The 115,343-nt window shown below is 71.3% G+C and carries 96 protein-coding genes and 2 pseudogenes; 76 read left to right on the top strand and 22 right to left on the bottom strand.

Annotated elements, in window-relative coordinates; all coding sequences use genetic code 11:
• The first annotated feature begins 109 nt into the window (after positions 1–109).
• The 9 genes from ACZ6JY_RS26765 (at position 110) to mutM (ending at position 9,542) form a co-directional block, all read left to right on the top strand.
• Complete coding sequence (locus tag ACZ6JY_RS26765) at positions 110–1,894, top strand: DAK2 domain-containing protein (RefSeq protein WP_469200102.1); 1,785 nt, start codon at positions 110–112, stop codon at positions 1,892–1,894.
• An 84-nt stretch (positions 1,895–1,978) separates the two neighbouring features.
• Complete coding sequence (gene recG, locus ACZ6JY_RS26760) at positions 1,979–4,213, top strand: ATP-dependent DNA helicase RecG (protein WP_469199660.1); 2,235 nt, start codon at positions 1,979–1,981, stop codon at positions 4,211–4,213.
• A 108-nt stretch (positions 4,214–4,321) separates the two neighbouring features.
• Complete coding sequence (gene rsmD, locus ACZ6JY_RS26755) at positions 4,322–4,915, top strand: 16S rRNA (guanine(966)-N(2))-methyltransferase RsmD (RefSeq protein WP_469199658.1); 594 nt, start codon at positions 4,322–4,324, stop codon at positions 4,913–4,915.
• Between the two features lie 26 nt (positions 4,916–4,941).
• Entirely contained in the window at positions 4,942–5,421 is a 480-nt protein-coding gene (gene coaD / locus ACZ6JY_RS26750) for a pantetheine-phosphate adenylyltransferase (protein WP_469200100.1), read from the top strand.
• 111 nt (positions 5,422–5,532) lie between these two features.
• A complete protein-coding gene (locus ACZ6JY_RS26745; protein WP_469199656.1) occupies positions 5,533–6,705 on the top strand; it encodes an ATP synthase subunit B family protein in 1,173 nt (390 codons plus the stop codon).
• 114 nt (positions 6,706–6,819) lie between these two features.
• Positions 6,820–7,533 carry a YceD family protein gene (locus ACZ6JY_RS26740; protein ID WP_469199654.1) on the top strand — a complete coding sequence of 238 codons (714 nt, stop codon included), beginning with the start codon at positions 6,820–6,822 and terminating at the stop codon, positions 7,531–7,533.
• Positions 7,534–7,535: 2 nt separating this feature from the next.
• Positions 7,536–7,709, top strand: a complete 174-nt coding sequence (gene rpmF / locus ACZ6JY_RS26735; protein ID WP_003965982.1) for a 50S ribosomal protein L32 — start codon at positions 7,536–7,538, stop codon at positions 7,707–7,709.
• A gap of 7 nt (positions 7,710–7,716) precedes the next feature.
• Positions 7,717–8,541, top strand: coding sequence for a ribonuclease III (gene rnc, locus ACZ6JY_RS26730; RefSeq protein WP_469199652.1), 825 nt, complete (start codon positions 7,717–7,719; stop codon positions 8,539–8,541).
• A gap of 140 nt (positions 8,542–8,681) precedes the next feature.
• The gene (gene mutM / locus ACZ6JY_RS26725) at positions 8,682–9,542 is read left to right on the top strand and encodes a bifunctional DNA-formamidopyrimidine glycosylase/DNA-(apurinic or apyrimidinic site) lyase (protein WP_469199650.1); all 861 of its coding nucleotides are present in this window, start codon (positions 8,682–8,684) and stop codon (positions 9,540–9,542) included.
• On the opposite strand, the gene ACZ6JY_RS26720 is transcribed toward mutM, so the two are convergent.
• On the bottom strand, positions 9,515–9,898 hold the full coding sequence (locus tag ACZ6JY_RS26720) for a winged helix-turn-helix transcriptional regulator (RefSeq protein WP_469199648.1): 384 nt from the start codon (positions 9,896–9,898) through the stop codon (positions 9,515–9,517). The genes mutM and ACZ6JY_RS26720 overlap by 28 nt on opposite strands.
• Before the next feature lie 98 nt (positions 9,899–9,996).
• Positions 9,997–10,878: a CAP domain-containing protein gene (locus ACZ6JY_RS26715; protein WP_469199646.1), complete on the bottom strand. Its 882-nt coding sequence runs from the start codon at positions 10,876–10,878 to the stop codon at positions 9,997–9,999.
• 129 nt (positions 10,879–11,007) lie between these two features.
• On the opposite strand from ACZ6JY_RS26715, the gene ACZ6JY_RS26710 reads away from it, so the two are divergent.
• From ACZ6JY_RS26710 to ACZ6JY_RS26695, 4 genes are all read left to right on the top strand, one after another.
• Positions 11,008–11,289 carry an acylphosphatase gene (locus ACZ6JY_RS26710; protein WP_447040230.1) on the top strand — a complete coding sequence of 94 codons (282 nt, stop codon included), beginning with the start codon at positions 11,008–11,010 and terminating at the stop codon, positions 11,287–11,289.
• Between the two features lie 404 nt (positions 11,290–11,693).
• Positions 11,694–11,897: a hypothetical protein gene (locus ACZ6JY_RS26705; RefSeq protein WP_447040231.1), complete on the top strand. Its 204-nt coding sequence runs from the start codon at positions 11,694–11,696 to the stop codon at positions 11,895–11,897.
• Between the two features lie 220 nt (positions 11,898–12,117).
• On the top strand, positions 12,118–15,669 hold the full coding sequence (gene smc, locus ACZ6JY_RS26700) for a chromosome segregation protein SMC (protein ID WP_469199644.1): 3,552 nt from the start codon (positions 12,118–12,120) through the stop codon (positions 15,667–15,669).
• 203 nt (positions 15,670–15,872) lie between these two features.
• On the top strand, positions 15,873–17,297 hold the full coding sequence (locus ACZ6JY_RS26695; RefSeq protein WP_469199642.1) for a sugar porter family MFS transporter: 1,425 nt from the start codon (positions 15,873–15,875) through the stop codon (positions 17,295–17,297).
• A 51-nt stretch (positions 17,298–17,348) separates the two neighbouring features.
• Here the strand turns inward: ACZ6JY_RS26695 and ACZ6JY_RS26690 are convergent, their stop codons facing one another.
• Positions 17,349–18,332: an LLM class flavin-dependent oxidoreductase gene (locus ACZ6JY_RS26690; RefSeq protein WP_469199639.1), complete on the bottom strand. Its 984-nt coding sequence runs from the start codon at positions 18,330–18,332 to the stop codon at positions 17,349–17,351.
• 113 nt (positions 18,333–18,445) lie between these two features.
• Positions 18,446–19,903: a purine-cytosine permease family protein gene (locus ACZ6JY_RS26685; RefSeq protein WP_469199637.1), complete on the bottom strand. Its 1,458-nt coding sequence runs from the start codon at positions 19,901–19,903 to the stop codon at positions 18,446–18,448.
• Between the two features lie 198 nt (positions 19,904–20,101).
• Here ACZ6JY_RS26685 and ftsY point away from each other — a divergent pair, with 198 nt between their 5' ends.
• Positions 20,102–21,322 carry a signal recognition particle-docking protein FtsY gene (gene ftsY, locus ACZ6JY_RS26680; RefSeq protein ID WP_447040236.1) on the top strand — a complete coding sequence of 407 codons (1,221 nt, stop codon included), beginning with the start codon at positions 20,102–20,104 and terminating at the stop codon, positions 21,320–21,322.
• Between the two features lie 126 nt (positions 21,323–21,448).
• Here ftsY and ACZ6JY_RS26675 read toward each other — a convergent pair whose 3' ends face one another.
• Positions 21,449–22,108: a bifunctional DNA primase/polymerase gene (locus ACZ6JY_RS26675; protein WP_469199635.1), complete on the bottom strand. Its 660-nt coding sequence runs from the start codon at positions 22,106–22,108 to the stop codon at positions 21,449–21,451.
• A gap of 437 nt (positions 22,109–22,545) precedes the next feature.
• Between ACZ6JY_RS26675 and nsdA the strand changes: the two genes are divergently transcribed.
• The 6 genes from nsdA to ftsH all read left to right on the top strand — a co-directional run bounded on the left by nsdA (position 22,546) and on the right by ftsH (position 32,378).
• Positions 22,546–24,018, top strand: coding sequence for a transcriptional repressor NsdA (gene nsdA / locus ACZ6JY_RS26670; protein ID WP_469199633.1), 1,473 nt, complete (start codon positions 22,546–22,548; stop codon positions 24,016–24,018).
• A gap of 303 nt (positions 24,019–24,321) precedes the next feature.
• The gene (locus tag ACZ6JY_RS26665) at positions 24,322–25,680 is read left to right on the top strand and encodes an ammonium transporter (protein ID WP_469199631.1); all 1,359 of its coding nucleotides are present in this window, start codon (positions 24,322–24,324) and stop codon (positions 25,678–25,680) included.
• Positions 25,677–26,015 (top strand): P-II family nitrogen regulator, encoded by a 339-nt coding sequence (locus tag ACZ6JY_RS26660; protein WP_447040240.1) that lies wholly within the window; start codon positions 25,677–25,679, stop codon positions 26,013–26,015. The genes ACZ6JY_RS26665 and ACZ6JY_RS26660 overlap by 4 nt, the downstream gene beginning before the upstream one ends.
• 77 nt (positions 26,016–26,092) lie before the next feature.
• Positions 26,093–28,561, top strand: a complete 2,469-nt coding sequence (locus ACZ6JY_RS26655) for a [protein-PII] uridylyltransferase (RefSeq protein WP_469199629.1) — start codon at positions 26,093–26,095, stop codon at positions 28,559–28,561.
• A 191-nt stretch (positions 28,562–28,752) separates the two neighbouring features.
• Positions 28,753–30,306, top strand: a complete 1,554-nt coding sequence (gene ffh, locus ACZ6JY_RS26650) for a signal recognition particle protein (RefSeq protein ID WP_469199627.1) — start codon at positions 28,753–28,755, stop codon at positions 30,304–30,306.
• A gap of 143 nt (positions 30,307–30,449) precedes the next feature.
• Positions 30,450–32,378, top strand: a complete 1,929-nt coding sequence (gene ftsH, locus ACZ6JY_RS26645) for an ATP-dependent zinc metalloprotease FtsH (protein ID WP_469199625.1) — start codon at positions 30,450–30,452, stop codon at positions 32,376–32,378.
• An 18-nt stretch (positions 32,379–32,396) separates the two neighbouring features.
• Here ftsH and ACZ6JY_RS26640 read toward each other — a convergent pair whose 3' ends face one another.
• The gene (locus ACZ6JY_RS26640; protein ID WP_469199623.1) at positions 32,397–33,284 is read right to left on the bottom strand and encodes an SAM-dependent methyltransferase; all 888 of its coding nucleotides are present in this window, start codon (positions 33,282–33,284) and stop codon (positions 32,397–32,399) included.
• 440 nt (positions 33,285–33,724) lie between these two features.
• On the opposite strand from ACZ6JY_RS26640, the gene ACZ6JY_RS26635 reads away from it, so the two are divergent.
• From ACZ6JY_RS26635 to ACZ6JY_RS26555, 17 genes are all read left to right on the top strand, one after another.
• Complete coding sequence (locus tag ACZ6JY_RS26635) at positions 33,725–34,321, top strand: hypothetical protein (RefSeq protein WP_447040245.1); 597 nt, start codon at positions 33,725–33,727, stop codon at positions 34,319–34,321.
• A 190-nt stretch (positions 34,322–34,511) separates the two neighbouring features.
• Positions 34,512–34,949: a 30S ribosomal protein S16 gene (rpsP, locus tag ACZ6JY_RS26630; protein WP_447040246.1), complete on the top strand. Its 438-nt coding sequence runs from the start codon at positions 34,512–34,514 to the stop codon at positions 34,947–34,949.
• 2 nt (positions 34,950–34,951) lie between these two features.
• Positions 34,952–35,191: an RNA-binding protein gene (locus ACZ6JY_RS26625; protein WP_014176063.1), complete on the top strand. Its 240-nt coding sequence runs from the start codon at positions 34,952–34,954 to the stop codon at positions 35,189–35,191.
• 93 nt (positions 35,192–35,284) lie between these two features.
• Positions 35,285–35,857: a ribosome maturation factor RimM gene (gene rimM / locus ACZ6JY_RS26620; protein WP_469199620.1), complete on the top strand. Its 573-nt coding sequence runs from the start codon at positions 35,285–35,287 to the stop codon at positions 35,855–35,857.
• Entirely contained in the window at positions 35,857–36,678 is an 822-nt protein-coding gene (gene trmD / locus ACZ6JY_RS26615; RefSeq protein WP_469199618.1) for a tRNA (guanosine(37)-N1)-methyltransferase TrmD, read from the top strand. Before rimM ends, trmD begins: the two co-directional genes overlap by 1 nt.
• Positions 36,679–36,809: 131 nt before the next feature.
• Entirely contained in the window at positions 36,810–37,160 is a 351-nt protein-coding gene (gene rplS / locus ACZ6JY_RS26610) for a 50S ribosomal protein L19 (protein WP_469199616.1), read from the top strand.
• 45 nt (positions 37,161–37,205) lie between these two features.
• Positions 37,206–37,922 (top strand): signal peptidase I, encoded by a 717-nt coding sequence (lepB, locus tag ACZ6JY_RS26605; protein WP_469199614.1) that lies wholly within the window; start codon positions 37,206–37,208, stop codon positions 37,920–37,922.
• On the top strand, positions 37,915–39,000 hold the full coding sequence (gene lepB, locus ACZ6JY_RS26600) for a signal peptidase I (protein ID WP_469199612.1): 1,086 nt from the start codon (positions 37,915–37,917) through the stop codon (positions 38,998–39,000). The genes lepB (ACZ6JY_RS26605) and lepB (ACZ6JY_RS26600) overlap by 8 nt, the downstream gene beginning before the upstream one ends.
• The gene (lepB, locus tag ACZ6JY_RS26595; protein WP_469199610.1) at positions 38,885–39,847 is read left to right on the top strand and encodes a signal peptidase I; all 963 of its coding nucleotides are present in this window, start codon (positions 38,885–38,887) and stop codon (positions 39,845–39,847) included. The genes lepB (ACZ6JY_RS26600) and lepB (ACZ6JY_RS26595) overlap by 116 nt, the downstream gene beginning before the upstream one ends.
• A gap of 80 nt (positions 39,848–39,927) precedes the next feature.
• The gene (lepB, locus tag ACZ6JY_RS26590; RefSeq protein ID WP_469199608.1) at positions 39,928–40,683 is read left to right on the top strand and encodes a signal peptidase I; all 756 of its coding nucleotides are present in this window, start codon (positions 39,928–39,930) and stop codon (positions 40,681–40,683) included.
• Entirely contained in the window at positions 40,673–41,182 is a 510-nt protein-coding gene (locus tag ACZ6JY_RS26585; protein WP_469199606.1) for an NUDIX hydrolase, read from the top strand. Before lepB (ACZ6JY_RS26590) ends, ACZ6JY_RS26585 begins: the two co-directional genes overlap by 11 nt.
• A gap of 55 nt (positions 41,183–41,237) precedes the next feature.
• Positions 41,238–41,546, top strand: coding sequence for a DUF2469 domain-containing protein (locus tag ACZ6JY_RS26580; RefSeq protein WP_003965949.1), 309 nt, complete (start codon positions 41,238–41,240; stop codon positions 41,544–41,546).
• 120 nt (positions 41,547–41,666) lie between these two features.
• On the top strand, positions 41,667–42,074 hold the full coding sequence (locus ACZ6JY_RS26575; protein ID WP_469199603.1) for a YraN family protein: 408 nt from the start codon (positions 41,667–41,669) through the stop codon (positions 42,072–42,074).
• Entirely contained in the window at positions 42,074–43,693 is a 1,620-nt protein-coding gene (locus tag ACZ6JY_RS26570; RefSeq protein WP_469199601.1) for a YifB family Mg chelatase-like AAA ATPase, read from the top strand. Before ACZ6JY_RS26575 ends, ACZ6JY_RS26570 begins: the two co-directional genes overlap by 1 nt.
• Positions 43,690–44,850, top strand: coding sequence for a DNA-processing protein DprA (gene dprA, locus ACZ6JY_RS26565; RefSeq protein WP_469199599.1), 1,161 nt, complete (start codon positions 43,690–43,692; stop codon positions 44,848–44,850). The genes ACZ6JY_RS26570 and dprA overlap by 4 nt, the downstream gene beginning before the upstream one ends.
• 345 nt (positions 44,851–45,195) lie before the next feature.
• The gene (gene whiG / locus ACZ6JY_RS26560) at positions 45,196–46,038 is read left to right on the top strand and encodes an RNA polymerase sigma factor WhiG (protein WP_062783716.1); all 843 of its coding nucleotides are present in this window, start codon (positions 45,196–45,198) and stop codon (positions 46,036–46,038) included.
• Between the two features lie 106 nt (positions 46,039–46,144).
• Positions 46,145–46,702, top strand: coding sequence for a TetR/AcrR family transcriptional regulator (locus ACZ6JY_RS26555; protein ID WP_469199597.1), 558 nt, complete (start codon positions 46,145–46,147; stop codon positions 46,700–46,702).
• Positions 46,703–46,805: 103 nt separating this feature from the next.
• Here the strand turns inward: ACZ6JY_RS26555 and ACZ6JY_RS26550 are convergent, their stop codons facing one another.
• Positions 46,806–47,363: a M23 family metallopeptidase gene (locus ACZ6JY_RS26550; RefSeq protein WP_469199595.1), complete on the bottom strand. Its 558-nt coding sequence runs from the start codon at positions 47,361–47,363 to the stop codon at positions 46,806–46,808.
• Positions 47,364–47,908: 545 nt separating this feature from the next.
• Here ACZ6JY_RS26550 and rpsB point away from each other — a divergent pair.
• From rpsB to ACZ6JY_RS26500, 10 genes are all read left to right on the top strand, one after another.
• Positions 47,909–48,847: a 30S ribosomal protein S2 gene (gene rpsB / locus ACZ6JY_RS26545; RefSeq protein WP_469199593.1), complete on the top strand. Its 939-nt coding sequence runs from the start codon at positions 47,909–47,911 to the stop codon at positions 48,845–48,847.
• A gap of 101 nt (positions 48,848–48,948) precedes the next feature.
• The gene (gene tsf / locus ACZ6JY_RS26540; protein WP_469199591.1) at positions 48,949–49,785 is read left to right on the top strand and encodes a translation elongation factor Ts; all 837 of its coding nucleotides are present in this window, start codon (positions 48,949–48,951) and stop codon (positions 49,783–49,785) included.
• Positions 49,786–49,986: 201 nt separating this feature from the next.
• Positions 49,987–50,751: a UMP kinase gene (gene pyrH / locus ACZ6JY_RS26535; RefSeq protein ID WP_469199589.1), complete on the top strand. Its 765-nt coding sequence runs from the start codon at positions 49,987–49,989 to the stop codon at positions 50,749–50,751.
• 156 nt (positions 50,752–50,907) lie between these two features.
• Positions 50,908–51,465 (top strand): ribosome recycling factor, encoded by a 558-nt coding sequence (frr, locus tag ACZ6JY_RS26530; protein ID WP_469199587.1) that lies wholly within the window; start codon positions 50,908–50,910, stop codon positions 51,463–51,465.
• Between the two features lie 32 nt (positions 51,466–51,497).
• Positions 51,498–52,610, top strand: a complete 1,113-nt coding sequence (locus tag ACZ6JY_RS26525) for a phosphatidate cytidylyltransferase (protein WP_469199585.1) — start codon at positions 51,498–51,500, stop codon at positions 52,608–52,610.
• Between the two features lie 135 nt (positions 52,611–52,745).
• On the top strand, positions 52,746–53,852 hold the full coding sequence (rlmN, locus tag ACZ6JY_RS26520; RefSeq protein WP_447040264.1) for a dual-specificity RNA methyltransferase RlmN: 1,107 nt from the start codon (positions 52,746–52,748) through the stop codon (positions 53,850–53,852).
• A 242-nt stretch (positions 53,853–54,094) separates the two neighbouring features.
• The gene (locus ACZ6JY_RS26515; RefSeq protein ID WP_469199582.1) at positions 54,095–55,177 is read left to right on the top strand and encodes a thiamine ABC transporter substrate-binding protein; all 1,083 of its coding nucleotides are present in this window, start codon (positions 54,095–54,097) and stop codon (positions 55,175–55,177) included.
• Positions 55,153–56,841: an ABC transporter permease gene (locus ACZ6JY_RS26510; protein WP_469199580.1), complete on the top strand. Its 1,689-nt coding sequence runs from the start codon at positions 55,153–55,155 to the stop codon at positions 56,839–56,841. The genes ACZ6JY_RS26515 and ACZ6JY_RS26510 overlap by 25 nt, the downstream gene beginning before the upstream one ends.
• Complete coding sequence (locus ACZ6JY_RS26505) at positions 56,841–57,869, top strand: ABC transporter ATP-binding protein (protein WP_469199578.1); 1,029 nt, start codon at positions 56,841–56,843, stop codon at positions 57,867–57,869. Before ACZ6JY_RS26510 ends, ACZ6JY_RS26505 begins: the two co-directional genes overlap by 1 nt.
• 108 nt (positions 57,870–57,977) lie before the next feature.
• Entirely contained in the window at positions 57,978–58,781 is an 804-nt protein-coding gene (locus ACZ6JY_RS26500) for a maleylpyruvate isomerase family mycothiol-dependent enzyme (protein ID WP_469199576.1), read from the top strand.
• Here the strand turns inward: ACZ6JY_RS26500 and ACZ6JY_RS26495 are convergent.
• The 6 genes and pseudogenes from ACZ6JY_RS26495 to ACZ6JY_RS26470 form a co-directional block, all read right to left on the bottom strand.
• Positions 58,726–59,919 (bottom strand): LOG family protein, encoded by a 1,194-nt coding sequence (locus tag ACZ6JY_RS26495; protein ID WP_469199574.1) that lies wholly within the window; start codon positions 59,917–59,919, stop codon positions 58,726–58,728. The genes ACZ6JY_RS26500 and ACZ6JY_RS26495 overlap by 56 nt on opposite strands.
• 54 nt (positions 59,920–59,973) lie before the next feature.
• Positions 59,974–60,378, bottom strand: coding sequence for a VOC family protein (locus ACZ6JY_RS26490; protein ID WP_469199572.1), 405 nt, complete (start codon positions 60,376–60,378; stop codon positions 59,974–59,976).
• Between the two features lie 114 nt (positions 60,379–60,492).
• Positions 60,493–61,665 carry a hypothetical protein gene (locus ACZ6JY_RS26485; protein WP_469199570.1) on the bottom strand — a complete coding sequence of 391 codons (1,173 nt, stop codon included), beginning with the start codon at positions 61,663–61,665 and terminating at the stop codon, positions 60,493–60,495.
• A gap of 1,415 nt (positions 61,666–63,080) precedes the next feature.
• A pseudogene (locus tag ACZ6JY_RS26480) lies at positions 63,081–63,785 on the bottom strand (ABC transporter ATP-binding protein); the annotation flags it as partial.
• A gap of 292 nt (positions 63,786–64,077) precedes the next feature.
• Positions 64,078–65,457, bottom strand: a complete 1,380-nt coding sequence (locus ACZ6JY_RS26475; RefSeq protein WP_469199568.1) for an aspartate aminotransferase family protein — start codon at positions 65,455–65,457, stop codon at positions 64,078–64,080.
• The gene (locus ACZ6JY_RS26470; protein ID WP_469199565.1) at positions 65,442–65,987 is read right to left on the bottom strand and encodes an Lrp/AsnC family transcriptional regulator; all 546 of its coding nucleotides are present in this window, start codon (positions 65,985–65,987) and stop codon (positions 65,442–65,444) included. The genes ACZ6JY_RS26475 and ACZ6JY_RS26470 overlap by 16 nt, the downstream gene beginning before the upstream one ends.
• A gap of 163 nt (positions 65,988–66,150) precedes the next feature.
• Here ACZ6JY_RS26470 and ACZ6JY_RS26465 point away from each other — a divergent pair, with 163 nt between their 5' ends.
• From ACZ6JY_RS26465 to ACZ6JY_RS26455, 3 genes are all read left to right on the top strand, one after another.
• Complete coding sequence (locus ACZ6JY_RS26465) at positions 66,151–67,590, top strand: gamma-aminobutyraldehyde dehydrogenase (RefSeq protein ID WP_469199563.1); 1,440 nt, start codon at positions 66,151–66,153, stop codon at positions 67,588–67,590.
• A 201-nt stretch (positions 67,591–67,791) separates the two neighbouring features.
• A complete protein-coding gene (locus ACZ6JY_RS26460; protein ID WP_469199561.1) occupies positions 67,792–70,383 on the top strand; it encodes an MXAN_6230/SCO0854 family RING domain-containing protein in 2,592 nt (863 codons plus the stop codon).
• A gap of 102 nt (positions 70,384–70,485) precedes the next feature.
• Positions 70,486–71,676, top strand: coding sequence for a polyamine ABC transporter substrate-binding protein (locus ACZ6JY_RS26455; protein ID WP_469199559.1), 1,191 nt, complete (start codon positions 70,486–70,488; stop codon positions 71,674–71,676).
• Here the strand turns inward: ACZ6JY_RS26455 and ACZ6JY_RS26450 are convergent.
• From ACZ6JY_RS26450 to ACZ6JY_RS26435, 4 genes are all read right to left on the bottom strand, one after another.
• Positions 71,618–72,922, bottom strand: coding sequence for a serine hydrolase domain-containing protein (locus ACZ6JY_RS26450; protein ID WP_469199557.1), 1,305 nt, complete (start codon positions 72,920–72,922; stop codon positions 71,618–71,620). The two genes, ACZ6JY_RS26455 and ACZ6JY_RS26450, sit on opposite strands and share 59 nt — an antisense overlap.
• A 146-nt stretch (positions 72,923–73,068) precedes the next feature.
• Positions 73,069–73,950: a DUF72 domain-containing protein gene (locus ACZ6JY_RS26445; protein ID WP_469199555.1), complete on the bottom strand. Its 882-nt coding sequence runs from the start codon at positions 73,948–73,950 to the stop codon at positions 73,069–73,071.
• A gap of 22 nt (positions 73,951–73,972) precedes the next feature.
• Positions 73,973–74,653, bottom strand: coding sequence for a glycerophosphodiester phosphodiesterase (locus tag ACZ6JY_RS26440; protein ID WP_469199553.1), 681 nt, complete (start codon positions 74,651–74,653; stop codon positions 73,973–73,975).
• Positions 74,654–74,675: 22 nt separating this feature from the next.
• Positions 74,676–75,743, bottom strand: coding sequence for an adenosine deaminase (locus ACZ6JY_RS26435; protein ID WP_469200098.1), 1,068 nt, complete (start codon positions 75,741–75,743; stop codon positions 74,676–74,678).
• Positions 75,744–75,922: 179 nt separating this feature from the next.
• Here ACZ6JY_RS26435 and ACZ6JY_RS26430 point away from each other — a divergent pair, with 179 nt between their 5' ends.
• The 8 genes and pseudogenes from ACZ6JY_RS26430 to ACZ6JY_RS26395 all read left to right on the top strand — a co-directional run.
• Positions 75,923–76,654 carry a DUF4190 domain-containing protein gene (locus tag ACZ6JY_RS26430; RefSeq protein WP_469199551.1) on the top strand — a complete coding sequence of 244 codons (732 nt, stop codon included), beginning with the start codon at positions 75,923–75,925 and terminating at the stop codon, positions 76,652–76,654.
• Positions 76,655–76,971: 317 nt separating this feature from the next.
• Positions 76,972–78,474 (top strand): gamma-aminobutyraldehyde dehydrogenase, encoded by a 1,503-nt coding sequence (locus tag ACZ6JY_RS26425; RefSeq protein WP_469199549.1) that lies wholly within the window; start codon positions 76,972–76,974, stop codon positions 78,472–78,474.
• A gap of 75 nt (positions 78,475–78,549) precedes the next feature.
• On the top strand, positions 78,550–79,791 hold the full coding sequence (locus ACZ6JY_RS26420) for a polyamine ABC transporter substrate-binding protein (RefSeq protein WP_469199547.1): 1,242 nt from the start codon (positions 78,550–78,552) through the stop codon (positions 79,789–79,791).
• A gap of 119 nt (positions 79,792–79,910) precedes the next feature.
• On the top strand, positions 79,911–81,071 hold the full coding sequence (locus ACZ6JY_RS26415) for an ABC transporter ATP-binding protein (RefSeq protein WP_469199545.1): 1,161 nt from the start codon (positions 79,911–79,913) through the stop codon (positions 81,069–81,071).
• The gene (locus ACZ6JY_RS26410) at positions 81,068–82,003 is read left to right on the top strand and encodes an ABC transporter permease (RefSeq protein ID WP_469199543.1); all 936 of its coding nucleotides are present in this window, start codon (positions 81,068–81,070) and stop codon (positions 82,001–82,003) included. The genes ACZ6JY_RS26415 and ACZ6JY_RS26410 overlap by 4 nt, the downstream gene beginning before the upstream one ends.
• Entirely contained in the window at positions 82,003–82,806 is an 804-nt protein-coding gene (locus tag ACZ6JY_RS26405) for an ABC transporter permease (RefSeq protein ID WP_469199541.1), read from the top strand. Before ACZ6JY_RS26410 ends, ACZ6JY_RS26405 begins: the two co-directional genes overlap by 1 nt.
• Before the next feature lie 65 nt (positions 82,807–82,871).
• Positions 82,872–84,290, top strand: coding sequence for an NAD(P)/FAD-dependent oxidoreductase (locus ACZ6JY_RS26400; protein ID WP_469199539.1), 1,419 nt, complete (start codon positions 82,872–82,874; stop codon positions 84,288–84,290).
• Positions 84,291–84,633: 343 nt separating this feature from the next.
• A pseudogene (locus ACZ6JY_RS26395) lies at positions 84,634–85,638 on the top strand (chitinase); the annotation flags it as partial.
• On the opposite strand, the gene ACZ6JY_RS26390 reads toward ACZ6JY_RS26395, so the two are convergent.
• Positions 85,626–86,207, bottom strand: a complete 582-nt coding sequence (locus ACZ6JY_RS26390; RefSeq protein ID WP_469199537.1) for a phosphatase PAP2 family protein — start codon at positions 86,205–86,207, stop codon at positions 85,626–85,628. The pseudogene ACZ6JY_RS26395 and the gene ACZ6JY_RS26390 overlap by 13 nt on opposite strands.
• 557 nt (positions 86,208–86,764) lie before the next feature.
• Entirely contained in the window at positions 86,765–88,099 is a 1,335-nt protein-coding gene (gene gabT, locus ACZ6JY_RS26385) for a 4-aminobutyrate--2-oxoglutarate transaminase (RefSeq protein WP_469199535.1), read from the bottom strand.
• A 366-nt stretch (positions 88,100–88,465) separates the two neighbouring features.
• Between gabT and ACZ6JY_RS26380 the strand changes: the two genes are divergently transcribed.
• The 11 genes from ACZ6JY_RS26380 (at position 88,466) to ACZ6JY_RS26330 (ending at position 105,811) form a co-directional block, all read left to right on the top strand.
• Positions 88,466–90,844, top strand: a complete 2,379-nt coding sequence (locus ACZ6JY_RS26380) for an ATP/GTP-binding protein (protein ID WP_469199533.1) — start codon at positions 88,466–88,468, stop codon at positions 90,842–90,844.
• Between the two features lie 148 nt (positions 90,845–90,992).
• Entirely contained in the window at positions 90,993–92,705 is a 1,713-nt protein-coding gene (locus ACZ6JY_RS26375; protein ID WP_469199531.1) for a PucR family transcriptional regulator, read from the top strand.
• Between the two features lie 152 nt (positions 92,706–92,857).
• Positions 92,858–94,303 (top strand): aldehyde dehydrogenase family protein, encoded by a 1,446-nt coding sequence (locus ACZ6JY_RS26370; RefSeq protein ID WP_469199528.1) that lies wholly within the window; start codon positions 92,858–92,860, stop codon positions 94,301–94,303.
• Between the two features lie 139 nt (positions 94,304–94,442).
• Positions 94,443–95,324 carry an SDR family NAD(P)-dependent oxidoreductase gene (locus ACZ6JY_RS26365; protein ID WP_469199526.1) on the top strand — a complete coding sequence of 294 codons (882 nt, stop codon included), beginning with the start codon at positions 94,443–94,445 and terminating at the stop codon, positions 95,322–95,324.
• Positions 95,325–95,365: 41 nt separating this feature from the next.
• A complete protein-coding gene (locus ACZ6JY_RS26360) occupies positions 95,366–97,303 on the top strand; it encodes an acyl-CoA dehydrogenase family protein (protein WP_469199524.1) in 1,938 nt (645 codons plus the stop codon).
• A gap of 95 nt (positions 97,304–97,398) precedes the next feature.
• Positions 97,399–98,658: a 1-deoxy-D-xylulose-5-phosphate reductoisomerase gene (gene dxr / locus ACZ6JY_RS26355; protein WP_469199521.1), complete on the top strand. Its 1,260-nt coding sequence runs from the start codon at positions 97,399–97,401 to the stop codon at positions 98,656–98,658.
• On the top strand, positions 98,655–99,956 hold the full coding sequence (locus ACZ6JY_RS26350; RefSeq protein WP_469199519.1) for a M50 family metallopeptidase: 1,302 nt from the start codon (positions 98,655–98,657) through the stop codon (positions 99,954–99,956). The genes dxr and ACZ6JY_RS26350 overlap by 4 nt, the downstream gene beginning before the upstream one ends.
• A 209-nt stretch (positions 99,957–100,165) precedes the next feature.
• The gene (ispG, locus tag ACZ6JY_RS26345) at positions 100,166–101,323 is read left to right on the top strand and encodes a flavodoxin-dependent (E)-4-hydroxy-3-methylbut-2-enyl-diphosphate synthase (protein ID WP_469199517.1); all 1,158 of its coding nucleotides are present in this window, start codon (positions 100,166–100,168) and stop codon (positions 101,321–101,323) included.
• A 1,218-nt stretch (positions 101,324–102,541) separates the two neighbouring features.
• Positions 102,542–103,390, top strand: coding sequence for a GNAT family N-acetyltransferase (locus tag ACZ6JY_RS26340; RefSeq protein ID WP_469199515.1), 849 nt, complete (start codon positions 102,542–102,544; stop codon positions 103,388–103,390).
• Positions 103,391–103,450: 60 nt separating this feature from the next.
• On the top strand, positions 103,451–103,993 hold the full coding sequence (locus ACZ6JY_RS26335) for a GNAT family N-acetyltransferase (protein ID WP_469199513.1): 543 nt from the start codon (positions 103,451–103,453) through the stop codon (positions 103,991–103,993).
• A gap of 123 nt (positions 103,994–104,116) precedes the next feature.
• On the top strand, positions 104,117–105,811 hold the full coding sequence (locus tag ACZ6JY_RS26330) for a proline--tRNA ligase (RefSeq protein WP_469199511.1): 1,695 nt from the start codon (positions 104,117–104,119) through the stop codon (positions 105,809–105,811).
• Positions 105,812–105,907: 96 nt separating this feature from the next.
• Here ACZ6JY_RS26330 and ACZ6JY_RS26325 read toward each other — a convergent pair whose 3' ends face one another.
• From ACZ6JY_RS26325 to ACZ6JY_RS26315, 3 genes are read right to left on the bottom strand one after another with little or no spacing between them, the layout of a single operon-like run.
• Complete coding sequence (locus tag ACZ6JY_RS26325) at positions 105,908–106,810, bottom strand: aminoglycoside phosphotransferase family protein (RefSeq protein ID WP_469199509.1); 903 nt, start codon at positions 106,808–106,810, stop codon at positions 105,908–105,910.
• 27 nt (positions 106,811–106,837) lie between these two features.
• Positions 106,838–107,341 (bottom strand): ferritin-like domain-containing protein, encoded by a 504-nt coding sequence (locus ACZ6JY_RS26320; RefSeq protein WP_469199507.1) that lies wholly within the window; start codon positions 107,339–107,341, stop codon positions 106,838–106,840.
• Positions 107,338–107,892, bottom strand: coding sequence for a hypothetical protein (locus ACZ6JY_RS26315; RefSeq protein ID WP_469199505.1), 555 nt, complete (start codon positions 107,890–107,892; stop codon positions 107,338–107,340). The genes ACZ6JY_RS26320 and ACZ6JY_RS26315 overlap by 4 nt, the downstream gene beginning before the upstream one ends.
• 227 nt (positions 107,893–108,119) lie before the next feature.
• Between ACZ6JY_RS26315 and rimP the strand changes: the two genes are divergently transcribed.
• From rimP to truB, 7 genes are all read left to right on the top strand, one after another.
• Positions 108,120–108,617 (top strand): ribosome maturation factor RimP, encoded by a 498-nt coding sequence (rimP, locus tag ACZ6JY_RS26310; protein WP_469199503.1) that lies wholly within the window; start codon positions 108,120–108,122, stop codon positions 108,615–108,617.
• 2 nt (positions 108,618–108,619) lie between these two features.
• A complete protein-coding gene (gene nusA, locus ACZ6JY_RS26305) occupies positions 108,620–109,609 on the top strand; it encodes a transcription termination factor NusA (RefSeq protein WP_469199501.1) in 990 nt (329 codons plus the stop codon).
• Between the two features lie 155 nt (positions 109,610–109,764).
• Complete coding sequence (locus ACZ6JY_RS26300) at positions 109,765–110,055, top strand: YlxR family protein (protein WP_469199499.1); 291 nt, start codon at positions 109,765–109,767, stop codon at positions 110,053–110,055.
• A 145-nt stretch (positions 110,056–110,200) separates the two neighbouring features.
• Positions 110,201–113,359: a translation initiation factor IF-2 gene (gene infB / locus ACZ6JY_RS26295; protein ID WP_469199497.1), complete on the top strand. Its 3,159-nt coding sequence runs from the start codon at positions 110,201–110,203 to the stop codon at positions 113,357–113,359.
• Between the two features lie 161 nt (positions 113,360–113,520).
• The gene (locus ACZ6JY_RS26290; protein ID WP_447040308.1) at positions 113,521–113,814 is read left to right on the top strand and encodes a DUF503 domain-containing protein; all 294 of its coding nucleotides are present in this window, start codon (positions 113,521–113,523) and stop codon (positions 113,812–113,814) included.
• Between the two features lie 54 nt (positions 113,815–113,868).
• A complete protein-coding gene (rbfA, locus tag ACZ6JY_RS26285) occupies positions 113,869–114,321 on the top strand; it encodes a 30S ribosome-binding factor RbfA (protein ID WP_469199495.1) in 453 nt (150 codons plus the stop codon).
• Positions 114,318–115,223: a tRNA pseudouridine(55) synthase TruB gene (truB, locus tag ACZ6JY_RS26280; protein ID WP_469199493.1), complete on the top strand. Its 906-nt coding sequence runs from the start codon at positions 114,318–114,320 to the stop codon at positions 115,221–115,223. The genes rbfA and truB overlap by 4 nt, the downstream gene beginning before the upstream one ends.
• Positions 115,224–115,343 lie beyond the last annotated feature (120 nt).

Raw genomic sequence — 115,343 nt, 5'->3', positions numbered from 1 at the left:
TCGGGCAACCGGAGCAGCATACAACGACCGCTTCGATAGAACGAAACTACCATGTCTTCCCCGGCCCCCGCCCCGGAGCCCCCGTTCACCCTGGGTCTACGCTGCGTCCATTCCGCATGGTCAAGGAGGCGAACAGGTGCCGCAGAACCTCGACGCGGTCGCGGTGCGCGCCTGGTCCCGACTGGCTCTGGAGGCCCTCGGCAGGGCCCGCGAGGAGATCGACTCCATCAACGTCTACCCGGTCGCGGACGGGGACACGGGAACGAACCTCTACCTGACCATGGAGTCGGCGTGCCAGGCGGTGGACGCGGCCTTCACGGGCCACGAGCCGTCCGCGCCCTCGCTTGCGGAGACGGTGCGCGCGATGGCGCACGGAGCCCTCATCGGCGCCCGCGGAAATTCCGGCACGATCCTCTCGCAGCTTCTGCGTGGCATGGCCCAAATCCTCGGCGGCCAGGACGGCCAGGACGGCCAGGACGGCCAGGGCGCCCGTGGCGCGGATCACGCCGACGGGCGGGCCCTGGAGCTGGCACTGCGGCAGGCCGCGGAGTCCGCGTACGAGGCGGTCGCCCACCCGGTCGAGGGCACCGTCCTCACCGTGGCGACCGCCGCGGCGAAGGCGGCGGCGGCCGAGGGCACCGGCGACTGCGAGGCCGTGGCACGAGCCTCCTACGAAGGGGCACGGACGGCCCTGGACCTGACCCCGGGGCAGCTCGCCGTGCTGGGCCGCGCGGGCGTGGTGGACGCGGGCGGACGCGGCCTCGTCGCGGTGCTCGGGGCGCTGGTGGCCGCGCTGTCGGGCGAGACGGTGTCGTTCCGCGGCACTGAAGGGAGCCATGCACGCGTGAGCGCCGAGGGGGGCCACGCACGCGTGGCGGCCGATGTGGTGGCCGATGCCGTGGCCGGTGGCGGGAGCGACCGCGTCCCGGCGGCGGAGCAGGCCGTCGAGTGCGACGACCTGCCGGTCGAGGAGGGCGGCCCCGCCTTCGAGGTGATCTACCTCCTGGAGGCGGACGACACCGCGGTCGCCCGGCTGCGGACCCGGCTCGACCGGCTCGGCGACTCCCTCGTCGTGGTCGGCGGCGACGGCCTCTGGAACGTCCACGTCCATGTCGACGACGCGGGAGCGGCCGTCGAGGCGGGCGTGGAGGCGGGCCGCCCGCACCGCATCCGCATCACCCACTTCGGTGTGGGCGACGCCCACACCACCGCGCGGCCGCCCAGGGAGCGCGCCCAGCGGGCCATCGTCGCGGTCGTCCCCGGCGAGGGGCTCGCCGGGCTCTACGCCGAGGCCGGCGCGACCACCGTGCCCACGCGCGTGGGGGAGCCGCCCGCGAGCGGCGAACTGGTCGACGCCGTCCGGCGGGCGCACGCGCGTGAAGTGGTGCTCCTGCCCAACGACGCGGAGCTGCGGCACACCGCGGCAGCGGCGGCGCAGCAGGCGAGGGCCGAGGGCGTGCGCGTCGCGCTGATCCCCACCCGCTCCGCGGTGCAGGGCATCGCGGCCCTCGCCGTGCACGAGCCCGACCGCGGCTTCGACGAGGACGTGGTCGCCATGACCTCGGCGGCCGGCGCGACCCGCTACGGAGAACTGGCCGTCGCCGAGCGGCAGTCGTGGACCATGGCGGGCATCTGCCAAGCCGGTGACGTGCTCGGCCTGATCGACGGTGACGTCGCGGTGATCGGCTCGGAGGTCGCGCGCACCGCCACGTCGGTCCTCGACCGCATGCTGTCCGCCGGCGGCGAGATGGTCACGCTCGTCCTCGGCGAATCCGTCCCCGACACGCTCGCGGAGCACCTGGAGAAACACGTGCGCGAGACGCACCTGGCCGTCGACACGGTCGTCTACCGCGGCGGCCGCCAGGCGGCGCTGATGCTGATCGGCGTGGAGTAGCGCACGCGGGACGGATGCGTCCACGTAGCCAATGACCTGCGGATACGAGGGTCCTGCGGCGGATTGTCAGTGGGGTGGTGTGCAATGGATCTCGTGCCTGCGCTCGAAGAACCCCTGAAGAAAGTGGTCGGTCCCGCCACCGCGAAGGTGATGGCCGAGCACCTCGACCTGCACACGGTCGGCGACCTCCTGCACCACTACCCCCGGCGGTATGCCGAGCGGGGCGAGCTCACCCGCCTCGCCGACCTCCCGCTGGACGAGCACGTCACGGTGGTCGCCCAGGTCGCGAGCGCACGCCTGCACACGTTCAAGTCGCCCAAGGCGCCCCGCGGCCAGGGCCAGCGCCTCGAAGTCACCATCACCGACGGCAGCGGCGAGCTCCGCCTGGTCTTCTTCGGCCGCGGCGTCCACAAGCCGCACACCGAGCTGCTGCCCGGCACCCGCGCGATGTTCGCGGGCAAGGTCTCCGTCTTCAACCACCGCCTCCAGCTCGCCCACCCCGCGTACGAACTGCTGCGCGGCGGTGACCCGGACGCCGTGGACAGCTGGGCCGGCGCGCTCATCCCGATCTATCCGGCGTGCAAGCAACTGGAGTCCTGGAAGATCGCCAAGTCCGTCGAGACCGTCCTGCCCAGCGCACAGGAAGCCCTCGACCCGCTCCCCGCCTCGCTCCGGGAGGGCCGCGCCCTCGTCCCGCTCCCCGAGGCCCTCCTGAAGGTCCACCGCCCGCACACCAAGGCGGACATCGCCGCCGCCCGCGACCGCCTGAAGTGGGACGAGGCCTTCGTCCTGCAGGTCGCCCTGGCCAGGCGGCGGCACGCGGACGCGCAGCTCCCCGCCGTGGCCCGCAGACCCAGGGAGGGCGGCCTCCTGGACGCCTTCGACGCCAAGCTCCCCTTCACCCTCACCGAAGGCCAGCGATCGGTCTCCAAGGAGATCTTCGACGACCTCGCGACCGAACACCCGATGCACCGCCTCCTCCAGGGAGAGGTCGGATCGGGCAAGACCATGGTCGCCCTGCGCGCCATGCTCGCCGTGGTCGACGCGGGTGGGCAGGCCGCCATGCTCGCGCCGACCGAGGTCCTCGCCCAGCAGCATCACCGCTCGATCGTCGAGATGATGGGGGAGCTCGCCGAGGGCGGGATGCTCGGCGGTGCCGAGCAGGCCACCAAGGTCACGCTGCTCACCGGTTCCATGGGTACCGCCGGCCGCCGTCAGGCCCTGCTCGACCTGGTCACAGGCGAGGCCGGCATCGTCATCGGCACCCATGCGCTGATCGAGGACAAGGTGCAGTTCCACGACCTCGGCCTGGTCGTCGTGGACGAGCAGCACCGCTTCGGCGTCGAGCAGCGCGACGCCCTGCGCGGCAAGGGCAAGCAGCCCCCGCACCTGCTCGTCATGACGGCCACGCCCATTCCGCGCACGGTCGCGATGACGGTTTTCGGCGACCTGGAGACCTCCGTCCTGGATCAGCTCCCGGCCGGCCGTTCGCCGATCGCCAGCCATGTGGTCCCCGCCCAGGACAAACCCCACTTCCTCGCCCGCGCCTGGGAGCGCGTGCGCGAGGAGGTCGAGAAGGGCCACCAGGCGTACGTGGTCTGCCCGCGCATCGGCGACGAGGAGGACGACCCCAAGAAGGCCTCGAAGACCGGCAAGAAGAAGTCGGCCGAGGACAGGGCGGAGGAAGAGGCCACCGCCGAGAAGCGGCCCCCGCTCGCCGTCCTCGACGTCGCCGAGCAGCTCACCCACGGCCCGCTGCGGGGCCTGCGGATCGAGCCGCTGCACGGCCGCATGCAGCCCGACGACAAAGACGCCGTGATGCGCCGCTTCGCCGCGGGCGAGACCCACGTCCTGGTCGCGACGACCGTCATCGAGGTCGGGGTGAACGTGCCGAACGCCACCGCCATGGTGATCATGGACGCCGACCGCTTCGGCGTCTCCCAGCTCCACCAGCTGCGCGGCCGGGTCGGCCGTGGCTCCGCCCCCGGCCTCTGTCTCCTGGTCACCGACATGCCGGAGGCGGCGCCCGCCCGCGCCCGTCTGGGCGCCGTCGCCGCCACGCTCGACGGCTTCGAGCTCTCCCGCATCGACCTGGAGCAGCGCCGCGAGGGCGATGTGCTCGGCCAGGCCCAGTCCGGTGTCCGCTCCTCCTTGCGCATGCTCGCGGTCATCGACGACGAGGAGATCATCGCCGCCGCCCGCGAGGAGGCGGTCACGGTGGTGGCCGAGGACCCCGACCTGGAGCACCTGCCCGAGCTGCGCACCGCCCTTGACGCGCTGCTCGACGCCGAGCGCGAGCAGTACCTCGACAAGGGCTGACGCCCGGCCGTCACCCCCCGGCAGAGCCGGCGAGCACCACCTCGACAAGGGCCGACGCCCGCCCACGCCATATCGTGGAGGGACCACAGCCCAGCCAGAAGGACTCAGATGACCCGCGTGATCGCCGGTACGGCCGGCGGACGCCGCCTCGCCGTACCGCCGGGGAACGGCACCCGTCCCACGTCCGACCGCGCGCGCGAGGGCCTCTTCTCCACCTGGCAGGCGCTCCAGGGCACGCTCGACGGCACCCGCGTGCTCGACCTGTACGCGGGCTCGGGAGCCGTCGGCCTGGAGGCCCTCTCCCGGGGCTCCGCGCACACCCTGCTGGTCGAGGCGGACGCCCGCGCCGCCCGCACCATCCGGGAGAACGTGCAGGCGGTCGGTCTGCCCGGCGCCGAGGTGAGAGCGGGCAAAGCCGCCCAGATCGTCCGGCAGGGGCGGCCGTCCACCCCGTATGACCTGGTCTTCCTCGACCCGCCCTACGCCGTCACCGATGACGATCTTCGGGAGATACTGCTCACACTCCGCTCGGAAGGCTGGCTCACGGACGACGCGCTCGTCACCGTTGAGCGCAGTACAAGAGGCGGTGTCTTCGGCTGGCCGGAGGGTTTCGAGGCCCTCAGGTCCCGTCGCTACGGCGAAGGGACGTTTTGGTACGGTCGCGCCGCCTCTACGTGCGACGACTCAGAGATCGCGCCATGACCGGACCGGAGAGCGAGGGACTCACGTTGCGCCGCGCCGTCTGTCCGGGGTCGTTCGACCCCATCACCAATGGACACCTCGACATCATCGCCCGCGCCTCCAAGCTGTACGACGTGGTGCACGTCGCGGTGATGATCAACCAGTCGAAGAAGGGCCTGTTCGAGATCGACGAGCGGATCGAGCTGATCCGCCAGGTCACGGCCGACTTCGGCAACGTCGAGGTGGAGTCCTTCCACGGCCTCCTCGTCGACTTCTGCAAGCAGCGCGACATCCCGGCCATCGTGAAGGGCCTGCGCGCGGTCAGCGACTTCGACTACGAGCTCCAGATGGCCCAGATGAACAACGGCCTCTCGGGCGTCGAGACCCTGTTCGTCCCCACCAACCCCACCTACAGCTTCCTCTCCTCCTCGCTGGTCAAGGAGGTCGCGGCCTGGGGCGGCGACGTCGCTCACCTGCTGCCGCCGGTGGTCCACGAGGCCCTGGTCGAACGCCTGGGCAAGAAGTGACGCCCGGGACGGCCCACTGACAGTTCGTCACCCGGTGTCGGGCGGGCGGCCACTGGCCTTACAGTCGTCCCGTCCGTCTCCCAACCAGCTGTAGAGAGTGGCGAGCACACGGTGGACGTGCAGAAGAAGATCGACGAGATCGTCAAGGCGGTCGGCAGCGCCCGGTCCATGCCCATGTCGGCCTCGTGCGTGGTCAACCGCGCCGATCTGCTCTCGATGCTCGAAGAGGTGCGCCAGGCGCTGCCGGGCTCCCTCGCCCAGGCGCAGGAGCTGATCGGCGGCCGTGAGCAGCTCGTCGAGCAGGCCCGCCAGGAGGCCGAGCGCATCATCAGCGGCGCGCACGCCGAGCGCGGCTCCCTGATCTCCGACACCGAGGTCGCCCGCCGCTCCCAGGGCGAGGCCGAGCGCATCCTCGCCGAGGCCCGCCAGTCCGCCGAGGACGTCCGCGCCGAGGCCGACGACTACGTGGACAGCAAGCTCGCCAACTTCGAGGTCGTCCTCACCAAGACCCTCGGCTCCGTCGGCCGCGGCCGCGAGAAGCTCCTCGGCACCGGTCCCGGCCTCGACGAGCAGGGCTACGAGGACGAGGACGCCCCCCAGCGCAGCCACGACCCCGAGACGCTGCGCCGCGACGCCGACGCGTACGTCGACGCCAAGCTCGGCGCCTTCGAGGCGGTCCTCGCCAAGACCCTGGAGGCGGTCGGCCGCGGCCGCCAGACCCTGCACGGCCGGGCGCCCGCCGATGAGCTGGGCGCGCTCGGTGACGGCAGCGCCACCCAGGGGCACACCACCGACGCCGAGTACCTCGCGGACCTCGCGGCCCCGATCGGCGCGCCCCCTCAGCGGCAGGCCCCGCCGCCCGAGCAGGCCATGCCCCAGCAGTCCCCGACGCCCCAGCAGCCCCCGGTGCAGCAGTCCCCGATGCAGCCGCCCCAGGCCCCGCCGCTCCCGCCGCAGGACCCGTACGCACAGCCGCAGCAGCAGCCGGACCCGTACGGGTACCAGCAGCAGCACCAGGACCAGTACGCGTACCAGCAGCCCTACGGCCAGCAGGACCCGTACGCGTACCAGCACCAGCACCAGGACCAGCACCAGCAGTACGGCTACGAGCAGCAACAGCCGCAGCACCCGCAGCAGCCCTACGAGCAGCCCCACCAGCACCAGCAGCCCCACACGCCCCAGCAGCCCCAGTACGAGGCCGCGGGGACGCTGGAGGAGGCCAGCCTCTTCGACACGACCATGATCAGCGCCGAGCAGCTCCGCCAGTACGAGCAGGGGCGATAGCAGGGGCGCCGGCGGGGGCGATCGGTCCGGATTGGGCCGAGAGCGAATGGTCAAGTATCCTGGCTCTTCGGTCGCGCATACGTCCGCGACTCAGGCTGCCCACGCAAGCGGCGCATGAGCCGCGGCAGTGCGACGGCCCCCTTTGAACTTCCCGGATCGAAAGCAGGAGAAGCCCTGAGCACGCGCCTCGACCACCGCAACCCACTCGTGTTCGACACACACGAACTGGGTCGGCGTCCTGGTGCCATGCAGCGGGTGGCCCGCGAGATCGAAGCGCCCGGTCCGCCCGGCGTCCTCGGTATCGAAGGGGTCATCGGAGTGCCGCAGGGCGCCCCGGTCCAGCTCGACGTCCGTCTCGAGTCGGTCATGGAAGGGGTGCTTGTCACAGGCACCGCCCGTGCATCGGCCGAGGGGGAGTGCGTAAGGTGTCTGGAGCCGCTCGAGCTGGAGCTCGCAGCGGACTTCCAGGAGATGTTCTCGTACCCTGACGCCGACGACCGGGGCCGCACCGCGGAACCGGCCGACGACGCCGAGGAAGACGAGGACAGGCTCTTTCTCGAGGACGGCATGTTCGACCTCGAGCCTGTGCTGCGTGACGCGGTGGTGCTCGCACTGCCGATGCAGCCGGTGTGCCAGGAAGACTGCCCGGGCCTGTGCTCCCAGTGCGGAGTGCGGCTCGCGGACGACCCGGACCACCACCATGACGCCGTCGACATCCGTTGGGCGGCACTGCAGGGACTCGCTGGAACCATCCAGGACGGCGAGAAGGACGAGATGAGCGGCGACGCGCCTCGATCAGCGCACGTCGACGAGAAGCAGGAGAAGTAGCCGTGGCTGTTCCGAAGCGGAAGATGTCGCGCAGCAACACGCGCCACCGCCGGTCGCAGTGGAAGGCTGCGGTCCCCACTCTGGTTTCGTGTGAGCGTTGCCAGGAGCCCAAGCTGCAGCACATCGCGTGCCCGAGCTGCGGCACGTACAACAAGCGCCAGGTCCTCGAGGTCTGAGCGGCTGGTGAGAGGCACCGTGTCTAGCCCCAAGAAGGCGGAAGACGCCAAGAAACTGGCGGAGACCACGGCCTCGTCCCACACGCTTCTGGAAGGGCGGCTCGGGTACAAGCTCGAGTCCGCCCTTCTGGTGCGTGCGCTGACCCACCGTTCGTACGCGTACGAGAACGGCGGCCTGCCGACGAACGAGCGGCTGGAGTTCCTCGGGGACTCCGTGCTCGGCCTCGTCGTCACGGACACGCTCTATCGCACCCACCCCGACCTGCCCGAAGGCCAGCTGGCCAAGTTGCGGGCCGCGGTGGTCAACTCGCGTGCACTGGCGGAGGTCAGCCGTGGCCTCGAACTCGGCTCCTTCATCCGGCTCGGCCGGGGCGAAGAGGGCACGGGAGGCAGGGACAAGGCATCCATCCTCGCCGACACCCTGGAAGCGGTGATCGGCGCGGTCTATCTGGACCAGGGCCTGGACGCGGCGGGTGAGCTGGTACACCGGCTCTTCGACCCGCTGATCGAGAAGTCCTCGAACCTGGGAGCGGGCCTGGACTGGAAGACCAGTCTCCAGGAGCTCACCGCGACGGAGAGCCTCGGCGTGCCCGAGTACCTCGTCACGGAGAGCGGACCCGACCACGAGAAGACCTTTACTGCTGCCGCCCGCGTCGGAGGCGTCTCGTACGGCACCGGCACCGGCCGCAGCAAGAAGGAAGCGGAGCAGCAGGCCGCGGAGTCCGCGTGGCGCGCGATTCGCGCCGCCGCGGACGAGCGGTTGAAGGCGGCGCAGGCCGTCATCGCCGCTGCCGAGAAGGTCGACGGGGGCGCCGAAGCCCCGTCGGCCTGACAGCCGCTTCACTGGCTGGTGCCGGTCGCCCCGTCGGGGTGGCCGGCACCAGCCTTTTCGCCCCTCGGGCGCGTCCGCCCGCAGTCAGCCCACGCATCACCCGTCACCCGTCACTCATCACCCGTCACCGGAGTGTTCACGTGCCCGAGCTGCCCGAAGTCGAAGTCGTCAGGCGCGGCCTTGAGCGCTGGGTCAGCGGTCGGGTGGTGGACGAGGTGCGCGTGCTGCACCCGCGTGCCGTACGCAGGCACATCGCAGGCGGCGAGGACTTCGGCGCCCGGCTGAGGGGCCACCGGGTCGGGCTCGCCCAGCGGCGCGGCAAGTACCTGTGGCTGCCGCTCGCCGACTCCGCCCAGTCGGTCCTCGCGCACCTCGGGATGAGCGGTCAGCTCCTCGTGCAGCCGCACGACGCCCCGGACGAGAAGCACCTGCGGATCCGCGTGCGGTTCGACGACGCCCAGGGCACCGAACTGCGCTTCGTCGACCAGCGGACCTTCGGCGGGCTCTCGCTGCACGACAACACCCCCGACGGGCTGCCCGACGTCATCGCGCACATCGCGCGCGACCCGCTCGACCCGGCCTTCGACGACGACGCCTTCCACCTCGCGCTGCGCCGCCGCCGTACGACGATCAAGCGGGCGCTGCTCGACCAGTCGCTGATCAGCGGCGTCGGCAACATCTACGCCGACGAGGCCCTGTGGCGTGCGCGCCTGCACTACGAGCGCCCCACCGCCACCTTCACGCGCCCCCGCACGGCGGAACTCCTCGGCCATGTGCGCGACGTGATGAACGAGGCCCTCGCCGTCGGCGGCACCAGCTTCGACAGCCTCTATGTCAACGTGAACGGCGAATCCGGCTACTTCGAGCGGTCCCTTGACGCCTACGGCCGTGAGGAGAGGCCCTGCCGCCGCTGCGGCACGGCGATCCGCCGCCGCCCCTGGATGAACCGCTCCAGCTACTTCTGCCCGCGCTGTCAGCGGCCGCCGCGCGTGGCGTCGTAACGCTCCTGCGCCTGGAGTACGTCACCCTGGCGGCCTTCCACGAAGTGGATCAGGGCCAGCAGGCGCTCGGCGACCTCCCGTCCGAGCGGGGTGAGCCGATAGTCGACGCGGGGCGGGTTGGTCGGCTGCGCGTCACGCCGCACCAGGCCGTCGCGTTCCAGCGCGTGCAGGGTCTGGGAGAGCATCTTCTCGCTCACGCCGTCGACGCGGCGCCGCAGTTCGTTGAAGCGGAACGTGTCGTCGTGCAGCGCTCCGAGCGTGAGCGCCCCCCAGCGTCCGGTGACGTGCTCCAGCGTGCTCCGGGACGGGCAGTGCCGGGAGAACACGTCGAACGCCGTGTCCGTGGAATCCACCATGCAGACACCGTACTCCTGGACAGCGCTGGCCAGAAGTTCGCGCTATCCAAAAGTAAGCGGGCTCCGCGCGGGAGCGGCCCGGCGGTGAGAACGGCTGGTCAGAAGCCGAAGTCCTGCGTCCACCACGGGCCGCCCGACGCGAAGTGCGCGCCGACGCCCAGGGTCTTGTAGTCGCAGTTCAGTATGTTGGCGCGGTGGCCCGAGCTGTTCATCCAGGCGTCCATCACGGACCGTGCGTTCGCCTGGCCGCGGGCGATGTTCTCGCCGCCGAGGTCGGTTATGCCGGCCCTCTCGGCGCGGTCCCACGGCGTCGCGCCGTCCGGGTCGGTGTGGTCGAAGAAGCCGCGCTCCGCCATGTCCGTGCTGAACCGCCCGGCCAGTGAGGCGAGCCCGCTGTCGGCGGTCACAGGGCGGCACCCCGCCTTGGCCCGCTCTTCGTTGACCAGCGTCAGGACGGCGGTCTCGGCCGCGCTCTCGGCGGACGGCGACGGCGTGCTCTTGGCGGGCGCCTTCGGCTCGCGCTCCGGCGTACGGGACGGGCTCGGCGTCGACTCCTTGCCGGTGTCGGGCTTCGGCGCCCGCGTCGATGGCTTCTGGGACGGCGTCCTCGACGGCTCGGGCGAGGCCTTGGAAGGAGTGGGGGAGGGCGCCTGCGCGCGGCCGGAGCCACGGCTGGGCGAGGGTTCCCCGCGGTCGACGCCGGTGCCGGAGCCGCCCTGGGCGTCCACCTCGGCCGGAGCGGTCGCGGCGCGCACCTTGCCGGGTTCGGTGTCGCCGCCGAGCCGGAAGCCGTCACCGCCGGGCAGCACGCCCGTACCGACCGCCACGGCGCCCATGGCGACGGCGGCGGAGACGCCGAGCAGGCCCGTCCGCACCGGGGCAGATGCCCCGTTCCGGCGGCGGTGATGCGTCGCCCTGCCCGGATGGTTGTCAGGGGTGGCGGCGGCTCGCGCACCGCCGGAGCGTCGGTGGCGTCCCATCTCCTGGCCTTTCGTTCCCGCGATCAACGTGACTCACCCATACGGGTGAGGCTCATCGAGTCGGGACTGTACGCGATGGCGGATGGGGACGAAGTGCTCCCGGAGCAATTGGCCGGTTAGCGTGCAGCCATGAACGACGACGTACGACTTGTCGCCTGGGTGCGCGGACGCGTGCAGGCTGTGGGTTTCCGCTGGTTCACCCGTGCCAAGGCGCTGGAGATCGGCGGCCTGAGTGGTTTTGCTCTCAATCTGGAGGACGGCCGCGTGCAAGTGGTCGCCGAAGGCCCCCGGGCCGCCTGCCAGAAGCTGCTCGACTGGCTCCAGGAGGGCGACACACCCGGGCGGGTCGATGGCGTCACAGAGATCTGGGACACACCACGTGGCATATACGAGACCTTCGCCATCCGCTGACCCTGACCCGGGCGGACGCGCCCGGACGGGTCTCGCGCAGGGCCGTGACGGGTGTCCCGGGCAACTGCCCGAGGCAGAAAGAGCCTGGTGGTTGCCGAGAACCCCTTGCAGTGGCACGCTCCGCGAGTAAGGATGATCTCCACGCCCCCAGGGGCCCCGCAGGAGAAGCAGCGCCGCCCGTTTCCGGGCCGCGCGCCCCCGGGACGCCCGTCGGTACAGGGCGTGATCGTGTTGACCGTCAAACTTTTTGGTGAGACTCTGAAAGCCCCGCGCACCTTAGCTGTTTGGCATGTGAGAACGGCCCAGCAAGACCCGCAGAACAACGAGTGCCAAGCACGGCGGGTGCGATTCCCTCACGACCCACACCGCTTCGGTCGGTCACTCAGTGTGGAGGACCATCCATCATGGCAAAGGCGCTTCTCGGTTACGTCGGCGGCAGCGACCCGCGACTTCTCGCTGAGATGCGAAGGCTCCAGCAGCGCGTACAAGACCTGGAATCCGAACTCGTTCGGATTCAGCAGGAGAACGACGCGCTCGCGGCTGCCGCTTCTCACGAATCTCTCCTGGAGAGCATCGACGTACCCCAGGCGGAGCCTGCGCTCACCTGACCCCTATTCGAGCACGCTCACACAGGGCCTTCCGCGCAGATGAAGGAAGGCGCCCAGTAAGCATGTGGTCGGGCCGGCCTGTCAGCCGCCTGCATCCAGATCTGCAAGGGACGCTTCGGCGTCCCTTCTTTCTGTTCCCCCGTACGCCGCTTCCTTTACCGTCTGATGTGCCCTGCACCTTCATCGGTGAAACGGGCGGCGAAAGGTAGAGTCCGACGGCGTGCATCTCAAGGCCCTGACCCTGCGTGGCTTCAAGTCATTCGCGTCGGCGACGACGCTGAAGTTCGAGCCGGGCATCACCTGCGTCGTCGGACCCAACGGCTCCGGCAAGTCCAACGTCGTGGACGCGCTGAGCTGGGTCATGGGTGAGCAGGGCGCCAAATCCCTGCGCGGCGGCAAGATGGAGGACGTCATCTTCGCCGGCACCACCGGGCGGCCACCGCTCGGCCGCGCCGAGGTCTCCCTCACCATCGACAACTCCGACGGCGCGCTGCCCATCGAGTACGCCGAGGTCACCATCACGCGGATCATGTTCCGCAACGGCGGCAGCGAGTACCAGATCAACGGCGACACCTGCCGCCTCCTCGACATCCAGGAGCTGCTCTCCGACTCCGGCATCGGCCGCGAGATGCACGTCATCGTCGGCCAGGGGCAGCTCGACGGCGTCCTGCACGCCGATCCCATGGGCCGCCGCGCCTTCATCGAGGAGGCCGCGGGCGTCCTCAAGCACCGCAAGCGCAAAGAGAAGGCCCTGCGCAAGCTCGACGCGATGAAGGCCAACCTCGCGCGCGTGCAGGACCTCACCGATGAACTGCGGCGCCAGCTCAAGCCCCTCGGCCGCCAGGCCGCAGTGGCCCGGCGCGCCGCCGTCATCCAGGCCGACCTGCGCGACGCCCGCCTGCGGCTGCTCGCCGACGACCTCGTGAAGCTGCGCGACGCGCTGAACGCGGAGGTCGCCGACGAAGCCGCCCTCAAGGAGCGCAAGGACAGCGCCGAGGCCGAACTGAAAGCGGCCTTCCAGCGTGAGGCCCGCCTTGAGGAGGAAGTGCGGCGCCTCACCCCGCGCCTGCAACGGGCCCAGCAGACCTGGTACGAACTGTCGCAGCTCGCCGAACGGGTCCGCGGCACCGTCTCGCTGGCCGACGCCCGGGTCAGGAGCGCCACCGCGACGCCGCCCGACGAGCGGCGCGGGCGTGACCCCGAGGACATGGAGCGCGAGGCCGCCCGCGTCCGGGAGCAGGAGGCCGAGCTGACAGCGGCCCTCGAAGCCGCCGAGCACGCGCTCGACGACACGGTGGCCCACCGGGCCGATCTCGAACAGCGCCTCGCGGTCGAGGAGCGCAGGCTCAAGGACGTGGCGCGGGCCATCGCCGACCGCAGGGAGGGCCTCGCGCGGCTCGGCGGACAGGTCAACGCGGCGCGTTCGCGGGCCGCGTCCGCCCAGGCCGAGATCGACCGCCTCGCCGAGGCCCGCGACGCGGCGGCCGAGCGCGCGGTCACCGCCCAGGAGGAGTACGAGCAGCTCAAGGCCGAGGTCGAGGGCCTGGACGCGGACGACGCGGAGCTCGGCGAACGGCACGACGCGGCCCGGCGGGACCTCGCGGAGGCCGAGGCCGCCCTCTCCGCGGCACGGGAGGCGGCGACCGCCGCCGAGCGCAAGCGGGCCGCGGTCGCCGCCCGGCACGAGGCGCTCGCGCTCGGCCTGCGGCGCAAGGACGGCACCGGGGCCCTGCTCTCGGCGAAGGACCAGCTCACCGGTCTGCTCGGCCCGGCCGCCGAACTCCTGGAGGTCGCCCCCGGCCATGAGGTGCAGGTCGCCGCCGCGCTCGGCGCGGGAGCCGACGCCCTCGCCGTGAGCGGTCCCGGCACCGCCGCCGAGGCCATCCGGCTGCTGCGCAAGCAGGACGCGGGGCGCGCCGCGCTGCTGCTCGGGGGTGCTCCGGACGGCGTGCGCCAGGAGCGGCGCGAGGGCCCGCCCTACGTCGCCGACCTCGTACGCGGTCCCGAGGAGCTGATGCCGGCCGTGCGGCGGCTGCTGCGCGGGACGGTCGCCGTGGGGACCCTGGAGGACGCAGAGGACCTCGTCTACGCCCACCCCGAGCTGACCGCCGTCACCGCGGAGGGCGATCTGCTCGGGGCGCACTTCGCGCACGGCGGCTCCGCGGGGGCGCCGAGCCTGCTCGAAGTGCAGGCCTCCGTGGACGAGGCCGCCGCAGAGCTGGAACAGCTCGCCGTGCGGTGCGAGGAGCTGGCCGGGGCGCAGCGGGACGCGGCCGACCGGCGCGGCGGGGCCGCCGCGCTCGTGGAGGAGCTGGGGGAGCGGCGCAGGGCCGCCGACCGGGAGAAGTCGTCCGTCGCCCAGCGGCTCGGGGCGCTCGCCGGGCAGGCGCGGGGCGCGGCGGGCGAGGCCGAGCGCAGCACCGCGGCGGCGGCCACGGCGCAGGACGCGCTGGAGCGGGCCGTCGCGGAGGCCGAGGAACTGGCCGAGCGGCTGGCCGTCGCCGAGGAGGCACCGGCCGACGAGGAGCCCGACACCTCCGTGCGCGACCGCCTGGCCGCCGACGGGGCCAACGCCCGGCAGACCGAGATGGAGGCCCGGCTCCAGGCCCGTACGCACGAGGAGCGGGTGAAGGGACTCGCGGGGCGTGCCGACTCCCTGGACCGGGCCGCGCGCGCCGAACGCGAGGCACGCGCGCGTGCCGAGCAGCGCAAGGCGCGCCTGCGCCACGAGGCCGCCGTCGCCGGGGCCGTCGCCGCCGGCGGACGCCAGCTCCTCGCGCACATCGAGGTCTCCCTGCTCCGGGCCGAGCAGGAACGTGCCGCCGCCGAGCGCGCCAAGGAGGTGGGGGAGCGGGAGCTGGCCGCCGAGCGCAACCAGGGGCGCGATCTCAAGGCGGAGCTGGACAAGCTGACTGATTCAGTTCACCGCGGCGAGGTACTAGGTGCTGAGAAGCGGCTGCGCATCGAGCAGCTGGAGACCAAGGCACTGGAGGAACTCGGTGTGGAACCGGCGGGGCTCGTGGCCGACTACGGCCCGGGTCAGCCCGTGCCGCCCTCGCCCCCCGCCGAGGGCGAGGAGCTGCCGGAAGACCCTGAGCACCCGCGCAACAGGCCGGTGCCCTTCGTCCGCGCCGAGCAGGAGAAGCGGCTCAAGTCGGCCGAACGGGCGTATCAGCAGCTCGGGAAGGTGAACCCGCTGGCTCTTGAGGAGTTCGCGGCACTGGAGGAACGCCACAAGTTCCTCAGCGAGCAGCTGGAAGACCTGAAGAAGACCAGGGCCGACCTCATGCAGGTGATCAAGGAGGTCGACGAACGCGTCGAGCAGGTCTTCGCCGAGGCGTACCGGGACACGGCCAGGGAGTTCGAGGGTGTCTTCTCGCGGCTGTTCCCCGGCGGCGAGGGGCGGCTGATCCTGACCGACCCCGACAACATGCTCACCACGGGTGTGGACGTCGAGGCCAGGCCGCCGGGCAAGAAGGTCAAGCGGCTCTCGCTGCTGTCGGGCGGTGAGCGGTCACTCACGGCCGTGGCGCTGCTCGTCTCGATCTTCAAGGCGCGGCCGAGCCCGTTCTACGTGATGGACGAGGTCGAGGCGGCGCTCGACGACACCAACCTCCAGCGCCTGATCCGGATCATGCAGGAGCTGCAGGAGGCCTCGCAGCTCATCGTGATCACGCACCAGAAGCGCACGATGGAGGTCGCGGACGCCCTGTACGGCGTCTCGATGCAGGGAGACGGCGTCTCCAAGGTGATCAGCCAGCGGCTCCGCTAGGCATTTGGGCTTCAAGACTTGAACATCCATGCCCCCAAGATGCTCTCAAATTCACAACAGCCCCCCTATTGACTTCGAAACTTGAAGGCATAGTCTCTGCAACGTTGCTTTTACCTTCAGGTGGTGGGCGGCGTGAAGTTGTGCGCCACTTGAATGACTCGCCCCCACCCCCGGCGACGCTGCCGGTGGCCCGAGGAGTACACGTGACCAGCACATCGAAGGCGCCCGCGTCCGGAGCCAGAGAGGCCCATCCGGACCATCTCGGCCATGTCATCTTCATTACGGCGGCTGCCGCGATGGGTGGCTTCCTGTTCGGCTACGACAGCTCGGTGATCAATGGCGCCACCGTCGCCATCCAGCACCGCTTCGACGTCGACGCCGACACGCTCGGATGGATCATCGCCACCGCGCTGCTGGGCTGTGCCGTGGGTGCCGCGGTCGCCGGACGCATCGCCGACCGCATCGGCCGCATCCGCTGCATGCAGATCGCCGCGGTGCTCTTCGCGGCGAGCGCCATCGGCTCCTCCCTGCCCTTCGCTGCCTGGGACCTCACGATGTGGCGCCTCATCGGCGGCATCGGCATCGGCATGGCCTCGGTGATCGGCCCGGCCTACATCGCCGAGGTCGCACCGCCCGCCTACCGCGGCCGGCTCGCCTCGTTCCAGCAGGCGGCCATCGTCATCGGCATCGCCGTCTCCCAGCTGGTCAACTGGGGCATCCTGAACATGGCCGACGGCGACCAGCGCGGCAAGCTGATGGGCCTGGAGGCCTGGCAGTGGATGCTCGGCGTCATGGTCGTCCCGGCGCTCCTCTACGGGCTGCTGTCCTTCATCATCCCGGAGTCGCCCCGCTTCCTGGTCTCGGCCGGCAGGCACGCCGAGGCCAAGAAGGTGCTCGGCGAGGTCGAGGGCACCGCCATCGACCTGGACGCGCGGGTCGACGAGATCGAACGCGGCCTGCGCAGGGAGCACAAGCCGTCCTTCAAGGACCTGCTCGGCAAGGTCGGCTTCCTGCCGATCGTCTGGATCGGCATCGGCCTCTCGGTCTTCCAGCAGCTCGTCGGCATCAACGTGATCTTCTACTACTCGAACCAGCTGTGGCAGTCGATCGGCAAGGACCCGTCCAGCTCGTTCCTGTACTCGTTCGAGACCTCGATCGTGAACATCATCGGCACGGTCATCGCGATGATCTTCGTCGACCGCATCGGCCGCAAGCCGCTGGCCATCATCGGCTCCGCGGGCATGGCGGTCGCCCTGTTCACCATGGCGTGGGCCTTCTCGTACAAGACCGGTGCCGGTGACACCGTCTCGCTGCCCAACGCCCAGGGCCTGGTCGCGATCATCGCCGCCAACATCTTCGTGCTCTTCTTCGCCCTGTCCTGGGGCGTGGTCGTCTGGGTGCTGCTCGGCGAGATCTTCCCGAACCGGCTCCGCGCCGCCGCGCTCGGTGTGGCCGCCTCCGCCCAGTGGCTCGCCAACTTCGCGATCACCAAGACCTTCCCGAGCATGTCCGAGTGGTCGCTGACCGGCTCGTACATCATCTACGGCGCCTTCGCCGCGATCTCGATCCCCTTCGTCATGAAGTTCGTCAAGGAGACGAAGGGCAAGGCCCTGGAGGAGATGGGCTAAACCCCGCTGCCCCTCCTCTTCAGGATGCTGCCCCGGCTGAAGGACTCGTCTTCACTTGTCCTTCAGCCGGGGCAGTACGTTTTCGCAGAAGTGGTGCAGGCTGCGCCAGCCCTCGTCGACGGGCATCCCGCCGGAGAGCGGATGCAGGATGAGGCTCCCGGTCTCGCCCTTCGCGTACGTCACGCACTCCTCGGGCGTGAGCACCCGGTAGACGCCCTCGGCGCGCAGCTCCTCGACCGTCGTCGCCGCCGACCGCACCGCCGAGCGGATGTCCTTGGACTGCCAGGAGGCGTAGGTGCGGGCCTCGTGCAGGAAGTGCTCGCCGTGCTCCGCCCAGGTCCGCTCGGGGTCGTCGGCGATGTGCAGCAGCGTGGTCTCGGCGGCGGGCATCATCGTCCAGCCCTCGGTGCCGTGCTCCGCGAGCCGCTCGTTGTAGTACGCCTCCAGCTCGGGGAGGTGGGCGCTCGGGAAGAACGGCAGGCCGAGCCGGGCCGCGCGCCGCGCCGCCGCCTTCGACGAGCCGCCGACGAGGAGCAGGGGGTGCGGCTGGGTCAGGGGGCGCGGGGTGACGCGGACCGTGCGGCCGCGGAAGGTGAAGGGCTCGCCGGTCCAGGCCTTGAGCAGCGTCTCCAGGAGCTCGTCCTGGAGCTTGCCGCGGCGCGTGTAGTCGACGCCGGCCCGCTCGTACTCCTCGGGCCGGTAGCCGATGCCCGCCACGGTGACCAGGCGGCCGCCGCTCAGCAGGTCGAGTACGGCGATGTCCTCGGCGAGCCGCAGCGGGTCGTGCAGCGGGCCGATCACCGCGGAGACCGTCACGGAGATCCGCCGGGTGGCCCCGAAGACCGCTCCGGCGAAGGCGAAGGGGGAGGGCAGCCAGTTGTTCTCGGCGCCGTGGTGCTCCTCGGTCTGGATGGTGGCGATGCCGCGGTCGTCCGCGTACGTGGACATCTCCAGGGCGGCTTTGTAGCGGTCGCTCAGCGCGGCGGGTGTGGCCGCGGGGTCGACGAGGTTGAAGCGTACGACTGTGACGGGCATGAGAACGTCCCCCTTCACCGTGCGTGGGCGGCGAAGGGGGACGTTAGTTGACGCGATGTCAGATGGGTAGCCTCGTGGGGAAGTTGGCGAGGATCAGGCGCCCGGGGTGCCCGTCAGGCCGAGACCAGCTCGGCCTCACCGTCGCCCTTGCCGCCCGGCGCCGCGGCGTCCTTCTCGACCAGCGGGGTCTTCGGCAGGATCGCGTACAGCACCGCCGAGATGACGATCGTGGCGAGCCAGCCCAGGCCGTGGCGGCCGATCCAGGAGGTGGCGAGCGGGCCGCTGAACCAGTCGACCTTGGTGAAGAGCAGCCCCGCCACCAGGGCGAGCGCCCACGCGGCCATGGCCTGCCAGGCGAAGCCCGCCTTGTACCAGTAGGCGCTGGTGCGCTTGGTGTCCATCAGGGCCTCGCCGTCGTACGTCTTGCGGCGCAGCATGTCGACGCCGAAGACGCCGATCCAGGCGGAGAACGCGACCGCGAGCAGCGTGAGGAAGGAGATGAACGAACCCATGAAGCTCGTCGCCACGTTCATCAGGATGTAGCCGAAGATCAGGCTGATGACCGCGTTCACACTGACGGCCCACGCGCGCGGGACCTTGATGCCGAGCGTCATGGCGGTGAAGCCCGCGGAGTACATGGACATCGAGTTGATCAGGAGCATGCCGATCAGGGCCATGATCAGGTACGGCACCGCGATCCACGTCGGGAGCAGCGAGCCGAGGAAGGAGACCGGGTCCTGGGCCGAGGAGAGCTTCGGCGCGGAGACCGCCATGACGGCGCCCATCAGGACCATCGGGACGACGACGATGCCGGCGCCGCCGACCGCGTGGCCGACCAGCGGCTTGCTGGACGCCGTACGCGGCAGGTAGCGGGTGAAGTCCGGGCCGGTCGGGACCCAGCTGATGCCGCCCGCGGCGATCGTGCCGACGCCCGCGACCATCATCGCGGTGGAGCCCGCGGGCTTGTCGAAGACGGCGGACCAGTCGGTCTCGGCGAGGAGATAGACCAGTACGAGCACGCTGAAGGCACCGAAGGCGTACGTCGACCACGTGCTGCAGATGTGCAGGATCTTCCGGCCGAGGCCGCTGATCAGGAACGTGCAGGTGACGAAGGCGACCAGCGTCACGACGGTCAGCCAGGTGCTGGACTCGACGTCGAAGCAGATGTTCAGGACGGTGATGATCGCGTACGCGCCCGTGACCGCGTTGATCGTCTCCCAGCCCCAGCGAGCGACCCAGATCAGGGCGCCGGGGAAGAGGTTGCCGCGCTGGCCGAAGACCGCGCGGGAGAGCGTCATGCCCGGCGAGCCGCCGCGCTTGCCCGCGATGGAGATCAGCCCGACCAGGCCGTAGCTCAGCAGGGGCGAGACGAGCGCGACGACAAGGACCTGCCAGAAGTTCAGGCCGTTGGAGACGATCAGACCCGCGCCCATGGTGAGCAGCAGAACGCTGATGTTGGCCGCTACCCAGGTGGGGAAGAGCTCGCGGGTCCGGCCCGTGCGCTCGGAGTCCGGGACGGGCTCAAGGCCGCGCGTCTCGAGGGCGCCTTCGGTTTCGGCGGTGGTGCTCATGGGGGTGGGTCCGTGCCTCTCGCTCGGCTCGCAACGTCGCGATCCGTCGGTGGGGGTGATCGCGATGGACTCTACGCGCGTTGATGCGGGCAGCTCCATCGTACTTTAGTCCGAGTAGTGCCCTCCCACGGCTTATGTTATTTGGACGAAGCCACAAACCGGGCCCCTGAGGGAGCCATGGCCGATACTGGACGGGTTATGGAAATCGTCATCCTTGCTGTAGTCATCGCCGTGGTCGTGATCGGCGCACTCGGCGGGCTCGTGATCGGCAGCCGCAAGAAGAAGCGGCTGCCCTCGAACGCCCCGTCGAGCGCGCCCACCATCACCGCCCCTCCCGCCGAACCGAAGGTCGGCGACGAGGCCGAGACGCCGCGCGACGAAACGCGCCGAACGATCGAGGAGGTGAAACTCCCGCTCGTCGAGCCGACGGCCTCGGCTCCGGTCGTCGACGAGCTTGTCGTCGAAGAGCCGGCCGCCCCGGCCATCGAGACCCCCGAACCGACCGCCGGCCGCCTGGTCCGGCTGCGCACCCGGCTCTCCCGCTCGCAGAACGCGCTCGGCAAGGGACTGCTCACGCTGCTGTCCCGCGAGCACCTGGACGACGACACCTGGGAGGAGATCGAGGACACGCTGCTGACCGCCGACGTCGGCGTGGCACCCACGCAGGAGCTCGTGGAGCGGCTGCGCGAGCGCGTCAGGGTGCTCGGCACCCGTACGCCCGAAGAGCTGCGCGCGCTGCTGCGCGAGGAACTGCTCACGCTCGTCGGCACGGACTTCGACCGCGCAGTGAAGACCGAGTCGGGCCTGGAGACTCCCGGCATCGTGATGGTCGTCGGGGTCAACGGCACCGGCAAGACCACCACCACGGGCAAGCTCGCGCGAGTCCTCGTCGCCGACGGCCGCTCGGTCCTGCTCGGCGCCGCCGACACCTTCCGCGCGGCCGCCGCCGACCAGCTCCAGACCTGGGGCGAGCGCGTGGGCGCCCGCACGGTCCGCGGCCCCGAGGGCGGTGACCCGGCCTCGATCGCGTTCGACGCGGTCAAGGAGGGCATCGCGGAGGGCGCGGACGTCGTCCTCATCGACACCGCGGGCCGGCTGCACACCAAGACGGGTCTGATGGACGAGCTCGGCAAGGTCAAGCGCGTCGTCGAGAAGCACGCCCCGCTCGACGAGGTCCTGCTCGTCCTTGACGCCACGACCGGCCAGAACGGCCTGGTGCAGGCGCGGGTCTTCGCCGAGGTCGTCAACATCACGGGCATCGTCCTGACCAAGCTCGACGGCACCGCGCGCGGCGGCATCGTCGTCGCGGTCCAGCGGGAACTGGGCGTGCCGGTCAAGCTCATCGGCCTGGGCGAGGGCGCGGACGACCTGGCGCCGTTCGAGCCCGAGGCGTTCGTGGACGCGCTCATCGGCGACTGAGACGCCGTACTGCTCGTGGGCGCGTACGCCCATATCCCTCGTACGTGAAGAAGGGCCCCCTCGCATGGTGCAGATGCGAGGGGGCCCTTCCGTGTGCGCCGGGCCTCTCGGGGCCCGGGGTGTGCGTCAGGCCGAGCGGTGGACCACGTACGCCAGGGTGCCGAGGACGATGCGGGCCTGCGGCGGGGCGGTCGCCGAGTCCAGCGCGGGGGAGCGCAGCCAGCGCACCGGGCCGAGGCCGCCGCGGTCGGACGGGGGCGCCGTGATGTGCTCGCCCGGGCCGAGGCCGTGCAGGTCGAGGCCCGCGTCGTCCCAGCCCATGCGGTAGAGCAGGCCGGGAAGTTCGGCGGCGGCCCCGGGGGCGACGAAGAACTGCGCGCGGCCCTCGGGCGTGACCGTCACGGGGCCGAGCGGCAGGCCCATCCGCTCCAGGCGGACCAGGGCGCGCCGCCCCGCGGACTCCGTCACTTCCAGGATGTCGAAGGCCCGCCCCACGGGCAGCAGCACGGCCGCTCCGGGGAACTCGGCCCAGGCCTTGGCCACTTCGTCCAGCGTGGCCCCGGCGGGGACCTCCTGCGCGAAGCCCAGGGGGTGGGCGCCGGGTGCGGCGCAGTCGGGGGCGCCGCAGGAGCAGGCGCCGTCCAGGGCGCGGGCACCGGGCACCGCGTCCCAGCCCCACAGGCCCGTGTACTCCGCCACCACCGTGCAGTCCGAGGTGCGGCCGCGCCGTCGTGCTCCGGCCCGGGGCCTGTCGGTCCCCCGGGTGCCGCCGATCGTGAAGCCCATGCCCCCTCCAACGGGTCGAGCGTGCCACGGTTACGTATAGGAATCGGTTCGTGACCCTCTGCTCTAAAGGCGGCGCTCGGTGGTTTCAGGGGTTGTGCGCACGGCGACACACGCCCCGGCGCACTCCACTCCGCCCACTTTCAGTCGTCCTATGTCAAGTGAATCGCTTGTAGCGGCACGGGAGTTCATTCGAAGGGGTGGCGAATGGTGGCGTTTCCGCGAACGCCCTCGCCGAGGCAGTGATCGTGGGATTACTTTCGGTACACGGCCCTGGGATTTCGATCGCCCGTGGGTATGCCGGAGGCAAGTCGGGTTCCTGTTCGAGGGGTGACGTTCTCCGGACGGGCGGCCGCGACAGGCGGCATTCTGTTAGGGCTTGGCGTGACAGCGCACGGCGTGGACGGTGCGCAGGTGTCTCAAGAGTTGGGGGCGTTCCAGTGGGCGGCAATGGCGGAAGCGGTGCGAACGCTGAGAAGCGCCCCAATGAGATGCTCACCTCCTGGTTCGTGCGCAGCGGCTGGTCGAAGGGCGAGCTGGCCCGCCAGGTGAACCGCAGAGCACGGCAGTTGGGCGCTCACCACATCTCCACCGACACCTCGCGCGTGCGCCGCTGGCTGGACGGCGAGAATCCCCGGGAGCCCATTCCGCGCATCCTCTCCGAGCTGTTCTCCGAGCGGTTCGGCTGTGTCGTCGCCGTCGAGGACCTCGGGCTGCGCGCCGCCCACCGCACGCCCGCCTCCTCCGGCGTCGACCTGCCCTGGACAGGGCCGCAGACCGTGGCGCTGATGAGCGAGTTCTCGCGCAGCGACCTGATGCTCGCCCGCCGCGGCTTCCTCGGCGCCTCGCTCGCGCTCTCCGCGGGCCCCGCCCTCATCGAGCCCATGCAGCGCTGGCTCGTGCCCTCGCAGTCGACACCGCCGGAGGAGTTCGAGACCGTCGCCTCGCGCCGCCCGGCCAGGCTCTCCAAGCCGGAGCTGGACCTCCTGGAGTCCACCACGGTGATGTTCCGCCAGTGGGACGCCCAGTGCGGCGGCGGGCTGCGCCGCAAGGCCGTCGTCGGACAGCTCCACGAGGTGACGGACCTGCTTCAGGAGCCCCAGACCGAGGCCACCTCCAAGCGCCTGTTCAAGGTCGCGGGCGAGCTGGCCGAGCTGGCCGGCTGGATGAGCTATGACGTCGGGCTCCAGCCCACCGCCCAGAAGTACTTCGTCCTCGCCCTGCACGCCGCGAAGGAAGCGGGCGAGAAGCCGCTCGGGTCGTACGTCCTGTCCAGCATGAGCCGCCAGATGATCCACCTCGGCAGGCCCGACGACGCGCTCGAACTGATCCACCTCGCGCAGTACGGCAGCCGGGACTGCGCGGGACCGCGCACCCAGGCCATGCTGTATGCGATGGAGGCCCGCGCGTACGCGGGCATGGGCCAGCCCGGCAAGTGCAAGCGGGCCGTGCGCATGGCCGAGGACACCTTCGCCGACGCCGACGAGTTCGACGAGCCCGAGCCGGACTGGATCCGCTTCTTCTCCGAGGCCGAGCTGAACGGCGAGAACGCCCACTCGTACCGCGACCTGGCCTACGTCGCAGGCCGCAGCCCGGCCTACGCCTCACTGGCCGGACCCGTCATGGACCGCGCCGTGGAGCTCTTCGGAAAGGACCAGGAGCACCAGCGTTCGTATGCGCTGAACCTCATCGGCAAGGCCACCGTCCACCTGCTCCAGCGCGAGCCCGAGCAGAGCACCGTCCTCGCCGGGCAGGCCCTGGACATCGCCAAGAAGGTCCGCTCGGAGCGGGTCAACACCCGCCTGCGCAAGACCGTCGACACCGCCGTGCGCGACTTCGGCGACGTCGCGGAAGTCGTGCAGATCACCGAGCGGCTCGCCGTCGAGATGCCGGAAACCGCGGAGGCGGTCTGAGGTCCGGCACGACCGGCTCCGGCCGCGGCAGGCCCATCCCTCACAGCCCGACCCGGCTCCCCCGCGCCAGGCAGGCAGGATGGCCGCCGCGGCCGGTTCTCGCGTCGTGCGCAGGGTATGCGGGCCCGTTCCGCCCGGCCCGGCAGTTCATGGACGCGTAACACGCACGACCTCTTCGTCACTGCGGTGAAACACCGAGGGGCCCCCGCCGAAACGGCGCTGCGCCAATGTCTGGCGCATAACAGGCCCACCCCTCCCCACAGGTTTCGCCGCACGGCCGCATACGACGACGAGGAGACGCCGATGCCCCCAGGCATCACGATCGCCGCAGACGCCCCCGAGCTGTCTGCCGCAAACACCGGGTTCATGCTCATCTGTTCCGCCCTGGTGATGCTCATGACGCCGGGACTGGCCTTCTTCTACGGAGGCATGGTCCGCGTCAAGAGCACCCTGAACATGCTGATGATGAGCTTCATCAGCCTGGGCATCGTCACCATCCTCTGGGTGCTCTACGGCTTCTCCGTCGCGTTCGGCACCGACCACGGCAGCCTCTTCGGCTGGGACGGTGACTACGTAGGCCTCAGTGGTCTCGGCGTCAACCAACTCTGGGACGGCTACACCATCCCGGTCTACGTCTTCGCCGTCTTCCAGCTGATGTTCGCCGTCATCACGCCCGCCCTGATCAGCGGCGCCCTCGCGGACCGCGTGAAGTTCACGGCCTGGGCGCTCTTCGTCGCCCTGTGGGCCACGATCGTGTACTTCCCCGTCGCGCACTGGGTGTGGGGCACCGGCGGCTGGGCCTTCGAACTCGGCGTCATCGACTTCGCGGGCGGCACGGCCGTGCACATCAACGCCGGAGCCGCGGCGCTCGGCGTCATCCTGGTCATCGGCAAGCGCGTCGGCTTCAAGAAGGACCCGATGCGGCCCCACTCACTGCCGCTGGTGATGCTCGGCGCGGCCCTGCTGTGGTTCGGCTGGTTCGGCTTCAACGCCGGATCGTGGCTGGGCAACGACGACGGCGTGGGCGCCCTCATGTTCCTCAACACGCAGGTCGCCACCGCCGCCGCCATGCTCGCCTGGCTCGTCTACGAGAAGATCCGCCACGGTGCCTTCACCACACTCGGCGCGGCCTCCGGCGCGGTCGCCGGGCTCGTCGCCATCACCCCGTCCGGCGGCTCCTGCTCCCCGCTCGGCGCCATCGCCATCGGCGCCATCGCCGGGCTGCTCTGCGCCATGGCGGTCGGCCTGAAGTTCAGGTTCGGCTACGACGACTCCCTCGACGTCATCGGCGTCCACCTCGTCGGCGGTGTCGTCGGCTCGATCCTCGTCGGCTTCTTCGCCACCGGCGGCGGTCAGTCGGACGCCACGGGCCTCTTCTACGGAGACCACTCCTTCACCCAGCTGTGGAAGCAGCTCGCGGGCGTCGGCGCCGTCCTCGCCTACTCCCTGGTCGCCTCCGCGATCCTCGCCCTCCTGATCGACAGGACCATCGGGATGCGGGTCAGCGAGGATGTCGAGGTCGCCGGCATCGACCAGGTCGAACACGCCGAGACCGCGTACGACTTCAGCGGCGCCGGCGGCGGCACGGCACCGCGCACGGCGGCGGCGCCCGCCCCGGCAGCGGACAACCAGGCACAGCGGAACAAGAAGGTGGACGCATGAAGCTCATCACCGCGGTCGTCAAGCCGCACCGGCTCGACGAGATCAAGGAGGCGCTCCAGGCCTTCGGCATCCACGGCCTGACCGTCACCGAGGCCAGCGGATACGGCCGCCAGCGCGGACACACCGAGGTCTACCGGGGCGCCGAGTACACGGTGGACCTCGTGCCGAAGATCCGTATCGAGGTGCTCGTCGAGGACGATGACGCCGAACAGCTCATCGAGGTCGTGGTCAAGGCCGCCCGCACCGGCAAAATCGGTGACGGCAAGGTCTGGTGCGTCCCCGTGGACACGGCCGTGCGGGTGCGCACCGGCGAGCGCGGACCCGACGCGCTCTGACCGGCGAACGAACACGCCACTGAGCGAAACCGAGCGGGACCGATCAGGATCGAGCGGGACTGGACAGGAGCTGCCGGGTGACGGGCATGGACGTACGAACAGAAGCGGAAGACTCCGGACCCAGCGGCTACGCGGCGGCCCGGCTGCGGCTCCTCAACGAGGAGCCGCGGTCCGGGCCGCCGCGCCGCTTCGCCCTCTCCGGCCTCACCGACGACTGGCTCACCGGGCTCTTCGTGGCCGGCGGCGGCCCCGAGGGCGTGCCCCGGGGCGCCGCGCTCGTCGCGGTCGGCGGATACGGCCGCGGCGAACTCTCGCCGCGCAGCGACCTGGACCTGCTCCTGCTCCACGACGGCAGCGCCGACGCCGCGCGGGTGGCCGCCCTCGCCGACCGCCTCTGGTACCCCGTCTGGGACCTCGGGATCGCCCTCGACCACTCCGTGCGCACGCCGTCCCAGGCCCGCAGGACCGCCGCCGAGGACCTCAAGGTCCACCTCGGGCTGCTCGACGCGCGGCACATCGCGGGCGACGCGGGGCTGACCGCCGGCCTGCGGGCCGCCGTCTTCGCCGACTGGCGCAACCAGGCGCCCAAGCGGCTGCCCGAGCTGCGCGAGCTGTGCGAGGAACGGGCCGAGCGCCACGGCGAGCTCGGCCACCTGCTCGAACCCGACCTCAAGGAGGCCAGGGGCGGGCTGCGGGACCTCACCGCACTGCGTGCCGTCGCCGCCTCCTGGCTCGCCGACGCCCCGCGCGAGGGCCTCGCCGACGCCCAGCGGCGGCTGCTCGACGTCCGCGACGCGCTGCACCTCGTCACGGGACGGGCCACCGACCGGCTCGCCCTCCAGGAGCAGGACCAGGTGGCCGCCGGGCTCGACCTGCTGGACGCCGACACACTGCTGCGCCAGGTGTACGAGGCCGCCCGCGTCGTCTCCTACGCCGGTGACGTCACCTGGCGCGAGGTCGGCCGCGTACTGCGGGCCAGGGCCGTGCGGCCACGGCTGCGGGCCGTCCTGGGCGGCGGCAGGGCCGCGGCCGAGCGGACGCCGCTGGCCGAGGGGGTCGTGGAACAGGACGGGGAGGCCGTGCTCGCCCGCGCCGCGCGGCCCGAGCGCGACCCGGTCCTGCCGCTGCGGGCCGCCGCGGCCGCCGCGCAGGCCGGGCTGCCGCTGTCCCTGCACGCCGTACGCCGTCTCGCCGCCTCCGCGCGGCCCCTGCCCACGCCGTGGCCCGCCGAGGCGCGGGAACAGCTCGTGACGCTCCTCGGCGCCGGGCGGCCGACCGTGCAGGTCTGGGAGGCGCTGGAGGCGGAGGGGCTCATCACCCGGCTCCTGCCCGACTGGGAGCGGGTGCGGTGCCGGCCGCAGCGCAACGCCGTCCATACCTGGACGGTCGACCGGCACCTCGTGGAGACGGCGGTACGGGCCGCCGAGCTGACGCGGCGGGTGGGCCGCCCCGACCTGCTCCTCGTGGCGGCCCTGCTGCACGACATCGGCAAGGGCTGGCCCGGGGACCACTCCGTGGCCGGGGAGACCATCGCGCGGGACGTCGCGGCCAGGATCGGCTTCGACCCCGCCGACGTGGCCGTCCTCGCCCGTCTCGTACGCCACCACCTGCTGCTCGTCGAGACGGCCACGCGACGTGACCTCGACGATCCGGCGACGGTACGAGGTGTCGCCGAGGCCGTCGGTTCCGCGGGGACGCTGGAGCTGCTGCACGCGCTGACCGAGGCGGACGCGTTGGCCACCGGGCCCGCGGCCTGGTCCGCGTGGCGCGGCGCGCTCGTCGCCGACCTGGTCAAGCGGGTGGACGCGGTGCTCTCCGGCGACGAGCCGGACGGCGCGTCGGTGGACGGTGCGTCGGCGGGCGGGACCGCGGGCGGGGCCGCGCCCTCGGCGGAGCAGGAGCGGCTCGGCATGGAGGCGTTCCGCACGGGCGGCCCGGTGCTCGCGCTGCGGCCCTCGGAGGAGGAGGCGCTCGGCGTGGAGCTGGTCGTGGCCGTGCCCGAGCAGCCGGGGGTGCTGTCCGCCGTGGCCGGGGTGCTCGCGCTGCACCGGCTCGCGGTGCGCACGGCGGAGCTGCGGGAGGTGCCGCTGCCGTCCGGCATCGACGCCTCCGTACTGCTGCTGAGCTGGCGGGTCGCCGCGGAGTACGGGTCCTTGCCGCAGGCGTCGCGGCTCAGGGCCGATCTGGTGCGGGCGCTCGAAGGCTCGCTCGACATCGCGGGCCGCCTCGCGGAACGGGACGCCGCCTACCCCCGCCGCCGCGGCACGGTCGCACCGCCGCCCCGCGTCACGGTGGCCCCGACGGCCTCCCGCCTCGCCACGGTCATCGAGGTCCGGGCCCAGGACGCTCCCGGGCTGCTGCACCGCATCGGCCGGGCGCTGGAGGAGGCGGGCGTACGGGTGAGAAGCGCCCACGTCTCGACGCTGGGTGCGAACGCGGTCGACGCCTTCTACGTGACGGGCCTGGACGGCCTGCCGCTGGCGGGGGAGGGAGCGGCGGGGGTCGCACGGGGAGTGGAGGCGGCACTGCGGGGCGCACCCGCCTGACGCTGCCGTGGAGGACAGCCGCGGGGAACCGTCCGGGAGAGGCGAGGTGCGGCCTCGGGGGAAGAACCGCCCAGAGCCCCAGGCACTGACCCGTGGCAGATACCCTGGAGGGCGACCTGTCACCCTCCCCCGAGTTCCCGGCCTCGCCGGAGCAGGGGGTGCCCCCTTCGACCCGAGGATTCGCGACCGCCGTGTTCGATACTCTCTCCGACCGCCTCGCAGCGACATTCAAGAACCTCCGGGGCAAGGGCCGTCTGTCCGAGGCGGACATCGACGCCACCGCGCGCGAGATCCGCATCGCCCTGCTCGAGGCCGACGTGGCCCTCCCCGTCGTCCGCGCCTTCATCAAGCAGATCAAGGAGCGCGCGGCCGGCGTCGAGGTCTCCCAGGCCCTCAACCCCGCCCAGCAGGTCATCAAGATCGTCAACGAGGAGCTCGTCGGCATCCTCGGCGGCGAGACGCGACGCCTGCGGTTCGCCAAGACGCCCCCGACCGTCATCATGCTCGCGGGTCTGCAGGGTGCCGGTAAGACGACCCTCGCGGGCAAGCTCGGCCTGTGGCTGAAGGGACAGGGCCACACGCCCCTCCTGGTCGCCTGCGACCTCCAGCGCCCCAACGCCGTCAACCAGCTCAGCGTCGTCGCCGAGCGCGCGGGCGTCGGCGTCTACGCCCCCCAGCCGGGCAACGGCGTGGGCGACCCGGTGCAGGTCGCCAAGGACTCCATCGAGTTCGCGCGGACCAAGCAGCACGACGTGGTCATCGTCGACACCGCGGGACGCCTCGGCATCGACCAGGAGCTGATGCAGCAGGCCGCGGACATCCGCGACGCGGTCAGCCCGGACGAGGTCCTCTTCGTCGTCGACGCCATGATCGGCCAGGACGCCGTCAACACGGCGGAGGCCTTCCGCGACGGCGTCGGCTTCGACGGCGTGGTGCTCTCCAAGCTGGACGGCGACGCCCGCGGTGGTGCCGCACTGTCGATCGCGCAGGTCACCGGGCGTCAGATCATGTTCGCCTCCAACGGCGAGAAGCTGGACGACTTCGACGCGTTCCACCCGGACCGCATGGCGTCCCGCATCCTCGGCATGGGCGACATGCTCACGCTCATCGAGAAGGCCGAGCAGACCTTCTCCCAGCAAGAGGCCGAGCAGATGGCCTCCAAGCTGGCGAGCAGCAAGGGCAAGGACTTCACGCTCGACGACTTCCTGGCCCAGATGGAGCAGGTCAGGAAGATGGGCAGCATCAGCAAGCTGCTCGGGATGATGCCCGGCATGGGGCAGATCAAGGACCAGATCGCCAACCTCGACGAGCGTGACGTCGACCGCACCGCCGCCATCATCAAGTCGATGACGCCGGCCGAGCGCCACGAGCCGACCCTGATCAACGGCTCCCGGCGTGCCCGTATCGCCAAGGGTTCCGGCGTCGAGGTCAGCGCCGTGAAGAACCTCGTCGAGCGGTTCTTCGAGGCGCGCAAGATGATGTCCCGCATGGCCCAGGGCGGCGGCATGCCGGGTATGCCCGGGATGCCGGGCATGGGCGGTGGCGCCGGCAAGCAGAAGAAGAAGCAGAAGCAGGCCAAGGGCAAGCGGAAGTCCGGCAACCCGATGAAGCGCAAGCAGGAGGAGCAGGAGGCCGCGGCCCGCCGCGAGGCCGCCGGCCAGGCGGGGTCCGCCCTCGGCCTGCCGGGCGCCCCGGCCGGGCAGGACTTCGAGCTGCCGGACGAGTTCAAGAAGTTCATGGGCTGAGCGCGCGGCGTCCCGTACGCCTTCCGCGCCGCCTGAGGGCGCCTCCGGTTCCGGAGGCGCCCTCAGGCGTTTCCCGGCGCCAAGGGGCAAGGGGCCTGCCGGAAGCAGGTGCCCGCAGAACGTATGTGTCGTAACGTCCGGATATGAGCAACCCCGTGTCGCCGGACCGGGCGCCCGACAAGCCGTGGCGCTCCGAGGGCGCGCCCTCGCCCGAGCCCACGCCGCCGAAGAGGAAGATGCCGGGCGGCTGGGGCGGCCTCATCCTGACGGCCCTGATCGTCTACCTCATCGCCAACATCGTGCTGAGCTTCTTCAGCGACGGCGACGAGCCGACCATCTCGTACACGGAGTTCAGCAAGCAGGTCGACGCCGGCAACGTCACGAAGATCTACTCCAAGGGCGACGCGATCCAGGGGCAGCTCAAGAAGGAGCAGGACAAGCCGGGCGACGGCAAGGGCAAGTACACCAAGTTCACCACCCAGCGGCCGGCCTTCGCCGACGACAAGCTCTGGGACGACCTGACCAAGCACGACGTCACCGTCACCGCCGAACCCGTGGTCCAGGAGCGCAGCTTCCTCTCGAACCTGCTGATCTCGCTCGCCCCCATGCTGCTGCTCGTCGTCCTGTGGATCTTCATCGCGCGGCGCATGCGCGCGGGCATGGGCGGCGGCATGCTCGGGCGCAAGACCCCGCCCAAGCCGGTCGAGATCGAGTCCGGCGCCAAGCGGACGACCTTCGAGGACGTCGCGGGCATCGACGAGGTCGAGGGCGAGCTCAACGACGTCGTCGACTTCCTCAAGAACCCGGACGACTACCGCGCCATGGGCGCCAAGATGCCCCGCGGCGTGCTGCTCGCCGGGCCGCCCGGCACGGGCAAGACGCTGCTCGCCCGTGCCGTCGCGGGCGAGGCGGGAGTGCCCTTCTTCTCGGCCTCCGCGTCGGAGTTCATCGAGATGATCGTCGGCGTGGGCGCCTCGCGGGTACGGGAACTCTTCACCGAGGCCCGCAAGGTCGCGCCGTCGATCATCTTCATCGACGAGATCGACACCATCGGCCGCTCGCGGGGTGGCGGCGGAGGGATGGGCGGTCACGACGAGCGTGAGCAGACCCTGAACCAGATCCTCACCGAGATGGACGGCTTCTCGGGGGCGGAGGGCGTCATCGTGCTCGCCGCCACCAACCGCGCGGACGTCCTCGACCCGGCGCTCACCCGGCCGGGGCGGTTCGACCGCGTCGTCAACGTCTCGCCCCCCGACCGCGGCGGACGCGAGGCGATCCTCAGGATCCATACGCGGGCCATCCCGCTGGCCGGCGACGTCGACCTCGCCCAGGTCGCCCGTACGACCCCGGGCATGACCGGCGCGGAGCTCGCCAACCTCGCCAACGAAGCCGCCCTCATCGCCGTCAAGCGCAAGCAGCGCACGGTCACGCAGTCCGACCTCTCCGAAGCCATGGAGAAGGTCCAGCTCGGCGCTGAGCGGCCGCTGGTCATGCCGGAGGAGGAGCGCAGACGCACGGCGTACCACGAGAGCGGCCACGCGCTGCTCGGCATGTTGCAGCCCGGCGCCGACCCGGTCCGCAAGATCACGATCGTGCCGCGCGGCCGTGCCCTCGGCGTCACCCTGTCCACCCCGGACTCCGACAAGTACGCGTACACCGAGGACTACCTCCGTGGTCGCATCATCGGTGCTCTAGGGGGCATGGCCGCCGAACACGTCGTCTACGGAGTCATCACCACCGGTGCCGAGAACGACCTGGAACAGGTCACCAACATCGCGCGCGGCATGGTCGGCCGCTGGGGCATGAGCGAGCGCGTCGGCCGCTTCTCCGCGCTCCCGAGCGACGCCCAGCAGGCCTACGGGCTCGCGGCCGCCCCGGAGACCCTCGACACGATCGACGGTGAGATGCGGCGGATCGTCGACCAGTGCTACGAGAGCGCCTGCCGCCAGCTTCGCGACCACCGCGACCGGCTCGACGCGCTGGCCGCGGCGCTGCTGGAGAACGAGACCCTGGAGGAGGCACACGCCTACCGGGTCGCGGGCATCACCAGGGTGGTCAAGGGCGGTACCTGATGTCTACGTAGAGTGCGCTCAGGACTCGGGACGTCCGGGTACGCGGGCGATCAGATACCTGAAGACGTTCGACATCCACACGGTCCCGTCGTGCCTGCGGTGCGGATGCAGTGCCTCCGTCAGCTCCTTGTCGACCTGCTCCTGATCCGTGGCGCCCACCGCCGCGTCGAACAGGCCGGTCGAGAGCAGCCCACGGACCGCGCTGTCGACGTCCGCGTAGCCGAAGGGGCACGCCACCCGCCCCGAGCCGTCCGGCTTGAGCCCCGCCCGCTGGGCGACCTCCTCCAGGTCGTCCCGGAGCGCCGGGCGCCAACTTCCCGTACTGCGCAGCGGATCGGCGAGCTTGGCCGCCACCCGCAGCACGGTGGAGGTCGCACAGCGCTCCGGAGGTCCCCATCCGACGAGCACGACGCTCGCGCCGCGCGCGGCGAGCGGAGCCGCTCCCTCCAGGAGCGAGGAGAGCCCTTCGGAGTCGCCCGCCACACACCCGATCGGGTGAAACGCGGTGATCAGGTCGTACGCGGGCGCCTCGGGGCCCGCAGCGTCCGCCGGGCCGCCCTCGACGAGAGTCGCCGCGCCACGCGCGCGTGGCCGCGGCGCCGCGTCCGCCGTGGCGTCCCGCAGCAGTCGTGTCCGCGCGAGGTCAAGCCGCTCGGGCGCCGACGCCTCGACGCCGGTGACCGTGGCGCCCCGCGAGGCGGCCATCAGAAGGGCGAGCCCGGAGCCGCAGCCGAGGCCGAGCAACCGGGTGCCATGGCCCACTTCGAGCCGTTCGTACACCGCTTCATAGAGCGGGACCAGCATCCGTTCCTGAATCTCCGCCCAGTCACGCGCGCGTGCGCACAAGTCCGCACGGGGCGCTGAGCCCGCGTGGGGGAGGTGCGACTGCGCGAGTGTTGGTGTCATCGAAAGCGCCCCAATCCGCTGAGAGTTATGGCCGTTCCGGTGGTCAACGGTTCGTCCGCCCCCGTGCGGTGCGCCCGCACTTCCCCCGTATGCCAGAGAACTCCGCATCGGTCCTGACGTCCAGAGGTTGTCGGGGACTGCTTGCGTGCCCCCGTCGTGCGCCCCCCGGGGAAAAGGGCGCCGACGCGAACGGGGCGGTGCCCGCGGCGGAGGCGAGGCCGGGTAACGTCGCAGTCATGGCCCGCCCGGCGTGAGGAAGCGCCCTACGCGCCGGGGCGTACGCGCCACTACGTACCGGCTTGGTGTGAGCTGTGAGGCTTCTCCGCAGATCAGCGCACCCGCCCTCGTCCGGACGCATCAATGGCAACTGACGGGTACGTGCAAATTATTTGAGATGCCCCGGAATGGAACCCCCAGGGCACCCGGCTCGTTGTCACGACGTGAGCACGACACCACCTGTTCTCGCCGCAGAGCTGGCACAGGCGTGGGCCGACATTCAGCGGCACCACTCCGAGCTGCCAGACCTTGCCGCGCCCGAATCCCTGATCGGAGAGTCGTCGTCCGCCTGCGGCGCCGAGCTCTCCTTCGAGCGACTGCTTCACGAGGCAGTCCATGGCATCGCCGCCTCGCGCGGCGTACGCGACACGTCACGAGCCGGCCGTTATCACAACCGCAGATTCCTCGCGATCGCCGAGGAGCTGGGTCTGGACCATCCGGAGGAACCGCACCCGAGCAGCGGCTTCTCCCTGGTCACGCTGAATCCCGAGGCCCGCAAGCGGTATCGCCCGACGATCGAGCGGCTCCAGCGCGCCCTGAAGGCGCACACCGTGGCGACGACCGCGGACACCGCGCGCAGCTTCCGCGGACCGGCCGCCCGGCACGGCTCCTCGGGGGGCGGCGTGCGCGTGAAGGCCGTCTGCGACTGCGGACGCAATGTGCGCGTGGTCCCCTCCGTCCTCGCCCAGGCGCCCATCATGTGCGGCGGCTGCGGCAAGCCTTTCCGTATTCCGGAAGTGGTCGGCGCGGGCGTGGGCTGAGCTGGTGCGGGGCGCCCGGACCGGGTGCGGGCGCCCCGCCGACGTATGGCACAATGGCTAGCTGTACTCGACAGTCGCATAGGACCCCTCTCTCCTCCGGCTGACGCGTCCATCGGGCACTCGAGTACCGCAACCCCACGCGGCATCTTCGTTGTGCCCACCCACGTCAAGACCAGGAGACACCACTCCCGTGGCAGTCAAGATCAAGCTGAAGCGTCTGGGCAAGATCCGCGCGCCTCACTACCGCATCGTCGTCGCCGACTCCCGTACCCGCCGTGATGGCCGGGCCATCGAGGAGATCGGTCTGTACCACCCGGTGCAGAACCCGTCGCGCATCGAGGTCAACTCGGAGCGTGCCCAGTACTGGCTGTCCGTCGGCGCTCAGCCGACCGAGCCGGTCATGGCCATCCTGAAGCTCACCGGTGACTGGCAGGCGCACAAGGGCCTGCCCGCCCCGGCGCCGCTGAAGGTCGCCGAGCCCAAGGACAAGCGCGCTGCGTTCGAGGCCTTCACCAAGGGTCTCGAGGGCGACGACGCCAAGGGTGAGGCCATCACCCAGAAGGCCAAGAAGTCTGACAAGAAGGCGGACGAGGCCGAGGCCACGTCCACCGAGTCGACCGAGGCCTGAGCATGCTCGAGGAGGCTCTCGAGCACCTCGTGAAGGGCATCGTCGACAATCCCGACGACGTGCAGGTGGCCTCGCGCAACCTGCGTCGCGGGCGCGTCCTCGAAGTCCGGGTCCACCCCGACGACCTCGGCAAGGTGATCGGCCGCAACGGCCGCACCGCGCGCGCTCTGCGCACTGTCGTGGGCGCCATCGGTGGCCGCGGTGTCCGCGTCGACCTCGTCGACGTGGACCAGGTTCGCTGAACCGGCTTCGCAGAACCACAGCAGCACCGGCTCGGGCCGGGGAGGGCTTCAGGGCCTTCCCCGGCCCGTAGTCGTTGGATGAGGAGAAACGCAGTGCAGTTGGTAGTCGCCCGCATCGGCCGTGCCCACGGCATCAAGGGTGAGGTCACCGTCGAGGTCCGCACCGACGAGCCGGAGCTGCGGCTCGGCCCCGGTGCCGTGCTCGCCACCGACCCCGCCGCCACGGGACCGCTGACCATCGAGACCGGCCGGGTGCACAGCGGCCGCCTCCTGCTGCGCTTCGAGGGCGTGCGCGACCGCACGGGCGCCGAAGCGCTGCGCAACACCCTCCTGATCGCCGAGGTGAACCCGGAGGAGCTCCCGGAGGACCCCGACGAGTACTACGACCACCAGCTGATGGACCTGGACGTGGTCACCACGGACGGCACCGAGGTCGGCCGCATCACGGAGATCTCGCACCTGCCCTCGCAGGACCTGTTCATCGTGGAGCGCCCCGACGGCAGCGAGGTCATGATCCCCTTCGTCGAGGAGATCGTCACCGAGATCGACCTCGAAGAGCAGCGCGCGGTCATCGACCCGCCCCCCGGCCTCATCGACGACCGCGCGGAGATCGCCTCCGCCAGGGACGCCGCCGAGGAAGCGGCCGCCCAGGAGGACGGCGCCTGATGCGGCTCGACGTCGTCACGATCTTCCCCGAGTACCTGGAGCCCCTGAACGTCTCCCTCGTCGGCAAGGCACGCGCGCGTGGCCGGCTCGACGTGAACGTGCACGACCTCAGGGAGTGGACGTACGACCGCCACAACACGGTCGACGACACCCCCTACGGCGGCGGTCCCGGCATGGTCATGAAGACCGACCCCTGGGGCGCCGCCCTCGACGACGTACTCGCCGAGGGGTACGAGGTGGGGGCCCACGGGCCCGTCCTCGTCGTCCCCACGCCGAGCGGCCGTCCCTTCACCCAGGAACTGGCCGTCGAGCTCTCCGAGCGCCCCTGGCTCGTCTTCACGCCGGCTCGCTACGAAGGCATCGACCGCCGCGTCATGGACGAGTACGCGACCCGGATGCCCGTCTACGAAGTGTCCATCGGCGACTACGTCCTCGCGGGCGGGGAAGCCGCCGTACTGGTCGTCACCGAGGCGGTGGCCCGGCTGCTGCCCGGCGTCCTCGGCAACGCCGAGTCCCACCGCGACGACTCCTTCGCCCCCGGCGCCATGGCCAACCTCCTCGAAGGGCCCGTCTACACCAAGCCCCCCGAGTGGCGTGGCCACGGCATCCCGGACGTCCTGGTCAGCGGCCACCACGGCAAGATCGCGCGCTGGCGCCGGGACGAGGCGCTGCGCCGCACCACCCGCAACAGGCCCGACCTCATCGAGCGCTGCGACCCCGCCACCTTCGACAAGAAGGACCGCGAGATGCTCTCGATCCTGGGGTGGCGGCCGGGTCCCGACGGCCGATTTGGGCGAGACCCCGACGCCGTGGAAGAATAGGCCGCTGCTGTACGTCCAGCGCGCGCCCCTGCCACAGGGGGAACGACGCCCGCCCGACGCGATCAGCTACCGAATCCTCATCACCACATACCGCTGATGACCTGTGGCATCAGTGAAGAAAGCAGACGATCATGGCTAACCTGCTCGACTCCGTCGACAGCGCGTCGCTGCGCAGCGACGTCCCCGCGTTCCGCCCGGGTGACACCGTCAACGTCCACGTCCGCGTCATCGAGGGCAACCGCTCCCGTGTGCAGCAGTTCAAGGGCGTAGTCATCCGTCGCCAGGGCGCCGGCGTGCGCGAGACCTTCACGGTCCGCAAGGTCTCCTTCTCCGTCGGCGTCGAGCGCACCTTCCCGGTGCACACGCCGATCGTCGAGAAGATCGAGCTCGTGACCCGCGGTGACGTGCGTCGCGCCAAGCTGTACTACCTCCGTGAGCTGCGCGGCAAGGCCGCGAAGATCAAGGAGAAGCGCGACAACTGAGCTCCCGCACGGGTCCACAGCCGGGCCGGATAGCATCTGGCCCCGATGGACAGCGAAGCACAGCACACGGAGCGCGACCGCTCCTCCACACCCTCCGGTTCCGGAGACGTCCCCGACGTCGCCGAAGCACCCGAGGAGACGGAGGAACGGTCGCGCTCCGTTTTCATGTCCCTGATCGCCCGGCTGCCGGGCGGCGGATACACCGCCACCTTCCTGCTGTGCCTGGGGGCCCTGCTCCTTGTCAGCGCCTTCGTGGTGCAGCCCTTCCAGATCCCGAGCGGCTCCATGGAGCCCGCGTTCCGGGTCGGGGACCGGGTACTCGTCAACAAGTTGGCGTACCGTTTCGGTTCCGAGCCGCGGCGCGGCGACGTGGTCGTCTTCGACGGCAGCGGGTACTTCGGGGACGCCGACTACATCAAGCGGGTCGTGGGCGTGGGGGGAGACCGTGTGGTCTGCGAGCGGGGGAGGATCAAGGTGAACGGCGAGCCCGTCGACGAGCCCTTCCTGTACCCGGGGGACGCCCCTTCGCAGGTGCCCTTCGACGTCGTGGTGCCCGAGGACAGCCTGTTCCTGCTGGGCGACCACCGCAGCGACTCCAGCGACTCCCGGGACCACCTGGGACAGCCGGGCGGCGGCATGGTCCCGGTCTCCGAGGTCATCGGCCGGGCCGACTGGATCGCCTGGCCGGTCGGCCACTGGACCTCCCTGGACCGTCCCGACAGCTACGCGCGCGTGCCCGAACCCGGCGGCGCGCATGGGTAACCGCGGGCGGGCGCGGACTTCGGGGCACGCGGCCGACACCCGGCTGCCCACGGGCTCCCGGCCGACCAGCGGTCCCGCGCTGCCCGGCCGTGCCGAGCGCCGCAAACTCGCCAAGAAGGTCAAACGGCGCAGACGGCGCTCGGCGATCAAGGAGATACCGCTCCTCATAGGGGTGGCCCTGCTCATAGCCCTCGTCCTGAAGACCTTCCTGGTGCAGGCCTTCGTGATCCCCTCCGGCTCCATGGAGCAGACGATCCGCATCGGTGACCGGGTCCTGGTCGACAAGCTCACCCCCTGGTTCGGTTCGAAGCCGGAGCGCGGTGACGTCGTCGTCTTCAAGGACCCCGGCAACTGGCTCGAAGAGGAACAGGGCAAGAAGAAGGACGACCCCGTGGTCGTCAAGCAGGTCAAGGAAGGCCTGACCCAGATCGGCCTGCTGCCCTCAGACAGCGAGCGCGACCTGATCAAACGCGTGATCGGCGTCGGCGGCGACACCGTGAAGTGCTGCGACAAGAACGACAAGGTCACCGTCAACGGCGTACCGCTCGACGAGCCCTACATCCACCCCGGCGACAAGCCCTCGGCCTTCGAGTTCAGGGTGAAGGTCCCCGAAGGCCGCCTCTTCATGATGGGCGACCACCGCAGCGACTCGGCCGACTCCCGCTTCCACCGCACCGAGAAGTTCGGCGGCACCGTCTCCGAGGACCAGGTCGTCGGGCGAGCCCTCGTCATCGCCTGGCCCTTCGGCCACTGGCGCAGGCTGGAGGAGCCGGAGACGTACGCGTCCGTGCCCGACGCGCGTGCGGCCTCGGACGCCGTCACAGGGGCGTCGCATAGGGTGGCCCTGAGCGATCGACATGGATTGATCCGGCTCCCGACCCCTGCGGAACTCCCGCTCGTTATGGGAGTGGTGGGCCTGCATCACATCTGGGGCAGGCGGTGGCACGGACTGAGGAGTGGATGTGGGGGATTTGGCGGTCGGCGCACGATCCGAACACGAGGGGCCCGAGGAGCGGCCGGGAGGATCCGACGAGCCGGGCGTCGAAGGCGCCACGGACGGCGCGCCCCCCGGGAATGACGCCGGGCACGGCGAAAGCACGGAGGGCGAGCGGGCCATCGGGCGGCCGAAGAAGCCGCGGTCCTTCTGGAAGGAGCTGCCGCTCCTCATCGGCATCGCCCTCGTCCTGGCGCTGGTCATCAAGTCCTTCCTGGTCCAGGCGTTCTCGATCCCGTCGGACTCGATGCAGAACACGCTGCAGCAGGGCGACCGCGTTCTCGTCGACAAACTGACACCGTGGTTCGGCTCCGAGCCCGAGCGCGGCGAGGTCGTCGTCTTCAGGGACCCGGGCCACTGGCTGGACGGCGAGCCGACCCCCGACCCGAACGCGATCCAGCGGGTCCTCGGCTGGATCGGCCTGATGCCGTCCGCCGACGAGAAGGACCTCATCAAGCGCGTCGTCGGTGTCGCGGGCGACACGGTGGAGTGCAAGGGCACGGGCCCGGTGAAGGTCAACGGCAAGGCGCTGAACGAGCCCTACGTCTTCGCGGGGAACACCCCGTGCAGCTCTGACGACCAGGGCGGCCAGTTCAAGGTCACCGTACCGCCGGGCAAAATCTGGGTCATGGGAGACCACCGGCAGAACTCCCTGGACTCCCGCTACCACCAGAACCAGCCCGGCGGCGGCGCAGTCCCCGTGGACAACGTCGTGGGCCGTGCCATCGTCATCGCCTGGCCGCCCACCCGCTGGGCGACGCTGCCCAAGCCGGACACCTTCGACCAGTCGGGCATCAACGCCCTGTCGAGCGCCGCTCCCGGCGCCCTCGGCCTCGCGGGCGCGGTCCCCATCGTGCTGTGGCGCCGACGGCGCCTCACGGTCGCCGCCGGGCGGGCAGCGAGGGTTTCTGGCGGCAGTACCGCCGGGTAGGGTGCCGTCCCAGATCACCGATCTTCCGCCGTCCGTGGGTACGGGCGGCGAGGTCGTCTCCGAGACGGGGGAGCACTGGGATGAGCAGGACACGTCGTACGGCCGAGGGCCACGGACGGCTGGGCAGCGTGCTGTCGGGCGTCGCCGTGGCCCTCGGCTGTGTGCTGTTCCTCGGCGGGTTCGTCTGGGGTGCGGTCCTGTACCAGCCGTACACGGTGCCCACGGGGTCGATGACGCCGACGATCGGCTCGGGCGACCGCGTGCTCGCCCAGCGCATCGACGGCGACGAGGTGCGCCGCGGTGACGTCGTCGTCTTCGAGCAGTCGACCTGGGGCAACCTGCCGATGGTCAAGCGTGTGGTCGGCGTGGGCGGCGACAAGATCGCCTGCTGCAAGGACGGCAAGCTGACCGTCAACGGCGAGGAAATCGCCGAACCGTATCTTCCTGACGGCACGGGCGCCGCGGCCACGGGCATCCCCGCCACGACGGTCCCCGAGGGGCGCCTGTTCCTGCTCGGCGACGAGCGCAGCGGCTCCATGGACTCCAGCGTGCACCTGGGCGACGGTGAGAACGGCTCGGTGCCGCGCGGCGCGGTGCAGGCCCGGGTCGACGCGGTCGCCTGGCCCATGGACAAGTTCGGCATGCTGGAGCGGCCCGAGGGCTTCGCGGACATGCCGGGCGGCCTCTCCGAGCCGGGACCGCTGCGCCTGATGGTGATCGCGATCGTCGTGGGCATGGTGCTCGTGCTCGGCGGGGCGGCGTACGGACCGGTGGCCAAGCGGGTCGGACGCGGACGCGACAGGGGCCGTGGGGCGGAGGCGGCTCGTGTCGGCTGAGGCCTCTCTGACCGGGCGGCCGCTGCGCAGGGTGGCACGGGTGGTCGTGCTCGATCCGGAAGACCGCATCCTGCTGCTGCACGGCCACGAGCCGGCGGATCCGGCCGACGACTGGTGGTTCACGCCGGGCGGCGGCGTGGAGGGCGACGAGACGCGGGAAGAGGCCGCGCTGCGTGAGCTGCGCGAGGAGACGGGCATCACAGAGGTCGAGCTCGGGCCCATCCTGTGGCGGCGGGTCTGCTCCTTCCCCTTCGACGGGCGGCGCTGGGACCAGGACGAGTGGTACTACCTGGCGCGCACGGCACAGACGGCGATCGCCGCGGAGGGCCTGACGGAGCTGGAGCGCCGCAGTGTCGCCGGAGCACGTTGGTGGACGTGCCGGGAACTGACCGAGGGTCATGAGACGGTGTACCCGACCAGACTCGCCGAGCTGTTGCGCAGACTGCTCGACGAAGGGCCCCCTGAGCGGCCCGAGGTCCTCGACACGGAAATCGTGTAGGGGCTCCCGGGGCTGACGCACAATAGGGGGACGCACGGCTGAAGGGGAACATGCCATGAGCGCCGAGGACCTCGAGAAGTACGAGACCGAGATGGAGCTGAAGCTCTACCGGGAGTACCGCGATGTCGTCGGTCTGTTCAAATACGTGATCGAGACCGAGCGGCGTTTCTACCTCACCAATGACTATGAGATGCAGGTGCACTCGGTCCAGGGTGAGGTGTTCTTCGAGGTGTCGATGGCGGACGCCTGGGTGTGGGACATGTACAGGCCGGCGCGGTTCGTGAAGCAGGTGCGCGTTCTCACGTTCAAGGACGTGAATATCGAGGAGCTCAACAAGAGCGATCTTGAGCTGCCCGGGGGCTGAGTCGCCGGTCGTCCCGGCTGAGGCGCTCGCCCGGGTGACGGAGTGGTCCACCGCCAGGGCGACGGAGTTGTCCACAACCGGCGAGTAACGCACCAAGATCCAATAGGTGCGAGCGGATCCGTGACCGTGTGTGTCGGAGGTGGTGCCGACATGAACGCACGCGGAGCACTCGGCAAGTACGGCGAAGAACTGGCCGCCCGGCGGCTGGTCGAGTCGGGGATGACGGTCCTGGCGCGCAACTGGCGCGCGGGCAGGTCCGGAGAGATCGACATCGTGGCCCTGGACGGCGAGGCCCTCGTCGTCTGCGAGGTCAAGACGCGCAGAGCGGGCCTGGTCGGCCCCACGCTGTTCGAGCATCCGATGGCGGCCGTGGGCCCCGGCAAGGCGGAGCGGCTCCGGCGGCTGGCCGAGCGCTGGATCGAGGAGCGCGGCGGCCCACCGCCGGGCGGCGTCCGCATCGACCTCGTCGGCATCCTGCTCCCGCGACGCGGCGCCCCCGTCGTCGAGCATGCGCGGGGGGTGGCGTGATGGGCTTCGCGCGTACGTGTTCCGTGGCGCTGGTGGGTGTCGAAGGCGTCGTGGTCGAGGTGCAGGCCGGTCTGGAGCCGGGCGTGGCGGCGTTCACGCTGGTGGGCCTGCCGGACAAGAGCCTGACGGAGAGCCGCGACCGCGTCAGGGCCGCGGTGGTCAACTCGGGCGGTGAGTGGCCGCAGAAGAAGCTCACCGTGGGGCTGAGCCCGGCCTCGGTGCCGAAGGGCGGCAGCGGCTTCGATCTGGCCGTCGCCTGCGCCGTCCTCGGCGCGGCCGAGCGGATCGACCCCAGGGTGCTCGCCGACATCGTCATGATCGGGGAGCTGGGGCTCGACGGACGGGTGCGGCCCGTGCGGGGGGTCCTGCCGGCCGTCCTCGCGGCGGCGGACGCGGGCTATGAGCAGGTGGTCGTCCCCGAGTGCACGGCCGCCGAGGCCTCACTGGTGCCGGGCATCTCGGTGCTCGGTGTGCGCAGCCTGCGGCAGCTCATCGCGGTGCTCACCGACGAGCCGGTGCCGGACGAGGAACCGGAGGAGCCAGGGCGGCCCGACCCGATGCTGGCGGGCCTCTGCGTTCCCGGCACCGGAGTGGGCACAGGTCTCGGCGGCGCGCCGGACGACGCCCACGCGCTGGAACTGGCGGACGTCGTGGGACAGGCCGCGGCGAGGACCGCCATCGAGGTGGCCGCCGCGGGGGCGCACCACCTTTTCCTGCAAGGCCCGCCGGGCGCGGGGAAGACCATGCTCGCGGAGCGGCTGCCGGCGATCCTGCCGCCGCTGAGCCGCGAGGACTCCCTGGAAGTGACGGCCGTCCACTCGGTGGCCGGCATGCTGCCGCCGGGCAGGCCGATGCTGGACGCCGCGCCCTACTGCGCGCCCCACCACTCCGCGACGATGCAGTCCCTGGTGGGCGGCGGCAAGGGGCTGGCACGGCCGGGCGCGGTGTCGCTGGCTCACCGGGGGGTGCTGTTTCTGGACGAAGCTCCCGAGTTCAGCAGCCAGGCCCTGGACTCCCTGCGGCAGCCCCTCGAATCGGGTCACGTGGTCATCGCCCGCAGCGCGGGCGTCGTGCGGCTGCCCGCGAAGTTCCTCATGGTGCTCGCGGCCAACCCCTGCCCCTGTGGGCGGCACACACTGCTCGGCGACGGCTGCGACTGCCCCGCCTCCGTCATCCGGCGCTATCAGGCCCGGCTCTCGGGCCCGCTGCTCGACCGGGTCGACCTCAGGGTGGAGGTGGAGGCCGTCACCCGCTCCGAACTGGCGGGCTACGCCACGCGCGGCGAGTCCACCCGGACCGTCGCCGACCGGGTGCGCGCCGCACGGGAGCGAGCGGCGGCCCGGCTGTCCGGCACCGGCTGGCGGACCAACAGCGAAGTCCCCGGACACGCCCTGCGCACCCGGTGGCCCGCCGTCCCCGGCGCGCTGGACGCGGCCGAGCTGGACCTGGAGCGCGGCTTCCTCACCGCCCGCGGCCTCGACCGCGTCCTGCGGGTGGCCTGGACCGTCGCGGACCTCGCGGGACACGACCGGCCCTGCGCACAGGACGTCGCCCTCGCACTGCAACTGCGTACGGGAATCTCACGCGGCGTCCCGACGGCGATCGGGGCGGCGCGGTGACCTCGGCGGGCCCGCCGACCGACGAGGAGCGGCTGGCCAGGGCCGCCCTGACACGAGTGCTCGAACCCGGCGACACGATCGGCGGCCGGTGGCTGCGCGAGCGCGGTCCGGTCGAGGTGCTGCACAGCCTCCGGGAAGAGAAGCCGCTGCCCGGGGTGAGCGCACGGCGGTGGGAAGGGTTGCGGGCCCGGGCCGCCGAGCCGCGGCCGGAGCGGGATCTGGCGGTGGCGCGGGACGTCGGGGCGCGGTTCGTGTGCCCGGGGGACGTCGAGTGGCCGTCACCGCTGGACGACCTCGGTGACGGGCGGCCGGTCGGGCTCTGGGTGCGGGGCAGGCCCTCGCTGCGCATATGGGCACTGCGGTCGGTGGCCGTCGTGGGCTCACGGGCCTGCACGGGGTACGGCGCGCACATGGCGGCCATGCTCGGGGCGGGGCTGGCAGAGCGCGGCTGGATCGTGGTCTCCGGTGGGGCGTACGGAGTGGACGGCGCCGCGCACCGCGGGGCGCTCGGCGCGGGGGGAGCCACCGTGGCCGTGCTGGCGTGCGGGGTCGACCGGCCCTATCCACGCGGCCACGCCGAGTTGATCGGACGGATCGCGGAACAGGGGCTCGTCGTCGGCGAGTTGCCGCCGGGGGATCATCCGACGCCGAGCCGCTTCATCCTGCGGAACAGGGTGATCGCCGCCCTGACCAGGGGGACGGTGGTGGTAGAGGCCGCATACCGCAGCGGGGCGCTCGCCACGGCCCGCTCCGCGCAGGAGCTCGGTCGCTTCACCATGGGGGTGCCTGGCCCCGCGACCAGCGGTCTCTCCGCCGGAGTGCACGAGCTGCTGCGGGCCGGCGGTGTCCTCGTGACCGACGCCGCGGAAGTCGTCGAGCTGGTCGGAGGCATGGGCGAGCTGGCTCCTGAGCGGCGCGGCCCCGTGCTGCCGCGTGACCTTCTCGACCCGGGGGCGGCGCGTGTCCTGGCGGCCCTGCCCGCGCGGGGACGTGCGACGGCGCGTGACCTCGCGGTCGGCGGGGGCACGTCCGAGGACGACGCCGTAGGGCGCCTGTACGAACTTCAATCGATGGGGTTCGTCGAACGACACGGCGACGGCTGGCAGTTGACACGCCAGGCGAAGCCGGCCGTCTTCCCCGGCGGAGGTGAATCGTGACCGAGCGTGTTCCGCCGGACGGATGACTCTCGACGGCCCTTGCGGAATGGCGGAGTTGGCGCGCCGATGCCGTCACACACTGCGACGACAGGGACACCTTCGAGGCCCCAGCGGAACGTATCTGCGCACGATTCAGCCCCCCGCCTTCGCACACTGCGACACTTCAGTCACGCTACGCTCACGAGCATTCCGACGCGGACAGGCAACGAGACGGACAATCTCACTCACTTCACGGACACTTCCCACCGCGGTGGCGGGAGCGGCACCGGCGATGTCACCGCTCCGCGCGACCAGAGCGACCGACGCGACCTCACCCGTACACGGCAGAACGGCTCAAGGCGAAGAATGCCCCAGCACACCTCAGGGTCCGACCGGGCAGCGGTTCCCCCCGCCGCCCGAAGCGGCGAGCAGGAGCGGCCTCCCGCCCCCTCGTCGCTGGACGAGTTGTGGCGCTCGTACAAGGAGACGGGGGACGGGCGGCTGCGGGAGCAGCTGATCCTGCACTACTCGCCGCTGGTCAAGTACGTCGCGGGCCGGGTCAGCGTGGGGCTGCCGCCCAACGTGGAGCAGGCCGACTTCGTCTCGTCCGGGGTGTTCGGGCTGATCGACGCGATCGAGAAGTTCGACATCGAGCGGTCGATCAAGTTCGAGACCTACGCGATCACGCGTATCCGCGGCGCGATGATCGACGAGCTGCGGGCGCTCGACTGGATCCCGCGGTCCGTACGGCAGAAGGCCCGCAACGTCGAGCGCGCCTACGCGACTCTGGAGGCGCAGCTCCGGCGGACCCCCTCGGAGAGCGAGGTGGCCGCCGAGATGAGCATCGCCGTGGAGGAACTGCACGCCATTTTCAGCCAGTTGTCGCTGGCTAACGTGGTGGCGCTGGAGGAGCTCCTGCACGTCGGCGGCGACGGCGGCGACCGCCTCAGCCTGATGGACACGCTCGAGGACCACGCGGCCGACAACCCCGTCGAGGTGGCCGAGGACCGGGAGCTGCGCCGGCTTCTCGCGCGGGCGATCAACACCCTGCCGGAGCGCGAGAAGACCGTCGTGACGCTCTACTACTACGAGGGACTCACGCTCGCCGAGATCGGCAACGTCCTCGGGGTGACCGAGAGCCGGGTGAGCCAGATCCACACGAAGTCGGTGCTCCAGTTGCGGGCGAAGCTGGCGAGTTTCGGGCGTTGAGCGCGCTGAATCGGTCCTGCCGGAGGCGCCCGGACGGGGGGAGCGGCTCCCGTGCGAGGCGTCCCGTCCGTAAGGTGGAGCTGTGCCAAGGATTCGAGCGGCCTCAGTGGCCGAGCACCGGTCGATGCAGCGCGGGGCCCTGCTGGACGCCGCGCGGTCCCTGCTGTCCGAGGGCGGTACGGAGGCGTTGACCTTCCCCGCTCTCGCCGAGCGCACCGGGCTCGCCCGGTCGTCCGTGTATGAGTACTTCCGGTCACGGGCGGCCGTGGTCGAAGAGCTCTGCGAAGTCGACTTCCCCGTCTGGGCGGCCGAGGTCTCGGCGGCGATGCAGGGCGCGGATTCGGCCGAGGGCAAGGTCGAGGCGTACGTCAGGCAGCAGCTCGCCCTGGTGGGCGACCGGCGCCACCGGGCGGTCGTGGCCATCTCCGCGAGCGAGCTCGACGCGGGGGCCCGGGAGAAGATCCGGGCCGCGCACGGCGGACTCATCGCCATGATCGTCGAGGCGCTCGAAAGCCTCGGGCACGAGCAGCCTCGGCTGGCCGCGATGCTGCTCCAGGGCGTGGTGGACGCGGCGGTGCGCCGGATCGAACTGGGCGCGGCGGAGAACCCCGTCGCCATCACCGAAGCGGCGGTCTCCATGGCCCTGCGGGGGGTGCGGGGCTGAGGCGGCATCGGCTGGGCCGGCGGTGTTCGGCTGGGCCCGCGGTGTCAGGTGCCGTAGCGGTGCCGGCCTCCGTTCGCCGGTGCGTGGCGCGGCGTGGCGTCTCTCAGCGCATGGGTGCCCCCTCGACCGGGAGCAGTCGCGACGGGCCGCGGTCGAGCAGCCAAGGCGGCAGCAGGGTCAGTGGGTCCAGGTAGGTGTCGGCTCTGCGGAGCCCCCAGTGGAGGCAGCTCGCGGGGCAGTGGCCCGTAGGGGGCGCCAGGGTGCCGACCCGCTCGCCCGCGGCGACCTTGGCACCCTTCTTCAGGGCCGGCCGCACCGGCTCGTACGTCGTACGCAGCGGAGGGTCGCCCGTGCCGTCCAGTTCCACCGAGACCACGCCCCGGCCCGCGACCTGCCCCGCGAACGAGACCCGGCCGGGAGCCACCGCCCGCACCGGGCTGCCCGGAGGCGCGGCGAGATCCACTCCGCGGTGGCCCGCGCCGTAGCCCGTCGCCGGCGGGTCCCAGGCACGCAGGACCGTGGGGCGGGTGCCGACCGGCCAGGCCGTGGCCGGGGGTGGGTCCGGTGCGGAGGCAGGTGCGGGGGCAGGTGCGGGGGCGGGCAGGTTCAGGGTGGTCGCCAGCAGGGCGGCGAGCGTGGTCAGGAGCAGTTCCAGGCGCATTGCTGAACCGTCCCGCGTTCCGGGGCTCCGCGGGGATCATGGTCCGGATCCGTGGACGACCGGCCCGTTGTGCATAACTCCGTCACCCGTCCGAAGACGACGGCAATCCCTCGATGACCGCGCACGGGCTCGGCCAAGCCCACCACCCTGTCCCGCCCCGCCAAGCACCCCGCCCCGCCAGGCGCCCGCCCCGCCAAGCACCGCACCCCGCCAAGCGCCCGCCAAGTAGCCCCCCACGCCCACCAAACCCCCGCCCCGCACCGCCGGAAGCCCCGCCCGGAAGCTCCCGCCGAAAGCCCCCGGAAACCCACGTCGGCTGGTCAAGGGCGGTGGCGTCATCGGGGGCCCCGCGGGTCCCGTACACTTCTTGTGGCGATCCGGGTCACCGGGTCGACTTCGCACGCCCCGACATCAGGCCCTCAACAGCCGGTGTCAGCGCCCCTCGGTCCCTAGCGGCAAGGCTAGTGGCAAGGCGCACAGCGGGCGTCAGGCGCGAGTGCCGTCCGGCACACGCGGCACAACCGAGAATCTCAAGGAGAACGGCCATGGCCGTCGTCACGATGCGGGAGCTGCTGGAAAGCGGCGTCCACTTCGGTCACCAGACCCGTCGTTGGAACCCGAAGATGAAGCGATTCATCTTCACGGAGCGCAACGGCATCTACATCATCGACCTGCTCCAGTCGCTGTCGTACATCGACCGCGCCTACGAGTTCGTCAAGGAGACCGTCGCCCACGGCGGCACGGTCATGTTCGTCGGCACGAAGAAGCAGGCGCAGGAGGCCATCGCGGAGCAGGCCACCCGCGTCGGCATGCCCTACGTGAACCAGCGCTGGCTGGGCGGCATGCTCACCAACTTCTCGACCGTCTACAAGCGTCTGCAGCGCCTCAAGGAGCTCGAGCAGATCGACTTCGAGGACGTCGCCGCTTCCGGTCTGACCAAGAAGGAGCTTCTCGTGCTCTCGCGCGAGAAGGCCAAGCTGGAGAAGACCCTCGGTGGTATCCGCGAGATGTCCAAGGTGCCCAGCGCCGTCTGGATCGTGGACACCAAGAAGGAGCACATCGCTGTCGGCGAGGCCCGGAAGCTCAACATTCCGGTCGTCGCGATCCTCGACACGAACTGTGACCCCGACGAGGTCGACTACAAGATCCCGGGCAACGACGACGCGATCCGCTCCGTCACCCTGCTCACCCGCGTGATCGCCGACGCCGTCGCCGAGGGCCTCATCTCCCGCTCCGGTGTCGCCACGGGCGACCAGAAGCCGGGCGAGAAGGCCGCCGGCGAGCCGCTCGCCGAGTGGGAGCGCGACCTGCTCGAGGGCGAGAAGAAGGCTGACGACGCCGAGGCCCCCAAGGCCGAGGACAAGCCGGCCGAGGCCGCCGCTGAGGCGCCCGCCGAGGCTGCCGCTGAGGCTCCGGCCGTCGAGGCTCCGGCCGCTGAGGCGCCCGCCGCCGAGGCCCCGGCCGCGGACGCCGAGCAGGCCTGACCGCACAGGTTCGGTAGATGACGGCGGGGGCCTGATCGGCCCCCGCCGTTCACCCGTACACCTTCGTAGATCTTTCAGACTCCGAGAGAGAATTTTCGATCATGGCGAACTACACCGCCGCCGACGTCAAGAAGCTCCGTGAGCTCACGGGCGCCGGCATGATGGACTGCAAGAAGGCGCTCGACGAGGCCGAGGGCAACGTCGACAAGGCCGTCGAGGCGCTCCGGATCAAGGGCCAGAAGGGCGTCGCCAAGCGCGAGGGCCGCTCCGCCGAGAACGGCGCCGTGGTCTCGCTCATCGCCGACGACAACACCTCCGGTGTCATCGTCGAGCTGAAGTGCGAGACGGACTTCGTCGCCAAGGGCGACAAGTTCCAGGCCGTGGCGAACAACCTCGCCGCCCACATCGCCAAGACGTCCCCGGCCGACCTCGAGGCGCTGCTCGCGTCCGAGATCGAGGCCGGCAAGACCGTCCAGGCGTACGTCGACGAGGCCAACGCCAACCTCGGCGAGAAGATCGTCCTGGACCGCTTCGCACAGTTCTCGGGCGCCTACGTCTCCGCGTACATGCACCGCACGATGCCCGACCTGCCCCCGCAGATCGGTGTCCTCGTCGAGCTGGACAAGGCCGACGCCGACGTCGCCAAGGGCATCGCCCAGCACATCGCCGCCTTCGCGCCGAAGTACCTCTCCCGCGAGGACGTCCCGGCCGAGGTCGTCGAGACCGAGCGTCGCGTCGCCGAGGAGACCACCCGCGCCGAAGGCAAGCCCGAGGCCGCCCTCCCGAAGATCGTCGAGGGTCGCGTGAACGGCTTCTTCAAGGAGGCCACCCTCCTCGGCCAGCCGTACGCGCTGGACAACAAGAAGTCGGTCGAGAAGGTTCTCGCCGAGGCCGGTGTCACCCTGAAGCGCTTCTCGCGCATCAAGGTCGGCATCTGAGTCCGTACCGCGATCGACGGTAGACCCCGCTAGGGTCGACAGCGGTCGCCCGCGCGCGGGGATCTCCTCAGGGGATACTCGAGCGCGATGTACGACCGCAGGATCTGACGAGGAGGCCATTGCCGAGCATGGGATGCGAACGACACCCCGCCGGCAGTGGCCTTCTTCGCATGTGTGTCAAGTAAGAGAAGCGAGATCACCATGACCACCAAGGCCGACTCCAAGAGTGACGACGACGGCAAAGGGGCCGGACGCTTCCTGCTGAAGCTCTCCGGTGAGGCGTTCGCCGGTGGTGGCGGCCTCGGGGTCGACCCCGACGTGGTGCACGCCATCGCCCGGGAAATCGCGGCCGTGGTCCGCGGCGGTGCCCAGATCGCCGTAGTCATCGGCGGCGGCAACTTCTTCCGCGGCGCCGAACTCCAGCAGCGCGGCATGGACCGTGCCCGCTCCGACTACATGGGCATGCTCGGCACCGTCATGAACTGCCTCGCCCTCCAGGACTTCCTGGAGAAGGAGGGCATCGACTGCCGCGTCCAGACCGCCATCACCATGGGGCAGGTCGCGGAGCCGTACATCCCGCTGCGAGCCGTGCGCCACCTCGAGAAGGGCCGTGTGGTCATCTTCGGTGCGGGCATGGGCATGCCGTACTTCTCCACCGACACCACCGCCGCCCAGCGCGCCCTGGAGATCGACGCCGAGGCGCTGCTCATGGGCAAGAACGGCGTGGACGGTGTCTACGACTCGGATCCGAAGTCCAACCCCGACGCGGTGAAGTTCGACGCGCTCGGCTACGGCGAGGTCATCACCCGCGACCTCAAGGTCGCCGACATGACCGCGATCACGCTGTGCCGGGACAACAAGCTGCCCATCCTGGTCTTCGAGCTGCTCTCCGCGGGCAATATCGCCCGGGCCGTCAAGGGTGAGAAGATCGGCACACTCGTGGGCGATCAGGGAAGCCGAGCCTGACCCCAGGGACCTGAACCAGCCTCAAGGAACGTATGCGAGACGCCCCTTGAGGGGATGGACAAAGCCCTGCCGGTCGGACACCGTGCAGGAAAGACACGCGACGCAGCCGGCCATCCCGTGCCGGCCGGGCCTACTCAAGACACGCAGGAGCAAGTGGTGATCGAAGAGACCCTCCTCGAGGCCGAGGAGAAGATGGAGAAGGCTGTCGTGGTCGCCAAGGAGGACTTCGCCGCGATCCGCACCGGCCGTGCGCACCCGGCGATGTTCAACAAGATCGTGGCCGACTACTACGGCGCGCTGACGCCGATCAACCAGCTGGCCTCGTTCTCGGTTCCCGAGCCGCGGATGGCCGTGGTGACCCCGTTCGACAAGAGCGCCCTGCGCAACATCGAGCAGGCGATCCGCGACTCCGACCTCGGCGTCAACCCGAGCAACGACGGCAGCATCATCCGGGTGACGTTCCCGGAGCTCACCGAGGAGCGCCGCCGGGACTACATCAAGGTCGCGAAGAGCAAGGCCGAGGACTCGAAGGTGTCGATCCGCTCCGTGCGCCGCAAGGCCAAGGACACCATCGACAAGGCGGTCAAGGACGGCGACATCGGCGAGGACGAGGGCCGTCGCGCCGAGAAGGAGCTCGACGACACCACCGCGAAGTACGTCGCGCAGGTGGACGAGCTGCTCAAGCACAAGGAAGCCGAGCTGCTCGAGGTCTGAGGCTCCGGTCCGAGGAATCAGGAAACCGATCCGTGAACGACTCTTCCTGGGGGGCGCCGCCCAGAGCCGGCTACTGGGGGACGCCCGACCAGGGACCCGGTCAGGGCGCGCCCCCGGCAGGTCCCGCGTACGATGCGCAGAACGCGCTGCTTCCGTCCGAGACGCGGCCCATGCCCATCGTGCCTGGCGTTCCCGTGAGCGGCTCACACCAGGTCGGCGACCGGGGGGCCACTCGGATGGGCGGCCCCCCGTTCCGTGACGACCCCCCGCAGGAGCCCATGCCCAGCGCACCACAGCCAACCCCGGCAGCTCCGCAGCCTCCGCAGAAGAAGAGCGCGGGCCGTGACCTCGGGGCGGCCATAGGAGTCGGCGTGGGGCTCGGCGCGGTGATCGTCGCCTCGCTGTTCATCGTGAAGGCCGTCTTCATCGGCGTCATAGCGGTCGCCGTCGTCGTCGGCCTCTGGGAGCTGACCTCGCGGCTCCAGGAGCGCAAGGGCATCAAGGCGCCGCTGGTGCCGCTCGCGCTGGGCGGCGCCGCGATGGTCGTCGCCGGTTATGTCCGCGGGACCGAGGGCGCGTGGGTGGCGATGGCGCTCACCGCGCTCGCGGTGCTCGTCTGGCGCATGATCGAGCCACCCGAGGGCTATCTCAAGGACGTCACGGCGGGCGTCTTCGCCACGTTCTACGTGCCTTTCCTCGCGACGTTCGTGGCGCTGATGCTCACCGCGGACGACGGTCCGCAGCGGGTGCTCACGTTCCTGCTCCTGACCGTGGTCAGCGACACCGGGGCGTACGCGATCGGCTGGCGCTTCGGCAAGCACAAGCTCGCGCCCCGCATCAGCCCCGGCAAGACCCGCGAGGGCCTGTTGGGCGCGGTCACGTTCGCGATGGCCGCGGGCGCGCTGTGCATGGAGTTCCTGATCGACGGCGGCGCGTGGTGGCAGGGCCTGCTGATCGGCCTCGCGGTCGCGGCGAGCGCCACGCTCGGCGACCTCGGCGAGTCGATGATCAAGCGGGACCTCGGGATCAAGGACATGGGCACGCTGCTCCCGGGCCACGGCGGCATCATGGACCGCCTCGACTCCCTCCTCCCGACGGCCCCGGTGGTCTGGCTTCTGCTGGTCGTCTTCGTGGGGTCGGGCTGATCCGTCGGCCTCACGGGGCGACGGTCCACTGTTCGCATCACCGTTCGACCGTTTGACCTGCGTAAACGTACGGAGGGACTCGTTGTCCACAGGGCGGCGGGTCCCTCTTCGTATGTCTGCGACACTGGATGGACCATGCCTGTACCTGGAGAACTCACTTTCGTCGCGCCCCGCGGTGCCAAGAAGCCGCCGCGGCATCTCGCCGACCTCACGCCCGCCGAGCGCAAGGAAGCCGTCGCCGCCACCGGCGAGAAGGCGTTCCGCGCCAAGCAGCTCTCGCAGCACTACTTCGGGCGGTACGCCCACGACCCGGCCGAGTGGACCGACATCCCCGCCGGTGCGCGCGAGAAGCTCCGGGAAGCGCTGCTGCCCGATCTGATGTCCGTGGTGCGGCACATCAGCTGCGACGACGACACCACCCGCAAGACGCTCTGGCGGCTCTTCGACGGGACGCTCGTCGAGTCCGTGCTCATGCGCTATCCCGACCGGGTGACCATGTGCATCAGCTCCCAGGCGGGCTGCGGCATGAACTGCCCGTTCTGCGCCACCGGACAGGCCGGCCTCGACCGGAACCTGTCGACGGGCGAGATCGTGCACCAGATCGTCGACGGCATGCGCGCGCTGCGGGACGGCGAGATCCCCGGCGGTCCCGCGCGGCTCTCCAACATCGTCTTCATGGGCATGGGCGAGCCACTGGCCAACTACAACCGCGTGACCGGCGCCATCCGCCGCCTCACCGACCCCGAGCCGGACGGCCTCGGCCTCTCGCAGCGCGGGATCACGGTGTCGACGGTGGGCCTCGTGCCGGCCATCCACCGGTTCTCCGACGAGGGCTTCAAGTGCCGCCTCGCGATCTCGCTGCACGCGCCGGACGACGAGCTGCGCGACACCCTCGTCCCGGTCAACACGCGCTGGCAGGTGCGCGAGGTGCTCGACGCAGGCTGGGAGTATGCCGCGAAGTCGGGCCGCCGCCTCTCCATCGAGTACGCGCTCATCCGCGACATCAACGACCAGGCGTGGCGAGGCGACCGTCTCGGCAGGATGCTCAAGGGCAAGCCGGTGCATGTCAACCTCATCCCGCTGAACCCGACGCCGGGCTCCAAGTGGACGGCCTCGCGGCCCGAGGACGAGAAGGCGTTCGTCGAGGCCATCGCCGCCCATGGTGTGCCGGTGACGATCCGGGACACCCGTGGCCAGGAGATCGACGGGGCGTGCGGCCAGCTCGCCGCCGCCGAGAGGTAGTCTGGCGGTCGTACGGGTCCGGTCGTACGAGTCCGTACACACATCTGCATATTCCGACAGGGGAGCGCCACAGCGCTGAGAGTGCGGCACCTTGGACAGGTGGGCCGCAGACCCTCTGAACCTCGCCCAGGTCATTCTGGGTAGGAAGTTCGGGCATTACTCAAGCTGTAGCGCCCTGCCCGCGTGCCACCGGCCCGCGGGCAGGGCCGCGTCTCTTCCTGGTCTCCCAGGAGGACTTTTCAGTGAGCATCAACAAGAACCTCACGGTCACCGCCGTCGCGGTGGGCCTCGGACTCGTCGCGCTCTCCGCGTGCGGCTCCGGAAGCGGTTCGGACAAGGCCGACTCCAAGAAGGTCACGCTCGTCACGCACGACTCCTTCAGCGTCTCCAAGGACGTACTGAAGGACTTCGAGAAGAGCTCCGGCTATCAGGTCACCGTCCTCGAGGACGGCGACGCGGGCGCCGCCGTGAACAAGGCGATCCTCTCCAAGGACAACCCCCAGGGCGACGTCTTCTTCGGCGTCGACAACACCCTGCTGTCCCGGGCGCTCGACAACGGGCTCTTCCAGTCGTACGAGGTCAAGGGCGCCGACGGCATCGAGGCGCGGTACCGGGTCGATGGGGACAAGCACCGGGTGACGCCCGTCGACAGCGGCGACATCTGCGTCAACTACGACAAGAAGTACTTCGCCGACAAGAAGCTGGCGCCGCCGAAGTCCTTCGACGATCTGATCAAGCCCGCCTACAAGGACCTCCTGGTCACCGAGAACGCCTCGACGTCCTCGCCCGGCCTCGGCTTCCTGCTCGGCACCGCCGCGAAGTACGGCGACAAGGGCTGGGACGGCTACTGGAAGAAGCTCAAGGCCAACGGCGTCAAGGTCGTCGACGGCTGGGAGCAGGCCTACAACGAGGAGTTCTCCGGTTCCGCCGGCGGCAAGAAGGCCAAGGGCGACCGGCCGCTCGTCGTCTCCTACGCCTCCTCCCCGCCCGTCGAGGTGCGCTACGCCGACCCGCAGCCCAAGGAGGCGCCGACCGGCGTCGCCACCGGCACCTGCTTCCGCCAGGTCGAGTACGCGGGCCTGCTCAGCAACGCGGGGAACACCAAGGGCGGCAAGGCGCTCCTGGACTTCCTCGTGGGCGAGAAGTTCCAGGAGGACATGCCGCTGAACATGTTCGTCAACCCGGTGCGCGAGGGCACGAAGCTGCCCGAGCTGTTCACGAAGCACGGCGTGACGGTCGACGAGCCGCAGACCATGGATCCCCAGAAGATCGCCGACAACCGCGAGCCGTGGATCAAGTCGTGGACCTCGCTCGTACTGAAGTGACGTCCCGCCCCCGCGAGGGGCGCGGCCGGGGGAGCGCGGCGCGGCTCGGCCTGATGGCGCTGCCCGTCGCGTTCTTCGCGGTCTTCTTCGCCTACCCGGTCACGGCGATCGTCGCGCGCGGACTGCACGTCGACGGCGGCTGGCGGTTCGCGCGGATCACCGAGGTGCTCGGGCAGTCCGACATCCGGCACGTGCTGTGGTTCACCACCTGGCAGGCGCTCGCGTCGACCGCGCTCACGCTGCTGATCGCACTCCCCGGCGCGTATGTGTTCGCGCGCTTCGACTTCCCCGGCAAGCAGGTGCTGCGGGCCGTCGTCACCGTGCCGTTCGTCCTGCCGACGGTCGTCGTCGGGACGGCGTTCCTCGCGCTGATCGGGCGGGGCGGGCTCTTCGACGAGCTGTGGGGCGTGCGCCTGGACACCACCGTGTGGGCGATCCTCCTGGCGCACGTCTTCTTCAACTACGCGGTCGTCGTCCGCACCGTCGGCGGGCTCTGGTCACAGCTCGACCCGCGGCAGGAGGAGGCCGCGCGGATGCTCGGCGCCTCGCGCTTCACCGCCTGGCGGACGGTGACGCTGCCCGCGCTCGGGCCCGCCGTCGCGGCGGCGGCGCTGATGGTCTTCCTCTTCACCTTCACCTCCTTCGGCGTCGTCCAGATCCTCGGCGGGCCCGCGTACTCGACGCTCGAAGTGGAGATCTACCGGCAGACCGCACAACTGCTCGATCTTCCGGCGGCCGCCGTGCTGACCCTCGTGCAGTTCGTGGCGGTGGGGCTGATCCTGGCGGTCCACGCGTGGACGGTGCGGCGGCGCGAGAGCGCGCTGAAGCTCGTGGACGCCTCCACCGTCGCGCGCCGCCCGCGCGGGCCGGGCCAGTGGGCGCTGCTCGGCCTGGTCATGGCCACGGTCGCCGGGCTGATCCTGCTGCCGCTCGGGGTGCTGATCCAGCGCTCGTTCGCCGGGCCCGACGGCTTCGGGCTCGCCTACTACCGCGAGCTGACCTCGGCGGACGGCGGCGTGTTCCTCGTACCGCCGATCGAGGCGATCTGGAATTCGCTCCAGTACGCGCTCGTGGCCACGGTCATCGCGGTCCTCGTCGGAGGGCTCGCGGCGGCCGCCCTCACGCGGCGCGCCGGGCGCCTCGTACGCGGGTTCGACGCGCTGCTCATGCTGCCGCTCGGCGTCTCGGCGGTGACCGTCGGCTTCGGGTTCCTGATCACGCTCGACGAGCCGCCGCTCGACCTGCGGGCCACCTGGATCCTGGTGCCGCTCGCCCAGGCCCTGGTGGGCGTGCCGTTCGTCGTACGCACCATGCTGCCCGTCCTGCGCGCGGTGGACGGACGGCTGCGCGAGGCGGCGGCCGTGCTCGGCGCCTCGCCGCTGCGGGCGTGGCGGGAGGTCGACCTGCCGATGGTGCGGCGGGCGCTGCTGATCGCCGCGGGGTTCGCCTTCGCCGTGTCGCTCGGCGAGTTCGGGGCGACGGTGTTCATCGCGCGGCCCGACAACCCGACGCTGCCGGTCGCCGTGGCGCGGCTGCTCGGCCGTGCCGGTGATCTCAACTACGGGCAGGCGATGGCCCTCTCCACGATCCTCATGGTGGTGTGCGCGGTGTCCCTGCTGCTTCTCGAACGCCTTCGGGCCGACCGCACCACGGGAGAGTTCTGATGACGACCGCCCTGCTGAGTCTGCGGGAGGCGACGGTCCGCTTCGGGGCGCGGGCCGTGCTCGACGCCGTCGACCTGGAGGTCGCCGAGCACGAGATCGTGTGCGTACTCGGTCCAAGCGGCAGCGGCAAGTCGACGCTGCTGCGGGCCGTGGCCGGGTTGCAGGGGCTTGACGCGGGGCGGATAGAGCTCGACGGGCGTGACCAGCGCGGGGTGCCCGCGCACAAGCGGGGCCTCGGCCTGATGTTCCAGGACCACCAGCTCTTCCCGCAGCGTGACGTGGCGGGCAACGTGGCCTTCGGGCTGCGCATGCGGGGCGCGTCGCGCGGCGAACAGGCCGACCGCGTCGCCGAACTCCTTGAGCTGGTCGGGCTGCCGAAGGCCCAGCGGCGCGCGGTGGCCTCGCTGTCCGGCGGCGAACAGCAGCGGGTCGCGCTGGCCCGTGCCCTCGCGCCCAGGCCGCGGCTCCTCATGCTCGACGAGCCGCTCGGCCAGCTCGACCGCTCGCTGCGGGAGCGCCTGGTCGTCGAGTTGCGGGAACTCTTCGGCGAGCTGGGCACGACGGTGCTCGCCGTCACGCACGACCAGGGCGAGGCCTTCGCGCTGGCCGACCGCGTGGTCGTCATGCGGGACGGACGGATCGCCCAGTCCGGCACGCCCCTGGAGGTGTGGCAGCACCCGGCCGACGAGTTCGTGGCGCGCTTCCTCGGCTTCGACAACATCACCGAGGTGACGGTCTCCGGCGGGGACGCCGAGACGGTGTGGGGCCGGATTCCCGTCCCGGTCGGCACCCCCGCCGGGCGGTGCCGCCTCCTGGTGCGCCCGGCCGGCGTGCGGCTCGTGCCCGCCGAGGAGGGGCTGCCCTGCGAGGTGACGGCACGGACGTTCCGGGGCACCCATGTCGCCGTCCACCTCCAGCCGAAGGAGGGCCCGCGCCTGGAGGCGGCGTGCGCGCTGCGCGAGGCGCCCGAGGTGGGGGACCGGGTGGAGGTCGCGTTCGACGCGGGGGATGTCGTCGTACTGGGGTGAGCGTCCGGACCGCCGGGCGGAGGCGTGAGACGCGGGGAGGGATGTGCGTGGGGGGATGGGGAGGAAACGTGCGTGCCGTTGGGCGTGGTTCGATCTAGAGTTCGATCCATGACGATCACGAAGGCCCTCGGCCACGACCGCTACTGCGACGAAGTAGCCCGCCAGATCGACCTGTTGAGAGCCACGCTGAACGGTGCCGACCTCTCCGTCACGGTGCCGACCTGCCCCGACTGGACGCTCGCGCAGCTCGCGCGGCACATGGGCGGCGCGGTGCGCTGGAGCGAGCGGCTGGTCGCGACCCGTGCCGAGCGGAACATCCCGGACGAGGACATTCCGGCGGCCGGCGGGCCCGATGGCGACGACCCGGCCGCGCTCGACGCCTGGCTGGCGGAGACGGCCACGCTCGGCGAGAAGACGTTCCGCCACGCGGGCGCCGACGCCTCCGCGTGGTCGTGGACCGACGACCACACCGCCGGGTTCTGGGCGCGGCGCATGACGCACGAGCTGGCGATCCACCGCGCGGACGCCGCGATCGCCGCCGGGGTCGCGTACGAGCTGGCGCCGGACGTGGCCGCCGACGCGATCGACGAGTGGCTGGACATCGTGCGGTTCGTCCAGCGCTTCGACCCCGACGACAGCGCGGCCGAGCTCAAGGGCGCCGGGCGCGGCTCCGTGCATCTGCACGCGACCGACGCCCCCGAGGGTCTCGACGCCGAGTGGCTCATCGAGTTCGGCGACGACGGGTTCACCTGGCGCCGCGGCCACGCCAAGGCCGCGGTCGCGCTCCGCGGACCGCTCACCGAGGTGCTGCTCGCCTTCTACCGGCGGCGACCGGTGGACGGCGGACAGGTCGAGGTCATCGGGGACCGTGAGCTGCTCGACTTCTGGCTGGAGCGCGCGACGTTCGGCTGAGGCCGGGGCTCAGCAGTGAGGCGAGGGCGCCCGGCGCCTCCTCCACCGTGTCGACCAGCGCGATCCGCGGCTCCATCGACCTGCCGCGGGCCAGTGACTGGAGCAGGGGCCAGACCGGGAGGTGGTCCGTCCAGTGCGCCCGGTCGACCAGGACCATCGGGGTGGGCTCGCCGCGCGACTCGTAGTAGTTCGGGGTGGCGGTGTCGAAGACCTCCTGGACCGTGCCCGCCGCGCCGGGCAGGAAGACCACGCCCGCGTTCGAACGGGCCAGGAGCCCGTCCTCACGGGTGGCGTTGGCGAAGTACTTGCCCAGGTGGGAGGCGAAGGCGTTCGGCGGCTCGTGGCCGTAGAACCAGGTGGGGATGCCGACCGACATGCCCCCGGAGGGCCGGCGCTCGCGGACCGCGAAGGCCGCGCGCGCCCAGTCGGTCACCGACGGCGTGAACGACGGCGTCTCGCCGAGGAGTTCGAGCGCCTCGTCCAGCATGGCGTCGTCGAAGACGGCCGCGTACGCGCCGAGGTTCGCCGCCTCCATCGCGCCGGGGCCGCCGCCCGTCGCGACCGTGAATCCCGCGCGGGCCAGCGAGCGGCCGAGCCGCGCCGCACCCGCGTACGCGTCCGTGCCGCGCTTCATCGCGTGGCCGCCCATCACGCCCACCACGCGCGCGCCGGCGAGCAGCTCGTCCAGGGCGTCGGAGATCGAATCGTCGTGGATGGCGCGGAGCATCGACGACAGGACGTCCCCGTCGGCCTTGGTGCGCTGGAACCACTCGTAGGCGTGGGCGTCCGGGGTCACCTCGTAACCGCCGTCGGCCAGGCCCGCGAACAGGTCGTCGGGGGAGTAGAGCAGGCCCCGGTACGGGTTGAACGGCAGTCCGGGGACCGGTGGGAAGACCAGCGCGCCGGAGGCCCGGACCTTCGCCGCCGCCTCATCGTCCATCGGGCAGCCGAGGAAGACGGAGCCCGTGACGTCCGCGGCGATGAGCGCCGAGGTGCGCTCCGTCAGGTCGACGGCCTGGACGCGGCTCCCGGCGAGCGCCCCGCGTCCGCAGACCTCGTCGAACTCGGCGAGGGTCTCGATCTCACGGTCGTCGCCGGGCTGTTGCGAGGCGGATGCGTGTTCGGAAGTCGGCTGCATCCGCCCATGCTAAGCAGCACCACTCAGGGCGATCTCTGTCAGCCCTGCGCTCCGTCAGCCCTGTACCTCGGAGGGGTCCATCCACATGATCTCCCAGGTGTGGCCGTCCAGGTCGTCATAGGCACGGCCGTACATCGTGCCGTAGTCCTGGACCTTGCCCGCCGTGCCGCCCGCGGCGATGGCCTTGTCGACGAGCTCGTCGACCTTCTCGCGGCTCTCGGCGCTCAGACAGAGCAGCGTCTCGCTGGTCTTCGTGGCGTCCGCGATCTCCTTGTGCGTGAAGTCCGCGTAGCGCTGCTTGCTCATCATCATCGCGATGATGGTGTCGCTGATGACGACGCACGCGCAGTCGTCCGTGGAGAACTGCGGGTTGATGGCGTAGCCGAGACCGGTGAAGAACTTCTTCGTCGCGGCGACGTCGTTCACGGCGAGGTTCACGAAGATCATCTGCTGGTACATGAGTGTCTCTCCCGGTGAGTGTGTGTGCTGTACGGAGACTTAGACACCCGTTCGACACGGAACTCATCGCCCGTCGCGAAGTTTTCTCGTACGTGTTCTCAGCGGGTCAGCGGGTCAGCGGGTCAGCGGCAGCGCGGCCAGTTCCGCGACGACCCAGGTCAACGGGGCGAACAGGGCGGTGAGCGCAGCCGCGCGGAGCGCCGCGGAGCCGCGCAGCGCCGTCGCGGACGCGCCGAACCGCAGCAGGGCCCGCGTGGTCTGCGTACGGGACTGCCTCGCCTCGACGGCGGCCGTGGCGAGGGTCAGCACGGCGCAGCCCGTGACGAGCAGCGCGCCGAGCGCCGTGAGCGGCCCGATGCCGGTGCGCGGTTCCGCGTACAGGGCTACCGAGGCGTACGCCCCCGAGCACACCGCGCACAGCACGCCGAGCGGACGCCCGATGCGCCGTGCCTCCTCCTGGAGGACGCGCCCCGCGAGCAGCCGCACCGCACCGGGCCGAGCGGCCTGGAGCAACCGGCCGCAGAGGTAGGTGAGGCCGGGCCCCGCGAGGGCGAGGCCGAGCGCGGTCAGCGCCCAGCCGCCGAGGACGCCCGCCGGGTTGCCCGCGGCGCCCCCCGGGATGCGGAACCCGGAGCCGCCGGGCGAGCGGCCCGCGTACGTCTCCATGGCGAGGCCCGCGGCCAGCAGGGCGATGCCCCACGGCAGACCGCCGGGCGGGGAGGCGGGGGCGTCCGGCGGCTCGGCGGCCCCGGCGTCCTTCTCGTCCTTGGCGTCCTTGTTGGCGGGGCGCGGACGCAGTAGGGCGGCGCTCATGGTCGAGGCGACGAAGGGGACCACGGTGAGCAGGGTCAGGACGGCGCCGAGCGGCAGCGGCAGCTCGGCGGCGAGCAGCCCGGCGGCGGCGCCGTCGAAGGGCAGCCCCGACAGGTCGCCGCGCAGGTGCAGGAAGACGAGCAGCGCCACCATGGAACCGAGCGTGCAGGCCACGGCCGTGGAGATCGCGGCGAACACCATCAGTCGCGCGGGGCCGAGCCCCACTCCCGAGAGCCCTGCCGGCGGCTTGGTGCCGGGGTCGGTGCGGGCCACGGCGACGGCGAAGTAGACGGTGGCCGTGATCGGCGCGACGCACCAGGCGAGGCGTGCCACGGCGCCGGCGCCCGGGTGTTCCATCGCGTACGCCAGGGTGCAGAGCAGCAGGAAGCCGGTACCGGCGGACGCGGCGGCCACCAGGAGCCGCCGCATCTGCACGAGTGGGCGCGCGCCGCGGGCTAGACGGAGAGCGAGCACGTGGCCCGGCCTTCCACGTCGGATCCGGAACGCCCACTCCCGGAACTCCCGTCACCACCGCCTGAGGCTGCGGCCTCGGCTGCCGGGGGGCGGCTTGGGGTGCCGGTGGGACCGGCGGGGCCGGCGGGGCCGACTGGGTCGGCTGGACCAGTGGGGCCGACTAGGCCGGCGGCGCTGGCGGTGACTGCGGCGTCGACGCTTTGGGGGGCTTCAGGGGCTTCAGGGGCTTGGGGAGCTTGCGGGGCTTGGGGTGCCTTCTGGGCTTGGGGAGCCTGCTGGGCTTGGGGGGCCTTGGAGGGTTCGGGGGTTGCGGGGGCTCCGGGGGTTTTGGTGGTTACGGGAGCTCCGGGAGCTCCGGGGGCTTTGGGGGGCTCAGCGGCGCCCGGGTGCTCGGTGGCCTTCGGGGCCTCTGCCGCCTCTGGCGTCGCAGTGGCCGCTGAGGCCTCAGCAGCTTGCGGGGCCTCGACGGACTCCAGAGCCCCGGCGTTCTCCGAGGCCTGAGCAGCCTCCGGCGCCGTAGCAGTCCCGGAGGCCTCGGTCGCCTGCGGGGCCTTGGCGGACTCCAGAGCCTCGGCGTTCTTCGAGGCCTGAGCAGCCTCCGGCGCCGTAGCAGTCTCGGAGGCCCCGGCAGCCCGGGGGGCCTCGACGACCGTCAGGGTCTGGGCGTTCTCTGAAGCCTCAGCGGACTCCCGCGCCGCAGCCGCCTCAAAGACCTCAGCAACCATGGGGGCCTTGGCGACCAGCAGGGCCTCAGCAGTCTCTGGGATCTCAGCAGCGCCTGAGGCTTCAGGGACCTTGGGAGCCTCAGTAGCGTCCGGCAGCGCACTAACCTCTGAGGCTTCAATATCCTCGGAAGCCTTCAGCGCCGCAACAGTCTTTGCAGCCGCAGCGGTCCCCGAAGCCTCGGCAGCCTGCGAGGCCTCAGCGACCGTCAGTGCCTCAGGGGCTTCCAGAGTCTCAGTAGCCCCGTAAGTCTCAGCAGCCTCCAGCATCGCCGTAGCCTCCGAGGCTACGGCGAACTCCGAAGTCTCCGGCGCCGCAGCAGCAGCCTCCACGGACTCAGCCGTCTTCGGCACCTCGCCAACCCCCGAGGCTTCGGCGGTCTTCAGGGCCTCGATGACTTCCGAGGTCTCAGCCGCCTCCGGCACCGCATCAGCCCCCGAGGCCGCAGCAACAGCCTCCAGGGACTCAGCGGTCTCCGGAGCCTCGGCAGCCCCCGAAGCCGCCGCCACCCCCGAAGCCGCCGCCACCCCCGAAGCCGCCGCAGCCCCCGAGGCCGCGGCCGCCTCCGATACAGCAGCAGACCCCAGGCTCTGAGCGGCCTCCGAAGCCTCTGAGTTCCCCGCAGCCCCCGACGCCTCCTCCAGCTCCTGAGCCGCCGGAGCCTCCGGAACCGCGGTATAGGCGGCCACCGCGGCGTCCGCTGCCCCCAGTGACCGCCCCGTACTCACGCGCCGTCCGTCCAGCAGCGTGATGGTTCGGTCGGCCAGGATGGGGACCTCGGTGTCGTGCGTGGTCAGGATGACCGTGATGCCGTGTGTGCGGGCCGCGGTCGTCAGGGTGCGGAGTACATGGGAGCTTTCGGCGCGGTGGAGCGGCGCCGTGGGCTCGTCGGCGAAGAGCACGGACGGCGTGGTGATCAGCGCCCGGGCGACGGCGACGCGCTGGCGCTCCGCATGGCGCAGGGCGTGCGGCCGCTTGCGGGCGCAGCCACCGATGTCGAGGCGGTCGAGCCACTCCTGCGCGGCCGCCTTGGCGGCCCGATGCGCCTCGCCGCGCAGCATCAGCGGCAGGGCGACGTTCTCCCAGGCGGTGAGCTCGGGAACGAGATGGGGTTCCGGATCGATCCAGCCGAAGCGCTCACGGCGCAGCCGTTTCCGTCTGTGTGAGCGCAAGGTGTGGATGGGGCTGCCGTCGAACCAGACCTCGCCCTTCTGGGGCCGCAGCCGGCCCGAGAGGGCGTGCAGAAGTGTCGTTTTTCCACTGCCGCGCGGGCCATTGACGACGAGGATCTCGCCCTCGCGGACACCGAGCGAAACGCCGGTGAGGGCAGGGGAGCCGTTGTGTGTGACGTGCAGTTCGCGTGCCCACAGCACGTCGTTGTCCGGTGGGGCAACCATGGCGTACACCTCGGTTCAGATCAGCTCGACTCCCCTGCACGGGGGAACGAAGGCGGGGCCGATCGGTCACTTGGCACGCTAGGTATCCGGGCGGACCTGCCCGGAAAAGACGTGGCCCGGGGACGCCCGTTCTCACTCGAACGGGCGCCCCCCGGGGACGTTGTAGATCACTCGATCACACGAACTCAGCACCTGCGCCATCACGCGAAGGGTGAGTACACGCGCGGATCACACGAGGCTGAGTACACGCGCGGATCACACGCGGCTCAGCACACGCGCGATCACACGCGGCTCAGAGCTTGGTCCAGGCCTCCGTGAGGACCTGCCGCAGGATGCCCTCGATCTCGTCGAACGTGTCCTGGTTCGAGATCAGCGGCGGCGCGAGCTGGACGACCGGGTCGCCGCGGTCGTCGGCACGGCAGTACAGACCGTTCTCGTACAGCGCCTTGGAGAGGAACCCGTACAGGACGCGCTCGGTCTCCTCGTCGTTGAAGGTCTCCTTGGTGGCCTTGTCCTTCACGAGCTCGATGCCGTAGAAGAAGCCGTTGCCGCGGACGTCGCCGACGATCGGCAGGTCGTGCAGCTTGCGCAGGGTCTGGTAGAACGCGTCCTCGTTGTCGAGGACGTGCTGGTTGAGACCCTCCTTCTCGAAGATGTCGAGGTTGGCGATGCCGACCGCGGCCGAGACCGGGTGGCCGCCGAAGGTGTAGCCGTGCAGGAAGGTGTTGCCACCCTTGTAGAACGGCTCGGCGAGCTTGTCCGAGATGATGCAGGCGCCGATCGGGGAGTAGCCCGAGGTCATGCCCTTGGCGCAGGTGATCATGTCCGGGACGTAGCCGAACTTGTCGCACGCGAACATCGTGCCGAGGCGGCCGAAGGCGCAGATGACCTCGTCGGAGACGAGCAGCACGTCGTACTTGTCGCAGATCTCGCGTACGCGCTGGAAGTAGCCGGGCGGGGGCGGGAAGCAGCCGCCCGCGTTCTGCACCGGCTCCAGGAAGACGGCCGCGACGGTCTCCGGGCCCTCGAAGAGGATCTCCTGCTCGATCTGGTCGGCGGCCCAGCGGCCGAAGGCCTCGGGGTCATCGCCGTGGATCGGGGCGCGGTAGATGTTGGTGTTCGGCACCTTGTGCGCGCCGGGGACCAGCGGCTCGAAGGGGGCCTTGAGGGCCGGCAGGCCGGTGATGGACAGGGCGCCCTGCGGGGTGCCGTGGTAGGCCACCGCGCGGGATATGACCTTGTACTTCGTGTGGTTGCCGGTGAGCTTGTGGTACTGCTTCGCCAGCTTCCACGCGGTCTCGACGGCCTCGCCGCCACCGGTGGTGAAGAAGACCTTGTTGAGGTCGCCCGGCGCGTAGTCGGCGAGGCGCTCGGCGAGCTCGACGGCCTTGGGGTGGGCATAGCTCCACACCGGGAAGAAGGCCAGCTCCTGCGCCTGCTTATAGGCGGTCTCGGCGAGCTCGTGACGGCCGTGGCCCGCGTTGACGACGAAGAGTCCGGACAGACCGTCCAGGTACTTCTTGCCCTTGTCGTCGTAGATGTAGGTGCCCTCGCCACGCACGATGGTGGGCACGGGTGCGTTCTCGTAGTCCGACATGCGGGTGAAGTGCATCCACAGGTGGTCGTACGCGGTCTGGCTGAGGTCCTTGCTCACGGCTATCGGGTTCCCCACATATAGGTCTGCTTCTTGAGCTTGAGGTAGACGAAGCTCTCGGTGGAGCGCACGCCGGGGAGGGCGCGGATGCGCTTGTTGATGACCTCCAGGAGGTGGTCGTCGTCCTCGCAGACGATTTCCACCAGGAGGTCGTACGACCCCGCGGTCATCACCACGTACTCGGCTTCCGGCATGGCGGTCAGCGCGTCCGCGACGGGGTCGAGGTCGCCCTCGACCGTGATGCCGACCATCGCCTGCCTGCGGAAACCCACGGTGAGCGGGTCCGTGACGGCGACGATCTGCATCACGCCCTGGTCGAGCAGCTTCTGGACGCGCTGGCGCACGGCCGCCTCGGAGAGGCCCACGGCCTTGCCGATGGCGGCGTACGGACGGCGTCCGTCCTCCTGGAGCTGCTCGATGATCGCCAGGGATACGGCGTCCACGGACGGGGTGCCGTTCCCATTGCCGCTGCCGCCCGGGTTTCCGGAGCGGGAGCCGCGAAGGCTGCTGGGGTCTGCGCTGCGACTGGCCACGCCCTCACTCTGCACGACGTCTCGTCACTTCCGCAAGGTCGAACCGATGAAATTCGTTGTCTACGACTTCACACGTCACGGATTCCGCAGTTCTGGGCCGCTGGGTATGTTGAAAGCGTCGGTACAGCGACTAGTGTGGGTGTCTCAACCACTGGACATCTGACTTGGAGGGCCGGAAGTGACCAACGAGCTGCGCCGTCTGCGCAACTACATCAACGGAGAATTCCGGGACGCGGCCGACGGACGGACCACCGAGGTCATCAATCCGGCGACCGGCGAGGCGTACGCGACCGCGCCGCTGTCGGGTCAGGCCGACGTGGACGCCGCCATGAAGGCCGCGGCCGACGCGTTCCCCGCCTGGCGCGACCTGACGCCCGCCGAGCGGCAGAAGGCCCTGCTGAAGATCGCCGACGCGTTCGAGGAGCGGGCCGAGGAGCTCATCGCGGCCGAGGTCGAGAACACGGGCAAGCCGACCGGACTCACGCGGTCCGAGGAGATCCCGCCCATGGTCGACCAGATCCGCTTCTTCGCGGGCGCGGCCCGGATGCTGGAGGGCCGCGCGGCCGGCGAGTACATGGAGGGTCTGACCTCCATCATCCGCCGCGAGCCGATCGGCGTCTGCGCGCAGGTCGCGCCCTGGAACTACCCGATGATGATGGGCGTATGGAAGTTCGCCCCGGCGCTCGCCGCGGGCAACACCGTCGTCCTCAAGCCCTCGGACACGACGCCCGCGTCGACCGTCCTGATGGCCGAGATCATCGGCTCCATCGTGCCGACCGGCGTCTTCAACGTCGTCACGGGCGACCGCGACACCGGCCGCCTGATGGTCGAGCACAAGACCCCGGCCATGGCCTCCATCACCGGCTCCGTGCGCGCCGGCATGCAGGTCGCCGAGTCCGCCGCCAAGGACCTCAAGCGGGTCCACCTGGAGCTCGGCGGCAAGGCTCCCGTCGTCGTCTTCGAGGACACCGACATCGCCAAGGCCGTCGAGGACATCTCGATGGCGGGCTTCTTCAACGCCGGGCAGGACTGCACGGCCGCCACGCGCGTGCTCGTCCAGGAGTCCATCCACGACGAGTTCGTGACGGCGCTCGCCAAGGCCGCCGCCGACACGAAGACCGGCATGCCGGACGACGAGGACGTGCTCTACGGCCCGCTGAACAACGCCAACCAGCTCAAGCAGGTCTCCGGCTTCATCGAGCGCCTTCCGGCGCACGCCAAGGTCGAGGCGGGCGGCCAGCGGGTCGGTGAGAAGGGCTACTTCTACGCGCCCACCGTCGTCTCGGGCCTGAAGCAGGACGACGAGATCATCCAGAACGAGGTCTTCGGTCCCGTCATCACGGTGCAGTCCTTCACGGACGAGGCACAGGCCGTCGAGCACGCGAACGGCGTCGAGTACGCGCTCGCCTCCTCCGTCTGGACGAAGGACCATGCGCGCGCGATGCGCATGTCCAAGGTCCTCGACTTCGGCTGCGTCTGGATCAACACGCACATCCCCCTCGTCGCCGAGATGCCGCACGGCGGCTTCAAGAAGTCCGGATACGGCAAGGACCTCTCGGGCTACGGCTTCGACGACTACACGCGCATCAAGCACGTCATGACGTCGATCGAGGGCTGAGCCCACCGGACCGGTGGCACCGGAAAGGTCCACCGGACCGGCGGCACCGAAATCCGGGTGCCCGCGCCTCCCGCCCCCGCGTACCGTTGCGTACGCGGGGGCGGCTCCGTGGTGTGCTTCCTTCTTTCTTCTTATGTCAAAAGATCCGTAGCGCACCCACTTCCCGCCCCCGCTTTCGTCTGCGCTACGGGGTGGGACCAGATGCTGACGCCGACGACCGGCGACCTCGCCGGGCTGCTGCTGCGCCGGCGGCAGAGCGTGTACGTCTCCGGGGGCGCCGGACGGTCCGCCGAGACCGACGCGGCCGTGGTCGTCCTGGAGGCCGAACTCGCCGACCGCGGGTATGTGTTGACCGCCCCGCTGCGCCGCGCCCTGACCGCGCTCCCCGTCCGGCGGCTGCGCGAGGCCGGACTGGGGCTGCTCTCCGACGCCGACGCGCACCTCGGCGCCGACCGCCATCACGCCCCGCTCTTCAGGAACTTCCCGCAGGAATCGGTGTACCAGCGGGCCTACGACCGCTACACCTCCGCGGTGGTCGCCCATCTCGCCGCCCAGCCCCACCAGCCCTGCATGGCCTGCGGCGAGTCGGCGCGCCGGGTCCGCGCGCTCGCGCCCTGCGCCCATCTGCTCTGCGACGGCTGCGTCACCGAACTCGACGGCTGCTGCGACGCCTGCTGCGTCTGGTACTCCTGCCCCGTCTGCGAGAGCCGCCACGAGACCACCGGACCGACCGACCCCTGGATCGAGCCCGTCCACGACGGCGACGGCGGCCCCGTCCTGCGCGCCCTGCGCCTCGCCGGGCCGGACGACGCGGCGGCCGAGCTCGCCGCGCTCCTTGCCCGCCGTACGCCCCTGTCCGCGCAGGACCACGACGACCTCGTGCTGCTCCTCGGCCACGCGGCCCCCGCCGACGCCGCCGCGTGGCTGCCCGCGAGCGTCCCGCTGCGCGAGAGCAAGGCGCTCGCCCTCGCCCCGCTGCTCGACCACGCCGGGACCCGGCCGCTGGTGGCGCGGCACGCGGACACCGCCACGGATGTGCTGCGCCTGCTCGTCGTACGGTCCGGGGGCGACCCCGACCTCCTCGAACCGCCCCGGCTGCGGGGGCTGCCGCGACCCGTGCGGCGCGCACTCCTCGCCCTGCTCGACCGGCTCGACTTCGCCCGTCTCGCCGAGGACATGGCCCGGCATCCGCGGGTGTGGAAGCGGGCCGGCGAGATCCTGCACCCCTTCGAGGGCGCGCACCGCCACGCGCGCGTGGCGCTCGCCTTCGCCGTGCTGCGGGGGACACGGCTCGACGACTCCCGCCTCGGCGGCACGCTGCTCGCCGAAGCCGCGCGGTACGAGTGCGTCCGGCTCGTGGGCGACCGGCTGCGCGTCGTCACCTGGCAGAGCCGCGTCGAGGACGCCCTCGGCCGCTGGGACACCGCGGCCGCCGCCGGGCTGCTCCGCGGGCGCCCCGGTGAACTCCTGCGCCGCCTCGACCTGCTCCTTGCCCGCTCCGGCTCCGCGACCCTGCCGGAGCCGGTCGGCGAGGCGCTCGCGCATGCCCTGCCGCGCACCGCTCCCGGGCCACTGCTCGGCGCGTACGGACAGCTCAAGATCCGTACGGTGCCGGGGCACCGCCGCGTCTTCTTCCCGCGCGGCCGGGTGACCAAGGCGTACGCGGTCGAGGACCACCGGCCGCCGCTGCCTGCCCGCGCCGCGGGCCGCGCCCGTGAGCTGATCGAGGCGGAGGCCGTGCGGCGCCTCGCGGAGCGGGAGGGCGAGCGGTACGACGTGGCCGTACTGGACGCCTCGCTCGCCGACCTGCCCGTGCCGTTCGCCGAGCGTGCCTCCGCGGCCTCGCTGATCGCGGTGCCGCGCGGCAGCTCGCTGCCCATGCCCGCGGACAGCGAGACCGTGCGGCTCTTCCTGCACTGGCTCCAGCCCAAGGGCACGCGCGTCGACCTCGACCTGTCCGTCGCGCTCTACGACGACCTGTGGCGGTTCGTCGGCCTGTGCGACTACACGCACCTGGAGTACGGGGGCGGCGCCGCCCGGCACTCCGGCGACCTGACCTCGGCGCCCGCCCCGCACGGCGCCACCGAGTACCTGGACCTCGACCTGCCGCGGCTCGCGGCCGCCGGGGTGCGGTTCGTCGTGCCGGCCGTCATCTCGTACAACGACGTGCCCTTCGACGAACTGCCGGACGCCTTCGCGGGGTTCATGGCGGTGGAGGGCAAGACGCGCGCGAAGTACGACCCGCGGACCGTCCGCCAGCGCTTCGACCTCGCGGGTGACGCGAAGCTGGCCGTGCCGATGGTCGTCGACCTGCGGGCGCGCCGCGCGTGGTGGGCGGACGTCACCCTCGCCACGGCCGGCGCCGGTCACGACGTGTGGCGCTACCGCAAGCAGCTCGGGCGCCTCGGCCACGACCTCCTCGACGTCTTCCTGCCGGGCGGCCGGGCCACCCTGTGGGACCTGGCCTGCTGGACGGCGGCGGCCCGCACCGACGGGGATGTGTACGTCCGCGGACGCGGTCACGTCCTGCGGGGCTACCGCCGCGCCCACGACGAGCCCCGCGCCGACTTCGCCCTGCGTGTCCGCGACGGCTGGGAGCCCGACGCGCTCCGCGCCGAGCCGGAGCTGACGGGCCGCCGGGCCCTTCTCGCCCTGCTGCACGGCGAGTTGGCCGAAGCGGAGACGGCCACGTCCGGCACGCTGTACCGCCTCTACCCGGGGCCGGTCGACGCCGGGCCGCTGGAGCGGGTCACGGCGGGGGACCTGGCGGCGTGGCTGGAACCCGCGGAGTGAGCCGTACGGCAGCGCGCTGATCGACAGGGTGTCGGCTCAGGCACGCCGGGCTCGACGCAGCGTCCATTGTCCGGCGGGGGAGCGGGGGCGCATGCTGCCGGGGTGCCAGCGAACCCCAGAGCCTCCTCCGTCTCCCGCCGGTCCCTGCTGCGAGCCCTGGGCGGTGGCGCGGCCGCCGGCACGCTCGCGGGATGCGGCGTGCCCGCCGCGTACATCGCACCGGACGAGCGGTCGGCGGCCGACCGCTCGGCCCGCGACAAGAAGCTGACGTTCGCGAACTGGCCGCTGTACATAGACACCGACGACGAGAACACCTCCGAGCGCCCCTCGCTGGAGGCCTTCGAGAAGCGGACCGGGATCGACGTCCGCTACACGGAGGAGATCAACGACAACGACGAGTTCTTCGGCAAGATCAGCCCGTCCCTGATGAACCACCAGGACACCGGCCGCGACCTCATCGTCATCAGCGACTGGATGTGCGCGCGCTTCGTACGCCTGGGCTGGGTCCAGGAAATGGACCGCGCGCGCCAGCCCAACGTCACGAAGTACCTGGACCCGCTCCTGCGTTCCCCGCGCTTCGACCCGGGACGGAAGTACACCGTTCCCTGGCAGTCGGGCATCACCGGTATCGCGTACAACAGACGTAAGGTCGGCCGGGAGATCAAGCAGGTCTCCGACCTGTGGGCCGACGACCTGAAGGGCCGGGTGACACTCCTCTCCGGCCTCGACGAGGCGTTCGCGCTGCTCCTTCAGGGCGACGGCGTCGACATCCGCGCCTGGACGGCGGACGACTTCCACCGGATGTGCGACAAGGTCGAGAAGATGGTGGACAGCCACCACATCCGCCGCTTCACCGGCAACGACTACATCAAGGACCTCTCCAGTGGTGACGTCCTGGCCTGCCAGGCGTACAGCGGTGACGTCATCCAGCTCCAGGCGGACGACCCGGACATCGAGTTCGTCGTCCCCGAGGAGGGCGCCGAGCTCTGGGCCGAGTCCCTGATGGTCCCCAACCTGGCCCGCCACAAGCGCAACGCCGAGCAGCTCATCGACCACTACTACGACCCCGAGGTCGCCGCGGAACTGGCCGCCTGGGTCAACTACGTCTGCCCCGTCCCGGCCGCCCGCGACGTCCTCGCCTCCTCCAAGGACAAGGAACTGGCGGCCCTGGCGGAAGACCCCCTGATCTTCCCGGACGACACCATGCGCGAACGCCTCGTCATAGCCCGAGACATCACATCGAAGGAACGCCCGGAACTCGCGAGGCGGTGGAACGCGCTGGCGGGGTTGTAGGGCTGAGTGCCGCCATCGCGATGTGTTGGGCGATCGGGTTCATGCCCTCGCCCTTGGCGTCGGTCGCGTTGACCGAGTAGACCAAGGTGCGGGAGCCGTCCTCGGTGGCGGCGATCATGTTCGTGTAGCCGTAGCGCGAGCCGGTCTTCAGCCAGACGTTGCGGCCGTCGATCTTCATGTACTGGAGCCCCGCGCCGAAGACGGGCTCGGGAGCGCCGGGTGCGAGGCGGGGCAGTGTGAACATCTCCTTGAGCTGCGGCCGCGGCACCACCTCGCCGGCGAACAGCGCCTGGGTGAAGGCCTCCAGGTCCGCCGTGGAGGAGATCATGTCGCCCGCCGCGAAGCGGTCGAACTGGTTCCACTCCGTGACGTCGACGAGGCGCGTGGTGCCGTCCGCCCGCTCCATCGTCTGGTAGCCGCGGTTGTGCGGGCCGCGGATACGGGGGTCGGTGCCGGGAAAGTACGTGTCGCGCATGTGCAGGGGCCTGAAGATCCGCTGGGCCGCCTGATGGGCGTACGAGTCGCCGGTGATCCGTTCGATCAGCAGGCCTAGGACGGTGTAGCCGATGTTGCGGTAGTGCTGCTCGTCGCCCGGGCCGTGCTCGGGGCCCTTGGCGATGGCGGAGGCGACGACGGTCCGCGGGTCCAGCGTGTCGTAGCGGTGCGCGAACTCGTCGTCGAAGCCGTCGCCCGACCTGAGGCCGCTGGTGTAGTTGAGCAGGGTGCGGATGGGGATGGGGGGGAAGTCCTTGCCGCTCCCGTCCTTGCTGCCGTCCTTGCCCCCGTCCTGGCTATCGTCCTTGCTGCCGTCCTTCGTGTCCTTGAACAGGTCCGGCATGTACCGCTGGAGCGGGGCGTCGAGATCGAGGCTGCCCTCGGCGGCCAGTTGCAGCGTCACGGCCGCCGTCACGATCTTGGTCGTGGAACCGGCGCGGAACCGGCCGTGCGGGTCGGCCTTGCGGTGCGTGACCAGGTCGTGCACGCCGGAACTGCCGCGCCAGGTTCCGTGTCCGCCGCCGACCCGCACGAGCGCGGCGGTCGCGTCGGGGTTTGGGAGCCCCTCGATCGCACGGCGCAGCGCCTTGCGGTCGAGGGCGTTCGCGTCGGCCTGTGCGAGGCGCGCCGGGTGGGACACCGCCGCCGCGACGGGCACGCTCGGAGCCTGCGCGAGCGCGGGGGCGGCCACGGCCGCGGTGAGGCCGAGCGCGAGGGCGGCGGCGATGGCGGCACGGGTGGGCAACTGCACGGGGACTCCTGGATCGGCCGGTGTTCGGTTGTTCCCATCCTGGTGAGCGGGCGAGCGCCGCGGATCGTCGGTGCGGAGGGCGTGATCCCCGTACCGTCTCAGGGATCAAGCTCCCGCCCCGTCCGGGGAGTGGGCAGGGGTGTCCCCTAGGGGCCGGAGCTCAGGGAGCCGGAGCCGCGGTAGCCCGAGCCGAGCAGGCGGGTCATCGACTCCGCCGCGCGCACGGCCGCATCCGCGCAGCAGTTGTTGAACAGGACGTGGAGCTCCTCGGCCCGCTCGGACATCGCCCGAACGCGGGGAAGCCACTCGACGAGTTCCGCGTCCGCGTACGCGTGGCGGAACTTGTCCTCCTTGGAGCCGTTGCCCCAGGCCGGGCTGCGGCCATGGAAGCGGATCACCGCGAGCCGGTCCACGGTGACCGGAGCAACGGCGGGCATCGAGCGCGGCAGCCCCTGGGCCGTGTCCACCGCCACCGCGGCCATGCCGAGGTCGGTCAGGAGCGCGGCGGTGCGCGCGCCGCGGTCCTCGCGCCACCAGTCGGGGTGCCGGAACTCCACGGCCAGTGGCCGGCCCGCGGCGCGCTTCGCGCACTCGGTCAGCGTGCGCTCCGCCCGGGGGCCGGGGGCGAACCACGGCGGGTACTGGAAGAGGAGGGTGCCGAGACGGCCCGTCTCCCGCAGGGGCGCGAGGGCGTCGTCGAAGCGCTGCCAGACGGTGTCGAGCAGCTCGGGGCCCATCGGCCGGTCCCGCAGGTCGGCGGGGAGCGCGGCCGGGCGGGTCGGGTGGCCGGTGAGGAGGGAGAAGGCCTTCACATCGAAGCGGAAGCCGTCCGGTGTGCGCTCCGCCCAGGAGCGGCAGGTGCGCTCGCTGGGCAGCGCGTAGTAAGTGGAGTCGACTTCGACGAGCGGGAAGCGGCCCGCGTAGTGACGCAGGCGCCCCTCGGCGTCCTTCAGGCCCCTCGGATACCAGCCACTGGCCAGCAGCGCGCGGTCCGTCCACGAACAGGTCCCCACCAGTATCTCGCTCATCCGGCACGGGTACCCCGATGGGTCACGGCGTGCGCAGCGACTCCAGGACATCGACGCGGTTGGTGGTGATGGCGTCGACGCCCGCGTCGATCAGGCGGCGCATCGAGCGGCGGGTGTCCGGGGTCCAGGCCGACACGAGGCAGCCCATGCGGTGCACGTCGAAGGCGAGTTCGCGGTCGACCAGCGGAAAGCGGTAGTTGAGCCAGCGCGGCTTCACCGCGTCGAGCAGGACACGGCGCGGCGGGGCGAGCGTCGTCCAGGTCAGCGCGATCTCCGCGGCCGGGTCGGCGTCGCGCACGGCGAGCATCGTGTCGCCGCCCGCGCAGTAGTACACCCGCTCGGCGGCCCCGCACTCCGCGACGACGCCGACGACCGTGCGCACCGCCTCGGCCGTCGCGCCCGGCAGGTCGATCATGACGCGGTGCCCGTCCGTGGCGGCGAGGGCCGCCGCGAGCGTCGGCAGGCCGCCCTCGGTGAGGCCGTCGAGTTCGGCGGCGGACAGCACCGAGACCGGCCGCTCGCACCCCCACAGGCGCTTGAGCGTCGGGTCGTGCAGCAGGACGGGCACGCCGTCACCGCTCAGGCGGACGTCGATCTCCACCACGTCCGCGCCCCGCCGCAGTGCGGAGCGCAGGGACGGGAGGGTGTTCTCGCGGACGCGGTAGGGATCGCCTCGGTGGGCCACAGCAGTCACGTTGCGCATGGCCCCCATTGTGCTGCCGTGATCACACGGCGAGCCATGTCTCCGTGTACGTGTCGATCTCGGCGGCGATCCTGGCCTTGCCCGCCGGGTCGAGGAAGGAGGCCTCTACGGCGTTCTTCGCCAGGGCGGCGATACCGCGCTCGTCGAGGCCGAGGAGGCGGGCCGCGACCGCGTACTCGTTGTTGAGGTCGGTGCCGAACATCGGCGGGTCGTCGGAGTTGATCGTCACCGTCACCCCGGCCGCGACGAACTCCTTCAGCGGATGCTCGTCGAGGGTGCGGACGGCGCGGGTCGCGATGTTCGAGGTCGGGCAGACCTCCAGCGGGATGCCGCGCTCGGCCAGGTGGGCGAGGAGCCTCGGGTCCTGGGCAGATGTGGTGCCGTGGCCGATGCGCTCGGCGCCCAGGTGGTTCAGGGCGTCCCAGACGGTCTCCGGACCCGTGGTCTCGCCCGCGTGCGGCACCGAGTGCAGGCCCGCCGCGATGGCCTGGTCGAAGTACGGCTTGAACTGCGGGCGCGGCACGCCGATCTCGGGCCCGCCGAGACCGAAGGAGACCAGGCCCTCGGGGCGCAGCTTGTCGGTGACGGCGAGCCGCAGCGTCTCCTCGGCGGAGGTGAGCCCGGCCTCGCCGGGGATGTCGAAGCACCAGCGCAGTACGGTGCCGAACTCCTTCTCGGCGGCCGTGCGGGCGTCCTCGATGGCGTCCATGAAGGCGCGGTCGTCGATGCCGCGGCGGACGGAGGAGTACGGGGTGATGGTGAGCTCGGCGTAGCGGACGTTCTGCCGGGCCATGTCCCGGGCCACCTCGTAGGTGAGCAGGCGTACGTCGTCCGGGGTGCGGATCAGGTCCACCACGGAGAGGTAGACCTGGATGAAGTGGGCGAAGTCCGTGAACGTGAAGTAGTCGACGAGCGCCTCGGCGTCGGTCGGCACGGCCGAGTCGGGGTGCCGGGCGGCGAGCTCGGAGACGATGCGGGGGGAGGCCGAGCCGACGTGGTGCACGTGCAGTTCCGCCTTGGGCAGTCCTGCGATGAAGGCGTGCGGGTCGCGTGCGAGGCCCGGTGCGGGCGTGGCCGCGGCCGTGGTCATGGCCGTGGGTCGCTGTGTCGGCTGCGTCGCCGCGGCTGCGGGCTGCTGGTCGGTCACGGTTTCCTCCCCAGGAACGGGCTTGATCGGCTGATCGATGGGTCGGGATCATCGTAGGCCGCGGGGCGTGGGGGCGAAGCGGGGGCCGTAGCATGACGGAACGTACGAAAGAAGGGGTCGTGATGTCCGCCATGCCCGAGGACGGCGCGGGGGCGCCGGGGGAGCGGGACCCCTGGGCGCCGCCGCCGGAGGACGCGGCTCCGCCGCCGAAGCGGGGGCCCTGGGCACCGCCGGTTCCCGCGGCTCCCGTGCCGGGGCAGTGGGCGGGGCCCGTGGCTTCTCCCGGTGCGGCGCATCCTTTCGCGGCGCCCGGGGAGCCGGTGCCGCCGCCCCCGGTTTCGCCGGAGGGGCCGGGGCAGATGCCCATGCCTTACGGGTACGGGGGCTTCGCCGGTCATCCGGGACAGCAGGGGCCTCCGGGCGGGGGCGGGTATCCCGGGTACGGGCACGTCGGCTACGGGCAGCCCGGCTACGGCTATCCGGGGCAGGGGATGCCCGGCGGCCCGCCGGGATACGGCTGGCCCGCCATGCCGGTGGCGCCCGCGAACGGCATAGGTGTCGCCGGGCTCGTCCTCGGCATCATCTCGGCGGTCGGCTTCTGCCTGTGGCCGCTGGCCATCGTCCTCGGCATCCTCGCGGTGATCTTCGGGGCGGTGGGCCGCGGCAAGGCGAAGCGCGGCGAGGCGACGAATGGCGGCCAGGCCCTGGCCGGGATCATCTGCGGGGCGGCCGGCATCGTGCTGGGTGCGGCCCTGCTGGTCCTCTTGATCGTGGCGCCGGCGGGGGAGTGGGACGACACCGCGGGGTCGCCCGGCGGCTCAGGCCACGCGACACAGCTCCTGGCAAACGCCTAACAGGCCTCGCCCGGCCGGAAGCCTGGCTTCGCGTCTCCCCTGTCCCGCCGCTTCGCGGCGGATGCTTCCCACGCACCCACCCGTTCACCCGGCATCGGGACGTACCCCATGCACGCGAGTCTGGCACGCGCCACTGACATTCCGTCCTGGGTTTTCCAGGACGACTCGACACCTGGTCGACAGATTCCGTCGCGTAACCAAAAGGCAACAACGGAATCACTTGTTGAGCATTAGCTGCTCTGCCAGGATCGGCACTCAAATCGATCTGGAGCTACGCCGGGCCCCGTAGGACGGGGCGTGCGGCGGAGGAGAGCGTCATGCACAACTTCCAGGCGCAGGACCATTTCGCGGATGGCGCCCAGTACATCGCCGGGCGCCTGACCAGGGGGACGTCGGGGCGCACTCATGCTGTCGTCGACCCCGCCACGGGCGATGACGTGTTCTCGTACGAACTCGCCGGCAGAGCCGACGTGGACGCCGCCGTGGCCGCCGCGGCCGAGGCGTTCCCCGGCTGGGCAGGGGCCACCCCCGGTGAGCGTTCCGACGCCATGCACCGCTTCGCGGGTGTGCTCGCCGAGCGCGCCGAGGAGTTCGCTCAGGCCGAGTCGTTGCAGTGCGGCAAGCCGATCAAGCTGAGCCGGGAGTTCGACGTCCCGGGAACCGTCGACAACGCCGCCTTCTTCGCGGGCGCGGCCCGGCATCTCCAGGGCCAGTCGGCCGGTGAGTACTCCGGCGACCACACCTCGTACGTACGCCGTGAGCCCATCGGCGTCGTCGGATCCATCGCACCCTGGAACTACCCGCTCCAGATGGCCGCCTGGAAGGTGCTCCCGGCGATCGCGGCCGGCAACACCATCGTGCTCAAGCCCGCCGAGCTGACCCCGTTCACCTCGCTGCTCTTCGCGCGGGCCGCCACCGAGGCCGGTATCCCCGACGGTGTCGTCAACATCGTCTCCGGCGCGGGCCAGGACGCCGGTGAGCATCTCGTCGGCCACCCCGACGTCGCCATGACCTCCTTCACCGGGTCCACGGGCGTCGGCAAGCGCGTCGCCGAGATCGCCACCGCCACGGTCAAGCGGCTCCACCTGGAGCTCGGCGGCAAGGCCCCCTTCGTGGTCTTCGACGACGCCGACCTCGAAGCCGCCGTCCACGGCGCGGTCGCGGGCGCGCTCATCAACACCGGGCAGGACTGCACGGCCGCCACGCGCGCGTACGTGCAGAGGCCGCTCTACGAAGCCTTCGTCCAGGGCGTCGCCGACCTCATGGAGACCGTGCGGCTCGGCGACCCGTTCGACCCGGCGACCGACCTCGGACCGCTCATCTCCCACGCGCACCGCGACCGCGTCGCCGGTTTCGTCGATCGGGCCCGCTCCTACGCGCGCGTGGTCACCGGCGGCGAGGCACCGAAGCACCCGGGCGCCTACTACAAGCCGACCCTCATCGCGGACGCCGCGCAGGACAGCGAGGTCGTGCGGTCCGAGATCTTCGGGCCCGTACTGGTCGTCCTGCCCTTCGACGGCGACGACGAGGGCATCCGGCTCGCCAACGACACCCCCTACGGGCTCGCCGCCTCCGCCTGGAGCCGCGACGTGTTCCGTGCCAACCGCGCCACCCGCGAGATCAAGGCGGGCTGCGTCTGGATCAACGACCACATCCCGATCCTCAGCGAGATGCCGCACGGCGGCTACAAGTCCTCCGGCTACGGCAAGGACATGTCCGCGTACTCCTTCGAGGAGTACACGCAGGTCAAGCACGTCATGTTCGACAACACCGCGATAGTGCGCAAGGACTGGCACCGCACGATCTTCGGGGACCGATAACCCAGGCCATGGCCGATGGGCCGCAAGACCGCCTGACCAGCGGCCGCCTTCCCACCCGAAAGGGCAACCACGCGTATGGAGCACTACGAGCCCACCCCGGCCCAACTGGCCGCCATGCGACGCAGCCTGCGCGACGGCAGGGGCTCACTGACCCGCCGTTCCCTGCTGCGCGCCTCCACCGGCGGCGCGCTCGCCGTCGGCGGGTTCGGCGCCCTGAGCGCCTGCGGCATCCCCGCGGCGGGCAAGGGGCAGGGCGACGTGTCGTCCGAGGACCACTCGGCGAAGGAGAAGCGGCTCACCTTCTCCAACTGGACCGAGTACATGGACGTCGACGAGAAGGACGAGAACCGGCGGCCCACCCTGGAGGCGTTCACCAGGCGCACCGGGATCACGGTCAAGTACACCGAGGACATCAACGACAACGTCGAGTTCTTCGGCAAGGTCAAGCCGCAGCTCGCCGCGGGCCAGGACACCGGCCGCGACCTCATATGCGTCACGGACTGGCTCGCCGCCCGGCTCATCCGCTTCGGATGGGTGCAGAAGCTGGACCCCGCCAACCTGCCGCACGCGTACACCAATCTCTCCGCCCAGTTCAGGAACCCCGACTGGGACCCGGGCAGGGCCTACTCGTATCCGTGGACCGGCATCTCCACCGTCATCGCCTACAACAAGAAGGCGACCGGCGGCAAGGAGATCACCTCGGTGTCGCAGCTCCTCGACGACCCGAAGCTGAGGGGGCGCGTCGGGTTCCTCTCCGAGATGCGCGACAGCGTCGGCATGACGCTCATCGACATGGGCAAGGACCCCGCGGACTTCACCGACGACGACTTCGACGCGGCCATCGCCCGCCTCCAGAAGGCCGTCGACAAGAAGCAGATCCGCCGCTTCACCGGCAACGACTACACCTCGGACCTCGCCAAGGGCGACATCGCCGCCTGCCTGGGCTGGGCCGGTGACATCGTGCAGCTCCAGGCCGACAACCCGGACGTCGGCTTCCACATCCCGGACCAGGGCTACATCACGTCGACGGACAACCTCCTCGTCCCCAACAAGTCGCGCCACAAGACCAACGCCGAGCGGCTCATCGACTACTACTACGAGCCGGAACCGGCCGCCCGCCTCGCCGCGTACATCAACTACGTCTGTCCCGTGGACGGGGTCCGGGGCGCGCTCTCGAAGATCGACAAGGACGCGGCGGCCAATCCCCTGATCCTTCCCGACGCGGAGATGAAGGCGAAGTCCCGGGCCTTCCGGTCGCTCACGCCGAAGGAAGAGACCGCGTACGAGGAGAAGTTCGCGAAGCTCACGGGCGCCTAGCGCTTGGCAGGTACGGGGCCGTCTGCCGGCTGCCGGTCCGTTGTGGCTTGTCGCGCCGTTCCCCGCGCCCCCGAAACAGGGCGCCTTCCGTTCCCCCCTCTCGACTCCTGGACCTCACCATGACCTCTGCCAAAGAAGCCGGCGGCGACGTTCGCCTCTCCGGGATCAGCAAGACCTACGGGTCGTTCACCGCCGTGCGACCGCTCGACCTCACCGTGCCGCAGGGCTCGTTCTTCGCGCTGCTCGGGGCGTCCGGGTGCGGGAAGACCACCACGCTCCGCATGATCGCGGGCCTGGAGGAACCCAGCTCAGGGACGGTCCACCTGGGAGACCAGGACGTCACGGCGCTGCCCCCGTACAAGCGGCCCGTGAACACCGTCTTCCAGTCGTACGCGCTCTTCCCGCACCTGGACATCTTCGAGAACGTCGCCTTCGGCCTGCGCCGCCGCGGCATCAAGTCCGTGAAGAACAAGGTCGGCGAGATGCTCGACCTCGTCCAGCTCGGCGAGCAGGCCCGCAAGAAACCCCATCAGCTCTCCGGCGGCCAGCAGCAGCGCGTGGCCGTCGCCCGCGCGCTCATCAACCACCCCAAGGTGCTCCTCCTCGACGAGCCGCTCGGCGCCCTCGACCTGAAGCTGCGCCGCCAGATGCAGCTGGAGCTCAAGCGCATCCAGACCGAGGTCGGCATCACCTTCGTGCACGTCACGCACGACCAGGAGGAGGCCATGACGATGGCCGACACCGTGGCCGTGATGAACGGCGGCCAGGTCGAGCAGCTCGGCGCCCCCGCCGACCTCTACGAGAACCCGCGGACCACGTTCGTCGCCAACTTCCTCGGCACCTCCAACTTCATCGAGGCCGACGTCGAGGCCCGCAGCGGCGACGACCTGGTCCTCAAGGCGGGCGACTGCAAACTGACGCTGCCCGCGGCGCGATGTACGGGCCCCACCGCGACCGGCGGCAAGGTCCTGGCCGGCGTACGCCCCGAGAAGATCTCCCTCACCCACGCCGACGACGCCGGGCAGATCCCCGAGGGCCGCAACCGCATCACGGGACGCATAGCCGACAGCAGTTTCATCGGCGTGTCCACGCAGTACGTCGTGCACAGCCCGGTCTGCCCGTCCTTCGAGGTGTACGCGCAGAACGTCGAGCGCGACACCCGCCTCGTCCCCGGCACCGAGGTCGTCCTGCACTGGAACCCGGCGCACACCTTCGGACTCGACGCCGCCCAGGACATCGAGGCGGGCGTCGAGAAGGTCGAGGAGGACGCCTCCGCATGACGACCGCGACCGACGCACCACCACCGAAGACCCCCACCGCGGACGAACCCCCCGCGCGCGGGCCCCGCAAGCGCGGACGCCTCGTCCCCTACTGGCTGCTGCTCCCCGGCATCCTCTGGCTGATCGTCTTCTTCGCGCTCCCGCTGGTCTACCAGGCCTCGACGTCCGTGCAGACCGGGTCGCTCGAAGAGGGCTTCAAGGTCACCTGGCACTTCGCCACCTACTGGGACGCGCTCACCGACTACTGGCCGCAGTTCCTGCGCTCGGTGCTCTACGCGGGCGCCGCCACCGTCCTGTGCCTCCTGCTCGGCTACCCGCTCGCCTACCTCATCGCGTTCCGCGCCGGCCGCTGGCGCAACGTCATCCTCGTCCTCGTCATCGCGCCGTTCTTCACCAGCTTCCTCATCCGTACGCTGGCCTGGAAGACGATCCTCGCGGACGGCGGCCCCGTCGTGGGCGCCCTCAACTCCCTGCACGTCCTCGACGTCACGAGCTGGCTGGGCGTCACGGCGGGCGACCGGGTCCTCGCCACCCCGCTCGCGGTGATCTGCGGACTCACGTACAACTTCCTGCCGTTCATGATCCTGCCGCTCTACACCTCCCTGGAGCGCATCGACGGGCGGCTGCACGAGGCCGCGGGCGACCTCTACGCCAAGCCGTCCACGACGTTCCGCAAGGTGACGTTCCCGCTCTCCATGCCGGGCGTCGTCTCCGGCACGCTGCTCACCTTCATCCCGGCGGCGGGCGACTACGTGAACGCGGATCTCCTCGGTTCGACCGACACCCGCATGGTCGGCAACGTCATCCAGACGCAGTTCCTGCGCATCCTTGACTATCCGACGGCCGCCGCTCTCTCCTTCATCCTCATGGCCGCCATTCTCTTCATGGTGACCTTCTACATCCGCAAGTCGGGGACGGAGGATCTCGTCTGATGGCCGCTGTTTTCCGTTGGCTGCGCCGCAATCTCGTCGTCATCGCGGGCCTTTTCACGCTCGGTTACCTGCTGCTGCCGAACGTCGTCGTCACCGTATTCTCCTTCAACAAGCCGAAGGGGCGCTTCAACTACTCCTGGCAGGAGTTCTCGCTCGACGCCTGGAAGGACCCGTGCGGGGTCGCCGACATGTGCGGGTCGCTCTCGCTGAGCCTCCAGATCGCCGCCTGGGCGACGATCGGCGCGACCGTGCTCGGCACGATGATCGCCTTCGCCCTGGTGCGCTACCGCTTCCGCGCGCGCGGCGCCATCAACTCGCTGATCTTCCTGCCGATGGCGATGCCCGAGGTCGTCATGGCCGCCTCGCTGCTCACCCTGTTCCTCAACATGGGCGCGCAGCTCGGCTTCTGGACGGTCCTCATCGCCCACATCATGTTCTGCCTCAGCTTCGTGGTGACCGCCGTCAAGGCGCGCGTCATGTCGATGGACCCCCGTCTGGAACAGGCCGCGCAGGACCTCTACGCCGGTCCCGTGCAGACCTTCCTGAGGGTCACGCTGCCGATCGCCGCACCCGGCATAGCGGCGGGCGCCCTGCTCGCCTTCGCGCTCTCCTTCGACGATTTCATCATCACGAATTTCAACGCGGGCTCGACCGTGACATTCCCCATGTTCGTCTGGGGATCGGCACAGCGGGGCACGCCCGTTCAGATCAATGTGATCGGTACGGCGATGTTCCTCGTCGCCGTCCTCCTGGTGCTCACCGGAATGCTGGCCGGCAAGCGCCGCAACAAACAGGCGAAATAGCGCCACCACGGCTCTCCCGCCACCACCGCTCTTCCGCCTCTACCGTTACCTAAGGAGTGGAAATCATGGCCCCTCGCGCCATGACCCGCTGGACCACGTCACTCTCCGACGCCAAGCCCCTCTCGTACTGGCTCGACGACCCCGGCAGGCCCGCCGCCGAGCCCGCCCTCACCGGCGACGACCGCTGCGACCTCCTCGTCGTCGGCGGCGGCTACAGCGGCCTGTGGACCGCGCTCATCGCCAAGGAGCGCGACCCGGGCCGCGAGGTGGTCCTCGTCGAGGGCCGCGAGGCGGGCTGGGCCGCCTCCGGCCGCAACGGCGGCTTCTGCGCCGCCTCCCTCACGCACGGCATCGGCAACGGGCTCTCCCGCTGGCCCGACGAGATCGCGAAGCTGGAGGAGCTCGGCGCGCGCAACCTCGACGAGATCGAGGCGGCCGTCAAGCGCTACTCCATCGACTGCGACTTCGAGCGCACCGGCGAGATCGACGTCGCCACCGAGCCGCACCAGATGGCCGAACTCCGCGAGATGTACGAGGAGATGGCCGCCCACGGCCTGGCAGGCGGCGCCGAGCTGCTCGACGCGGAAGCCCTGCGCGAGCACGTCGACTCGCCGACCTTCCTCGGCGGCCTCTGGGACCGCGAGGGCGTCGCCATGCTGAACCCGGCGAAGCTGGCGTGGGGCCTGAAGCGGGCCTGCCTGGAGAAGGGCGTCCGCGTCTACGAGCACACGCCCGCCCTCGATCTGGCCTCCGCCGCCGCGGGCATGGCGGTCCGCACCCCGTACGGCAGGGTCTTCGCCCGCCAGGTCGCGCTCGCCACGAACGTCTTCCCCTCGCTGGTCAAGCGCCTGCGCTCGTACACCGTGCCGGTCTACGACTACGCGCTGATGACCGAGCCCCTGACCGACGACCGGCTCGCCGCGATCGGCTGGAAGAACCGCCAGGGCCTCGGCGACAGCGCCAACCAGTTCCACTACTTCCGGCTCACCGCCGACAACCGCGTCCTGTGGGGCGGTTACGACGCGATCTATCCGTTCGGCGGCAAGGTGCGCGCCGAGCACGACGACCGCCCCGAGACGTACGCGAAGCTCGCCGAGCACTTCTTCACCTGCTTCCCGCAGCTGGAGGGGGTCCGCTTCACGCACGCGTGGGGCGGCGCGATCGACACGTGCTCGCGCTTCTCGGCGTTCTTCGGCACCGCGCACAAGGGGCGCGTCGCGTACGCGGCCGGGTACACGGGCCTCGGCGTCGGCGCGACCCGGTTCGGCGCCGACGTGATGCTGGACCTGCTCTCCGGTGAGCGCACGGAGCGTACGGAGCTGGAGATGGTGCGGACGAAGCCGCTGCCGTTCCCGCCGGAGCCGTTCGCCTGGACGGGCGTCGCGCTGACGAAGTGGTCGCTGGCCCGCGCCGACGCCCACGGCGGCAGGCGGAACCTCTGGCTGAAGGCGATGGACAAACTGGGGCTCGGCTTCGACAGCTGAACGACCGGCGCGGGAGGTGCCGGGCCGGAACCCGCGATGCGCGAGGCGGCGGCACACGGAGCGACGTGAAGGCCTGGGCCGCCGAAAGTGCCGAAGGTATTGACACCTGCATTGGTCTGGACCAAGTTGGCGGGGCGCGCATCCACCACCCGAGCACCTCCACCCCACCGTCCCGGAGGCAGAAGTGGACCGTTCCCCGTCGCGTTCCCCCCTGTGCGGCCTGCGAAGAATCGCCGTGGCCTCGGCCCTCGCCTGCGCGCTCACCGCGTCGGGCCTGATCGCCGCCGGAGCCGCGGCGGCTCCCGTCGCCGAGTCCCCCGTACGGGCGAAGGCCGGCGCCGACCACACCCTCGTCGGCTATCTGCACACCAGCTTCGCCAACGGCTCCGGCTACACCCGCCTCGCGGACACCCCCGACAGCTGGGACATCATCGACCTCGCCTTCGGTGAGCCGACCACCGCGACCTCCGGCGACATCCGCTTCGACCTCTGCCCCAGGGCCGAGTGCCCGAACGTGGAGACGAAGACCGAGTTCAAGGCGGCCGTCAAGGCGAAGCAGGCCGCGGGCAAGAAGGTCCTCATCTCCATCGGCGGCCAGAACGGCCAGGTGCAGCTGAAGACCGCGCAGGCCCGCGACACCTTCGTTTCCTCCGTCTCGGCCATCATCGACGAGTACGGACTCGACGGCCTGGACATCGACTTCGAGGGCCACTCGCTCTCGCTGAACGCCGATGACACCGACTTCAAGAATCCGAAGACCCCAGTCATCGTGAACCTGATCTCGGCGCTGAAGACTCTCAGGACCAAGTACGGCTCCGGCTTCACGCTGACGATGGCCCCGGAGACCTTCTTCGTGCAGCTCGGGCACCAGTTCTACGGAACCGGCAAGTGGGGCGGCCAGGACCCGCGCGCCGGCGCGTACCTCCCGGTCATCCACGCCCTGCGCGACGACCTCACGCTGCTGCACGTCCAGGACTACAACTCGGGGCCGATCATGGGTTTGGACGGCCAGTACCACTTCATGGGCGGCGCGGACTTCCACATCGCGATGACGGACATGCTGCTGACCGGCTTCCCCGTGGCGGGCGACAAGAACAACGTCTTCCCGGCGCTGCCCCCGCGGAAGGTGGCGATCGGCATGCCCGCCTCGGTCCACGCGGGCAACGGCCACGTCTCCACGGCCGAGGTCAACAAGGCCCTGGACTGCCTCACGAAGGGCCGGGACTGCGGCACGTACAAGACCCACGGCACCTGGCCCGACCTGCGGGGCCTCATGACCTGGTCGATCAACTGGGACCGCTTCAACGGCCAGGAGTTCTCCAGGAACTTCGACGCCTACTTCGGCTGAGCCGCGTCCCGGGCAGATTCCTCGGGCGAGGGCGAGGGCGTCCCGTACCGGCCGGTCACCCACACCATGACCTGGAGCAGCATCGCGAGGAGCAGCCAGCTCGCCACGACGTCCAGGGGCCAGTGGTAGCCGCGCCGTACGAGGCCGAGGCCGACCCCCAGGTTCAGCGCGGCGCAGCCGATGAGCAGTGCGCGGCGGCCGTACGCGCCGCGCAGGAGGGGCAGCAGGAGCAGGGCCGCCGCTCCGTAGGCCACGGTGGCCGTCGCCGTGTGCCCCGAGGGGTAGTAGCCGTCGCCCGCCATGCCCGGCGGCCCCGGGCGGGCGACGGCTGCCTTGAGGGGGACGACGAGCAGCGGCACCAGGACCATCGCGCAGGACGCGGCCACCGGCGGCAGCCACCAGCGGTACGTCCCGGCCCGGCGGCCCCGCCATGCCACGTACGCGATGACCGCGACGAGCACCGGCACGGCCACCGCGAGATTGCCGAGGTCGGCGAGGAACTCCGCGGCGCGGTCAGGGAACCGGCTGCCGGCGAGGGCCCGTCCGGCACGCTCGTCGGCGCGACGCACCGGCCCGCCGACGACGACCTGCCAGGTGAGCAGCGCGAACAGCAGTGCGCACAGGGAGAGGGAGAGCGAGAGGAGAAGGGGAGGCCGCCCCGGAACAGGGGGGGTGGTTCCGGGGCGGCCGAAATGATCGGGTCGCCGCGCGCCCCGGGGGGTTTGGGGCGTGCGGCCATCCGATCGGTGAGGAGTTCCGGAGCCAGAGGCTCCGGGGTGCGCGATGGCACGACCCTGGCGGGGCTGGGGAGGCTCCGCCCTGGTGTCGCCCGCAGTCTCCTGCGGGCGGGGTGTTTCTCTCATCTGCAGAAACCGTACGGCAGGCGATGGCGGGCCGACAGGCACATCGGCATCCCGACATGGGGCCCGCACACCTTCTTCACACGCCCCGACGGTGGCCTGTCGCCACGGTGTCATCTGCGGCGCACTCGGGGGAGGTGTCCGTACACGTCAGGGCGTGTACGAGGGGGTGCGGGGGGCCCGGCGGGAAGCGCCGGCGCCGGCTCGTGGACATGGGCGAGGCCCGTACTGGCGTGCGTACGGGCCTCGTCGAGCGGGGGCGGCGGTCAGACGCGGGCGAAGGCGCCCTCGATGATGTCCATGCCCTCGTTGAGGAGGTCGTCGCCGATGACCAGCGGCGGCAGGAAGCGCAGGACGTTGCCGTACGTGCCGCAGGTCAGGACGAGGAGACCCTCGGCGTGGCAGGCCTTGGCCAGGGCGGCGGTCGCCTCCGGGTTCGGCTCCTTGGTCGCGCGGTCCTTGACCAGCTCGATGGCGATCATCGCGCCACGGCCACGGATGTCGCCGATGATCTCGAACTTCTCGGCCATCGCGGTCAGCCGGGCCTTCATCGTCGACTCGATCGCCTTCGCCTTGGCGTTGAGGTCGAGCTCCTTCATCGTCTCGATGGCGCCGAGCGCACCGGCGCAGGCCACCGGGTTGCCGCCGTAGGTGCCGCCGAGGCCGCCGGAGTGCGGGGCGTCCATGATCTCGGCGCGGCCCGTGACGGCGGCGAGCGGCAGACCGCCCGCGATGCCCTTGGCCGTGGTGATCAGGTCGGGGACGATGCCCTCGTCCTCACAGGCGAACCACTGGCCGGTGCGGCAGAAGCCGGACTGGATCTCGTCGGCGACGAAGACGATGCCGTTGTCGTTCGCGAACTTCACGATCTCCGGCAGGAAGCCCTTCGCGGGCTCGATGAAGCCGCCCTCGCCGAGCACCGGCTCGATGATGATCGCGGCGACGTTCTCGGCGCCGACCTGCTTGCTGATCTGGTCGATGGCCTGCTTGGCGGCCTCGGGGCCGGCGTTCTCGGCGCCGGTCGGCCAGCGGTAGCCGTAGGCGACGGGGACGCGGTAGACCTCGGGGGCGAACGGGCCGAAGCCGTGCTTGTACGGCATGTTCTTGGCGGTCAGCGCCATCGTGAGGTTCGTGCGGCCGTGGTAGCCGTGGTCGAAGACGACGACGGCCTGGCGCTTGGTGTACGCACGGGCGATCTTGACGGCGTTCTCGACCGCCTCGGCACCGGAGTTGAACAGCGCCGACTTCTTCTCGTGGTCGCCCGGCGTCAGCTCGGCGAGCGCCTCGGCGACGGCCACGTACCCCTCGTACGGCGTGACCATGAAGCAGGTGTGCGTGAAGTCCGCGAGCTGGGCGGAGGCGCGGCGGACCACGGCCTCGGCGGAGGCGCCCACGGACGTCACGGCGATGCCGGAGCCGAAGTCGATCAGACGGTTGCCGTCGACGTCCTCGATGATGCCGCCACCCGCGCGGGCCGCGAAGACGGGCAGCACGGAGCCCACGCCACCGGCGACCACGGCGGTACGGCGGGCCTGCAGCTCCTGCGACTTCGGGCCGGGGATGGCGGTGACGACGCGACGCTCCTGCGGGATCTCGCTCATGCGGGGCTCCTGGTTCTGGGGGTGGTGGCCGGACGGCTGCCGTCGGCGGCGGCTGATCCGGTTCTCGCCTGGTTCCACGGGGGGTTCTTGCAGAGGGTTCGTACGAGAGGGTTCGTTCGTACGAGGTTCTTACGAGGGGGTTCTTACGGGGGGGGCTTACGGGGGTTTCTTCGCAGATTAGGGGCGGTGCGCGGGGACGGTCATGCTCCATCGGGGTGGGATTGTGCCGTGCCGTTGTCCGACTTGGACACATACCGGTGACCGGGGGTCCGCGCGGACCGGCCGCGTAACGGTGAACTCCCCCCGCGCGGGCACTAGATTGAGCCCGGATCGACGGACGGACCGGCAGGTCAGGGGGCAGGGGCCATGGACACCGAGGGCACTCACGGGGCACGCGACGGGCAGTGGGCCGCACCGGCACCGCGCCCGGCGTCACCTGCCGCCCCCGCCGCCCCGCCGCAGCCGAGGCAGCCGCCCGGAGCCGAGCGCTCCGCCGACGTGGCGGAGTGGCTCTCGGCCCCCCGCCCGAAGGTCACGCCGGGCCTCTGGCGCAAGGGCTACCGGCCCCCGGAGCCGGGACCGGACGCCGAGGGCGGCGACCGGCGGCGCGTCGTGGGACTGGTGATCTCCACGTTCCTCGGTCTGCTGTTCTGGTCGCTGTGGCGGCAGGGCGGCGTCCCCTACCAGTGGGTTCCGCTGAGGCTGTTCACGCCGGGGGACTGGTACTGGTCCGGAAGCATGCAGGCCAAGCAGTGGCAGGGCGACGAGGCCAAGATCGTCTACAACGGGGTCGTCTTCGGCGCGCTGGTCTACACCGTCGGCAGGCTCGGCGCCTGGCCCGACACGATCCGCCACTTCGTCATGCGGCGCCCGCAGCCCTCCCGCGCCGTGCTCGCCTCCGTCGCGGCCGTCGGCGCCCTGCTCTTCGTCTGGCCGAGCGCCCTCGGCCTCGACTGGCGCCCGCTGCCCGTGGCCGACCCCGTCTTCTCCCTGGTCGCCCTCGTCGCCGGCCTCGACGTCTTCACCTCGCCCGTGGTCACCGACGCCCTCTACACGCTCATCACGGTCGCCGTCCTGTGGCCCTTCGCCCACATCGGCGGCTGGTGGCAGGCGGTCCGCGACGCCAGGGCCGCGGTCGGCCGCCCCGCGCCGCCCCCGCCCCGTCCCGCCGCCGCACCCACCCGCGCCCACTGGCCCGAGCTGCGCGCGGCGGGCCACGACAAGGCCGCCGACCTGCTCTCCGCCGAGCTGGTCAGCGGGCGCATGAACGACGTCGACTGCGCCCGGTTGGGCCACGCCTGGCGCACGGCCGCCGCCGACCCTGCCGGGCTCTCCGGGTTCGTCGACACGGTCGCCCGGCACGGCGCCGCCGCCTGGACGCACCCCTCGGGCCAGCGCGACCTGCCCGTGCGCACCGCCACGCACGACCTCCTCGTCGGCCAGGTCAGGATCGGCCGCTTCGCGAAGGACCCGCGCAATCCGTACGAGGTGCGCGAAGCCCACGCCGCCCTCGAACCCGACGTGCTGGGCACCTCACTGCTCGCCGTGGGCCCGCCCGGCGCGGGCAAGACCGGCAGGCTCATGCGGCCCGTCGCCGAGTCGCTCGCCCTCGGGGCGCTCACCGGGCAGTGCGCGGTCGTCGCGGTGTGCGCGGCCGGCACCGACCTCGGCACCGACGACTCCTACGACGTCGTGGTCAAGCCGGGCGATCCGACGTCCGTGCACGACATCGACCTGTACGCGGACTGCGCCGACGCCGACGAGGCGGCCGCCTTCCTCGCCGAGGGCCTGGTCGGCGACCTCGACGCCGTCGGCACCCAGCGCGCCGCCACCGCCCTCGCCCAGCTCCTCGGCCCCTACCGCGCCCTGCACGGCCGCTTCCCCTCCGTCCCCGTGCTGCGCGAACTGCTCGAAGGCGACCCGGCCGGACTCGCCGCCCTCCAGGCGGGCCTCGCCGCGGGCGAGCACCCCGCCATGCGCCGCGAACTGGACGCCCGCATCCGCCAGTCCCACACCCCGGGCGACCCGGGACCCGCCCTCGCCGACCGCCTCGCCCTGCTCGACCGGCCCGCCTTCGCCGACTTCTTCGACCCGGACGGCCAGGGGCGTCCCTTCTCGATGCGGGCCGTCGTCCACCACCCGCTGCGGGTCCGCGTCGACCTGCCCGAGCACGGCCACGAAGAGGCGGCACGGCTGCTCGCGAGGCTGCTGCTCGCCCAGTTCGGGTACGTCGTGCGCAGCCGCGCCCGGCGGCCGCACTTCGCCTGCCTGATCCTCGACGACGCGGCCCGCACCGTCACCGCGGAGAGCGTGCGCGCCATCCAGCGGCTGCGGTCGCTGAACGCGGGCGTCGTCCTCGGCCTGCGGACCATCGGCGAGGTGCCGGAGCCGCTCCAGGGACCGCTGTACGCGGCGGTCGGCTGCCGGATGGCGTTCTCCGGGGTGACGACCTGGGACGGGCGGCGGTTCACCGAGGCGTGGGGCACCGAGTGGATCGAGACCAAGGAGGTCGCCCAGCACACGGTCTTCGCCGACCAGGCGATGACCCGGGCGCTGCACTCGCTGCGCAAGCTGGTCACCGGCAAGGCCGTGACGACCGACGCCGTCACCGTCCGCAAGATCGAGCGCGAACGCTGGTCCGCCTCCGACCTCGCCCACTCGCTGCCCCCGGGCCACGCCGTGCTCTCGCTCACCACGGTCCGCGGCGAGCACGCGCCGCCGCTCCTCGTCGACCTGCGGGGGTAGTTCCGGACAACACCGGATGGCGTGTTCGGCGGGACGAACGATTACGCGGACTGGCGGTGCGTCCGTACCGTACGGTGAGGCAGAATCGGCACAGGTCGTTCATACGGACCGGCCAAAAGATCCACATTGCCGCAGACCTGAAGGTCCCATGCCGCCCACGCTCGCCTCGCTCGTCCACCACTCCGCGCTCAAGCTGACCGTGCGCGCCGGCGGGGACCGCCTGGACACCCCCGTGCGCTGGGCGCACGCCAGCGAGCTCGCCGACCCCGTGCCCTACATGGAGGGCGGCGAACTGCTCCTGATCACCGCGCTCAAACTGGACGCGGAGGACCCGGCCACCATGCGGCGCTACGTGAAGCGGCTCGCGGGCGCCGGAGTCGTCGGCCTCGGCTTCGCCGTCGGCGTCCACTACCCCGACATCCCGAAGGCGCTGCTCGACGCGGCCACCGAGGCGGACCTGCCGCTCATCGAGGTACCGCGCCGCACGCCGTTCCTCGCCATCAGCAAGGCCGTGTCCGCCGCCATCGCCGCCGAGCAGTACCGTGCGGTCACCGCCGGCTTCGCCGCCCAGCGCGAACTGACCAAGCAGGCGCTGAGTGACGGCCCCGAAGGACTGCTGCTCGCCCTCGCCGGACAGGTCGACGGCTGGGCGGCGCTGTACGACGCCTCGGGCACCGTCGTCGCCACCGCACCGGAGTGGGCCTCCCGCAGGGCCGCCCGCCTCACCGCCGACGTCGAACGCCTCCGGGAACGGCCCGCCCCCGCGAGCGCGGTCGTCGGGGGCGCCGAGGACCGCGTGGAGCTGCACTCGCTGGGCACCGGGCGCAGGCCGCGCGCCGCGCTCGCCGTCGGCACGGCCTCCACCCTCGGCACCGCCGAGCGGTACGCGCTGCACTCCGCCATCGCCCTGCTCACCCTGACCACGGAACGCTCCCGGTCGCTGCACGCCGCCGAGCAGCGGATCGGCGCGGCCGTGCTGCGGATGCTCCTCGCGGGGGAGCCCGACCACGCCCGCACGGTCGCGGGCGAGCTGTACGGAGGGCTCCTCGACGCGCCCTTCCGGCTCGTCGTCGCCGACGTGGCGTCCGCGTCGGCCGCGCGGGTGCGGGCCGGGGCGAGCGCCGAGAGCGGCGCCAAGCGCCAGGGCGAGGAGGCCGCGCGGGACGCCGCCGCGCCGGGCGAAGCCGCGGCGCTCGCGGTGCTGACCGACGCCTCATCGGCGGGCGGCGACCCCCTCGCCGCGCTCGTCGACGTCGTCGAGGCCGCGGCCGCCCGCTCCGGCGAGGCCCTGCTCGTCGTCCCGTACGGCGAGCGGATCGTGCTGCTCACCGTGGACGGCGGCGCGGGCGTACGGGCCTGCGCGGAGTACGCGGCGGCGCTGGAGGCCGGGCGTGGCACCGGGCGCGAGACCACGGCCTCCGGCGAAGAGGCGGAGCTGGTCATGGGGCTCTCCGCGCCCGCCGGGCCGATCGCCGCGGCCACCGCGTACAAGCAGGCCGAACAGGCGCTGTCCGTCGCCCGGCGCCGGGGCCGCGCCCTGGTCGAGCACGAGGAGCTGGCCGCGGGCTCGGTCCTGCCCCTGCTCGCGGACGACGCGGTGCGGGCCTTCGCCGACGGCCTCCTGCGCGCGCTGCACGACCACGACGCGACGGGCCGCGGCGACCTCGTCGCCTCGCTGCGGGCCTGGCTCTCCCGGCACGGCCAATGGGACGCGGCGGCGGCCGACCTCGGCGTCCACCGGCACACCCTGCGGTACCGCATGCGCAGGGTCGAGGAGATCCTCGGCCGCTCCCTCGACGACCCGGACGTCCGCATGGAGCTGTGGCTGTCCCTGAAGGCGACGTCGACGACGACGGACTGAAGCCGGGGACCGCCGCGAAGCGGCAGGCAGTACAAACCGGCGCAAGGCCCCCGGCCAGCACTCCGCACAGGACAAACGCCAGGTGAGACCGCTGCCCCTACGGTGAGGGACGTACCCCCCAGACACACCTCCGCGGAAGGGCCGGGAATCACATGACTTCCATCCACGCCTTCTGGCTCGCCGGTCGCCAGACCACCGGCGAGACCACTCTCGACGTCAACTCGCCCTGGGACGGGCGGCTCGTCGCCAAGGCGGCCGTCCCGACCGACGCCCAGGTCGAGGAGGCCGTGGCCGCCGCGTACGCCGTGCGCGACGAGTTCGCCGCGACCCCGGCCCACGTCCGCGCCGCCGCCCTCGACCACGTGAGCCGCCGGCTGGTCGAGCGCACGGAAGAGATCGCCCAGCTCATCTCCGCCGAGAACGGCAAGCCCATCAAGTGGGCCCGCGGCGAGGTCGGCCGCGCTGTCTCCGTCTTCCGGTTCGCCGCGGAGGAGGCCCGCCGCTTCAACGGCGGCGAGGCCCAGCGCCTGGACACCGACGCCGGCGGCCAGGGCCGTCTCGCCCTGACCCGCCGCTTCCCCAAGGGCGTCGTCCTCGGCATCGCGCCGTTCAACTTCCCGCTGAACCTCTGCGCGCACAAGATCGCCCCGGCCATCGCCGTCGGCGCGCCGATCATCCTGAAGCCCGCCCCCGCGACCCCGCTCTCCGGCCTGATCCTCGGCGAGCTGCTCGCCGAGACGGAGCTGCCCGCCGGGTCCTGGTCGGTGCTGCCGGTGGCCAACGACAAGATGCCCGCCCTGGTGCAGGACGAGCGTCTGCCCGTCATCTCCTTCACCGGTTCCGACAAGGTCGGCTACGCGATCATGGACTCGGTGCCGCGCAAGCACTGCACCCTGGAGCTGGGCGGCAACGGCGCCGCGGTCGTCCTCGCCGACTTCTCCTCGGACCAGGACCTGGACTGGGCCGCCTCGCGCATCGCGACCTTCTCCAACTACCAGGGCGGCCAGTCCTGCATCTCGGTGCAGCGGGTCATCGCCGACGCGACCGTCTACGACCGGCTCGTCGCGCGCGTCGTCGACGCCGTCGGCAACCAGGTCACCGGCGACCCCTCCGACCCGAAGACCGACGTCGGCCCGCTGGTCAGCGAGGACGCCGCCAAGCGCGTGGAGTCCTGGGTCGACGAGGCCGTGCAGGCGGGTGCGCGGCTGCTGGCCGGCGGCAAGCGGGACGGCGCCACGTACGCGCCGACCGTGCTCGCCGACGTGCCGGCCGACACCACGATCGCCTGCGAGGAGGTCTTCGGCCCCGTCCTCACCCTCCGCAAGGTGGACGGCGAGGCCGAGGCGTTCGACGCCGTCAACGACTCCAAGTACGGCCTCCAGGCGGGCGTGTTCACCCACGACCTCCAGGCCGCCTTCCGCGCGCACCGCGCCCTTGAGGTCGGCGGCGTGGTCATCGGCGACGCCCCGTCCTACCGCGCCGACCAGATGCCGTACGGCGGCGTGAAGCAGTCCGGCGTGGGCCGCGAGGGCGTCCGCTTCGCGATGGACGACTACACCTACGAGCGCGTCATGGTCCTCACGGGCCTCGCCCTGTAACACCCCGCGAGACCGACGGCCGGAGCCCACTGTGCGGGGGCTCCGGCCGTTCCCGTACGCCCCGCCCCGCCTGGTGGTGCTGACACCAGGCTCCGCGGGCTCTCCCCAGCCGCCGCCGCGCGCCGTCACAGTGACCGGCATGAGCAGACACACGACCCTGATCACCGGCGCCACCCAGGGCCTCGGCCGTGGCATCGCACTCGACCTCGCCGCGCGAGGCCACGCCCTCCTCCTGCACGGCCGCGACCAGGGCCGCCTCGACGCCGTCGCCGCCGAGGTGCGGGACACCGACCCCGACGCCCCCGTCCGCACCTACCTCGCCGACCTGGCCGACCTGGACCAGGTGCGCTCCCTGGCCGCCCGCGTCCGCGCCGCCGAGCCCCGGCTCGACGGCCTCGTCAACAACGCCGTCGCGGGCGGCGGCACCGAACCGCTGAAGCGCGAGTTCAGCAGGCAGGGCCACGAGCTGCGGTTCGCGGTGAACCACCTCGCCCCCTACGCCCTCGTACGCGGGCTGCTGCCCCTGCTCACCGCCTCCGCGCCCGCCCGCGTGGTCAACGTCGCCTCCATCGGGCAGGAGACGGTCGACTTCGACGACGTCATGCTGGAGAGCGGCTACGAGGGGCTGCGCGCCTACTGCCGCAGCAAGCTCGCCATGATCATGGCCACCTTCGAGCTGGCCGCCGAGCTGCGCGGCACGGGCGTCACGGTGAACACCCTCCACCCCGCCCACCTCATGGACACCGAAGGGCTGCGCGCCTACGGCCTCACCCCGGCCGTCGGCATCGGCGAGGGCGTGCGCCCCACGGTCCGCCTGCTCGTCGACCCCGGACTCGACGGCACGACCGGCCGCTACTTCGACCGGTTCACCGACACCCGCGCGCACGACCAGGCGTACGACACCGGGGCCAGGGCCCGCCTGATGGAGCTGACCCACCGCCTCCTGGACCCGCGCGGGGACAGCGAAGGCTGCGCGAGGACTGGTGGGACCGGGACGAATCGGGTAACAACGATCCAGTAGCACCAGTCAGTAACCCCACTCCGCGGCGAGGTGAGCTCCTCATGTCCGCACCATCCGCAAAGTCGTCAGTGAGCGAACGCGAGGCCCGGCAGGTCGCCGAGGCCGCCCGTGAGCAGGACTGGCGCAAGCCCAGCTTCGCCAAGGAACTCTTCCTCGGCCGCTTCCGGCTCGACCTGATCCACCCGCACCCGCTGCCGCCCGACGAGGACACCCGGCGCGGCGAGGAGTTCCTCGCCAGGCTCCGCGAGTTCTGCGAGACGAAGGTCGACTCCGCCCGCATCGAACGCGAGGCGCAGATCCCCGACGAGGTCATCAAGGGCCTCAAGGAGCTCGGCGCCCTCGGCATGAAGATCGACACGGAGTACGGCGGGCTCGGCCTCACCCAGGTCTACTACAACAAGGCCCTCGCGCTCGTCGGCTCCGCGAGCCCCGTCATCGGCGCGCTGCTCTCCGCGCATCAGTCGATCGGCGTACCGCAGCCGCTGAAGATGTTCGGCACCCCGGAGCAGAAGGACGCCTTCCTGCCCCGCTGCGCCCGTACGGACATCACGGCGTTCCTCCTCACCGAGCCGGACGTCGGCTCCGACCCGGCGCGCCTGGCCACCTCCGCCGTCCCCGAAGGCGACGACTACGTCCTCGACGGCGTGAAGCTGTGGACCACCAACGGCGTCGTCGCGGACCTGCTCGTCGTGATGGCGCGCGTGCCGAGGTCCGACGGCCACAAGGGCGGCATCACGGCCTTCGTCGTGGAGGCGGCCGCCGAGGGCGTCACCGTCGAGAACCGCAACGCCTTCATGGGCCTGCGCGGCCTGGAGAACGGCGTGACCCGCTTCCACCGGGTACGGGTCCCCGCCGCCAACCGCATCGGACCCGAGGGCGCGGGCCTGAAGATCGCCCTGACCACCCTCAACACCGGGCGCCTCTCGCTGCCCGCCATGTGCGTCGGCGCGGGCAAGTGGTGCCTGAAGATCGCCCGCGAGTGGTCGGCCGCCCGTGAGCAGTGGGGCAAGCCCGTCGCCTTCCACGAGGCGGTCGGCGCGAAGATCTCCTTCATCGCGGCGACGACCTTCGCGCTCGAAGCGGTGCTCGACCTCTCCTCGCAGATGGCCGACGAGGACCGCAACGACATCCGCATCGAGGCCGCCCTCGCCAAGCTGTACGGCTCCGAGATGGCCTGCCTGATGGCCGACGAGCTGGTCCAGATCCGCGGCGGCCGCGGCTTCGAGACCGCCGAGTCCCTCGCGGCCCGCGGCGAACGCGCGGTCCCCGCCGAGCAGATCCTGCGTGACCTGCGCATCAACCGCATCTTCGAGGGCTCGACGGAGATCATGCACCTGTTGATCGCCCGCGAGGCCGTCGACGCCCACCTGAAGGTCGCCGGCGACCTCATCGACCCCGACAAGACGCTCTCCGACAAGGCGAGGGCGGGCGCGCGGGCCGGCGGCTTCTACGCCCGCTGGCTGCCGAAACTGGTGGCCGGGCCCGGTCAACTCCCGCGCTCCTACGCGGAGTTCCACCCGGAGGGCCACGTGGACCTCTCCGGCCATCTGCGCTACGTGGAACGCGGCGCCCGCAAGCTGGCCCGCTCCACCTTCTACGCCATGTCCCGCTGGCAGGGGAAGATGGAGACCAAGCAGGGCTTCCTCGGCCGCGTCGTCGACATCGGCGCGGAACTGTTCGCGATGAGCGCGGCCTGTGTGCGCGCCGAGCTCCTGCGCACCACCGAGGACCACGGCCGCGAGGCGTACCAGCTCGCCGACGCCTTCTGCCGGCAGTCCCGCATCCGCGTCGAGGAACTCTTCGACCGGCTGTGGACCAACACCGACGACCTGGACCGCAAGGTGGTCAAGGGCGTCCTCTCCGGGACGTACACCTGGCTCGAAGCGGGCGTCATCGACCCCTCCGGGGAAGGCCCGTGGATCGCCGAGGCCGCCCCCGGCCCCTCGAAACGGGACAACGTCCACCGCCCGATCCGCTGAGCACACGCCGTATCCGGGCCCCCGCGGAGCACCCCGTGCGCCCCATCGGGGCCCGCGGGGTCCGGGCGGAGCGGTCTTACGGCCACAATGGGGGGATGAGCGACAGCCCATCCCCCCTCGCGGACCCGCATCTCGTCTTCGACCCGGTCTCCGGCGAAGACCCCCGGGACATCGTCATCCTCGGCTCCACGGGATCGATCGGCACCCAGGCCATCGACCTCGTGCTGCGCAATCCCGACCGCTTCCGCGTCACCGCGCTGTCGGCGGCCGGCGGCCGGGTCGGCCTCCTCGCCGAGCAGGCGCGCCGACTGCGGGTGCGGACCGTCGCGGTCGCCCGCGAGGACGCCGTACCCGCGCTGCGCGAAGCGCTCCGGGGACAGTACGGGGCGGGGGAGCCGCTCCCCGAGATCCTGGCCGGACCGGACGCCGCCACGCGGATCGCCGCCTCCGACTGCCACACCGTCCTCAACGGCATCACCGGCTCCATCGGCCTCGCGCCGACGCTGGCCGCCCTGGAGGCGGGCCGCACCCTCGCGCTCGCCAACAAGGAATCCCTGATCGTCGGCGGCCCCCTGGTCAAGGCGATCGCCAAGCCCGGCCAGATCATCCCGGTCGACTCCGAGCACGCGGCCCTCTTCCAGGCGCTCGCCGCGGGCACCCGGGCCGACGTACGCAGACTCGTCGTCACCGCCTCCGGCGGCCCCTTCCGCGGACGTACGAAGGCCGATCTCGCCCACGTCACCCCCGAGGAAGCGCTCGCGCACCCCACGTGGGCCATGGGCCCGGTCATCACCGTCAACTCCGCCACGCTGGTCAACAAGGGCCTGGAGGTCATCGAGGCCCACCTCCTCTACGACATCCCCTTCGACCGCATCGAGGTCGTCGTCCACCCCCAGTCGTACGTCCACTCCATGGTGGAGTTCACCGACGGCTCGACCCTCGCCCAGGCCACCCCGCCCGACATGGGCGGCCCCATCGCCATCGGCATCGGCTGGCCCGAGCGGGTGCCTGACGCGGCGCCCGCCTTCGACTGGACGAAGGCGTCGAGCTGGGAGTTCCACCCCCTGGACAACGACGCGTTCCCGTCGGTCGGGCTCGCCCGTCACGTGGGGGAACTCGCGGGCACGGCTCCCGCGGTGTTCAATGCCGCCAACGAGGAGTGCGTCGACGCCTTCCTGAAGGGCGAGCTGCCCTTCAACGGCATCATGGAGACGGTGACGCGGACCGTGGAGGAACACGGCACACCGCCGGCGGGAACTTCCCTGACCGTCGCGGACGTCCTCGAGGCGGAGACCTGGGCGCGCGCCCGGGCACGCGAACTGGCAGCGAAGACGACCGCGGAGGCCCGTGCATGACGACACTGATGATGATTCTCGGGATAGTCGTCTTCGTGATCGGGCTGCTGTTCTCGATCGCCTGGCACGAACTGGGGCACCTGTCGACCGCCAAGATGTTCGGCATCCGGGTCCCGCAGTACATGGTCGGCTTCGGCCCGACCCTCTTCTCCAGGAAGAAGGGCGACACCGAGTACGGCATCAAGGCCATCCCCCTCGGCGGCTACATCCGCATGATCGGAATGTTCCCGCCCGGCCCTGACGGCCGCATAGAGGCACGGTCGACGTCCCCCTGGCGAGGCATGATCGAGGACGCGCGTTCGGCGGCCTTCGAGGAGCTCAAGCCGGGCGACGAGAGCCGCCTCTTCTACACGCGCAAGCCGTGGAAGCGCGTGATCGTGATGTTCGCGGGCCCCTTCATGAACCTGATCCTCGCCGTGGTGATCTTCCTCGGCGTGATGATGACGTTCGGCATCAGCTCGCAGACGACCCAGGTCGGCAAGGTCTCCGACTGCGTCATCCAGCAGAGCGAGAACCGCTCCAAGTGCGAGAAGGGCGACAAGGCGGCCCCCGCCAAGGCCGCGGGCCTCAAGGCGGGCGACAAGATCGTCGCCTTCCAGGGCAAGCCCGTCGACGACTGGTCCACGCTCCAGACGAAGATCCGCGACACCATCGGCCCGGCCACGATCACCGTCGAGCGGGACGGCAAGGACGTGGACCTGCACGCCACTCTCATCCGCAACCAGGTCACCAAGACCGACGGCGACGGGGCCTACGTCGAGGGCAAGTACGTCTACGCCGGCTTCCTCGGCTTCACCCCCGCCACCGGCATCGTCCAGCAGTCCTTCGGCGACTCCGTGCACCGCATGGGCGACATGATGGAGAACGGCGTCGAGTCGCTCGTCGCCCTGCCCTCCAAGGTCCCCGACCTGTGGAACGCGGCCTTCGGCGACGGCGAGCGCAAGCAGGACTCCCCGATGGGTGTCGTGGGCGCGGCGCGCGTCGGCGGCGAGGTGTTCACCCTGGACATCCCGCCGGAGAACCAGATCGCGATGATGCTGTTCCTGGTGGCCGGCTTCAACCTCTCGCTCTTCCTCTTCAACATGCTGCCGCTGCTCCCACTCGACGGCGGCCACATCGCGGGCGCCCTGTGGGAGTCCGTGCGCCGCAACGCGGCGAAGGTCCTGCGCCGCCCCGATCCGGGCCCCTTCGACGTGGCGAAGCTGATGCCGGTCGCCTACGTGGTGGCGGGGATCTTCATCTGCTTCACGATCCTGGTGCTCATCGCGGACGTGGTGAACCCCGTACGCATCTCCTGACGCCCGAGACGTCCCGAATCCTGGCACGGGGTTCGGAACGTCCGGGTTACGAGGAGTTTGCGGCGGCCCGGCACTTTATGTGACGGGCCGCTCACTATTGAGTGGACATACCGACGGGGTGTGTGCGGGCCCCGCGGGGTGCCGTAATCTCGAAGCCCGTAGCCCGCCGATCTCGGGACCTTGATCCACACCTTGGGGATGCTCGCCAGATGACTGCCGTTTCTCTCGGAATCCCGTCCGTTCCGACCAAGCTCGCCGACCGAAGGGTCAGCCGCAAGATCCAGGTCGGCACGGTGGCCGTGGGCGGGGACGCCCCGGTGTCGGTGCAGTCGATGACGACGACGCGGACGTCGGACATCGGTGCGACGTTGCAGCAGATCGCGGAGCTGACCGCCTCGGGCTGCCAGATCGTACGAGTGGCATGTCCGACGCAGGACGACGCGGACGCGCTGGCCACGATCGCCCGGAAGTCGCAGATCCCGGTGATCGCGGACATCCACTTCCAGCCGAAGTACGTGTTCGCGGCGATCGACGCCGGGTGCGCGGCGGTGCGCGTGAACCCGGGCAACATCAAGCAGTTCGACGACAAGGTCAAGGAGATCGCCAAGGCGGCCTCGGCCACGGGCACGCCGATCCGGATCGGCGTCAACGCCGGCTCCCTGGACGCGCGCCTGCTGAAGAAGTACGGCAAGGCGACCCCCGAGGCGCTGGTGGAATCTGCCCTCTGGGAGGCGTCGCTCTTCGAGGAGCACGGCTTCCACGACATCAAGATCTCGGTGAAGCACAATGACCCGGTGGTGATGGTGAACGCCTACCGCCAACTGGCGGCGGCGTCCGACTACCCCCTCCACCTGGGCGTGACGGAGGCGGGCCCGGCGTTCCAGGGCACGATCAAGTCGGCGGTGGCGTTCGGCGCGCTGCTGAGCGAGGGCATCGGCGACACGATCCGGGTCTCGCTGTCGGCTCCTCCGGTGGAGGAGATCAAGGTCGGCATCCAGATCCTGGAGTCGCTGAACCTGCGCCAGCGCCGCCTGGAGATCGTCTCCTGTCCCTCGTGCGGGCGCGCCCAGGTGGACGTCTACAAGCTGGCCGAGGAGGTCACGGCGGGCCTTGAGGGCATGGAGGTCCCGCTGCGGGTCGCGGTCATGGGCTGTGTGGTGAACGGCCCGGGTGAGGCCCGCGAGGCGGACCTGGGTGTGGCCTCGGGCAACGGCAAGGGGCAGATCTTCGTGAAGGGCGAGGTCATCAAGACCGTCCCGGAGTCGAAGATCGTGGAGACGCTGATCGACGAGGCGATGAAGATCGCGGAGCAGATGGAGAAGGACGGGGTGGCCTCCGGCGAGCCCACGATCTCGGTCGCGGGCTGACCCTCCGTCCCTCCAGGTGCCCCGGCTGGCCACGAGGCCCCGGGGCACTCGCGCGCCCCCCGGCAACGCACCCCGCCCGGCAAGGCGGGGCGGTCTTCCCGCGGCCCTGCCTGCCCCTCCGGCCTGAACCGCCCCCGCCCGGCTACGGCTGGGCACGCCGGCGGGGTGCCGCCTGCCTGGCCCTCCGGCCGGACCTTTCTCGCCCGGCTGCGGCTGGGCGCGTCGGCAGGGTGCCGCCGGGTCGACCACGGGCACGGACCTCTCCCACCCACCCACCCGCCCGCTCGGTACGCCGACAGCGTGCCGCCTGCCTGGCCTCGGGCCTGTCTTCCCCGCTGCCCGGCCGCGCCGCTGGGTGCGTCGGTAGGGTGCCGCCGGGTCGGCCTCGGCACGGACCTTTCCCACCCACCCGCCCGCTCGGTACGCCGGCGGGGTGCCGCCTGCCTGGCCTCGGGCACGGACCTCTCCCACCCACCCGCCCGCTCGGTAGGCCGGCGGGGTGCCGCCTGCCTGGGCCTCCGGCCCGGACCCTTTCCGCCCGGCCGCTCGCTCGCTCGGCACGTCGGCAGGGTGCAGCTTGCTTGAGCCTCCGCATGGAGCTTCCCCACTCACCCGCCCGCTTGGCACAGCGCCTCCCCACCGCACCGAAGAACCCGCCGGGTGAACGGGTGGGTGGGTGGGAGAGCCCGCCGCGAAGCGGCGAAAGCGAAGCACCGCCGGGCATACGGGCCGGTGAAACCACGTCGCGGGGTGGCGGCGAAAGCGAAGCACCACCGGGCATACGGGCGAGCGGAAGCGGACCGCCGCCCGGTGAAGGGGCGAGCGGAAGCGGACCCGTCGCCCGGTGAGCGGGTTGGGCGGGACCGCGCCGCGGAGCGGCGAAAAGGGCCCCCGCCCTCCGCCGGGGGAGAGCCTCGGAACCCCCGCCCCCTCCGCCGGGGGAGAGCCTCGGAACCCCCGCCCTCCGCCGGGGGAGAGCCCCGGAACCCCCGCCCTCCGCCAGGGGAGAGCCTCGGAACCCCCGCCCCCTCCGCCGGGGGAGAGCCCCGGAGCCCCCGCCCCCTCCGCCGGGGGAGAGCCCCGGAACCCCCGCCCCCCCCGCCGGGGCAGAGCCCCGGAACCCCCCGCCCGCACGGGGCAAAGGCACCCCCCGGCACAAGGCGCCCCCGCCAGGTACAGTGCGGAGAATCAGCAAACCGTATGGTGAGGCCCCCGCACGTGTTGACTCAGACCACCACCCGGGTCCTCGAACCGAGTGACCTCGACGCCGCGCTCGCCGTGCTCGACCGCGAGCCGGTCGCGAACGCCTTCGTGGCCGCCCGCGTCCAGGTGGCGGGCCTCGACCCCTGGCGCCTGGGCGGCGAGATGTGGGGCTGGTACGAGGACGGCATGCTGGCATCCCTGTGCTACGCGGGGGCGAACCTCGTGCCGATCTGCGCGACCCCGCGAGCAGTCCGAGGCTTCGCCGACCGCGCCCGCAGGGCAGGCCGCCGCTGCTCCTCGATCGTGGGCCCCGCGGCCGCCACGTCCCAGCTGTGGCGGCTCCTGGAGCCGTCCTGGGGCCCCGCCCGCGAGATCCGTGCCCAGCAGCCGCTGATGGTCACCGACCGGCTCCCGGACGACATCGTCCCCGACCCGTACGTCCGTCGCGTCCGCAAGGACGAGATGGAGTCGATCATGCCGGCGTGCGTGGCGATGTTCACCGAGGAGGTCGGCGTCTCGCCGCTGGCGGGCGACGGCGGTCTGCTCTACCAGGCGCGGGTCGCCGAACTGGTCGGCGCGGGCCGGTCCTTCGCCCGCCTCGACGAGGACGGCAGGGTCGTCTTCAAGGCGGAGATCGGCGCCGTCACGCCCCACGCCTGCCAGGTGCAGGGCGTCTGGGTGGCCCCCGAGTACCGGGGCAGGGGCCTCGCGGCCCCGGGTATGGCGGCCGTCCTGCGGTATGCGTTGACCGACGTGGCCCCCGTCGTCAGCCTGTACGTGAACGACTTCAACACGGCGGCCAGGGCCGCGTACCGCCGCGTCGGCTTCAGGGAAGTCGGCGCGTTCATGAGCGTCCTGTTCTGAGGGCCCCGGGGCCCGAGCGCCCCTGTTCAGAAGCGCGGCACCGCCAAGTAGGGTCGCTCCATGACTGACGACGTCGTGATCGGCCCCGTCGACCTCGCCGCGCGGGTGGACGAGGCCCTGCGCGTCCAGGCCCAGGCCTTCGGCCTGAGCGACGACGAGGTGGCCGTACGCAGGCAGATCGTGCTGCGCCACCTGACGTACGCGGGAGCCCGCTCGTTCGGCGCGACCACCCCCGACGACCGTCTCGTCGGCTTCGTCTACGGCATGCCCAACAGCCGCGGCCACTGGTGGTCGACGGTCGTCGAGCCGTACCTGCGAGGTCAGGGCATCGACGACTGGCTGGACGACTCGTTCGTCATCACCGAGCTGCACGTCCACCCCGGCCACCAGAACCGGGGCATCGGCCGCGCGCTGATCACCACCATCACGGAGGGCGTCGCCGAGCCCCGCTCGATCCTCTCCGCGATCGACGTCGACAGCCCCGCCCGCGGCCTCTACCGCTCCCTGGGGTACGTGGATCTCGCGCGCCGCGTCCTGTTCCCCAGCGCCCCCATGCCGTACGCCGTGATGGGCGCCCCGCTGCCGCTGCCGAAGCGGTCCTGAGCCGGGCGGCGGCGACAATCGATTTCCGCCCGCGCCCGCGCCCCGGCTAACCTCCTGCCATCACCTTCCCCCAGGTTCCCGGCTTCCCGGAGCAGGGGGGACCCCCATTTGCAGGAGTTCATCATGGCCCAGGTCCAGCGCATGTCCCGGTTGATGGTCAAGACACTGCGCGACGACCCCGCGGACGCGGAGACGCTCAACCACAAGCTGCTCGTCCGGGCCGGGTACGTCCGCAGGACCGCCGCCGGCATCTGGAGCTGGCTGCCGCTCGGCAAGAAGGTCTACGAGAACATCGCCCGCGTCGTACGCGAGGAGATGGACGCCATCGGCGGCCAGGAGGTGCTGCTCCCCGCGCTTCTGCCCAAGGAGCCCTACGAGGCGTCCGGCCGCTACGAAGAGTACGGTGACCTGCTCTTCCGCCTCAAGGACCGCAAGGGCGCCGATTACCTCCTCGGTCCCACCCACGAGGAGATCTTCACCCAGGTCGTCAAGGACCAGTGCTCGTCCTACAAGGACCTGCCGGTCATCCTCTACCAGATCCAGACGAAGTACCGCGACGAGGCCCGCCCGCGCGCCGGTGTGTTGCGCGGCCGTGAGTTCCAGATGAAGGACTCGTACTCCTTCGACACCACGGACGAGGGCCTCGCCGAGGCGTACGCGCTGCACCGCGGCGCGTACCAGAAGATCTTCAAGCGCCTGGGCCTCGACTACCGCATCGTGTCGGCGATCTCCGGTGCCATGGGCGGTTCGGCGTCCGAGGAGTTCCTGGCCCCCGCACCGGCCGGCGAGGACACCTTCGCGGACTGCCCGGCCTGTGACTACGCGGCCAACAGCGAGGCCGTGACCTTCGCGCTCGCCCCGGTCGACGGCTCGGCGCACGGCCCCGTCGAGGAGCTGGACACCCCCGACACCCCCACCATCGAGACGCTGGCCGAGCACCTCGGCGTCCCGGCCTCCGCGACCCTGAAGAACCTGCTGGTCAAGATCGACGGCGAGATCGTGGCCGTCGGCGTCCCCGGCGACCGCGAGGTCGACCTCGGCAAGCTCGGCGAGCACCTGGCCCCGGCTGAGGTCGAGCTCGTCACCGCAGAGGACTTCGTGGGCCGCCCCGACCTGGTGCGCGGCTACGTCGGCCCGCAGGGCCTGGAGAAGGTCCGCTACATCGCCGACCCGCGCGTCGCGCCCGGCACGGCCTGGATCACGGGCGCCAACAAGCAGGACAAGCACGCCAAGAACGTCGTCTGCGGCCGTGACTTCGAGGTCGACCAGTACCTGGACGTCGTCGTCGTCGAGGAGGGCGACCCGTGCCCCTCCTGCGGCACCGGCCTCAAGCTGGACCGCGCCATCGAGATCGGCCACATCTTCCAGCTCGGCCGCAAGTACGCCGACACCTTCCAGCTCGACGTCCTCGGCCAGCAGGGCAAGCCGGTCCGCGTGACCATGGGCTCGTACGGCATCGGCGTCTCCCGCGCGGTGGCGGCGCTCGCCGAGCAGACCGCCGACGACAAGGGCCTGTGCTGGCCCAAGGAGGTCGCCCCCGCCGACGTCCACGTGGTCGCCGCGGGCAAGGCCCTCCAGACGGAGCTGGCCCTCGACGTCGCCGAGAAGCTCGGTGCCGCCGGCGCCCGGGTCCTGGTGGACGACCGGGCCGGGGTCTCCCCGGGCGTGAAGTTCACCGACGCCGAGCTGATCGGTGTCCCGCAGATCCTGGTCGCGGGCCGCCGCTCCGCCGAGGGCGTCGTGGAACTGAAGGACCGCCGCACGGGCGAGCGCGAGGAGCTCACGGTCGACGAGGCGATCGCCCGCCTCACGGCCTGAACGGAACCGCACGCGTAAGGGCGCACCCCGTCGAACGGGGTGCGCCCTCGCGCGTATGCCGTGCGGGACCTCGCCCATATGCCGCGCGGCCGGCCGCTACAGCCAGCCCGCGAACTCAAGGAGCAACTCCGCGTCCTGCCCGCGGCCGACGCGCTGCGCCCGGACCCCCGACTCCACCGCCCGGAACAGGGTCCACCCCCGCAGCCGCTCCTGATCCACCTCCAGGGACTCGGCCAGCTTCTTCACCCGCCGCCGCGTGATCGAGGCACCGGACGGCGAGGCGATCAGGTCCTCGACCCGGTCACGCACCAGCCGGGCCAGGTCGAAGGCGGGCTCACCGACCACCGGGTCGGGCCCCACGGCCAGCCACGGCACCCGGTCCCCCGCGAGGACCTTGCTCTGCCGGAAGGTGCCGTGCAGCAGCCGCGCCTCGGGCTCGGCGGCGAGCAGCTCGTCCCGCGCGGTGAGCGCCGCGTCGACCAGGGGCAGGACGTCGGCCTCCGCGGCCGCGGTGTCCCGCATGGCCTCGGCCTGCCGCCCCGTCCGCTCGGCGACCGTCTCGAAGCGGTGCCCTGCGGGCGGCGCGACCCACAGCCGCCGCAGCGTCCCCGCGGCCTCCAGGAGCGCCTTGGCCTCGGGCAGCGTCCGCACGGACACGTCACGGTGCAGCCGCTCCAGGAGCAGCGCCCCGTCCGCGCACTCGGGGTCGAGGAGCTTCGCGGCGCCGAGTCCGCCCCAGCTCGCCAGGGCCGCCCGCTCGCTCTCGGGCCGCGACCTGGGCGGCACCAGCTTGAGCACGGCGGGGGTTCCGTCGACCCGCTGCACCAGCAGTACGAGGCTGCTGCGCCCGCCGGGCACATGGACCCGCTCGACACTCAACCCGCGTGCCGCGACGGCCTGTTCCACCGCCTCGGGCAGCTTCTCCAGCCAGTCGTCGCCGTCGTCCCGCGCCGTCTCGCCGAGTGCGGTGACCAGACGCTTCGGCGGTTCGAAAGCCATGCGCGAGTCGTTTCCTTCCACGAGGGGTTACGCCTTGGGCGTCGCCGGAGCCGAGGAGCCGCCTTCGGCGGACCGCTCGGCGAGCCCAGGGAAGGCTACGCTCCCGCCGCGCCACCGCGCCGCCCGGACCGCCGCCTCCCGCAGCGCCTCGGCGGCGGTGCCCCGCAGGGTGCCCGACGAGGCCCGTACGAGGTCGGAGTAGACCCCGGCGAGCCGGTCCTCGAGCTCGACGGCGAGCTTCTCGGCCGCCGCGGAGTCCGGCACGGGGAACGGCAGCGCGTACGCCGCGTCGGCGGCCTGCGGCTCGCCGCCGCGGTCCCGTACGGCACGCTGGAGGGCGTCCCGCCGGGCGCGGTGCGCGTCGTACCCCGTGCGCGCCTGGGACCTGCGCTTGTCGCCGATGCGGCCGCCGACGACCCCGTACCCGTACACCGCGGCGTGCTCGGCGGCGAGGGCGGCCTGCACGGCCTTGAGCTCGGCGCCCTTCGCCTCCGAACCCGTCGGCTTCGACCTGTCCGGCGTGCCGCTCACTTGTCGTCCTCCGTCAGCAGATATGCGTGGGCCGCTCCCGCGGCGGCCACCGAGGCGAGCAGCCTTGCCTGCTCGTCCGAGGCGTCGAGCAGCGCCTTGCCCCGCCGGTCGGCCAGCTCCCGCTCGGCCCTGGCGAGGCCGCGCACCGCCTCCTCGGGGTCCGGGGGGACCGACGGCGAGGGGCCGGCGGCGCCGGGCGCGGTCGCGGAGGACGAAGCGGAGGCAGAGGCCGAGGACGAGGGGGCCGGGGCGCGGCCGTCACGGAAGGCCTCCGCGTGCTGCTCCACCTCGGCCCGCAGGGGTTCGAGGCGCCCGGCGAGCGAGGGATGCGCGGCGAGCACGGCGTCGTAACGCCCGAGCAGTTCCGTGCTCTCCTCGGCCACGCGCGCCCGCAGGCGCCGTACGGCGGAGAGGCGCTCGGCGGCGTCGGTGTCCGCGGCGTCCGAGCAGCCCGTGACCAGCGCCGCCGAGGCGACACCTGCGGCCCCGGTCAGCAGGCTTCTTCGGCGCGGGCCCGGTCGGGACGGTGAGGCGGTGGGATACGACGGCACGGCAGACATCCTCGGCAAGGAAGGCCATAAGGCGCGAGCGAGAAGGAAGGAATGGGCGCGGGCCCGGTGATCACCGTACCTGCGGCCGGTCTCCGTACACGTGAGCGGCTCGGTCGGAAGCTTGCGCCGACCCCCGGGTTGGCGGTAACACCCCTTGGGACCGGATACCCTTTGACCAGACACGCGACGATCCCCACAACAGCACACGCGGCCGAGGAGTCACCCGGATGAGCACCACCCAGAGCGAGAGGCTGCGGCAACTACTGGAACCGCTCGTCACCTCGCAGGAACTGGATCTCGAAGAGATCGAAGTGGCCTCCGTCGGACGCAAGCGGGTGCTGAGAGTCGTCATCGACTCCGAGGACGGCGTGGACCTGGATCAGATCGCGGAAGTGAGCCGCCTGATCTCCGCGAAGCTCGACGAGACCGACGCGATGGGCGAGGGGGAGTACGACCTGGAGGTCGGTTCCCCCGGCGCCGAGCGCGCGCTGACCGAGCGCCGCCACTATCTGCGCGCGGTGAACCGCCTGGTGAAGTTCCAGCTCACCGAGGGCGACGAGCTGACCGCCCGCATCCTCACCGTGGACGACGAGGGCATGGACCTGGAAGTGCCGGGCGTGAAGGGGCGCAAGCCCACCGCCCGCAGGATCGCCTTCGAGGAGATCGACAAGGCGCGTGTGCAGGTCGAGTTCAACCGCAAGGACAAGAAGGAAGAGGAGGCGTAGCCGTGGACATCGACATGAGTGCCCTGCGGGGTCTGGTCCGGGAGAAGGAGATCTCCTTCGACCTGCTTGTCGGGGCGATCGAGTCGGCCCTCCTCATCGCCTACCACCGCACCGAAGGCAGCTTCCGCCGCGCACGGGTGAAGCTGGACCGCGAGAGCGGCCATGTGACGGTGTGGGCGACGGAGGACCCGGCGGACCTCGAAGAGGGCCAGGAGCCCAAGGAGTTCGACGACACCCCCTCCGACTTCGGCCGCATCGCCGCGACGACCGCCAAGCAGGTCATCCTCCAGCGTCTGCGCGACGCCGAGGACGACGCGACGCTCGGTGAGTACGCCGGGCGCGAGGGCGACATCGTCACCGGCGTGGTCCAGCAGGGCCGCGACCCGAAGAACGTCCTGGTCGACATCGGCAAGCTGGAGGCCATCCTGCCGGTGCAGGAGCAGGTCCCCGGCGAGGAGTACCCCCACGGGATGCGCCTTCGCAGCTACGTCGTCCGGGTGGCCAAGGGCGTCCGCGGCCCGTCCGTGACGCTGTCGCGCACCCACCCGAGCCTGGTGAAGAAGCTCTTCGCGCTCGAGGTGCCCGAGATCGCCGACGGCTCCGTCGAGATCTCGGCCATCGCCCGCGAGGCGGGCCACCGCACCAAGATCGCCGTGCGGTCGACCCGCTCGGGTCTGAACGCCAAGGGTGCCTGCATCGGCCCGATGGGCAGCCGTGTGCGCAACGTCATGGCCGAGCTCAACGGCGAGAAGATCGACATCGTCGACTGGTCCGAGGACCCGGCGGACATGGTCGCCCACGCGCTCTCCCCGGCCCGCGTCAGCAAGGTCGAGATCGTCGACCTCGGTGCGCGCTCGGCCCGCGTCACCGTGCCGGACTACCAGCTCTCGCTCGCCATCGGCAAGGAGGGCCAGAACGCCCGTCTCGCCGCGCGGCTCACGGGCTGGCGCATCGACATCAGGCCCGACACCGAGCAGCCCGCCGACCAGTAGCGGGACGCTCTCGGCGGCCTTCCCGGAGCGTGCTCAGGGGTGGCCGCGGGAATAATTCCGGGCGATCATCGCTTGGATCACGACAGTATGTGGCGAGTAGCCGTTCGATTTTTGCCCCGAAGGGGTGAGGTCGGTGCGGGGAGGTAGACTTAAGCGTGTCTGGCCGGACGCATGCCCGCGCACGCCCTGAGCGCACCTGTGTGGGGTGCCGGGAGCGAGCGGCCCAGAGCGGTCTTCTGCGCATCGTGGAGAAAGAGGGCGCCTGCGTCCCCGATCCAAGCGGTACGCTGCCCGGCCGGGGTGCCTATGTGCACCCCGCCCTGGTCTGTCTGGATCTGGCGGTCCGCCGCCGGGCGTTTCCCCGGGCCTTCCGAGTCCGGGGCCCGCTCGACACCGAGGCCTTGCGCCGAGCGGTCGAGACAGTTGCCCAGCAGGCAACAAGGTAAGGAAGGTCGCACGGAACCCCGTGCGGCCCTGGTACCCCGCGAGTTGGAAGTAGGTCGAGATTGCGATGAGCACTCGATGAGCACGCGATGAGTACGCCCATGAAGTAGCGACGGTCCGGCGTAACCCGGACCTAAAAGGAGCGAAGTGGCTAAGGTCCGGGTATACGAGCTCGCCAAGGAGTTCGGAGTAGAGAGCAAGGTCGTCATGGCCAAGCTCCAAGATCTCGGTGAATTCGTACGTTCGGCGTCCTCGACGATCGAGGCGCCCGTAGTACGCAAACTGACTGACGCATTCCAGGGCGGCGGCAACGGCAAGTCCGCCGCCAAGCCCGGCGCGCCGCGCAAGCAGGCCGCCCCCAAGCCGGCATCCCCGTCGGCACCCTCTCCCGCGCAGGCCGCCCGTCCGGGTCCGGCCGCCCCGAAGCCGCCGGCGCCCAAGCCCGCCGCGGCCGAGAAGCCCGCGGCAGAGAAGCCCGCGGCCTCTCCGGTGACCCCGGGCCCGCGCCCGACGCCGGCGCCGACGCCGGGTCCGAAGCCGCCGGCCGCCAAGCCCGCGCCTGCCTCGCCGGCTCCGGCCGCCCCGGAGTTCACCGCTCCGCCGGCCGCGCCCGCTGCCCCCGCCGCCCCCGCGGCGTCGCAGGCCCCCCGTCCGAGCGCTCGTCCCGGCGCCCCGAAGCCCGCGGGCCGTCCGGCCCCCGGCCAGGGTGGCCAGGGCCAGGGCGGTCAGAGCCAGGGCGGTCGCGGCGACCGCGGCGACCGTCAGGGTGGCGCCCCGCGCCCCGGCGGCCAGGGTGCCCCGCGTCCCGGCGGTGCCCGTCCCTCGGGTCCCCGTCCGGGCAACAACCCCTTCACCTCTGGTGGCTCCACCGGTATGGCGCGCCCGCAGGCGCCCCGTCCGGGCGGTGCCCCGCGTCCCGGCGGCCAGGGTGGCCCCGGCGGCGCCCCGCGTCCGCAGGGCCAGGGTGGCCCCGGTGGCGCTCCCCGTCCGCAGGGTGGTCCGGGCGGCGCCCGTCCCACCCCGGGCGGCATGCCTCGCCCGCAGGGCGGCGCTCCGCGTCCCGGCGGCGGTCCCGCCGGTAACCGTCCGAACCCCGGCATGATGCCGCAGCGTCCCGCCGCGGGTCCGCGTCCCGGCGGTGGCCCCGGCGGTGGCCGTGGTCCCGGCGCGGGCGGCGGTCGTCCCGGCGGTGCCGGTGGCGGTCGTCCCGGTGGCGGCGGCTTCGCGGGCCGTCCCGGCGGTCCCGGTGGCGGCGGCGGCTTCGCCGGCCGTCCCGGTGGTCCGGGTGGCGGCGGTGCCGGTCGTCCCGGTGGCGGCGGCGGCTTCGGTGGCCGTCCCGGCTTCGGTGGCCGTCCCGGTGGCCCCGGTGCCCGTGGTGGCACGCAGGGTGCGTTCGGCCGTCCCGGCGGGCCCGCCCGTCGTGGCCGCAAGTCGAAGCGGCAGAGGCGCCAGGAGTACGAGGCCATGCAGGCCCCGTCGGTGGGCGGCGTCATGCTGCCTCGCGGCAACGGACAGATCGTCCGCCTGTCGCGCGGTGCCTCGCTGACCGACTTCGCGGAGAAGATCAACGCGAACCCGGCGTCGCTCGTCGGCGTGATGATGAACCTCGGCGAGATGGTCACCGCCACGCAGTCCGTCTCCGACGAGACGCTGAAGCTCCTCGCGGACGAGATGAACTTCGTCCTGGAGATCGTCAGCCCGGAGGAGGAGGACCGCGAGCTCCTGGAGTCGTTCTCCATCGAGTTCGGCGAGGACGAGGGCGGCGAGGAGATGCTCGTCTCCCGTCCGCCGGTCGTGACCGTCATGGGTCACGTCGACCACGGAAAGACCCGCCTCCTCGACGCGATCCGCAAGACGAACGTCGTCGCGGGCGAGGCCGGTGGCATCACGCAGCACATCGGTGCGTACCAGGTCGCCACCGAGGTCAACGGTGAAGAGCGCGCCATCACCTTCATCGACACCCCCGGTCACGAGGCGTTCACCGCCATGCGTGCCCGTGGTGCGAAGTCCACCGACATCGCGATCCTCGTGGTCGCGGCGAACGACGGTGTGATGCCGCAGACGATCGAGGCGCTGAACCACGCCAAGGCGGCCGACGTGCCGATCGTGGTCGCGGTCAACAAGATCGACGTCGAGGGTGCCGACCCGACCAAGGTGCGCGGTCAGCTCACCGAGTTCGGTCTGGTGGCCGAGGAGTACGGCGGCGACACCATGTTCGTCGACATCTCCGCGCGCCAGGGCGTCAACATCGAGCAGCTGCTCGAGGCCGTGGTCCTGACCGCGGACGCCTCGCTCGACCTGCGGGCCAACCCGGAGCAGGACGCGCAGGGCATCGCGATCGAGGCCCACCTCGACAAGGGCCGCGGCGCCGTCGCGACCGTCCTCGTCCAGCGCGGTACCCTCCGCGTCGGCGACACGATGGTCGCCGGTGACGCCTACGGCCGAGTCCGCGCGATGCTCGACGACAAGGGCGAGAACGTCGAGGAGGCGACCCCGTCGACTCCGGTCCTCGTTCTCGGTCTCACCAACGTCCCGGGCGCCGGCGACAACTTCCTGGTCGTCGACGAGGACCGTACGGCCCGTCAGATCGCCGAGAAGCGTGCCGCCCGTGAGCGCAACGCCGCGTTCGCCAAGCGCACCCGCCGGGTGTCCCTCGAGGACCTCGACCAGGTGCTCAAGGCGGGCCTGGTCCAGGACCTCAACATCATCATCAAGGGCGACGCGTCCGGTTCGGTGGAGGCTCTCGAGTCCTCGCTGCTCCAGCTCGACGTCGGCGAAGAGGTCGACATCCGCGTCCTGCACCGCGGTGTGGGTGCGGTCACGGAGTCGGACATCGACCTGGCGATGGGCTCCGACGCCATCGTCATCGGCTTCAACGTCCGTGCGGCAGGACGTGCCGCGCAGATGGCGGAGCGCGAGGGCGTCGACGTCCGCTACTACTCGGTGATCTACCAGGCCATCGAGGAGATCGAGGCGGCCCTCAAGGGCATGCTCAAGCCGGAGTACGAGGAGGTCGAGCTCGGCACCGCGGAGATCCGCGAGGTCTTCCGCTCGTCCAAGCTCGGCAACATCGCGGGTGTGCTCATCCGCTCCGGCGAGGTCAAGCGCAACACCAAGGCCCGACTCATCCGCGACGGCAAGGTCATCGCGGAGAACCTCAACATCGAGGGCCTGCGCCGCTTCAAGGACGACGTCACCGAGATCCGCGAAGGCTTCGAGGGCGGTATCAACCTCGGCAACTTCAACGACATCAAGATCGACGACGTCGTCGCGACGTACGAGATGCGCGAGAAGCCGCGCGGCTGATCGACTGCTTCACAGCAGTCTGATCCACGCGGTCAGCGTCGGGGCCGGTCGACGGGGGAAATCCCGTCGATCGGCCCCGGCCGTTCCGTGTACGGTTCTTATGTCCCTGCCAAGTGGTTGGCGGGGCCTCGAGCCCGTACCGGCGGGACATCCGGACACACATGTATGTGGGGACTCTGTCCTTTGATCTGCTCCTCGGCGACGTACATTCGCTGAAGGAGAAACGCTCCGTCGTCCGGCCGATCGTCGCCGAGCTCCAGCGCAAGCACGCGGTGAGCGTGGCGGAGGTGGGCGACCAGAATCTGCACCGCAGGGCCGAGATCGGCCTGGCGGTGGTGTCCGGCGACTGGGGCCATCTCACGGACGTACTGGACCGGTGCGAGCGCCTCGTCGCCGCCCGGCCCGAAGTGGAGCTGCTGTCGGTCCGGCGGCGGCTGCACGGGGATGATGACTGAACAAGGCAAGACAAGCCCCAGGGGACGCACCCCGGGGAAAAGGGAGACGGAGCAGTGGCCGACAACGCGCGGGCGAAAAGGCTGGCGGACCTCATCCGAGAGGTGGTTGCCCAGAAGCTGCAGCGCGGGATCAAGGACCCGCGGCTCGGTTCACATGTGACCATCACGGACACCCGGGTGACGGGTGACCTGCGAGAGGCGACCGTCTTCTACACGGTCTACGGAGACGACGAGGACCGGGCCGCCGCGGCGGCGGGCCTGGAGAGCGCCAAGGGCGTGCTCAGGTCGGCGGTCGGCCAGGCGGCGGGCGTGAAGTTCACGCCGAGCCTGGCCTTCGTGGCGGACGCCCTGCCGGACAACGCGCGGGCCATCGAGGACCTGCTCGACAGGGCACGGCTCTCGGACGCCAAGGTGCGCGAGGTCTCGGCGGGCGCCGAGTTCGCGGGCGGCGCCGACCCGTACCGCAAGCCCGAGGACGAGGACGAGGACGGCGACGCCCCCGCATGAGCAACAGCGGCACCACGCCGGACGGCCTTGTCATCGTCGACAAGCCGTCCGGCTTCACTTCGCACGACGTGGTGGCCAAGATGCGCGGGATCGCCAAGACCCGCCGCGTCGGACACGCGGGCACCCTCGACCCCATGGCGACGGGCGTCCTCGTACTCGGCGTGGAGCGCGCCACCAAGCTCCTCGGCCATCTGGCGCTGACCGAGAAGGAGTATCTGGGGACCATCCGCCTCGGGCAGGACACGGTCACCGACGACGCCGAGGGCGAGATCACCTCTTCGGCCGATGCCTCGGGGATAACCCGCGCGATGGTCGACGCGGGCATCGCCAAGCTCTCCGGCGACATCATGCAGGTGCCGTCGAAGGTCAGCGCCATCAAGATCGACGGCAAGCGGTCCTACGCGCGTGCCCGCAAGGGCGAGGACTTCGAGATCCCGGCCCGCCCGGTGACCGTCTCGGCCTTCACCGTGTACGACGTCCGCGACGCCGTCGCCGAGGACGGCACCCCCGTACTCGACCTGGTCGTCTCGGTGGTCTGCTCCTCGGGCACGTACATCCGGGCGCTCGCCCGTGACCTCGGCGCCGGGCTCGGCGTCGGCGGCCACCTGACCGCCCTGCGGCGCACCCGCGTCGGCCCCTACAAGCTGGACGCGGCCAAGACCCTCGACCAGCTCCAGGAGGAGCTGACGGTGATGCCGGCGGCCGAGGCCGCGGGCCGGGCCTTCCCGCGCTGGGACGTGGACGACAAGCGTGGTCGGCTGCTGCTCAACGGTGTGCGGATCGACATGCCCGAGGAGTACGCGGGCGCCGGTGCCGTCGCCGTCTTCGACCCCGAGGGCCGCTTCCTGGTCCTCGCGGAGGAGTCGCGGGGCAAGGCCAAGAGCCTGGCCGTCTTCGCCTGACGCCCGTCCCGCACGGGACCTTGTTGTCGTGGGGGGGGGGGGGGGGGGGGGGGGGGGGCCCCCCCCCCCCCCCTAAATGGCCCGGCAGGACGAGAAGCCAACTCACCCCCCCCCACAACC

It is taken from the genome of Streptomyces sp. NPDC046335, from assembly GCF_055587985.1.
This window is presented reverse-complemented; position numbering and strand designations above follow the sequence as displayed.

Bases quoted from the DNA above. Each gene is read 5' to 3' on its own strand.
- trmD (WP_469199618.1), top strand. From the start codon at position 35,857: ATGCGGCTCGACGTCGTCACGATCTTCCCCGAGTACCTGGAGCCCCTG.
- ACZ6JY_RS26460 (WP_469199561.1), top strand. From the start codon at position 67,792: ATGCTGACGCCGACGACCGGCGACCTCGCCGGGCTGCTGCTGCGCCGG.
- ACZ6JY_RS26370 (WP_469199528.1), top strand. From the start codon at position 92,858: ATGACTTCCATCCACGCCTTCTGGCTCGCCGGTCGCCAGACCACCGGC.
- pyrH (WP_469199589.1), top strand. From the start codon at position 49,987: ATGACCACCAAGGCCGACTCCAAGAGTGACGACGACGGCAAAGGGGCC.
- ACZ6JY_RS26325 (WP_469199509.1), bottom strand. From the start codon at position 106,810: ATGGCTTTCGAACCGCCGAAGCGTCTGGTCACCGCACTCGGCGAGACG.
- ACZ6JY_RS26425 (WP_469199549.1), top strand. From the start codon at position 76,972: ATGCACAACTTCCAGGCGCAGGACCATTTCGCGGATGGCGCCCAGTAC.
- ACZ6JY_RS26330 (WP_469199511.1), top strand. From the start codon at position 104,117: ATGGCCCAGGTCCAGCGCATGTCCCGGTTGATGGTCAAGACACTGCGC.
- ACZ6JY_RS26290 (WP_447040308.1), top strand. From the start codon at position 113,521: ATGTATGTGGGGACTCTGTCCTTTGATCTGCTCCTCGGCGACGTACAT.
- rsmD (WP_469199658.1), top strand. From the start codon at position 4,322: ATGACCCGCGTGATCGCCGGTACGGCCGGCGGACGCCGCCTCGCCGTA.
- ACZ6JY_RS26400 (WP_469199539.1), top strand. From the start codon at position 82,872: ATGGCCCCTCGCGCCATGACCCGCTGGACCACGTCACTCTCCGACGCC.
- ACZ6JY_RS26430 (WP_469199551.1), top strand. From the start codon at position 75,923: ATGTCCGCCATGCCCGAGGACGGCGCGGGGGCGCCGGGGGAGCGGGAC.
- gabT (WP_469199535.1), bottom strand. From the start codon at position 88,099: ATGAGCGAGATCCCGCAGGAGCGTCGCGTCGTCACCGCCATCCCCGGC.
- ACZ6JY_RS26365 (WP_469199526.1), top strand. From the start codon at position 94,443: ATGAGCAGACACACGACCCTGATCACCGGCGCCACCCAGGGCCTCGGC.
- ACZ6JY_RS26495 (WP_469199574.1), bottom strand. From the start codon at position 59,919: ATGCAGCCGACTTCCGAACACGCATCCGCCTCGCAACAGCCCGGCGAC.
- ACZ6JY_RS26415 (WP_469199545.1), top strand. From the start codon at position 79,911: ATGACCTCTGCCAAAGAAGCCGGCGGCGACGTTCGCCTCTCCGGGATC.
- ACZ6JY_RS26705 (WP_447040231.1), top strand. From the start codon at position 11,694: ATGGCAAAGGCGCTTCTCGGTTACGTCGGCGGCAGCGACCCGCGACTT.
- lepB (WP_469199612.1), top strand. From the start codon at position 37,915: ATGGGTAACCGCGGGCGGGCGCGGACTTCGGGGCACGCGGCCGACACC.
- ACZ6JY_RS26715 (WP_469199646.1), bottom strand. From the start codon at position 10,878: ATGGGACGCCACCGACGCTCCGGCGGTGCGCGAGCCGCCGCCACCCCT.
- ACZ6JY_RS26350 (WP_469199519.1), top strand. From the start codon at position 98,655: ATGACGACACTGATGATGATTCTCGGGATAGTCGTCTTCGTGATCGGG.
- ACZ6JY_RS26675 (WP_469199635.1), bottom strand. From the start codon at position 22,108: ATGGGCTTCACGATCGGCGGCACCCGGGGGACCGACAGGCCCCGGGCC.
- lepB (WP_469199614.1), top strand. From the start codon at position 37,206: ATGGACAGCGAAGCACAGCACACGGAGCGCGACCGCTCCTCCACACCC.
- lepB (WP_469199608.1), top strand. From the start codon at position 39,928: ATGAGCAGGACACGTCGTACGGCCGAGGGCCACGGACGGCTGGGCAGC.
- dxr (WP_469199521.1), top strand. From the start codon at position 97,399: ATGAGCGACAGCCCATCCCCCCTCGCGGACCCGCATCTCGTCTTCGAC.
- ACZ6JY_RS26740 (WP_469199654.1), top strand. From the start codon at position 6,820: ATGAGCCGCGGCAGTGCGACGGCCCCCTTTGAACTTCCCGGATCGAAA.
- ACZ6JY_RS26500 (WP_469199576.1), top strand. From the start codon at position 57,978: ATGACGATCACGAAGGCCCTCGGCCACGACCGCTACTGCGACGAAGTA.
- ACZ6JY_RS26640 (WP_469199623.1), bottom strand. From the start codon at position 33,284: ATGACACCAACACTCGCGCAGTCGCACCTCCCCCACGCGGGCTCAGCG.
- ACZ6JY_RS26440 (WP_469199553.1), bottom strand. From the start codon at position 74,653: ATGCGCAACGTGACTGCTGTGGCCCACCGAGGCGATCCCTACCGCGTC.
- ACZ6JY_RS26720 (WP_469199648.1), bottom strand. From the start codon at position 9,898: ATGGTGGATTCCACGGACACGGCGTTCGACGTGTTCTCCCGGCACTGC.
- ACZ6JY_RS26360 (WP_469199524.1), top strand. From the start codon at position 95,366: ATGTCCGCACCATCCGCAAAGTCGTCAGTGAGCGAACGCGAGGCCCGG.
- recG (WP_469199660.1), top strand. From the start codon at position 1,979: ATGGATCTCGTGCCTGCGCTCGAAGAACCCCTGAAGAAAGTGGTCGGT.
- ACZ6JY_RS26335 (WP_469199513.1), top strand. From the start codon at position 103,451: ATGACTGACGACGTCGTGATCGGCCCCGTCGACCTCGCCGCGCGGGTG.
- ACZ6JY_RS26380 (WP_469199533.1), top strand. From the start codon at position 88,466: ATGGACACCGAGGGCACTCACGGGGCACGCGACGGGCAGTGGGCCGCA.
- ACZ6JY_RS26435 (WP_469200098.1), bottom strand. From the start codon at position 75,743: ATGACCACGGCCGCGGCCACGCCCGCACCGGGCCTCGCACGCGACCCG.
- ACZ6JY_RS26570 (WP_469199601.1), top strand. From the start codon at position 42,074: ATGGGCTTCGCGCGTACGTGTTCCGTGGCGCTGGTGGGTGTCGAAGGC.
- ACZ6JY_RS26660 (WP_447040240.1), top strand. From the start codon at position 25,677: ATGAAGCTCATCACCGCGGTCGTCAAGCCGCACCGGCTCGACGAGATC.
- ispG (WP_469199517.1), top strand. From the start codon at position 100,166: ATGACTGCCGTTTCTCTCGGAATCCCGTCCGTTCCGACCAAGCTCGCC.
- tsf (WP_469199591.1), top strand. From the start codon at position 48,949: ATGGCGAACTACACCGCCGCCGACGTCAAGAAGCTCCGTGAGCTCACG.
- truB (WP_469199493.1), top strand. From the start codon at position 114,318: ATGAGCAACAGCGGCACCACGCCGGACGGCCTTGTCATCGTCGACAAG.
- ACZ6JY_RS26420 (WP_469199547.1), top strand. From the start codon at position 78,550: ATGGAGCACTACGAGCCCACCCCGGCCCAACTGGCCGCCATGCGACGC.
- rlmN (WP_447040264.1), top strand. From the start codon at position 52,746: ATGCCTGTACCTGGAGAACTCACTTTCGTCGCGCCCCGCGGTGCCAAG.
- ACZ6JY_RS26445 (WP_469199555.1), bottom strand. From the start codon at position 73,950: ATGAGCGAGATACTGGTGGGGACCTGTTCGTGGACGGACCGCGCGCTG.
- ACZ6JY_RS26375 (WP_469199531.1), top strand. From the start codon at position 90,993: ATGCCGCCCACGCTCGCCTCGCTCGTCCACCACTCCGCGCTCAAGCTG.
- ACZ6JY_RS26710 (WP_447040230.1), top strand. From the start codon at position 11,008: ATGAACGACGACGTACGACTTGTCGCCTGGGTGCGCGGACGCGTGCAG.
- ACZ6JY_RS26505 (WP_469199578.1), top strand. From the start codon at position 56,841: ATGACGACCGCCCTGCTGAGTCTGCGGGAGGCGACGGTCCGCTTCGGG.
- ACZ6JY_RS26490 (WP_469199572.1), bottom strand. From the start codon at position 60,378: ATGTACCAGCAGATGATCTTCGTGAACCTCGCCGTGAACGACGTCGCC.
- whiG (WP_062783716.1), top strand. From the start codon at position 45,196: ATGCCCCAGCACACCTCAGGGTCCGACCGGGCAGCGGTTCCCCCCGCC.
- rimP (WP_469199503.1), top strand. From the start codon at position 108,120: ATGAGCACCACCCAGAGCGAGAGGCTGCGGCAACTACTGGAACCGCTC.
- rplS (WP_469199616.1), top strand. From the start codon at position 36,810: ATGGCTAACCTGCTCGACTCCGTCGACAGCGCGTCGCTGCGCAGCGAC.
- ACZ6JY_RS26405 (WP_469199541.1), top strand. From the start codon at position 82,003: ATGGCCGCTGTTTTCCGTTGGCTGCGCCGCAATCTCGTCGTCATCGCG.
- ftsY (WP_447040236.1), top strand. From the start codon at position 20,102: ATGGAAATCGTCATCCTTGCTGTAGTCATCGCCGTGGTCGTGATCGGC.
- ACZ6JY_RS26580 (WP_003965949.1), top strand. From the start codon at position 41,238: ATGAGCGCCGAGGACCTCGAGAAGTACGAGACCGAGATGGAGCTGAAG.
- ACZ6JY_RS26410 (WP_469199543.1), top strand. From the start codon at position 81,068: ATGACGACCGCGACCGACGCACCACCACCGAAGACCCCCACCGCGGAC.
- ACZ6JY_RS26550 (WP_469199595.1), bottom strand. From the start codon at position 47,363: ATGCGCCTGGAACTGCTCCTGACCACGCTCGCCGCCCTGCTGGCGACC.
- ACZ6JY_RS26665 (WP_469199631.1), top strand. From the start codon at position 24,322: ATGCCCCCAGGCATCACGATCGCCGCAGACGCCCCCGAGCTGTCTGCC.
- ACZ6JY_RS26625 (WP_014176063.1), top strand. From the start codon at position 34,952: ATGCTCGAGGAGGCTCTCGAGCACCTCGTGAAGGGCATCGTCGACAAT.
- ACZ6JY_RS26690 (WP_469199639.1), bottom strand. From the start codon at position 18,332: ATGCCCGTCACAGTCGTACGCTTCAACCTCGTCGACCCCGCGGCCACA.
- ACZ6JY_RS26685 (WP_469199637.1), bottom strand. From the start codon at position 19,903: ATGAGCACCACCGCCGAAACCGAAGGCGCCCTCGAGACGCGCGGCCTT.
- ftsH (WP_469199625.1), top strand. From the start codon at position 30,450: ATGAGCAACCCCGTGTCGCCGGACCGGGCGCCCGACAAGCCGTGGCGC.
- rpsB (WP_469199593.1), top strand. From the start codon at position 47,909: ATGGCCGTCGTCACGATGCGGGAGCTGCTGGAAAGCGGCGTCCACTTC.